This is a genomic window from Mongoliitalea lutea (assembly GCF_014652135.1).
Taxonomy (GTDB): Bacteria; Bacteroidota; Bacteroidia; order Cytophagales; family Cyclobacteriaceae; genus Mongoliitalea; species Mongoliitalea lutea.
Window position 1 is genome coordinate 1 of the sequence record NZ_BMYF01000002.1, and the last position, 115,343, is coordinate 115,343.

A 115,343-nucleotide genomic window follows, 5' to 3' on the forward strand; every position below is an offset into this window, starting at 1 on the left:
AACATAGGGGCTTACTTTTCATTCATAACAGAAAGAGTAGCTATATTTATTCCTTTCAAACAATTTTCACTAATGGCCGACTTTAGTCGGACACTAGTGATTTTAATTCTACTCTAATTTAGACAAATCTTTGCGGTATATTACATTATTTTTCTTGGTATTCTTTTATCTGATGAATCTTTCTGTAGATTCAAATGCGCAGGTTCGTGTACCTTTCAAACCTCGAGCTCCTAAAGCAGATCCTACCAAGACCAATTACAGAATCAACGGCGATTTCCTCATCATAGGAAATACCAATCTTACATTGGAAGATTACGATGATTTTAAAATGAATGATAATCAGATGGTGTATACCTCTGCTTTTGAAGGTGGTTTGAGTGGAAATCTTAATTCCTCCGGTGCAGAATTGAAGTTTCCACAACAAGCAGGTGTAGATCATGCCTGTACGGAAATACTTTTTGCAGGCTTGTATTGGACAGGAAGAAGCGGTGAAAGTAGATTAGTGACGATTACCGACCGAGGAGCTACTCTTACCAAGGATAAGCAGCAAATGACCTTTCAAGGTCCGAGACTAGGAGAACGGTTAAATGTGTTGGCTGATGAAAATAGTATACGCTTTCCCGAAGGGTTGGACAATGCCAATGACGTGGGGATTTTTGTAGGATTTCAAGATGTGACTGACTATGTGAAATTTCATGGAGAAGGTTTCTATAGAGGGATTAACCTAGCTTTATTGCAAGGAACTAACTATTTTTTTGGAGGATGGTCGTTAATAGTTATTTATGAAAATCCAAATCTGCCATTAAAAGATATTACCGTTTTTGATGGATATGCGTATGTAAGGGGTGATTCTCCGGAGGAATTTATCATTCCTATTGATGGTATTCAAACCCAAGAAGAGGGCAATGTTCGGGTGAAGGTAGGCATTATGGCAGGTGAAGGAGATGTAGCAGCGGAAGGGGATTTCTTTGCGATCGAACGAGGTGTAGGAACCAATGATTTTGTACCCCTATCACATGAACAGAATTCTCCAAACAACTTTTTTAATTCCAGCATTAACGTTGGGGAGCCAGGGCGTATTCCTTTACTTAGAAATAACACGGGAATGGATCTGGCAACCTTTTTCATTGATAACCCTAATAATGAATTAATTGCAAATAATCAGACAAGTCTACGATTTAAATATGGAACTACTTGGGATACCTATGTAATTTATAATTTGGCTATTGCCATTGATATCGATGAACCGAAAATCGAAGGGCTACACCAAGTGGTATCAGTCAACGGTCAAACTGCCATACCTGAAAGCTTGAAGCCTGGAGATGAGGTGAGGCTTCAAGTAGATATTCGTAATCTTGGTACTGAGCAATTGCGCAGCAACCGGATTGAATTGAAACTTCCTAGAGGAGTGGAATTAGTGTCAGCTGATGGAATAAACTTTCAGCAGCCTGTCACGACGGTCGTAAATCAATCAGCGGGTCCTAATGCTGGTACTCGGCTTTATTGGGATTTTGGAAATTTGGATCCGGAAACAGACCTTTCCTTTGTACTTGCAAGACTTTCATATACTATTCGGATCACAGAAAATTGCGAATCGATTTCCACACTTTGTGGAGCGACCATTTCTTTAGATGGCTTTTTGGTAGGCGTTCAATCCAGTACGAGCCAGCCCTATGAACAGGTTGGACTGGTCATTGAAAGTACTTCGGCAACAGGTTGTCAACGGGTGGGGGGTACCACTGGCCCCATAAATTTCCGCTTGGATGTTTTTGATTTTTTTCAGACTAATTGCTTGAATTTAGAGGGTCAGAGCATTGAAATATGCAACCTTGCTGACATGAGCGAAGTACCGGCTGAAATTTTAATGGATTATTTCCCCATAGGAACTCGATTTTATGATCAAAATCCCTTAGCCCCTGATGCGAGAGAAATTGGAGGTGATTCGGGAAATCCTTTTCCACCTACTACAGGCGTTGATTTCTATGCAAGTTTTACTGCTGATCAGATTGGCTGCTTTTTATCTTTTCAATTGAAAAACAAGCCCTTGACTGCCACGATTGAAGTGGAAGACACCTGTGAAATCCCATCTGATGGTCTTCGGGAGGTTCATCTGATTATAACGGGTCTAAGCTCTGATGGAGTACTTTCCTTAAACGGTGTTCTAAGCACTCCTGACTCAATCAAACGATTAGCCCCGGGAACCTACGCACTTTCGATTGAAGATGGAAGTTGCTTGATTGAAAAAACTATTGAGGTTAAACCGTTTGCTAATTTTGAAGCTGTTTTACAAACACCAGGCAGTGTTTTGCAACTAAACTGCTCGGGAGAAGCTAGTGGTGTTTTGGTACTAGAAGTGACTGGTAATACTGCATTTAACTCCTTGAAATTGGAAGGAGTTGCAGGGGATGGTACTACACTTACTCGCACCATTTCAAGTCCGGTTCCTGGCATTTATACTTTTGAAGAGCTTCCAGCAGGTACCTATACTTGGACCTTGGAGACAGTTGATGGCTGCTTAAAGCTGGGACAAGAATTGATCATGGACGCGACTAATCTACCAACGCAGGTAGATTTTACCTTTACCAATCCTCAATCATCTTCAACAATATTCTCAGTCGGGCAACCCGTTCAGTTTACAGTAACCAGTCCTCCGATATTTACTGATGCAGTATGGGATTTTGGAGATGGGCAGACAGTCCTAGGAGACAAACCCCTTCATACCTTTCAGTCACCGGGAGTTTATATGGTCACTCTTTCATTAATGGATACAAATGGCTGCCTTTCTAGCCAGTCCAAGGAAATTCAGATTGCAGGCGGGGGCCTACGCATGCCTCAGGCATTTACCCCTGATGGTGATGGCCTCAATGATTTCTTTTTTCCAGTTTTCACACAAGTAGATTCTTTGTCCATGTGGGTGTTCAATCGTTGGGGAGAAATGGTGTTTTTTACGGCTGACAAAAATTCACAAGGCTGGGATGGATACCATCTTGGGCGAATAGCTCCACCGGGTACCTACAGTTTTCAGTTGGAGTATAGAATCAAAGATGAATTTGTTCAATACCTAAGAGGTACATTTTTATTGGTCCGTTAGTGCTGGAATTAGGTGTTTTTTGGATGGATGGATAAAAAAGCAATTCCGTACCCCATTGTCACTTGAGCGCTGAATACTAGATGCATATCGTAAACCCTCCGGGTAATGATTGTAACATTCATAGCCCAAATCATGGAAAATTGCTTCCAATTGGGCTTCATTGCTTTGGAACAGCGTTTCGCAGATGACGATTGGGAGATGTTTTTTCAAGGTGTTCAGTCCTTTTTCCAATATCAAATGCTCGGTACCTTCCGTGTCCATTTTGATCAGGTCAAGTGGAAAGGAAAGGTTCTCAGCAAATGTATCCAAGGTAGTCGTAGGGACTTCATTAACCGTGAATGCCTCTCCTTTATTTAGGGCAGCTGCACTTCCTGTTCCCGCAAGGTTATGTTCCAAATAAGGGTACTTTCTACTCTTGACCTCATGAAAGGTAATCGTCCCTTCTTTCTCGGACAGCGCCTGTGATTCTACTTGAATATTGTTCAATTGATTTGCCGCCACATTTTTCCGAAGATAATGCAAGGGCCCTTTGGCAGGCTCAAATGAAATGATCTGCATACTCGGATTTTGCTTGGCAGCCAATAAACTGTAATACCCAATATTGGCACCAATATCCATGAATCCGCGAATGTGCTGACAGAGTTCTAGGAATAGTTCGCTGTATTCAAACTTTCGGAAATCTTCCCAGTAAACCAGTTGGGTTAAGTAATTGGTTTGGTTGGTACACAAGATGAGTTTTTTACCCTGCTCAAGTTGTAGCGTTAGTTTTCCACTTGGAGGGATTCGAAACCATGAAGGTAAGACAGGAATCAAAAGTTTGTTCAGTCCTCTCAGGGCTAAGTTGATAGTAGGTTGGTAGATGATTTTATAAAAAACTTCCTTCATAGGTTTAATTCGTAAGAGTTGCGAGAAGCATACTTTTTCTGTTAGCCAAGGGGTACAGAGCTTTGATACGTTCGCGGGCTGTTTGATTGATATTTTTTCCCTGTGCCATCGAGTGGATGAGCTGAACACTCATGCGTAGATTGGATAATTTCCGAAAAGGAACCGTTATTCCCGTCACACCGATAATGGAAGGAAGCGCATTGACCTCTGAGACAATGGGAATACAGCCGCAAAGCATAGCTTCACATAAAGCGCATCCGAAACCTTCATAACTCGAAAGCTGGAAGTAGTAATGTGCGGACTGGTATTCTTGTCGTAAGGATTCTTTATCCAATCTTCCTAAGAAACTTACATTGGGTGGGATTGGGATACCCGATGGGCACTCAAGTCCTGCAAAGCGGAATTGAAAATCAGGTTTCTCCATTGCCAATTCAAGAATTAAATCTCCTCCTTTCAGTGTAAATTGAGCAGGCGACATCACAGTGAGAAAGGTAACCGTTCCAGTTTTTAAAATTTCATTTTTTACACGGTCATTTGGAATCCAGTAATCCACATCAAAACCGTTAGGAATCACTTCAATTGGTGTTTCTAAGCCTGGGAAATGATGTTTTAAGCCATTCATTACCGGATTTTCCAGATTGATAAAGGAGTTTTTAGTGAAAATCAATGATTCGGATACGGGAAGTAATTTGGTAGCCCATTCATAGGATTTCTTGCAAAACCATTGAAGCAAGGGGATTCTCAAGCTCCCATAGTTTAAAGCTGGAATGGAGGCACAATCAGTTCCATGGAGAACGATGTACACAGGCTTCTTAAATAGTTTCCCATATATTGTCGGTACAAGAGACCAATACCCGCCAAACTGGACCAAAATAACTCTACAGGAAGGAATTTTGATTAGCAGACTTAGAGTCTGTAAGAATAAAAACCATGGTGCCAGTGCTTTATTTCTCCAATTGTAGGTATTGATTTCGATTTGATAGTCTGCTGACAGCATGGCAATATCCTGTTGGATAAAGCTATGCATCTCAGGGATGACCATCAATAATCGCGGCTTCCCCATGGGTTATTCCTTAGTGTTCGTTTGCTTGAATGTAAACCCAATCCCTCCAATCAATAACAAAGCTGTTACATATTGGAAGAGGATCGTCAAGCCTTTGGTCTTAAAGAAGCTATCTGGTTCAAAACTTAACTCAATGTTGGATGTCCCTTGTGGAACTACTATTCCTCTAAGCAAGTAATTGGTTCGGATGATATCGGTAGGTACACCATTGATGCTCGCTTTCCAACCTTTTGGATAGTACACTTCGGACAATACCAATAAGCCTTCTTTACTCACCTCAGCAGCATAGCTCAACTTTCCAGGACTTTGCTTACGCAGCTCAACTGTTCCACCACCTGCTGGTACATTTCCATATTCTCCAGTATTGACTGTTGCTGAGACTTTTGTATCGATTTGACGGATGCGCTGCATTTCTTCTTCATTAGAAGATACGGCAATCACTTCCTCTGGAAACCATGCAGCACCATTTGCCAATGGGTTTCTAAATACAGCATCTTCAGATCTTCCGGCCATCAAGTAGCGCGTGTTCAGCATATTCAACACCGGTAGTTCATCCCAAGCAAAGTCACCTTCTTGGGCTTTACTAATGAAATTTGAGATTTCGGGTTGAATTCCTCTTTCAATAAGCTCCTGATAGCGCTTCATTTTGGCTCCATGGTATCCACCCACACTGTTATGGTAGTAGGAGGTGCGGGCTTCGTTGAATGGATTTTCAATATTGAAAACTCGATAGTAACCTTTATCTTCTAATATTCTTTCATCCGCTGCACTTTTTGCGAAAAATTGGGCAGCAGGGCTGTCACGCATGGCATCTTCACCTAGGTATCTTCGGTTGATGGTCCAAAGGTCTATGATGAGCAACAAGCCAATACCCAACATCGCATAGGAGGTGTTAAGTTTGTTTTTGAGTACTGCAATGATTAGTGCGAAACTCAAACTCACAAATGCCAAACTTTTGAAGGCGCTGGATTGCATCATGGATTTTCTATCGGAGCGAATGGCATCTACCAACCAATCCGGAAGATTGGCATCGACATTTCCACGGAAGCTAAACATGCCTGCAAAAATGGCTAAGATAAATGCCAAACCACCGACAATGCCAAAAGCGATGTATAATTTCTTGATGTCGATTTTACTTTTCTGGGCAATCAGTGTTTCTAACCCCAAACATCCCAAGACAGGAATGGCAAATAAAGCCATGCATAACCCCATGGAAACGGCTCTGAATTTGTTGTAGCCAGGTAGAATGTCAAAAACCGTATAGTTGAACCACTCCAGATTTTTTCCCCAAGCAAGTAAAATGGAAAGCACAGTGATTCCTGTGAATACCCAGATCCATTTTTTATCGGCATATAGTATCCCAATTACAAATAGGAAAACCATAATAATCCCTCCATAAATCGGACCGCCCGTTCCCGGTTGGTCTCCCCAATAGGTTGGGGCTCCTTGGATAAATCCGTTGATTTGGGCATTGTCGATTCCATTGGAGCGAAGGGTGCGCTCTGTTTCGGAGTCTTTGGGCAAGGCTTCCTGAGAAGCACCTCCTTGGATGAATGGAACAAGGAAGGTGAGTGTTTCAAATTTGCCCTGCGACCAAGCAAAGGCATATTCTTTGTCCAGACCTGATGCATTTCCTGTGTTTTCACTGATATTGGATTTTCCTCTGGTAGAGTAGGGGCTGTATTCCAAAACTGCCGCAAACCTACTGGCATTACTTCCGATAGCCAACCCCAGGCCTATCACCAAAATTCCGACGGTTTTGGCAAAGTCCACATACTTTTTTTGCTGTACCATCTCAGCAATTCTTGCGATCCCATACACAATCACCATCAGCATGGTATAATAGGTGATTTGGAGGTGGTTAAACTTCAGTTGCAGCATCATGGCGAATGCAAACAATGCAAGCCCTAAAATCCGCTTTCGTTCAAAGGCTAGGTGAATGCCTGCAAAAATCAATGGAATCAAGCAAATAGCCCAGATTTTAGCATTATGGCCCGCATCCAAACTGATCAAATGGAAGGTGTTGAAGGCAAATGCAATGGCTCCCACAGCTGCAATTTCGCTTCTGATTTTAAAGGAAAGTAAGAATACATACATCCCAATCATTCCTATGAACAGGGAATTGATCGGATGCGGTAAGCCGAGGGAAATGATTTTGATCAAAAAGTTGGTGATGTCTCCCGGGATTTCATAGGAAACCAAATAAGCGGGCATTCCCCCAAACAGGCGATTGGTCCAGAGGGCTTCTTCTCCAGTAGCTTTGCGGTAATCTAAGATTTCTTTGGCACCACCTTCCCATTGAAGAATGTCATTTTGGAAGATTATTTTCCCATCAAAAACCATGGGAGAAAAATAAATGAGAACGATTAGGTAAAAAATGATCAATGAAATACCATGAGGCAATACTTCTTTTTGAAAATTCAATTTCATGCGCGCGTATTTGATTCAAGTGAAAACGTCTGCAAATTAAAAAATAAATTGGCTTAGGCCTTCATCCGAACCGGAGAAAGCATCTTTTTACTTGAGCGGGCTTGCTTTTAACTGAATAAAGGGGGAAGCTTGGCACTATCCATGGGGTATTCCCGAATAATTTTATAATTTTGCAGCAAATCGCATTTACTATGTTTGATAATCTTAGTGGAAAATTAGATAGAGCTTTTAGGACCCTGAAGGGTACCGGTAAAATCACGGAAATCAATGTGGCAACTACTGTCAAGGAAATCAGAAGAGCCTTGATTGATGCCGATGTGAATTACAAGGTAGCCAAAGAGGTTACAGATAAAATTAAGGATGAGGCCATGGGCCGGGATGTATTGATAGCTGTTTCTCCGGGACAGTTATTGGTAAAAATCACCCAAGAGGAGTTGACCAAATTGATGGGGGGTACCAAAGTAGATGTAAATCTCAAAGGTGACCCAGCGATTGTGTTGATTTCTGGTTTGCAAGGTTCGGGTAAAACGACATTTACAGGAAAGTTTGCTAGCTACCTCAAAAAACAAGGAAAACAAGTATTGTTAGTCGCCTGTGATATCTACAGACCTGCTGCGATTGACCAGTTGAAAGTATTGGGTGAGCAGATAGGTGTAGAGGTGTATGCAGAGCCGGAAAATAAAAATGCGATTGAAATTGCCAATCGTGCGATGGATTATGCCAAGAAGAATGGCAAAAAGATCGTGATCGTCGATACTGCTGGTCGTTTGGCTGTGGATGAGCAAATGATGCAAGAGATTGAGGCCTTGAAAAAAGCTCTCAATCCTTCTGAAACACTTTTTGTCGTTGACTCCATGACGGGTCAGGATGCCGTGAATACTGCGAAGACCTTTGATGAGCGCTTGAATTTTGATGGGGTAGTCTTGACCAAGTTGGATGGTGATACACGAGGTGGTGCGGCCATTTCCATCCGTCACGTAGTCAATAAGCCGATCAAATTCATCTCTACGGGTGAAAAGATGGAAAACTTAGATGTCTTCCATCCAGATCGTATGGCTCAGCGAATTTTGGGCATGGGTGATGTAATCTCCTTAGTGGAGCGTGCACAGCAATCCTTTGACGAAGATGAAGCCAAGCGTATCAATGCTAAAATCCGCAAAAACCAGTTCAATTTTGATGACTTCCTATCCCAATTGGAGCAGATCAAGAAGATGGGTAACATCAAGGACTTGGTGGGTATGATTCCAGGCATGGGTAAGGCGATGAAAGGCTTGGATATTGATGATGATTCCTTCAAACCAATTGAAGCGATCATCCGCAGTATGACTCCTGCTGAGCGGGAAAATCCGGACATGATTGACGGTAGCCGTAGAAAGCGAATAGCAAATGGTAGTGGAAGAAGTATCGTAGAAGTCAATAACCTGATGAAACAATTTGGCGATATGCGCAAATTAATGAAGCAGATGAACAAGATGGGCGGTGCGCAGAAGGCTTTGGGCGGTATGATGCCGAAGATGAGAAGGTAGAAGAAAGGATGAAGGTTGAAAAAAGCTCGCGGAATACTCGGAAAACGCAGAAAATTAGGAGTTAAAAAACTTTCTCTTCAAGAGAGGAAATAATAGTTATTCGATTAACCTCATCAATTGCCCCGGGTTTTAACCCGGGAGATTTGAGCATATATTAATTCATTTACCTGGGTTTTAACCCACTTCTATGGAACGTTAGATAAAACACCAAATCACGAGCGTGTATCTTAAATACGATAAGCATTGGGTTTTACCCAACTAAAAAGATATAATAGTTTTTTAAGACAAATGAAAACAGTGGAAAAAATGTCAAGTCTAACGGTCTGAAAAGCTGATCAGAGTTTAAGTCCAGTAATTAGGTGAAATCCAGTTACTGGTTTTTTTTATAAATTTTTTGATTGATTTTTAGTTAGATTTAGGTCTAAATCTTTGGTTATGATTCGGCTTTTCCAATTCTGTTTGTTTTTTGTGATTTTTTTGTCAGTTCCTACCTTATCGTTTTCTAAGAATGATACTACAAGTGTTGCATTGATCGCTTATTGGTCATTAGGAGATTCTTATTCCTATGAAATTACCAAATATACTCAACAATGGAAAGGTGATGAATTGGTAAAGTTTGATTCATCCAGTTATTCGGCTGAGTTTTTGGTTATTGATTCGACGGAGACTTCATATCAGATAAAATGGAAGTACACCCATGAGCTGTTCCGTTCTCAAGTTGTGGATCAAGTACTTTTACAATCACTCAATGTCAAACCAATATTAGAGATTATTTATTCTACTGATGAATATGGTGAGTTTGTTGGCATTGATAATTGGGAAGAAGTAAGAGATGCTGTTAATGAGATTTTTGAAACTTTAACTCCGATTCTTGTAGAGGGGAAAGAATCAGGTCCAGCAATTCAGCAAGTTTTGCAACAAATGAAAAACACCTATCAATCCAAAATAGGTGTTGAGGCTTTTGTAGTGCCTGAGTTAAAGCTTTTACATTTTCCATTTGGAGCATCTTTGGAGGTAGGTCGAATTTATGAATATGAAGACTCCCTCCCCAATTTGTTTGGGGAAGAACCAGTAGATGCGAAAGGTCAACTTTATCTTGATGAGATTGATGTTGAAGATGAGTATTGTTTGCTTATCCAAGAAGTTCAGCTAGAGGAAAACTCTTCCAAGTCTATGATTATGGATTTTTTTAGACTGTCAGGTCTTGACTCGGAAGAATTTGAAAAAGTTGTTGGTGAGGCAGTTTTAGAAATTAATGACTATAATAAGTTTGGAGTTTTTTATTACCCTGGAGTGGTAGATTTTATTCACACAACAAGAGAGTCCTATTTCCAATATTTGGATGATGTAGCAAGTAGGAGGGACACGGTTTTAATTATTCTCAAATGAGAGTAACTTTCCTGTTTTTGACCTAAATCTTGAGGCTAACCTAGCACTTTCTAAAAGGGAAAATACTACCGTAGAGTAAAAAAATCTTTGTGCACTTTGCGTAATTAGCTTGGCGTTCTTTGCGGTTAAGCAAGTCTCCATAAAAGGTAATCCGAGATATCTGTTGAATAAAATTTAAAGAAAAAAATGATAATCCAGCAATTCTGTAATTGCTGGATTTTGCATTTAGACGAGCAGTCTATACTTCTTTCCAGGAAGCGACTTGAGGAGTCCTTGAAATTCTAAAGCCAAAAGTTTGGAGGCAAGTATGGATAGAGGAAGTTCCAGTTGGCTGGCTAGTTGGTCGATTTCTAGTTCCTTTTTATCCAGTAGTAACTGGATAATAGCCTTTTCTTCTCCTTCAAATTGATTTAAATCAAGCGCTGCTTTTTTTACTGATTTCCCCTGATCTTCCTTTTTCCAGGAGAGTGCATCTTCGATATCTTTTGCTCCTGTGTAGATGCTTGCTTTTAATTGTTTGATTAAGTTGTTGCAGCCTTCACTGTAGGAAGAAAGGAGATTACCTGGTACAGCAAATACTTCCTTGTTATAGGAATATGCGATTTCTGCAGTTATCAAAGCCCCTCCTTTTTTCGCAGCTTCTACGACAATGATGGCATCGGAAAGTGCTGCAATGATACGGTTGCGCTGAGGGAAGTTACCAGGATGCATTTCTGTACCCGGTGGATATTCGCTGATCAATCCGCCTGCTTCGAACATTTGTTCAGCAGTGGCCTTATGGATGGAAGGGTAAATTTGATGCACCGATGAACCCAAGACGCCAATAGTAGGAATGTTGTTTTGGAGCGCAGCTCTATGGGCTTCGATATCCACTCCATAGGCCAAACCGGAAATAATGCTCGGTTGGAATGGGCTTAATTCTTCGATGATTTTTTTGGTGATGGACTTTCCATATTCTGTAGCATTGCGGGTACCCACTATTCCGATGCTTCGCTCTGGATTGAGGTTGACATTTCCACGGATATACAAAATCATGGGAGAATCGTCCAAGGCCTTGAGTCGTTTGGGGAATTCAGGATCGGAAAAGGGGAGGATACGAATGCTTTTTTTTCGGCAGGCTGCGATAATTTCCTCGGCATCCTTGATAAATTGGTCCGCTGATTTGCGGTATGCTATTAGTTTCTTGCCTACTCTAGGGACTTTGGCGAGTTTGCCTGAGGGGATTTCAAAAAAAGCACGGGCCGAGCCTGTATAGGCTACGATATTCCTATACAGTCCCGGCCCGATTTTGGGAACAAGGTTTAAGGCTAATTCATAGACTAATTCATCGCTCGCTTGTGCTGACATGCATTTGGTCTCTGATTTCTTTTAAAAATGACTGAATCTGTAACAATCGGTCAATCATGGTGGCTTTGTCCATGGTTTTCTCATGACCATTTTTGATCACTTCCTGCGCACCTTGCAAAGTATAACCCTTGATTTTGACCAATTGGTAGATGTAGCGGATTTTTTCAATGTCTTCTTTGGTAAATCGGCGATTCCCCTTTTTATCTTTCTTAGGTTTGATAATATCAAATTCTCCCTCCCAATAGCGAATCAATGATGGAGCAACCTTAAACATGCTCGCAACTTCACCAATGGAGTAATATTTTTTTTCTATATCTTTTTCTATGTAAGGCACAGTTCTAACGATTTTAAGCTTCAATCAAAAATAGGGAAATTCTCCGAATTCAAATAGGTCAGTTTTCAATTTATTCGACTAATTCAATTGAGGGAATCGACATACGGTTAATATAGATGAATTTATTGTTGAAAATCAGTTAATTTCGAAAATGAAAAAATAGGAATTTAAAACAACGCAATAATCAAAACCTTTATGATATGATGAAAAAATCCAAGTTATATTCAGGTACTAAAAAGTTAGAGGAATCTTTATATAGAGCAATAAAGTAGTCTGAAAATGGAAAAGGACGTTCACATGAAGAAGTCATACATTTTTTGAGAAAAAAGTACCAAAATTAAGACCAACACTTCATTTTCCGTCGGGCAGATCCTCTACAGGTTAATCAACCATTAATACAGTTAATTTTTATCCCCAGTTTCAATGAGGGCTATTGAGATGTTAGACCACTTCGTGGTCTAACAGTAAATGAATTATCATTTATCCTGTTTTACTATTGAGAAGGAAATCATTTTGGGTGTCCAAGTGTTAGCTTTGAAGTCAATCATAAGTAGTTTTCATAACCCTATATATCCTTTCAAACTTGGGTTCTATGAATAAAAAAAATCCTGACTCTGAAAGAGTCAAACCTTTCAATAGCCGTGGGTGTAACCCATGGTCACAAATGCACCTAGTCTCCAAAACTCCTGACCCTGAAAGGGTCGAACTCTTCGGGGAGGATTTTTTCTTTGAACTTTCCAATGTTTTTGATAGCTGGTTTTCTTAGATATCTTCCTGAAACTCATAAAAACTTAAACGTTTACTGAAATACTTATTTTTTGGAAATGTGGGGGATTTCGTTGATTTTCAAGGTAGAAAATTGCACTCATGGTATAAAAACTCCCCCAACAATGCCCAAAGGCCTGATCAAATCCTCCTTTTATTTCCCATTGGAAATCTACTTGGATCATCGGGAACCGGAGGAACTGATGAGAACCTTTCAATCCTTTGGGAATTCCATTATCACACGAAAACATCTCTACACAGGAGATATTATTATGGATGATTACCTGGTCATCGAACGGAAAACACTTAATGACTTTTATAATTCGGTGCATGATGGACGCTTATTTTCTCAGATCAAACGCCTTCAAAAATTACCTAAACCTGCATTACTGATTGTGGAGGATGAAGCACAAGGACTTCAACAGCGCCACTTTCGAAAAGCAGCTTTTCAAAGTCTTTTATTTTCCATTCAATGGAAATTTAGAATTCCTGTCTTTTTTACCCGAAATATCTTGGAGACAGTATCCTTAAGTTTGTATTGCTACCGTTCTTTTGCTGGAAAAAAATTGACTACCAATGGAAATATAAGTCTCCGAAAGAAAAGCCCCACTCCTCGGGAAATTCAATTGGATATGTTGGCAAGAATACCGGGCATTGGAAAGAAACGGGCACAGGATCTTTTGAAAGCCTATGGAAGCATCAAAGGGATCATGCAACATGCAGATTTGTCCAGCAATGGAATAGGACCAAAAACGAAAAAAAAGTTGCAGGAGGTTTTAGGGAGTTGATATTTGAAGTACTTTAGAGAAAAATTCACAGAGGAAAATTCACACACTTGGATACATTATTTGGAGATCTTTTTCAAGCAACTGAGCAACAGGAGGCCAACTTTGCAGATATCATCCTGCCTGTTCCGATTCCTAAGATGTTTACGTACCGTATTCCTAATGCACTATTAGAGTCCATTGGAATAGGATACCGTGTGATTGTGCAGTTTGGAAAGAAGAAAATCCTAACCGGCATCGTCGGTAAAGTGCACCAAAAGCCACCCGCTGCCTATGAGGCCAAGCCTATCTTGGATGTATTGGACTCTCATGCCACAGTCAATCCTCTCCAAATCCGCTTTTGGTCATGGATGGCCTACTATTATTGCTGTCACATTGGAGAAGTGATGAATGCAGCTTTGCCTTCCGGATTGAAATTAAGTTCGGAAAGTAAAATTCAGCTCAACCCTAATTTTGATCCCGAACTCAGTGAATATCCCCTTGACGATCGGGAATTGATTATTTTGAAAGCCTTGGAAAGCCAAGAGGAGCTGAGCTATGAAGATTGTGAAGTGTTGCTTGGTGTCAAAAGCATTCACCAGATCATCAAAAGCTTGGTGATTAAAGAGGCGATTTTGGTTTTTGAGCAAGTTAAAGAAAAGTACACACCGAAAGTAGAGGCAAGAATTCGCCTGACTCAGCCATTTGCAACGGACAAAGCAGCCTTAGAGCAGTTGTTTGTTGACTTGAGTTCAAAACCCAAACAAGAGGAGGTAGTGCTCAAATATTTGCAGGAAATTCCCGTTTACAAAGATCTTTCCTTGAACTCCAAGGGCTTGGAGAAAAAGGTGTTTACCGAAGCAAATCTATCCATGTCTTCTTTGAAAACACTTATCAAAAATGGCGTATTCGAAGAATTCAAAATAATCGTCAGTCGCTTGGAAGAGTTGGAGGATGGAAAGGAAATGCCAAGCATTGAATTGTCAGCAGAGCAAACTATGGCTATCAATTCTATCAAAGAGCAATTTGAAGAAAAGGATACCGTCTTGCTGCATGGGATTACAGGAAGTGGGAAGACCGAAATTTACATACAATTAATCCAAGAAGCTCTTGACGGAGGTTCACAGGTTCTATTCTTATTGCCTGAGATTGCATTGACTACCCATATAGTAGGGCGTCTGAGCAAAGTTTTTGGCAATAAAATGGGTGTATTTCACTCCAAGTATTCGGATAACGAACGTGTGGAAGTTTGGAATGGAGTTCTGAGTGGACGATTCCCTTTGGTAGTTGGAGTTCGCTCTTCCATATTTCTTCCTTTCGATAGTTTGGGCTTGGTGATTATTGATGAGGAGCATGAAGCTAGTTACAAGCAATACGATCCTGCGCCACGTTTTCAGGCAAGGGATTCAGGTATCATGCTTGCATGGCTGCACCAAGCCAAGGTCTTGTTAGGTTCAGCCACTCCATCCTTTGAGAGCTATTACAATGCTCGCATGAAAAAGTATGGCTATGTGGCCTTGAATCATCGCTATGGTGATGCACAATTGCCCGAGTTTCAACTGGCAGATGTGTTGGTGGATAAAAAGAAAAACCTGCTCAAGCTGGATTTCACCCGCCTGCTACGGGAAAGTATCCAAGAAGCCTTGAATAAGCAGGAGCAAGTGTTGATTTTTCAAAATAGGAGAGGGTATGCTCCTTATGTCAGTTGCGATGATTGTGGATGGACGCCTATGTGTGAACATTGCGATGTGAATTTGACTTATCATCAGTTTGGAGATGAGTTGAAATGCCATTATTGTGGTTTTAAAGAGAAGGTGCCCACAACCTGTGATGCCTGTGGAAGTAATAAAATTATTGCGGTAGGATTGGGGACTGAGCGAATTGAAGAAAGTTTGGGTCTGTTATTTCCTGAAGCCCGAGTGGTCCGAATGGATTTGGATACTACCCGAAGTAAATATGGCTATCAGCGTATCTTGGAAGAGTTTGGAGGTGGAAATGTGGATATTTTGGTAGGCACACAGATGATTACCAAAGGTTTGGACTTTGACCGTGTTACCGTGGTGGGTATTATGGATGCTGATAGGATTTTGAATTTTCCTGATTTTCGGTCAGGGGAGCGGGCATTTCAGCAAATTACTCAGGTAGCGGGTAGGGCTGGCAGAAGAAATCAGATAGGAAAAGTTATTGTACAAAGCCGAAGGACGGATGCACCCATTTTTCAATGGATTGCTTCGGGGGATTATGGTCAATTTTATTTGCAGGAAATGGCTGAGCGCCAAAAGTACTTTTACCCACCTTTTGTCAAGTTGATCAAAATCAGTACCCGTCACAAAGACTACAAAGCAGCTGAACGCGCTGCACGTATCCTGCACAACCTATTGAATGATATTCAAGTCAAGAAAATCATGTTGGGACCTGAAAAGGGGCTAGTTGGAAAGATTAAAAACCAATATATTTTTGAAAGCTTGGTCAAATTAGACAAGGCTTCAACGGCATTGGGCAAATTTAAGGATGAACTAGCAATAATCTTAAATGAGGTGCAAAGTCAGAAAGATTTCAAAGGTGTGCGGATTATTGTGGATGTGGATCCGTATTGACTGTTAAGTCGTTTTTTTAATTGTGATATATTTTTTTAAAATCCGTGTTCATGTTGTATTTGGTTGGTATATTTGTTTTTTTTCAAACAAATATTTTAAAAAATGAAAGTAAGCAATAAATATAAGATGTTTTTCGTAATAGCATTCGTGTTTACATTTACAGGATGCGAGGTTACTTCATCAAATCATGAATCTATAAGCTTGATAGGATCTTCAGAGGTAGAATTGGAAGAATCAAATGTAGCAGTCACAATTAATTTTACTGGTAAGAAAAGTGAAAAATCATCATTCGTAACTTTAGTTAAGTCTGGAGTGTTGTCGCAATTTGACCCTAAGTTACAATATGAAAATATGTATCTTGAAGGAGAGGGGAGTTCAAGAGAATTCACCTATTCAATGTCTTTTTTGTTGATTTTAAAAGATATAGCTTCACTTGATGTTATCCTTAAAACAATAGAAAAAGAGAATCTATCGGTTTATGTAAATACAGCTGGGATTTACATCTACCCGGAATCCAGGGGTGAACTATTAACAAAATTATTTGATGAAGCACTGGAAAATGGAATAAAAAGAATTTCTGAGCATGCTAAGAGCAAAGGGAAAGAATATAAAGTTACCGCGGTTGCGGACGCAGATGATTCATTTTCGGCTGTAATCCCCCTAGATGGAATAGCTTACCAAAATAAGCTTTACAAAAAGGTTCAAGTAACCGCAGAGCTTTATTAGTTATTACAATGATTTGAACCATTCCTCATACTTTCTTCCCAAAATTGGCAATGGATTCATTCTTCCATTTACTGCATTCAGTAATCCCATGACCCACATGTAAAGCTCAAGAAATATAGCTACAAAGGCAATCAACCACCCAATGAACGGGATAATTCCAATTATACTAGTGACTATAGCGGTAACTACCAAGCCAAGCATTTGACGGATGTGAAACTTGGCGAATTCATGATTTTTTTCGGCATTCATCACAAAGGCTGCGATAAGGCCTATAAATGTAAGGTATGCAATAATTCCAATTGTTTTACCTGGGATTTCTGATTGTGTTGTTGTTTCCATGGTTTTTTTTGATTGATTGATTAGGTTAAATTTCTCATCTATATAAATGTATTTCCGCTTTCATACCAGTAGTATCTAAACAATAGCATTAACCTCCGATTTCGAGATAATATCAATAAATATCTAATATCTATAAGTATCCGTTTGAAGATGAATGCTCATTTATTTGATTAGTGGCAAAGTAGCGAATAATCATAGTTTTTTCTATTTCCAGCAGTCGCAAGGCTTTGATTGGGTTTCTCCAAATATCTCATAGAATTTATCCAAGGTGTCCCTTTTTTGCTCTTCAGATAGCCTTGGATTACGCTGAATGGATAGTACCGCGTTTTTGAGCTCTTCTAATTCAGATTTTTTCCCTGCATAACAATTTAAGTTACATTGAGCTTCCGCTCTCCTCTTTCTAGCTTCAGTTCCTGAATTATTTTTCAATTCTCTTAAGGCTGTCTGAGCGCCCATAATCTGATGATCAAAGCTAGCTATCAAGAGGTCAAAAACTTCTGTGGTCATCTCCGGAGAGTCATAGCCATTTCCCAAGGCCAAAAGATTATTGGAATCCATGAAGTCTCCCCAATTCTTTTTATTTTGAGCTTCCATTCTACTTCCCATTCCAGAACTCGCTGAGCTGTATAAATCACCACCACCCAGCTGCTCACTTAGATAAGTATTCATCCCTTTATATCCTGCAGTGTTAAATGTGTATTGAAAATCTTCCAAATCAGTTAAAACGACAAGGCTTTCATCATTCATCAATGCAAGGACCAAATAGGCTTTTCCTTGCCCGTCATACATATAGCCAAGTCCACTAAAACCTATCAGTTGCAATGGTTTTGTTCCGCTTTTTTGATGATTGGGCACCTCTGTTAAGTATATAAATACCTTTTTCCGATCAACAACTGCTTCATACTCATCCACCGTAAAACCAAACTTTCTGTAAAATCTCGTTTCTCCAGTTTTCCTAGCCTGCTTAAAAAAGTCAGGAACATTTTCGTTACCAGCATTTCCACCCATAGATGCAAGGTCAAATTTTGTAAAAAAAGCTCCTTCATCCATCTTCATGTATGTAAGCATCAGTTTTTCTTCCATATTGATTAGCTGATGAACAGAGCCTTCCATTCGTTCTCTGCTGAGCATTTCCATAGCTTTTGAATCTTTGATTGCCCAACCCGTCAAACTATTGAGATAGAAATAGGAATTGAATTTACCGTCGGTAGCATGGTATATGGTATAGCTGATTTTTTTATCAAAATTCACAGATCCGGAGGGCTCCTTAAATTTTTCCTCTTTGTCTTGTTTGTCCTTTACAGGATTGATTGGACTAGGAGAAACTTCCACTTGTTGACCTCCAGACTCACTACCCATTGATATAACCACAGCAAAAGAATCACAATCCTTTCGAAACATAGTAAATAGCGGATCATTGGAGTAGCGATTTGCAAATTCCTCGTCACAAGGAACTGACTCTGAATCTTCCTTCATTGACTCCTCATGTACTTTCTCTGCCCTAATGACCCTCCTTTGTTGACCAAAAGAAGGTGAAAAAATTAGGCACCAACATGTAACGTTTCCTATAAAAAAGATCACCCAATATTTCATATCAATTTACCTGAATAAGATTCACTTCGCTCCGTAACTCTATCACTCTTTTTGTCCAGTATTTTTACTTTGAGGTTTCCACTATACCGATTAACAGATCTCATATGCATCCAAAAAAACTCATAAGTAGTTCTCAAATCCTTAGAATCTTCTGTGATGACCATTTTGTATCTTGATCTTCCATCAGAATTATCAAAGTTTACAGGTACCTGATTCCAAGTTTGTGTCATGGTAATCATGGCCTTGGTTGTTAGCGTAGTTTTACCATTATTGATTACAAATTTTGGATAAAATGACTTTGTATTACCTGCTGTAAATTCCAGATTTTGACCTTGGGCTATAGCCATGCTAAAGCCTACTAGTAGAATAAAGTTGATGAAAAAGGCTTTCATAATTATAGTTTTTCTTTGATGATAAGTTTACTTATGTCTATAGCTGCTGCCCTATTTATCGCATTATCATCACTGATATCTGCAAAAAGTGAGAAAGTAAGTCCTTGATTAAATACTTTGAGGCTTTTGTCCGCAGGGATCCAAACAGCCATATCTCCTACTCCGTCAATCCATTCTCTGGTGTTATCTCTTTCCATAAAACCTGCTGCCATTTCCATGGCAAGTTTTTTGGCTTCGGGATCAAGATTTCCTTCATTCACTCGTTGTTCCATAGCTGCTTGGGCATTTTGGATATCCTCATCAGTAATTTCCCGATACATCGCTTTGAAATTTTCGGGGGACATGGTAGATACCCAACTTAACGAAACCATATCCGATTTGTCCGTTTCAATGGTGGTAAATCCTAAATCGGTAATCAGTTTTCTTCCGTTGGTCCATCCATAAGAAACAGAATGGGTTTTAGGATCCTCAAATACTTGTGAATAATCCTTTTCAGCGGTACTGAGGTCATTTCCAGTAACTTTTGCTGCGATTTCTAAGGTCAGCAGGTCATCAAGTTTTCCAGAATATTTCTCAGCATTTTTGATCCCTATTTTTGCAATTGATGACTCAATTTCACTTGATAAAGACTCATTGGATTTTTTATCTCCCGAGCAGGTGTCTACCGCCAACAAAATGGCTAGTGTAGCTGTAGTTAAAATGGTTTTCATAGTTTTTGGATGGTAAATGTTATAAATGCTTGCTGAAAATTAGAGCTCTGTTGACTGTTCATGATATAATATGTCCTTCCCGGCTCCAATTCAGATAATTTGATTCTAAGGGAAGCATCAGGGAGTACTTGGTCAGATACTGATCCAACGGATGTGATTTTTGAATTTACTTGGATTTCCAAGTCATTATTGGCCATTTGAGCGTTTACATCAAACTCAAGGACTCTATCGATGACATGTCTTCCCGCATAGGACAATCGCTCAAGGATTTGATTATTTGGTCCCCGTATGTTTGCTGTTTTTACTGGAGACTCTTGGTTGATTCGTAATGGATTATTGGATGTGGCAGACCACACACGTGTACTTCTGCCATCACGAGGGCGAATCTCAGTAAATGAAGCGCTAGGATTGGTTTTTCCCATCATTCTTACATTAAATTCACCCGCAATGTCTCGATTAGGAAAAAATACTCCAGTCATGATGGCTATGGAAAGTGACTCCACTCTTACCCTATACCTTCCGATAAGATTTGGGTTACTTATGGTCAAAGCTGGCATTGGAGCATTAGATTTTGTAGTTTTTGTCCCCGTCCATGCGCCTTCATTAAGCATAGCTCCCCATCCCCAAATACCTGTAAAATCATTGCCAGTAATTGTAAATTCAAATGAGCCAACCCTTCCACCTTGATTGAATTTACCCTTCAATTTTCTATCCCTTGGGTCATATGTTCCCTCAATTCTATTGGTGTTGCCGTATATGCCGGTAATCTCATTGCCAATCTGATGAAGGAAAATTGGTCCAAAATTAGTATCCCAACGACCCGACCAGACTGCTACTCGAATTCTGCCCGTAGTTTGGACGTTTATACGATTCCCATCCCACTTATCGTTAGGATTTGTGCTATTCCGATTGTTGGTAGTTTGTCCCCAAAACCCTTGAAAAGAAAAATTATTACTTGATCTTGAGCCAGTGTTGACAAATTGTCTATCAAAAAAGAATTTGCCTGTCCAGCTTCCATTAAAGAAATCACCTGTTAATTCTCTTCCCCCATTTCCTATTTCGCCTACAATCGTTCCATTATCTCTGTAATCACCGTACACGATCCCTTGACCGTTGGGCCAACTCTCTTCGATCAATCGAAGTTCTCCATAAGTTGAGCTATGAGTTCCTGCCCAGATTTGGGCAAAAGTGTCCTGTATTCCCCCGCTGATAATCAGCAGGAGAACAATTAAAAGTGTCTTTTTCATATTTTTTTAAATTTTTACAAACTCCACTCTTCTATTCTGGGCTTTACCTTCTGAGGTTGTATTGGGAGCTATAGGCTGTGATTGGCCTTTACCATCCGTTTCCATTCGGGAAGCATCTATTCCAAAATCTTGGGTCAGTGCTTTTTTTACTGCTTCTGCTCGTTTTTTCGAGAGCTCAAGGTTAAGTTTTTCCGAACCATCACTATCCGTATGACCAAAAATCTGAACCCTTACCGTTGGGTTTTGCTGTAAAGTCTCAGCAATTTCTTTGAGTACACCATAGGAAGAAGTCTTTAAGACATCCGAACCACTATCAAATGTGATACTGTTGGTGACAAATCGTCCTTCTGTAATTAGTTTACTTCGTGTATCAGGATCGCCTTCGGCTAGTTTAAAATCAGAAACAAATAAATCACCACTCCAATAGTTGGTCATGAAAAGTAAGGCGTAGTTTAGATCTGGCGAAAATGCTCTTGGGATATCAAAAACTTTATTGTCGTCCACATAAACTCTCAATCTAGTACCTTGCCTCCACATAGATATTCTATAGATTGCCAAAAAATCACCATCTCTTTGACCTCGATTTTGTATTTCTGTACCCGTAGATGATTTTGAGTAAAATGAATACATTATCTCATTAGCTAAAGGGTGAGCATCTACAATGACTTGAGGGTATCCTCCAAAATGAAGATCATATGCCATTCTATCGGACATTTCTTCAACGAAAATAGATTTAAATCCACCCATGTTATTAGAAAAATCCTCACTTACCGTGATATTGAATTCTAGCGTGAAGTTTTGAGGAACCCTATTTACAAAGTCTGGAATAAAATGGCCTGAATTGGGAAGGTATAACCACTTGGTATCGTCTTCATCAAATAGGACGACTTCACCAGTAGCATTTGTATTCCAATCTACAGGAAAGTCTCCCAGGCTCACCCGCTCAAAATTATCGTAAGCAATCACCTTTTCTCCAGAGACAAAGTCAAATTTGGAATTGACGCTTTTTCGTGCGGAATTCCCCGAGTTAGTAGTGCTTCCCCTTTCATTTGATTGGTTATTCTGATTATTTGGTTCATTCCAAGTGTTATCTTCTTGTGATGAACCTGCATTCCCCTTTTTATCTCTTTTTCGGAATAAGCTACCGATACCTTCTTCGATTTTGTTGAGCGCTCCATCCACTCCTTGTTCAGATCGATTCTCTACACGATTGGTAGTTTGATCTTTGGATCGTTGGATTACCCTTTTACCTACATTTTCCTGCGCAAACACTTCACAAGAAAAAACCACTAAGAGCATCCATAGAAAAGTTTTTTTCATAACATTCAAAGTTTATTTTGTTTGGAATTTATAGTTAGTATCCAAACTTTGTCTAGGTAAACCTCTGCTTTAAAAATTTTTTTGAAAATATTTTTAGCTTAACTTTTAATAAATTTTCCTAGGGAAGGTTTACCTGCTACTATATATAACATCAATAGGTTAGATGTGGAAGAATTAGTCAAACAGTTAAAGTCAGGGGATCAAAGAGCAATAGGCAAAGTGTATGAGGCTTATAGAAAGCCCTTCTTTGACTTTGCTAAGCGCTATAATTTAGACTATGGCATTATAGAAGATACCTACCAAGATGTCATATTGGCCTTGGTTGAGAATGCTATGAAAGGTAAACTGGACAACTTATCTAGTAGTCTTAAGACCTATGTCTTTGCCATTGGGAAGTATATGATTTTCCAACGGTTGAGAAAGATTAATTCGGGGCCTTATCTTCTTGCTGAATTGCCCGAGTCTTTGGAATGGGATGATCACGAAGAACATGCAGAACTCGAACAAGTCAAACTACTAGAAAAATACTTATCCAGCTTAGGAGATCGCTGTCGAGAAATCATCAATCTCAGCTATTACCAGCAAAAATCAGCTGATGACATTACTCAAATCTTAAATTACCCCAATAAGGAAACCCTTAAAAGCCAAAAATCAAGATGTCTACAGCATCTAAAAAAAATGTTTCAAAGCCATGGAAAAGGATAAATCAGATCTACTTGATCTATACATAGGAAACAAGCTTCTTGAACAGGATAGAGAAGCTTTTGAAAACGAGCTCAAGAGTAATCCCGAGCTTCAAGAGGAATTAAACTTTAGAAAAAATCTACTCATTGCTGCTACACTTCAGGAAAGAAAAAGGCTTAAAGCAATTTTACAGGAAAAAGCTTTTGAAAATCACGCAAAAGAAAAAAACCAATGGAAGCTTGCAGCATCGGTAGCTGGAATATTGATTTCACTCTCCATAATCTTTTTTATTTTCAACAAAAAATCTGATCGAGAAGCACTTTTTTTGGCTTATTATGAAACCTTTCCGAACATTGAAGCACCTACTGTCAGGGGAGATGCTGATTTCAATGGTTTATCTGAGGCTTTTTTAGCTTATGATAATGAAGAGTTTGAACTTGCGAAGCTTCTATTTTATGACCATTACCAGCTTCATGGTGATGAAGTCAGCGCCTTTTATGCGGCCATGTCAGCCCTCGAAATAGGTGAATTCGAAGAGTCTTACGATTTATTAGTAACTATCCAAAACAGCTGTCAGGAATCTTATCAAGTCCCTGTGATGTGGTATATCTCATTAATTCAAATCAAGCAAAACAATACGGATGAAGCTGTAAAGCATCTAAAAGAACTAGCACAAATTGACCATCCTCTATCATCCAAGGCCGAAGAGATAATTCAAAAGCTACGCTGATTTTTCTTTCGTTTCTTTACTATATAATAGTACACCGCTAGTAGAAGAAGGAAACTGCTCAGTAAAATTAAGGGAAACCTATCCTGCTTTTGGATAGGTTCCGAGCTCCCATTAAGCACAAATCCAGCCCAAAAATACGGATGTGACTTCAAGGGGAATTTCTCGATGAATGTAAGTTTTGCTAATCTAAGCGCTTCATCTTTAAACTTACCTTCTTTGAGAAACTGATAAAAAAAACTCATCAACAGCTCAGTCTCTTTGTCAGGAACAGCCCATAAACTATAAACCGTAGCAAAAGCTCCGGCGAAACTTAGTGCTTTGCCTAGACCCATGATCCCCTCTCCTGGCTCTAGGCTACCTATCCCAGAATTACAAGCACTTAAGACCACAAGGTCTGCTGGAAAATTGAGTTTGTAGAGTTCATGAAAGTACAACCGCTCTTCATTGGAAAAAATCAAAGAGGAATTTTCAAATGTAAATGGATCCTGTTCGGCATGTAGTGCTAAATGCTGTACCTGATAATTAGTAAGATTGGCTAAAAAACTTGCTTTGTCAGCTTCTGGCCCAATTAGAAAATCTCCTTTCATTTGGCTTGCTATTTCCAATGCTTCTTTTTGATTGTTCTTAATTCCAGAAAATTTATTAGTTAGGTAATTTGGTGCATAAGCAACAAGAAACTTTGATTTCTTAGGAGCCTTTAATGATTTCTGAACACTTACATGCTTGAGAGAGTGTGCATAGCTGATCGCATGCTTCTTCACTAACAACTCTGAATTAGCATCCATCAAGGTCTCCATTGGTATAAAATGTAACTCCCCATTTGGGATAAAAATCAGGTTTTCTTTGGCTCTTAAATCAAGAGGAGCAATCAACCAATCATGTAGCCTTTTTGCTGTAGCTTGTGGATTACATTTTGGATTTCCAAGGCAAGCTTTATGAGTGTTCAATTCTTCGATAATCAAAGAAGTCTTACCTAGATTTTTAATGCTCAAAGCGTCTTTACTAACTTTAAGTCCAAAAACATCCGATTTAGTAACATAATACTTGATCATCTGATCACTACTCTTTAATAAACCCTGTATTTCAGATAAATCAACACCAGAATTTATGAATTGAAGATTTTGGTTTCTAATTGATGTGATTTTGTTATTCACTTGTTGTAATTGATTTTTTCGAAAAACCAATTCTAGGTTTTCCTCCGAATCATCTACTTGAGACAGGTAATTGATCGCAATACTGAGGTCGTTTTTTTGCTTCAAAAATTCTAAATCACCAGATAAATTTTCAGCATTTTTACTCAAAAACTCCTTTAAATAATGCTGAGAGTCAATAATTTCTAGTTGCTGCACAACTGATTTCAAATAGCTCTCTTCAAATGATTTATCCTGAGCCATCAGCCTAAACAATCCTTCTGAAATTGAATTTTGCGTATAGGCCAATGCAGGATTATAGGCTTCTTTTAAGTAATAATTTTCAAATGATCGTGCCGCCAAGCAATATAAATTAAATGAAATTTCTCTCAATGTTTCATTTCCTGGAATTAGACTTAGTTCAAAAAAGATGTATCCAGCTTTAATTAAAATATCGATATGAAATGGATTATTTTTGCCTCCAAGATCTGACAAATCCAATCGCTGTAAATCTTTTAACTGTAATGGTTTAGCAGTCCATTCACTAAATACATTGACAAGTAGCTGTTTACTTTTATCATAATCTCCCAACCAAAAAAGCAATTCAGATTGAATAATATTCAACGTTAATTCACTTGTGCCAAATTTATTATTTTCAAAATACTCCAATGCTTTTAAACAGTATTCCAGTGCTTGTTTATATTTCTTGTCATTATGCAGAGCAATGGAAATATTTGCATTCATTTTCATGACGAAGAATGATGATGGATTGAATTGGCTCATCTGTTTATAGAAAAAAATCGATTGTTCGTAATTGCCCGTGGTTTTGAACATATACCCCAATGCTTCTAGGGAGGCTAAGAAATAACCATCTAAACCTTTAAGATTGTATTTTTTTGTTTCTGGAAAATATGCAACGAGTTCATGCCAACTTAAGAGTGCTTCATTGGTGCTTAAAAGCGTTGCTTCATATGAAATTTTAGAATGAAGGTACTTAATCTTAAATTTAACCAATTGTGCACGGTCATTTTTTAGTACACTTTCCACGTACCCTGCATAGGTTGTAAACTTTTCCATATAAATGGAAGCTTTTTTTAAATCACCATATTGAATGAAAGTGTGCCTGATATTACTGAAACTGGTGGTCAAATTATCGATGTCATCGAAATAATTGTTGTACCAAAGTTCAAAAGCCCTCTCATAATGATACATTCCCTCAATAGAATTTCCAATCATTTCCACTGAATAAGCAAGGTCATTGTGAGCAAGAGCTAATAAACTTAAATCTGCAGCTGGGTAATCTTGGAGGATTTTCACTGCCTGCCTAAGGTAATCGACTGCTTTGACGTAATTTTCCAATTCTATGTGAATAAGGCCTAGATCTTTTAACACGGCAGCTCGTTCATTTGATAAATCTTTAGCTGGGTCAAGGGAATTTAAATATGAAATTGCTAGCTCAAGTGCCTGTTTATATTCACCCTTTTGCATGAGTTCTTCATAGGTGATTTTCTCTATCAAATTATCGTTCTGTAAGAATTCATGAGATCTTACTGAAAAGCTACTTAAAGGTAAAAGCAGAAAAAAAGCCACAAATAATTTCATAAAACAATGAAAATAAGAAGATCTTAAATTTAATCAAAAAAGTGGTTTTTAGAAATTTATTATGAATCAAACGATGTTATTTCAATAATTCTAAGAACGGATGAACCTCAAACGGATTGCAGAGGTTATATTCCCATAAAGCTATTAATAAAATTATGCAATCACTTGAAAATAAAACCGCATTTATCACCGGAGGTACCAAAGGAATAGGCTATGGAATCGCGGCTGCATTAATGCAGGAGGGAATGAAAGTAGCCATCACGGGCCGAACTCAGGAAGCGGCAGATTCTGCAGCCGCCGAACTCAATAAACTTGGAAAAGGAGAAGCTATCGGCATCGCTGCTGATGTTCGCAATTACGAATCTCAGGAAAAAGCCGTTGCTTTGATGATGGAAAAGTGGGGAAGACTGGACCTGCTGGTGGCTAATGCTGGTTTGGGGCATTTTGCTTCCATTCAGGAGATGACTTTGGAACAGTGGCACGAGACCATTGATACCAACTTAACGGGTGTTTTCTATAGCTTGAAGGCTTCTTTGGAAGGCTTGAAAGCTTCTAAAGGCTACTTTATCAGCATCTCCAGTTTAGCCGGTACTAATTTCTTTGCGAAGGGTTCTGCTTACAATGCCAGTAAATTTGGCTTAACAGGATTTACACAAGCAGCTATGTTGGATTTGAGAAATGAAGGAATCCGCTGCACAACCATCATGCCTGGTTCGGTGGCAACTTACTTTAATAACCATGTGCCAAATGATGCTGATGCTTGGAAAATACAGATTGAAGATATCGGACAGATGGTGGTAGATTTGATGCAAATGCACCCACGTACGCTTCCAAGCAAAATCGAGGTGCGTCCAAGCATGCCTGGGTGAGTTTCTCGCAAAGGCGCAGTTGGGTTTCACGCGAAGTCGCAAAGGCGCAGTTGGTTTCGTCCAGAGTTGCAAGCTTGCAATTAGGTTTCACGCAAATCCGCTAGTCTGCAGTTTCGATTTGTTGAAGATTACTAGCAAGAAAGAGAGTTTAGTGATAAATCTCAATTTCATAGAACTATTAATAAATTAAAAAGGAGCTTGCAAAATGATATTCATCGTGCAAACTCCTCTTTTTTTTGCGGCTTTGCGAGAACTAGAACTACAATACCCCCTTTGTACTCGGCAACTGATTTAATGCCGCTAAATCACGCTTAACGGCCATTTTGATGGCTCGGGCGAGGCCTTTGAAGATGGCTTCGATTTTGTGGTGTTCGTTGTCTCCTTCGGCTTTGATGTTGAGGTTGCACTTGGCAGTGTCGGAGAAGCTTTTGAAGAAATGGAAGAACATTTCGGTTGGCATATCTCCGATTTTTTCACGCTTGAAGGTTGCATCCCATACCATCCAAGGCCTTCCACCAAAGTCAATGGCCACTTGCGCCAATACATCGTCCATTGGCAATAAAAAGCCGTAGCGGTAGATTCCTTTTTTATCGCCCAATGCTTTCAAATAAGCTTCACCCAACGCTAAAGCTGTATCTTCAATGGTGTGGTGCTCGTCTATGTGAAGGTCCCCGTTAACTTTAATTGTAAGGTCTGTACCTCCATGCTTCCCTAATTGCTCTAACATATGGTCAAAGAAAGGAAGGCCTGTTTCAATGTGGCATACTCCTGTTCCATCCAAATTGACTTCAATATGAATATCAGTCTCTGAAGTTTTTCTGGATACACTTGCTTTTCGGGCAGGCAAACGAAGAAATTGATAAATCTCATCCCAATCTTGAGTGCTTAAACTGGCTTCTGCGTTGGGCTCGCCGATAAAGATGGCCTGACAACCAAGATTTTTAGCTAATTGTACATCTGTCTTTCGGTCTCCAATGACGTAGGAATTTGCTAAGTCGTAATCACCGGTAAGGTATTCCTTTAGCATGCCAATTCCAGGCTTGCGGTTGGGGTGATTATCAGACTCGAAGTGAGGATCGATGTGAATTTTCGTGAAAGTTACGCCTTCATTTTCTAAGGTTCGCAACATCTTGTTGTGCGCCGGCCAAAAGGTTTCTTCTGGGAAAGAGGCTGTTCCCAAACCATCTTGATTGCTGACCATGACCAATTCGAAGTCTGTTTCTTCCGCAATCTTCCGAAGATTGGAAATAGCTTTGGGGATAAATTCTAGTTTTTCTAAACTATCTATTTGAAAATCAATCGGTGGTTCTACGATGATGGTACCATCCCGATCGATAAAAAGGACTTTTTTCATAGGTTTAAGGAGATTTTTTGGGACTGCTCAATAGTTTTCATGCAATCGAGTAAAGCTTGATTTTCTTCTGCTGTTCCTACAGTAATTCGCAGGCAATCATCACAAAGCAAAACTTTGGAACGGTCTCTGACAATGATTTGCTGTTGGATCAAGGCTTCGTACCAAGCTTTGGCTTCCTTGATTTTCACCAAGACGAAATTGGCATGACTTGGATAGATATGTTGCACACTATCCAGCTGATTTAATTCCTGCACTAACAAAGCCCTGTTCTCCAAAATCATTTGGATCAAACGTGGGAGTTCATCAGCTTTAGCGAGGGAATCGAGAACTTTTTGCTGCGTCAGTCCTGAGATATTATAGGGAGGCTTAATCAAGTTTAAGATTCGAATGATGTCTTCTGAGGCAAATGCCATTCCAATGCGGAGATTTGCTAAACCCCAAGCCTTGGAAAAGGTCTGCATGACCAATAAGTTGGGGTAGGAGTCCAGATCTGTAGTGAAGCTCGGTTCATCCGAGAAGTCAATATATGCCTCATCCACGACCACTAAACCCGGGAAGTTTTTAAGCAAAAACTCGATATCCGATCGATTCACTTTATTGCCCGAAGGATTATTGGGGCTACAGATGAAGAGAATTTTAGAATTGGCATCTGCTGCCGCCAGAATTTTTTCAGGTTGTAATTGAAAATCGGCTAGTAATGGCACTCTAATAATAGCAATATCATTCACTGCTGCACTGACTTCATACATGCCATAAGTTGGCGGTAAGATCAGGATATTGTCAATACCTGGTCTGCAAAATGCCCGCATCAATAAGTCAATCGCTTCATCGGAGCCATTTCCCAAGAAAATCTGACCAGGTCTGACGCCTTTGATTGGTGCTAATGTGGCCTTGATATCTTGTTGGTAAGGATCAGGATAGCGGTTGAAGGCTTCGCCAGTCAGTGCACTGTAGGGATTTTCATTGGCATCTAAGAAAATACCATCTTTTCCAGAATATTCATCCCGAGCCGAAGAATAAGGCTTGATCCCCAAGATGTGGGGTCTCAAGAGTTTTTGTAGGTCGAAGCTCATGACTTTTTCTTTTCCAAGTATTCCAATCGAATGGTCACTGCGTTTTTGTGTGCTTCCAATTGTTCATTGGCCGCCATTAACTCCACTGTCGGACCTAAGTTTTGAATACCTTGTGCTGTGATTTTTTGATAAGTAATTTTCTTAATAAAGGAATCCAAGGAAACACCGGAGTAGTTACGCGCATAGCCATAGGTAGGCAAGGTATGATTGGTGCCTGAGGCATAATCCCCTGCGGATTCAGGGGTATAATTTCCAATAAAGATTGAACCTGCATTTACAATGCTATTCACTACCTGATCTTCATTTTCTACGCAGATAATTAAGTGTTCAGGAGCATAGAAGTTGATTAATTCAACAGCAGTTTTTTCTACTGGCATAATCACAGCTACAGAATTATCTAAAGCCTTTTTAGCGATATCTTTTCTTGGAAGTTTTTCCAATTGGTTTTCTACTTCTTTCAATACCTTGTGGGCGATTTTTTCAGAGCTAGCAACAAGTACCACCTGTGAATCTACACCATGTTCGGCTTGGGATAGCAGGTCTGAGGCTACAAATGCAGGTACTGCTGTTTGATCTGCGTACACTAAAACCTCTGATGGTCCAGCAGGCATATCGATTGCTACCCCCTTTTTTACCGCTAGTTGCTTGGCCGCTGTGACATACTGATTTCCAGGTCCGAAGATTTTATCTACCTTCGGTACTGACTCTGTACCATAAGTCAAGGCCGCAACCGCTTGTGCACCACCTGCTTTGACAATTTTATCGATTCCGATCAAGTCAGCAGTGTATAAAATGGCTGGATGGATATTTCCTTCTTTGTTAGGAGGGGTACATAACACCACCTCTTCGCAGCCTGCAATATTGGCTGGAATTCCCAACATCAAGACGGTAGAAAATAAGGGTGCTGTACCACCCGGTATGTATAATCCAACCTTTTGAATGGCCACTGATTTACGCATGCATGTGACTCCTTCCATTACCTCCATTACAAGGTTGGGAGTTTGCTGGGCTGCATGGAATTTTTCTATATTTTCTTTGGCAATGAGAATAGCTTCTTTCAAAGCGGGATCTACCATAGCCTTTGCAGCTACGATTTCTTCTCTAGTGACCAGCAAATTCTTGATTTGTACATGGTCATATTCCAAAGCAAATTTCTTCAACGCCTTATCACCGGAACGCTTGACTTTTCTCAGGATAGGCTTGACAATTTTCTCAATGTCTTTTGTCTTTTGAACAGGTCTTTCCAAAATGGATTCCCATTCACTGACTTTAGGGTTGATGACTATTTTCATAATGCGTTTTTCTAAACAACCATTTTTTCGATCGGAACAACCAAAATGCCTTCAGCACCTGCCGCCCTCAGTTCCTCAATATTCTCCCAAAACTGATCTTCACTCAGGACTGAGTGTACCGAAGACCAACCTTCCTGCGCCAAAGGTAGGATGGTAGGACTTCTCATGCCTGGGATCAATTCAATGATGCGGTCTAAAGAAGCGTTTGGCGCATTCATCAACACATACTTGTTGGATTTTCCTGTTTGTACAGCATTGATTCTAAACAATAGCTTATCGATGATAGCTAATTTCTCTTCAGAAAGCGAGTTATTGGCAATAAGCACGGCTTCAGATTTGAAGATTTCTTCCACCTCTTTCAAGCCATTCATCATTAACGTTGAACCTGAACTGACGATGTCACAGATTCCTTCTGCCAAACCAATACTTGGAGCGATTTCTACAGAACCGGATATTTCGTGGATTTCTGCTGAGACATTATGTTTTGCCAAGTAGTCTCCTAATATTTTCGGGTAGGAGGTGGCAATACTTTTTCCTTGGAAATAGTGAATATTTAAATATTCTTCACCTTTAGGAATTGCTAAAGAAAGTCTGCATTTGCTAAAGCCTAGTTTTTTCAGGACATTGACATCCTTGTCTTTTTCTACCAATTCGTTTTCACCTACGATTCCTAAATCAGCTACACCATCGGCCACATAACCGGGTATATCATCATCTCTCAGGAACAAAAACTCTATTGGAAAGTTTGTGGAGGTGGATTTTAACTTGCCAGTACCATTATAAAACTTGATGCCACATTCTTTGATGAGGCTTAGGGAATCTTCGCTTAATCTTCCGCTCTTCTGAACGGCAATACGGATTATAGTATTCATGTACGCAATATACGTTTAGATGCAAAATGTTTGAGACTATTTTGGATTGATTGGCTGCATAATTAGATAAACAGCCTCCATTGGGCGATATGTTTGTATGATTCCTCCTTAGGAGGAATGATGTGCATGATGAACTGTACCAACGGAGTTGTTGGCAGCTAAAAGTGAAACTATGGACGGATATTTTTTCATGCACTGCAAAGGTAATTGAATTCTAAAAACAGGCAAATCCTTATTTTGTTTTTTTCATTGTTCTTTTTAATCATCATACCTTATCTTAGTGCTACCCAAATGAGTTACTATGAGAAGTCTTATTTTAGCCCTCTTTGCATGGACTGCATGTTTGGTTGCATGCAGTGCACCGGAAGAAACTACCTGCCCCAAGTTTAGCAATATTTCTGAATCCGTATTTGCCTCAGGGTTGATTAAGGCAAAAGGTCAGTACCGTGCCTATGCCAATACCAATGGGATTTGGTTCCAAATCTAAAGTGTCCTTGAATTACACATGGCATATAGCAAGTCCGCTGAAATTAGTATTATATTTGAATATCGGGGTAATAGTAGCTGAATATTAAAGAGACAAGCCGTTAAACTTATTGGAAATGAAATTAGACAGAAAGGCGTTTAAAATCCAGTCATTTGAAGAAGCGGCTGATCATCAGCAATATTACAGAGAACTTCCTGAAGAGGAAAAAGAAGATCTTTTCTTTAAATTGATGCAAGCTGCTTATGGATTTGTAGGAAAAGATTGGCCAAGAATGGATAGAAATCATTTTGAGGAAAGAACTTTAGTGAAACGTGGAAAAAGTAAGACTTAATATTTTCAATGATGATTTTAAAGACTTTATTGAAAGTCTGAATAAGTTTGATGTTGAGTATATACTTATTGGGGGATATGCTGTTGTTCTTCACGGGTACCACCGAACAACCGGTGATTTAGATATTTGGGTTAATCAGACTGAAAGTAACTTCAATAAACTACTTAAAGCTTTTTCTTTTTTTGGTTTCCCTACTCATGCCATTGATCTTAAAAGATTTTTAAATGCTGATGATTATAATGTTTTTACTTTCGGTAGACCCCCTATGGCAATAGATATTGTTACCTCTATTCAAGGAGTGGATTTTGAAAATGCTATGAAAAATATCAAAAAAATTGAAGTGCAGGGTATTGAAATCAATCTTTTGAGTATGTCCGACCTAGTGTCTACCAAAAAGGCGTCAGGTAGATATAAGGATCTGGATGATTTAGATAATTTAGATTATGACAACATATAAAATTGGGAGACTGCTATTGCTCATAGGATTGATTTTACTATGGAGTCATTCCACAAAGGCCCAATCATATCCTACTATCCTCATTGCCTATCACTCAGAATCAGGTAAAACCCAAGCCATGGCAGAAGCCGTAGCCAAAGGTGTGGCAGCTATTGATGGGGTGCGTGGTGTGCTAAAACCACTGTCGGAAGTAACTGAAAATGATATTCTTCGTGCTTCGGCCATTATTTTAGGCTCTCCCGTTTACAATGGAAATTTGAGCCCGGAAGTACAAGTTTTTATCAATTCTTGGCCATTTGAAGGTCGACCACTAAAAAATAAAATAGGTGCTGTATTTGTCACGGGTGGAGGCTTTTCCATAGGAGAGGAGGCTACCATGTTTGCCATGATCCGATCCATGATGATTCACGGAATGATTATCGTAGGTGGGGATGAGCTGGAGGCTGCTTTTGGTGCTTCTGCGATTACAGGTGAAGGAGATTTTGCTGGAAAGGAAGTGGATGATATTTTTTTGAAAAAGGCCGAGGGGTTAGGTCTAAGGGTAGGGGAGATAGTTCTAGGTTTTCACTGATTTTAATTATTTTAGAGAAGCTAGCCTAAATTGTTTTATCGATTGTAACAAATAATCTTTTTATCAAATATATTTCATTCAAAAATATTCCATAAAAATAAGTGACTTTATCAGTTAACTAGTGTCCAATATGTGATGACGACCAAAGAAAAGTTAAAAAGTTTAACTGATGAAGAATTGGCTATGAATATGGCCAAGACTCTTGATATTCTATATTTTGAAGAATTATACAACCGGTATGAAAATCTTGTTTACACTAAGTGTGTAAGCTTCACCAAATCAAAGACTGTTGCCCAGGATATTGCACATGATATTTTTTTAAAACTCTATGTAAGCATAGGTAAGTTTGAAGGGAAATCTAAATTTTCTACTTGGCTTTACAGTTTGACATATAATCATTGTGTCAACTATATTAATAGAGATAAAGATGCTCAAATGATGAGAAATGCCACCGATACAGATGATTTGCTCAATCTTCAGAGCACCGAAGATGAATTGCAAATACAAGTGATGGAAGTGGAAAAGCTTAAGGCTGCTTTGGAGCTGATTGAGCCGGAAGATAAAATGATCCTACTACTCAAATATCAAGATGAAGCAAGTATCAAAGACCTGGAAAAACTCTATGAAATCGGTGCAAGTGCTGTCAAGATGAGGTTAAGTAGAGCAAAAAGTAAATTAATGAAAGCGTATAAAACTGTTCGGATATGAGTAGAGAGAACCCTTTTAAACTATTAGACCAACAACTGGAAGCAGCACCGCCTGAGCTCCGTGGGAAAGTGATGGCGGATGTGTCCAAAGCAAAATTGATTTTGGAAATAGCAAGCCTTTTCGGTGATGCATTACCGGCATCAATCAATGACTTATTTATAAATAACAAGAGATAAAATAAAAAAGATATGCAAACAGTAACTGATTGGGCAGAAGTCACATTAAACACCTTTTTGAAAATGGGAGAGCAACTGAGTTCCAATTTATTGAGTGTTTTAGGCGCAGTAATCATTCTGGTTCTTGGCTGGTTGACTACTAAATTAATAACATTTATTTTGGGTAAGGTTTTGGAAAAATCAAAGATTGATGCTTTGTCCCATAAGCTTAACGAGAGTAAATCATTTGGAAATTCAAAAATTGAATTTGATTTATCCAAAGTCATAATTGCCTTTGTCAAGTGGATCATGTATTTGGTATTCTTGACCGTGGCAGCTGACATCTTGAATTGGACTGTTATTTCTAATGAAATCACCAATTTGCTGGCTTATTTGCCTAAGTTGTTCAGCGCTTTGGCCTTGTTGATCATTGGTCTGTATATAGCCAATTTTATCAAAAAAGCCATCAAAGGATTGCTGGAAGCTATTGCGTTTTCAGGAGCAGGGTTAGTCAGCAGTATTATATTTTTCATTATTGCTATCATTTTTACCCTGACAGCACTCAACCAAGCTGGAATTGATATCAGTGTAATTACTGGTAATCTGATCATCATTGTTGGAGGGGTTGTCTTAACTCTTGTAATATCCATAGGAGTGGGGTCAATTGAGTTGGTTCAAAAGTCTCTGTACACCTATTATGTAAGAAGAAACTATTCCACAGGTGACCAGGTGACTTTCAAAAATAAAAAAGGTACTATTCAGTCTATAGGAAACCTAACCGTGGTGATTGCCTCTGAGGAAGGAGAATTCCACGTCCCTATCAAAGATTTCGCAAACGAAGTAACGATAAGAACTAAATGATTTATGGGAAACAACAATGAATCAAATATGGCGAAATCAGATGGATTTGGCGCTGGAAATGCACCAAAAGAGAGTAAGGTGAAAAAGCTTTTACTTAATAATAAACTGATCATTTTGCTTTTGCTCCTGCTGTTAATTGTATTTGCTTGGGGACAAATCAAACTCAATAAGGCCAATAGAGATGCAGATAAGAAGATTGAAGAAATAAGCGTTTCTTACAATCTTAAATTTGACAGCTTGCAATTGGCTTCTAAGGAAAGAATGTCCAAAGTTTTCTCCTGGTCAGTCCGAAGTGAATTGATTCGAGAAAATGTCGAACAAGTGGCTGTCTTGATCAATAATTATGTTCAGGAAGAGGGAGTGAAGAATGTAAAACTCATCAATCCAACATCTCAAATGGTAGTACTCTCTACCAATAAAAGAGAGGAAAACAGGGCATTTGAATCTCCTGAGCTGCTCAATTTAAATCAATTGGAAGTTCATCAGACAGAGGAAACCTTGATACATTTGATCCCCATCATGGGACTCAATCAACGAATGGCGATTCTGGTAGTCGAATATATTTCCGAAAAAAATGTGACCAAGTAAATGTTTCTGTGTCTAAAAAGTATAAATCAAACATTATGAAAACGAACAAAATCATCCAATTATCAGTATTCGTGTTACTTCTATTTGCCCTGGGAGCTTGCAGTAAAAAATACACTTTCCCAGTTTCTACAGTAACCCCATCTGCGGATGGTGAGGTTAAAGTCAAAAAGCAAAAAGGCGGAATTTATTCCTTTGAAACTGCAGTGGAAAATCTAGCAGACCCGACGAGACTTACTCCACCTAAGGCTCATTATATAGTTTGGGTTCAAAATGAGGAAGGAGAATTTCAAAATGTTGGAGAGTTGGAACTTTCCCGAAGAAGCAAGGCCAAATTAGAAGGGGCTTTGACTTACAAACCAATTTATTTCTTTGTTACTGCCGAAGATGTTAAAAACACCAATGTGCCGAATCTTGAGCAAACTATATTCAAGAGTGAAAGATTAAGGTTAAAATAAATCTCAAACTAGAAAACGCAACTTTTCAGTTGCGTTTTCTAGTTTGAAAAATTGAAGAATGATAAGAGCTTATAGCCCAGGATTTATTTGTCTATTTTTATTCAAACTCAAATCTAATCGTCTAGGTTAAGATTTAGTTTAAGAATACATCTTCTTTTTTTAACCAAAAGGAATTGATCAATACTCTGTGCGAAGTTTGAAAATAGGGAGTGATGTCGGTAATTATTTTTTTTGCATAAAGCTTGTTGTCAAATTCATTTTTCCATTTATGTAACATAGAAGACATCAATGTATTTTTTGAAAGCTCATCAAAAAAAATGTACGCATTAGGAATGAAGTTTTTGGGGTGAGTAAAAAAGACATCAGTTAATTTTTGGAATCTTTCATGTTGGTCGAACAATATAGCCGTAAGATTATTAATAATGAGAAATTCTCTTTGATAAGGCTCGCTGGCAAACAAGTAACTAACATCTGTTAAAAGCATGCGCTTGTAAAAGGCAAGCTTATCAGCGCTGATTTTTTTATAAAACCAAGAGTCAACGAGTACATCTACTGCTTCTTGAAGACTAAGGCTTTGTAAGCGCATTTTCAAATAAAATAGTTTGTTAGCTTTCGTTGAGTTTACTGTTAAATTAAGGAAATTAAGAGCTAAATCAATCTCATCAGTTTTTAATTCTAATGGTTGATAGGAGTAGTTTACCGAAACAATCTTACAGGTATTGATGTATTCTTCCATTTTTTTTAAACAATGAGTGTAAATACTTTCTAGGAATTAAGTTTAAACACGGTAACTCAATGAGAGTATAGAACCAATAATTTAACCTTATGACACATTTGTTTTAAAAAGTCACTACTGTTGTAGATATTCTTTTTTAATATCTCAGTTTTAAAAAAGGCTGATATATTGTTACCTGAATGTTACCAGTTTCTAGGTTTAAGTTAAGATAAGCTTTCCTAAGTGTTATTATTCAGTTACCATACACTCCTCGGTTTGGAATTTTTTGAAGCTTGGGCCTACGTTTGTCACATCCAATGCAAGGATAATCGTAGGCTAAACTAAACTTTATATACTTATGAATTACCGAGTTTTATCAATGAAAACCACCAAACTTATTGCAGCATTTGCTGTACTTTTATTTGCTTTCACAGCATGTAATGATGATGAAGATCCTCAGGTAACTGATCCTAATGATGAATTAGTCACAATTTCTGACGGAGAACTTTTAGAGATTATTCTGGAAGAATTAAATCTCAGAAATGCATCTGATCTCACCAAAGGAAGAATACTTGAATTGACTGAATTAAATCTGAGCAATTCAGTGGTAGCGTCATTTCAAGGCTTGGAGCAAGCAGAAAATTTAGAGGTGCTATTAGCGAGAAATATTGAGGTTGCTGATCTTAGCCCGCTTTCAAGTTTGACCAAATTGAAGGAAATTGATATGAGAGATGCATTGATGCCAACGAGTCTTTCATTCTTAAGTCCTTTGGAGAACCTTGTAAGTATTGATTTTCAAAACACTGCTGTAGCAAATATTTCTGCCTTGAGTGGAAAAACAACGTTGATCCATATCAATTTGAGAGAAACAGACGTAACTGATATTTCTCCATTGACAGGTATGACCCAATTAGAATTTTTGAACTTGAATAGAGCTGGAGGAGGTAATGGTATCTCCAATGCAGAAATAATCATTCCAATGGACAAGTTGTATTACCTAAGTTTGAGAAACACGAATCTTGGAGATGAATTATTTGCGCAGATTTTTGCTAATAAAACATTACTTGTTGAGTGTAATATTAGAAATACTGGTATTACAAGCATCGAGCCTTTGATCCCATTGTTTGAGGCAGGTGCCTTTACGCAAACCCTTTCTGACCGATTTGGAAATAAGATTTCTTTGGATTTGCAGAATAACCCAATCACTGATTTGTGTTTGATTGCTCCATTTGCAAATAATTTTCCAGAAGGAGAACTAGAATGGTCTGCGGTGGCTGGTGATTTAAGCAACTGCGACTAACAATAAAAATATGGCTGATTGAGAGAAAGGACTCAATCAGCCTAATTCCTCCATCAATCATTAGCTGTATTCAGGTGGTATTTGCCACCCTCAAATCTCACAACCGTGAAAAAGATAGTTTTTATTTTCACACTTATCACGCTATTCGCTCAACTATCATATGCACAAGCACCTATCAAAGGTAGCGTGTTTGATGAAAACAAAGAGCCACTCATAGGTGCAATCATTCAACTTAAGGGAGTTTCCAGGAGCTACAATGTAGTAGCGGGGTTGGATGGTTCTTTTTCACTTCCTGTCGTTCCATCGGGCTCCTACACCATGGAAATTAGTTTTGTTGGTTTTAAAACTTATCAACAAAACATCGATTTTCCTTCTACCAATCCAAAAGGCTTTGATGTTATTTTGGAACCAGATAGCCAAGTTTTGGGTGAAGTAGTCGTAATGGGTGCTGCTAACAGAGGTTCAGATGCTCAAGCACGAAAGCTGGAGCAAATGGCCAAAAACACCATCAATGTGGTCTCGGCTAAATCCATCGAGTTATCTCCCGATATTACGGTAGCCAATGTTGTTCAGCGTGTTTCCGGTCTTTCCATCGAGCGAAATGCGAGTGGGGATCCACAATATGCCATAGTGAGGGGAATGGACAAGCGATACAATTACACGTTAGTCAATGGGGTCAAAATTCCTTCTCCTGATAATAGAAATCGATATGTTCCTTTAGATATTTTCCCGGCACAGATGCTTGAGCGTTTGGAAGTAGCCAAGAGTTTGACACCTGATATGGAAGGAGATGCTATTGGTGGTTCGGTTAACCTTGTTATGAAAAGTGCTCCAGATGAATTTGAAGTCAATGCAGACTTTCAAATGGGTTACAATGCCATTCATTTTACAAGACCTTTTTATAGCTACGATCGAGCGACTGAAAATAGGCTTTCCCCTGCTGAACGATTCGGTTCACGCTATGAAGCGGGAATGGCTGATTTTTCTACCGAAAATTTATTGATAAGACCGATTACTCCATTACCGGATATTTTTGGTGGAATAACTATCGGTGATCGGTTTATGGGCGGTAAGCTAGGTGTGATGTTTGGCGCTTCTATTCAAAACTCTTTCAGGGGAGCTGATAGGGATTGGTACAAAGTAGATGTAGATCCATTGGGTACTGGTAGACCTGCTTTATCTAGCTACCAAGAAAGACAAACATCTATCCATCAATTCAGATTGGGACTACATTCCAAGATTGATTATCAAATCAATAAAGACAATAACCTGAGTTTATACCTTGGTAGCTTTACCTTGAATGATTTTGAAGCTAGGGAAATGGTCACGAGTGATCGGGATATCTCGCCAGATAATATCAATGCAACCTATTTATTACAAACCAGGGTACGATCAACTTACAGTAGCATTCGGAATGCTACCCTTCAAGGAAACCACAATTTAAGGGGTGGCGAATTATTTATGGATTGGTCTGCCTTGTTTTCAAGAGCAGATTTTGATAGACCTGACAATGCTATTTTTTCCAGAAATGGGGGAGTTGAAAACGGTAGGCCTATGCCTGAAAATATTGAGCGAAGAAATCCCCGCCGTTGGGAAAAACATTACGATCAGGATGTAACAGTACATTTAAATTTCTTGTATAAGCCTGAATTTCTTGGGTATAATGGTGCCTATGTGAAGTTTGGTGGCATGTATAGAGATAAAGAAAGAGGTGCTTTGTTTAACAGGTATCGATTTGATCCCAATCCGTCTTTTCAGGTGCAAGGAGTTGATTGGGAAGATTTTCGAGATGTACGCTGGGATGTTTTAAATCCAACAGGAACACTTGGACATGCATTGAACTACAATGCATATGAACAAATTGGAGCCTATTACCTAACCACTCATATTGAATTTGGGAAATTAGATCTAAATGCAGGCTTCAGAGTCGAGCATACCAATCAGGGATATATTTCCAGGACTACCAACCAGTTTGAATTACCAGAACTATTTCAAGTGTACACTGATTTTCTTCCCAACTTCAGTGTGAAATACCGACCAAAAAGTGATGTGAACCTTAGAGGATCTTACTACAAAGCTATTAACAGGCCTGGGTATTTTGAAATTGTAGATGGTATTTCAGATGAGGATGATGAATTCCCATTTAAGGGGAACCCAGACGTCAGAAGGGCAATTGCCGATAACTTTGATGTTCGCTACGAATATTTTCCAAGAGCAAATGAACAGTTTTTACTGGGGGGATTTTTCAAAAGAATTGAAGACCCGATTGAATTATTGTTAATCAGACAGACAAGCTTGACCACAGGTCCTAGAAATCTGACACCTACAAATTCAGGTACTGCCACCAATTGGGGGATTGAAACTGATTTTAGCAAGTTTTTCAACAAGTTTGGGATTCGGGCTAACTACACTTTTACCAACTCATCTCTTACAACTATCAAAAGTGAACGGGTAAGAGAAAACCCGGAAGACACCAGTTCCCAGCTTATATTGAGAGAGGTAGAGCAAACGCGACCACTTCAAGGTCAGGCAGATCATATCGGAAATCTAAGTTTTCTATATAAAAATCTAACCTCTGGTACAGACATTCAATTAGCAGCAGTATACACAGGTGAGCGAATTGAAATCGTCTCTCCATGGCTTGACTTAGATATATGGTCTAGGCCTTTTGTACAGTTGGATTTTTCCTTTGATCAGAGAATTGGGAATTGGGTCGTGTTTTTCAAAGCTAATAATGTCTTGAACACTCCATATGAACTATTTGTAAAGAAGCCTAGAAAAACAGAGCAGTTGGACTTTCCTATGCAGGATAGACCTGGGGAGACGATTGTACAGCGGGAATTCTTCTGGCAGTCTTTCAGATTAGGGGTGCGATATAAAATCAACGGAATACTATAACAACACAATCAATTTACAAACAAATGAAGAAAGTAAGAGTACATTTCAGTTTGCCGTTCTTGTTTGTCTTGTGGTTTATGTTCACAGCATGTGATAATTCATTTGTTGTGGACGAAGATCCTGACATCAATGAGAATCCAGATGGAGTTCCTGCTGGGTTTACGGCCTTATCAGGAGACGTAAGTGGAACCTTGGGACCAGATAGAAATTACTGGGTAACTGCTGATCTTTTTATCAGAGAAGGTCAATCTTTGACAATATTAGAGGGTACAAATATCATTGTAGATGGTACAGGAAGACCTGGTAGAAGTCCAGAGATTAATGTATCTGGCAGTCTTTATTGTTATGGAACAGCAGAAAAGCCTATTTATATAGGTGTTGAGGAGGAAAAAAGAACCGTAAATAATATCTTCAGAGGTTTATGGGGAGGTATTATTGGTACAGATAAGGCACAGGATATGGTATTCGAATATACAACCATTGAATTTACTGGAGCCCCAGCAGAAGCAGGTTCTTCTATTGTGGCTGAAGGCGAAATTGATGAAGGCGAACCAAGATATGCTGTATATATGGTCAATCCGGAAGGAAACTTTATCATGTGGCATTCCAGAATTGCTTATACCAAAGATGATGCTATCCGTCTAAATGGAGCAAAAACATTAATCGCTTACAGTGAATTTGCATTCAATGGAGAAACAGGTGGGGAATCCGTTAATACCAAAAGTGGTGTAGTAGGAGACTTCTGCTATAATATCTTCTACAGTATTGCTACCAATGGTTTGAAAGCTGCTAACTCTAAGGGTAGACAGCCGCAGTGTAACAACAACTATTATAATAATACGATTGTAAATTCTGGTTGGAGAAGAGCTCAAGCAGGTAGAGGAGGTTCTTTGAACTATGAGAATGGTGCTAGAGGAGAGGTGTTCAATAACCTCGTTGCTGATAGCCGTTACGGTCTACGTTTGTTTCCACCAGATGACGAACCAGATATGGCCAATATGAAATGGGGAAATCATTTCTATTTCGGTAGTGATCCTGAAATGGTAGAAGGTTTTCACCCTAATAATGGTATTATAGGTCAAAATATCCCAGGATGGGAAAGTATTGTAGTGCCTGATTCAGATGTTTTTGGTGGAGTAGGCGAAAATGATCCAATGTTTGTGGATTATAACGTGGGAACATATACCCCTGCTAACTTCCGTGCGGTAAGTGATGCGAAGTTTATCAATAATATGTTTGACAAGTTCAAGTTGAGAGCTGATAGCCCAGCCTTAACTGGAGGTACGACTGATTTTAGTCCAATCTTCAGTGAATATGTTGTCAATGGCAGGACTTATGTGACTCCACTGCCCTCCACTTTCTTTGGAGCTCTAGGAGCCAATTAATTTCAATCAATAGTATCATGGAAGTCGGTCGATACAGACCGACTTCTTTTTCATTATAAAACTCATGAATTTCCGTCACATACTAAGTTTTAGCTTGATTTTTATTTTGTTTGCCTGTAATCAAACCGATGAAGGACCTGATTTAAGGAAAGAGTTTTGGAAGAATCATGTTCCCTTTGAACTGGATTATTCAGTTCCTTTGGGATTAGACCGAAATGACCGCTTTATAGAAAGAGCTGAAAGCAGGGGTACATCAGATTTGATTGAGGCTTCAGGCATAGTTGTCAGCATCAATAACCCTGGTTTTTTATGGACGCATGAGGATAAAAATAATACCAATGAGATTTTTTTATTAGACAAGCAAACAGCCGAAACAGTGGCTAGCTTTGAGTTGGAAGGAATTTTTAACCGTGATTGGGAAGATATAGAAATTGGACCAGGACCCGAAACTGGTGCGACATATATTTATTTGGGTGAAGTAGGAGACAATGATCGGGTTTATCGGGATTATAAAATTTATCGATTTAAAGAACCAATTTTTGATCCCCAACAAAGAGGTCAAAAAGTCACTATTCCAAATACTGCTATTGAAGTAATTACTTTTAGCTATCCTGATAGGTTACGACATGATGTGGAAACATTACTTTTAGATCCTTGGACACAAGATTTGTTTTTGGTGACTAAACGTGATTTTTTCTCGATTATTTATGTTTTGCCGTATCCACAAACCACTGAAGAACCTATGATAGCCACGAAAGTAGGAGAGTTTTCTTTTACCCGTGCAGTGGGGGGAAATATTTCTCTGGACGGTAGAGAGATGTTGATCAAAACCTATGATTTCATTCTGCACTGGGAGCGTGATGTCAATGAAGACATGGTGGATATGTTTATGAAAATTCCCACGCTTGCACCTTATAATCCTACAGAGCCGCAAGGGGAAGCGATTTGCTTTGATCAGAATAAAAATTACTTCACCCTAAGTGAGTTTAGCAATGCAATTGTTCCTAAGCTTTACTTTTATGAACGATTAAGACCTTAGTAAGTGAAAGTAAGCGATTGTTGTTGTTGGATTTTGGTCAATTTAAGTGAAGAATCAACCCGAATCCTCTACTTTTGCAACATGCAGCATCCCTTTTCATTCTGTTTGATAGTATTGCTTTGCTCAGTATTATTCTTGCCTGTAAATGCACAAGAGATGGAATCATGGAATTTAGTTTGGTCGGAGGAATTCGACTATAAAGGGCTTCCTGATCCTGAAAAATGGACTTTTGAAGTGGGGCATGTTCGAAATTTGGAGCAACAATACTATACCGAGCAGCGATTGGAAAATGCAGTGGTCAAGCGGGGCAAGTTGGTTATAACCGGAAGGAAAGAAAAATTCCCCAATGCTGCATATGAACCTGGTTCTACCCAATGGAGGACTTCTAAACCGTATGCTGATTATACTTCAGCTAGTATTACCACTCAAGTACTGTATGCTTGGACTTATGGCAGGGTAGAAGTTCGGGCCAAACTACCCAAAGGCAATGGAATGTGGCCGGCTATTTGGATGTTGGGAGACAACTTTGAGGAAGTTGGTTGGCCTTATGCAGGTGAGATAGACATCATGGAACATGTGGGGAAGGAGCCTTTGGAAGTTCACGGAACCGTGCATTTTCCAACTGGTAAACAAGATGAGTTTGTTTCCAATGGGGGAGTTGTGTCCAAAAAAGGACTAGCTAGGAAATTTCATGTATTTGCTATCGAATGGAGCGAGGGAAAAATTGATTTTTTTATCAATGATATTCTCTATCATACTTTCAAGATAGACCAAGCAGGCAAGGGTCCCGATAATCCCTTCCGCAATCCGCATTTTTTGATCATCAATCTCGCAATGGGAGCCAATTGGCCCGGACCGATAGATGATAAAGTACTGCCACAGCAGTTTATCATAGATTATGTGCGGATCTATCAAAAGATTTTCAAGGAGTGAAATTAAAAATTCATTCTTGCAAAATCCTTGGGCCGTAGTTTTTTGGTGAATTTTTCAGGAATCGGTGTTGATTCTGAGTGATTTTCAATCAAATGGAGTAAAGTTGAACGTTTATACTTCAATATGTTGACTGTTGAAGCAGTGAGGGCACCCATTATCCAATAGCCTACTATACCAGCAGCAATTTGTAATCCCTGAGTTGGGTCTGAACTTGATATAACTGCTGCACTTGCCCCAATAATAGGGAATATTATAAACATGCTTCCTGATGCAATATACCCTGTTTTGGCTTCTTTTCTTTTTCTGAAGAATAAGTTAACAAGAGCGGTTAAAGAATCTTGTTGGTGTGTTAAAACAAGAAACTCTTCTTTACTCATTTTCTTGGGGTCTTTCTGGTTTAATTTTTCTTGTGCAAAGACCTGCGTACTTACACAAACTAACAAAATAAAGATAGTGGTTTTCATGGTAAGTCAAAATTTACAGGTGATTAAAGGTGGTTAAACCAAATAAATATACAAAAATTTACTATTTTAACCGCATTTTCACCAAAACAATCTTTTCCTCTTTAAGTGCTTCTTTTTTTTGGTTAAAAAAGGCATGAAGATTAACATTTTTGGTGTCGACAGATTGACCCTGAAATGTTTCAACGTAGCTATTGAAAAAAGTACGAGAGTCCATTTGATAGATGATCCAATCATCATGGTAAGTCCAGGAATACTGCCTCAAGGGCATTTGATCAATATCATTGGTAATTCCTGCAATCACTTTTTTCACCTGCTTATCGGCATCCAAAAAAATCCAGTGTGGTTTCTTGTAGTCGTAGGTAGCTGAAAGAAAGTAACCAAAAGGCATAGGGAAGAAGCTGATAACATATTCAACCTTTTTGTTATCAGTAAAATATTCTCTCTGAGCTTTCGTGTCCTTTCCTAGTCGAACTTTAGTTTCCCAATCTAATTGATACTTGCCAAAGTCAAAAACGATACTGTCTTTTAAATAGCCATTCTGATTAAATACATAGACATTACTCGTGTATTTCTCCCGAAAATAAATATCATTCGTTGGCCCTTGTAAATAAGTGTGGACATAGCCAAAGGGTATCATTTGGTCAGTTCCTTTTCTGGCAGGTACAAATCCTACAGTATCGAGTGCAGATGATCTTATAAATATAAATTGTTGATCCAGTTCTCCATACGGAAAATGTTGCAACATAAAATCTTGTCCATGATATACAGATTCAGAGTTCTGATTTATGGTTTCTTCTAATAAGTTTCCTTTGAAATCAAATACTAGGGATTTTTTTAGGTATCCTACATCCACTCTTATCTGATCATTTCCGACCAATGACAGCCCATCAAAAATCCTAAACTCACCCGGTCCATCCCCATAGTTGCGGATAATGTTTTCTAATTTTCCAGCTGTGTCAAAAATAAAAATACTTGCGTTTTCTAGGCTCTCAACAATGATATGCTTGTCAGTAAAGAGCATTTTATAGGCATTGACGATGGGAGTCTCGTCTGGATAATCCAATAGTACATAATCCAACTCCTCAAAAATTTCAGAAGCCAGGTACTCCTTAGCCAAATCCAAATCAATTTTTGTAGACGTGGATGTCTCTTTATGGGTACAGCTAGTTTTTAAGCAAAGGACTGAAATCAATACCCAAACACTCCATAGCTTCCTTTTCATCCTATACCCGATTGAAATGAGATCACCCGTTCTTTTTTCGCGTCTGCTGCCTTGTCTAAACTCACATTGATTTCAAATGCCACCAAAATAATCAAGGAAGTGATCAACAACCACAGCATGACAGCAATCATTGCACCGATGGAGCCATAGAGCTTGTTGTAATTCGCAAAATTATTGAGATAATAGGAAAACAAATAAAAACCCATGGTGATCAGGAAGCCGGCAGTTAATGAACCTGCGGAGAAAAAGCGCCACTTGTCATGAACTGCCGGTGCAAATCGAAAGATGTAAGCGGTGGCAATGGTAAACAAGGACAGCAAGACCAAAAACCGAAAACCTGCTAACAAGTAGTAGTACAGACTGGAGGAAACAATCTCCCATTCAGAAATAGCATATAAAATACTGCTGCCAATGATCATAATCAACACGGCGCCGATAATCGAAAAAACCAGCACGAACACAATGCTTATAGCAATAGCTCTTGTGGTGAAAAAGCTTCGTTTTTCTTTAGTTTTGTAAACTGCATTAAAAGCACTCATCATGGAGACGACTCCATTAGTTGCCAAGAATAAGGCTAAAAAGAAACCCAAGGATAATAAGCTTTGCCTAGGTTTGCTGACAATATCCATGATGGTAGATTCTGCTTCATTATAAATAGCAGCAGGGATGATTTCTGCTATGAACATCAAGATGTTTTGAGTGGTGACTGAAGGGAAAAATAGTCCAATGTAGGGAATCACATTTAGCAAAAAGAGAAGCAATGGAAACATGGCAATGGTGAAATTAAAGGCCATCGCAGATGCTCTTTCATTGATTTCATCTTTTTTTAACTGTTCTATAAAAATCCTGCCTACATCGTACAGGTTTTGATCAGGATTTCCCAGATGAAATTTTCTCAAAAGTTTAGCCTTGCGGCTGAGTTTGATGGAAAACAATCGAATGTATTTCTTCACAACAGCTATTGGTCAAAGTAAGGCCGTAATAAATCTAACAAATATTGCGGAGGTCTACAGGGTCTATGTGAATCTTTTTTCAAAAATGTCAAAGTTGTCCACCCTTTAGTCAATAATTCTCCCTGCTCATTGATGACTTCATACTCGAATTTGATCCGAATCCCGGGCATTTCGGGAATGATAGTTTTGATAGTGAGCAATTCATCGTACTTACCGGGTTTGATAAATTGAGTATGGAGCTCCAATACAGGCATGATAACTCCTTCGTCCTCCATTTGCTTGTAAGAAAACCCTGCTGCACGAAGTGCTTCTACACGGGCTACTTCAAAATACATGGCATAGTTGCCATAATAGACGTAGGCCATCTGATCGGTTTCTGCATAGCGCACTCGGACTTGGGTAGATGCTTCAAACATGATTAGAATATTTTAGCTCGGTTGAGGGCTGCCTGATACCTACGGGCATTGGCTAGATGATCATTGTAATTGGTAGCAAATGCATGATAGCCGGAGAAATCATCTTTTGCACAGAAATACAAATAGGAATGGGATTCAAAATTCAAAACCGCATCCAATGCTGAGATTTCTGGCAAATTGATAGGACCCGGAGGCAAGCCAGTGAATTTGTATGTATTGTATGGGCTGTCAATTTCTTTGTGGATATTCAACACCCGTTTGATTCCGAAATCCCCCAATGCAAACACCAAGGTAGGATCTGCCTGAAGGGGCATATTAATCCGAAGACGGTTCAAATATACACCTGCTACCCGTGGGCGCTCATCACTTTTTTGGGTTTCTGCCTGAACAATGGATGCCAAGGTTGCTACTTGGATAGGCGTCAACCCCAGCTCAACCGCTTTTTGTTTTCGCTGATCCGTCCAAAAAGTCTGATACTCTCGATACATCCGGTCAAACAAGGACTCTGCACTGATGTTCCACCAGACCTCATAGGTGTTGGGGATAAACATCGCCATGATCGTTTCTTCTTCAAAACCAAATTTTCGGATATTGACCGAATCGAGTAATAAATCTAAAAACTGCTGTTCATTGACCTCGATGGTCCGGGTGATTTTCTCTGCTAAATCTTCTTTGGTTCGGACATTGTTGAAGGTAATGCGTTCCGGTGTCTGTGCACCTGAACGAAGCAATCGAACCAAATTCAGGTTATTCATTTTTGGTTGAATGGTGTATTTCCCAGGCTTTACAGCTTCCTGATAGCCCATAGTCTTCGATACAAAACCAAAAGTCAAGGCCTCCTGAATTACTTGATTGTCGTACAAGCTGTCCAATACCATTTGAAAAGTGGCATTGGTAGGAATGTATAAGGTGTAAGGACTGTCTTTATCCGTGAGTGCATTGGGGCTGAAAAAAGCCTGGTAAAAATAAAAGGAAAAGGACGTCAACAATACTGAGAAAGTGACGATTAGTACCAGATAAACCTTTGTTTTTTTGTCCTCAAACATGATTAAATGCCCAAATTTTCTTGATTGCTGGCAAAAATAGCGATTTTTGTCCATTGCATAACTACGTTAATTTGTGTCTCACGTTATACCGGTTACTTGTGGAATCATCCTTTGGAATGCTCGTGTGCTTTGTGTGCAGCGCAGTGAGTCCATGCATTTGCCCTTCAAATGGGAGTTTCCGGGTGGTAAAGTGGAACCTGAGGAAGATGAGCAGTCTTGCCTTCAACGGGAAATCTTGGAAGAGCTGGATTTAAGGATTGACATTATAGCATCCCTTACTCCTGTGGTTTATCAGTATGCCGGTAAGTCGCCCATTCGTTTGATTCCCTTTATAGCAAGCTGTGTCCGTCCCCTCGTAAAACTACGTGAACACAGGGATTCAGCCTGGTTAGCACCTGAGGAATTACCGGATTTGGATTGGGCAGCAGCAGATATTCCTATTGTGGAGGAGTTTATGAATTGGTGGAAGGTGCACAAGCAACAAATTTAAATTTCGTATCTTTGCAAGCTCAAAAGTTGGAGTCCCATGGCAGCTGAATTCATTAAGTTATATGCAGAAAATCCTGAAATACGCAAAATTGAGCGTATTGTGGATGTATTGAGAAATGGAGGGGTAATTATTTATCCTACAGATACTATTTATGGGATGGGCTGTGATATCCGTAATCAGCGAGCTATTGAGCGTGTAGCCCGTATTAAGGGTATCAATGTGAAAAAAAGTAACTTTTCCTTTATCTGTTACGATCTGAGCAATATTTCTGAATTTACCCGCGCCTTGAGCACGCCTGTTTTTAAGGTGATGAAAAAAACCTTGCCCGGTCCTTACACATTTATCCTAGAGGCAAATAATAATGTGCCCAAAATGCTCAATAGCAATAAAAAAACTGTGGGTATCCGGGTGCCAGATCATGATATCCCCCGCTTGCTAGTGAAAGAATTGGGTTCGCCTATTATCACTACTTCTATACGAGATGAAGATGATGTGATTGAGTACAGCACCGATCCTGAATTGATCTATGAAAAATACCGAGATTTAGTAGACATAGTCATCGATGGGGGCTATGGACAAAATGTGCCTTCCACTATTTTGGATGGTACGTCCGGAGTTGTGGAATTGATCCGTGAAGGTTTGGGGCCTATTGATGAAATTCTTTGATGCATACAGAAGCTACCACTGCCCTTATTGACGTAAGCTACCTTCCGAGACTGGAATTTTTTACGGCGATAGTTGATCAGCAAAAACTCGTTTTGGATGAGGATGCTATGTATCAAAAGCAATCTATTTTTAATCGTACCAATATCTTGTTAGCGAATAAGGTGGAATTATTATCCATTCCGGTCTATGGTGCACGTAAAAAGCAACGGTATAAAGAAGTAAAGATTGACTACAATCAAAAATGGTTGCAAGTACATTTGCGGGGAATTCGAAGTGCTTATGGCAAGGCACCATTTTTTGAGTACTTCTTTCCAGAGTTGGAAGAGGAGTTTTTGAAAAAACCTGCCTTTTTGTGGGATTTGAATGAGTCCTTACTGACACTTTGTCTGAAACTTTCTAGAATCAACATCCCTATTGAAAAAAAATCCGTAAATACCGAAGATCAAGATATCTTGGATTTGAGGGAGCTGACGCGGGAAAGAGCTGAATTTGCGGATAGAAAATATTATCAACCCCATGCATACCCCCAGCTTTTTGGTGCAGACTTTGTTCCTAACCTGAGTATCATCGATTTGTTGTTCTGTGAAGGACCCTCTGTTAAGAAAATATTGGAGCTTTCAAGAAAAAAAATAGTGAACAATCTTTAAAAGGATTGTGTTTTTAAAACAAATTCGGTAGTATTAGTACAGAATTCAACTTAATTCAGAAAGGAAATACATGGAAGCAAAATTTTCAAACAGAGTTAAAGAGGTGATCTCCCTTAGTCGCGAAGAAGCTTTGCGTTTGGGGCATGATTACATTGGCACAGAGCACCTCTTGCTGGGCATGATCCGAGAAGGAGAAGGAGTGGCTGTTTCCATACTTAAAAAACTAGGAGTTCCTCTAGATGAGCTCCGCAATGCGATTGAGCGAGCAGTGAAAGGTACTGCTAGCCACAATGTGAAAAATCTCGCCAATATTCCCTTGACAAGGCAATCTGAGAAAGTTTTGAAAATTACATACTTGGAGGCTAAAATTTTCAAGAGTCAATTGATTGGTACAGAACACTTATTGTTGTCCATCTTACGCGATGAAGACAATATAGCAACACAGATCCTGCATAAATTTGACACGACTTATGATACGGTCAAAGAGATGTTGGAATTTCAGACCGATTCTGGACCAAGAGGCAAAGCAGAAGCTGATGATCCGGATGATGACAGCTCCAAATTATTTGGAGGTGCTTCGGGCAGTGGTTCAAGTTCAGGTGCCTCCAAAGGTGGTGCTGAAAAATCCCGTACCCCAGTTTTGGATAACTTCGGAAGAGACCTGACCAAAATGGCCGAGGACGATAAGTTGGATCCAATCATCGGTAGAGAAAAGGAAATTGAGCGTGTAGCACAGATCCTCTCCAGAAGAAAGAAAAACAATCCAATTTTGATTGGTGAGCCAGGTGTAGGTAAAACTGCGATTGCAGAAGGTCTTGCCTTAAGAATTGTTCAGAAAAAAGTTTCCCGTGTCTTGTTCAATAAGCGAGTGGTAACTTTGGATTTGGCTTCTTTGGTAGCAGGTACTAAGTATAGAGGACAGTTTGAGGAGCGAATGAAAGCCGTCATGAATGAATTGGAAAAATCACCGAATGTGATTCTATTCATAGATGAGTTGCACACCATTGTGGGTGCCGGTGGAGCAAGCGGTTCCTTGGATGCTTCCAACATGTTTAAACCTGCACTTGCAAGAGGAGAAATTCAATGCATTGGTGCGACCACTTTGGATGAATATAGACAGTACATCGAAAAAGATGGAGCACTTGCTAGAAGATTCCAAATGGTCATGGTGGATGCTACATCTCCGGAAGAAACTGTTCAAATCTTAAACAATATCAAAGATAAGTACGAGGATCATCACAATGTGATTTACACAGACGAAGCTATTGAAGCTTGTGTGAAATTGTCTGATCGCTACATTTCTGATAGATTCTTACCGGATAAGGCGATTGATATCTTGGATGAAGCTGGTGCACGTGTGCATATCAACAATATCCATGTTCCGGAAGATATCCTAAAACTGGAAGCAGAAGTAGAGCACATCAAAATTGAGAAAAATCGTGTCGTAAAAAGTCAGAAATACGAAGAAGCGGCTCAATTGAGAGATAAAGAGAAGAAATTATTGGAGCAGTTGGAGACTGCTAAGCAGAAGTGGGAAGAGGAAAGCAAAACCAAACGCTATAAAGTTGATGAAGAAAATGTAGCAGAGGTTATTGCCATGATGACGGGTATCCCTGCCAAAAGAATTGCCCAAAAAGAAGGAGCTAAACTCCTCAACATGGGTGAAGATCTCAAAGCAAAAGTTATTGGTCAGGAAGAGGCAATCAAAAAGCTTACGAAAGCTATCCAACGTACAAGAGTGGGATTGAAAGATCCTAAGAAGCCAATTGGTTCATTCATCTTCCTTGGTCCAACAGGAGTTGGTAAGACGGAATTAGCCAAAATGCTTGCTACCTATTTGTTTGACAAAGAGGACTCGTTGGTAAGAATCGATATGTCTGAATATATGGAGAAATTCTCTGTATCCAGACTGGTAGGAGCGCCTCCGGGATACGTGGGTTATGAAGAGGGTGGTCAGTTAACAGAGAAAGTTAGAAGAAAACCTTACTCCGTTGTTTTGCTGGATGAGATTGAAAAAGCCCACCCAGATGTATTCAATATTCTCTTGCAGGTATTGGATGATGGAATCTTGACCGATGGATTGGGTAGAAGAGTTGATTTCAGAAATACGATCATCATCATGACTTCCAATATTGGTGTGAGAGACTTGAAGGATTTTGGTGCAGGCATTGGTTTCGCTTCCAAATCTAAACAAGAAAGTATGGATGAGGTGATGAAATCAACTATCCAAAGTGCTTTGAAAAAAGCATTCAGTCCTGAATTCTTGAATAGATTGGACGATGTGGTTGTTTTCAATTCTCTAGAGAAATCTCATATTCATCAAATCATTGATATCAGCTTGAACAAATTGTTTAGCAGGATCACTGATTTGGGTTATGCCATCGAATTGACGGATAAAGCCAAAGATTTCTTAGCAGAAAAAGGCTACGATAAGCAATATGGCGCAAGACCACTCAATAGAGCGATTCAAAAATACTTAGAAGACGCACTAGCAGAGGAAATCCTGAAAGGTGAATTATCCGAAGGAGATATTATCACGGCAGATTATCCTGGAGAAGGAGAATCGCTAGTGATATCAGTGAAAAAACAGGAAAGTGCTTCCTAAATATCTTAGCCCGGGTTATCCCGGGCTTTTTTTTAACAAAAAATAACCGAATACCGCATATTTTGGCGCCTCAATTGCGTTACAGTCTTCATGGTCCGCATCAAAAAATTATTCTTCAAACTCTTTTTAATTGGCTTGGCATTTCCTTTTTGGATTTCTCAAAAGGTGCCTCAAACCAAGAATCTACCCATGATTCCAGAATACCAGGATTCTCTGTATTCTGGTCCAAAAAGTATGGGAAAGTTAGAAAACCCTAAAATTGATGAAGCTAGTGGATTGGCTTTTTCCCGTACACATCAAGGATTAATGTACACCCATAATGATAGCGGTGGCAAGCCTCATGTATTTGTGATTGATACCTTAGGGAAAAGTGTTGCCACAATTAAGCTGAAAGGGGTACGGAATCGTGATTGGGAAGATATAGCCGTAGGACCGGGCCCTAAAAAAGGGGTGAACTATATCTATGTGGGTGAGATTGGAGATAATGATGCAAAGTTTGATGAAATCATGATTTACCGCTTTCCTGAACCATCAAATTTTCAGGAGGAAGTAGAAGTAGTGCCTGAAATGCTCGTGCTTACCTATCCCGACGGGCCAAAAGATGCCGAAACATTGATGGTGGATCCTATTTCTCAGGATGTATATATTTTGTCGAAAAGAGACAGTGCCAATATCCTGTATAAAGTAACGCAGGAAGACTTCAAGCAGGATACCGTTGTGTTGAAGCGAATACTTGAGTTACCATTTACCATGTCTGTTGCGGGGGATATCAGTGCTTGTGGTACAAAAATTCTCGTGAAAAATTATTTGATGGTATTTTATTGGGAGCGAAAGGCAGGAGAGACTGTGGAGGAGGCCATGGCTAGAGATCCTTTGATTCTACCCTATAAGCCAGAACCACAGGGAGAGGCTATTGCCTGGCATCCTTCGGTAGATAGCTATGTAACTCTAAGTGAAAAGCGCTTTAATATCTGGCCCGAACTGTATCGGTATACCAAAAAATAGCTAATTTCGTAGCAAATCAGCAATTATGAGCCAGCAGACCAGTGCGACCATCCTGATGGTCAGACCATCCAATTTCGGATTCAATCCAGAAACCGCTTCCAATAACTTTTATCAAAAGGAGGATGAGCGCTCTGCACAGGAAATCAATGCTTTGGCAGTGGATGAATTTGATGGATTTGTCGCCCTACTTCGGTCCAAAGGAGTTTCGGTGATTGTGGTAGAAGACACCCACACTCCCGTAAAGACAGATGCTGTTTTTCCAAACAACTGGTTCAGTACCCATGATGATGGACGGGTGATTTTGTATCCTATGTTTTCTCCCAACAGGCGTTTGGAGCGTAGAAAGGATGTTATAGAGTTGCTCATCAATGGTGGGTTTAAGGTAGATGAGATCATTGATTTAAGTTTTTTCGAGCAAGATGAGCAGTACTTGGAAGGTACAGGTAGCTTGATACTGGATCGTGTCAATCATGTATGTTATGCCTGTAGATCTGTGAGGACACATTCAATGCCATTGGAGTATTTTGGCAGATTAATGGATTATGAAATAATTGAGTTTGATGCAGTGCAGGAAATCAATGGACAAATGAGCCCTATTTATCATACCAATGTCATGATGCATGTAGGCTCGGATTTGGCAATCATTTGTTTAGAGAGTATTCCTTCCGCGGCAGAGCGATTGCAAGTTCAGGTGTATTTGGAGAAGACCGGTAAAAAGATTGTACCGATTACGGCCAAACAAAAATTTGAGTTTGCAGGCAATATGTTGGAAGTACAGAATGCACAGGGTAAAAAGTTTACCGTCATGTCTAAAGCTGCTTTCAATTCCCTCAGTAGTGCTCAGATTCAGACCATTGAACGCTTTACTGAGATTATTGCGCCAGAGATTCCTACGATTGAAAAATTAGGAGGAGGAAGTGCACGTTGTATGATGGCTGAGATATTTTTGCCCTTAGTGTAAGTCACTGACGGAAACCTGTTCGATTTGGATCGTTTCTACAACAATGTTTTTGGATTGGGCCGACACTTTGAAATTTTCGATAACCTCTAAAACATCGTAGTCTATAACTTTCGACTTAGAACCATCAATAATCACTTTGCGGTCTGCGGGAATTTCATTGAGCGCTTTGATAAGTGCTCCTTTATTTAAAAAACTCACCTCTTCTGAAAGTGTGATATGGATAACTTTTCCATCATCATCAATCCGCTCTTCCATAAAGTAGGAGTTTCGAAGATTGGCGAGAAGGATAAATATGATCGATACAGCAATCCCTAATCCTATTCCAAATAACAGGTCCAAGAAAACTACTCCAAAAACTGTGATTACAAATGGCAGAAACTGATTCCAGCCCAGTTTGGCTTGTTGCTTAAATAGGGATACCCGTGTAAGCTTATAACCTACCATGACCAAAATAGCTGCTAAGCTCGCTAAAGGAATTAGATTTAAGATACTCGGAATCAAAAGGACAGTGCCAAGCAAAAGGAAACCATGGATAATTGCTGAAAGCTTCGTATGAGCACCTGCACTGATATTGGCAGAACTTCTTACAATAACAGCGGTCAGCGGTAATCCTCCAATTAATCCGTTAATGATATTGCCAATTCCCTGAGCAAAAAGTTCCTGATTGGGAGGGGAAATCCGTTTGTAGGGGTCGATTTTATCTGCTGCTTCCAAACTCAACAGTGTTTCCAAACTGGCTATCACCGCGATGGTAATTGCAACTACCCACAACTTTCTTGTGAAGATTCCTGAAAAATCCGGGGTAGAAAACAAACCTACAAAATCATTCCAAGAGCCGGCTTTTGGAAGTGTTACCCGCAGGGCTTCATCTAAGAGAAGGCTGGGAAGAAAAAGCCTGAATCCTTCATTTAGCAATATACCAGACAGAACAACAAGTAAAGGTGCAGGGACAGCTTTTCTAAAAGACTTTTCCTTGCTACTTTTTCTGTCCCAAAGAATCAAAATGCTGATAGAAACTACAGCGATGATGAAGGCTCCTGGATTTACTTGGGTAGGTTCCGAACCGAAAATCTCAAATGGATTGAGGTAGGTCAACTGTTCTAACTTGCCAAATCCTAAGAGATATGGCGATTGTTTCATCACAAGGATAATTCCAATACCAGCCAACATTCCTTTGATCACAGAAGTCGGAAAGAAATAGCCAATCACTCCGGCCCTTGCTACGGAGAGAATCAGTTGAATAATTCCCGCTAAAATTACCGCAGCCAAGAAACTTTCGAAACTTCCCAAATCGTTGATTGCGGCATATACAATTACTGTCAATCCGGCAGCCGGTCCTGATACAGATGTGTGCGAACCCGATAATAAACCTACCACTACACCACCGACAATCCCTGCGATAATCCCGGAAAAAAGCGGAGCTCCAGAAGCCAAGGCAATTCCCAAACATAATGGTAAGGCAACTAAAAACACCACCAACCCCGAAGGGAGGTCTTTAGAGAAGTGTTTGAAGAGGTCCTTACCTCCAATCATGGCAGTGTTTTAAAAAATTCCTGTATATGTAAATGGACTGATGGCTCTTAATTCTGTTTTGATGGCTTCGGAAACTTGCAAGCCTTCAATGAATCGCTTGATGGATTGTTCCGTAATTTTTTCATTGGTTCTTGTCAGATCTTTCAAAGCCTCATATGGTTTTGGATACCCTTCTCTTCGCAAGATCGTCTGAATAGCCTCTGCCACAACAGCCCAGTTTTCTTCCAGATCAGCTGCAATTGCTTCCCTGTTCAATTCCAGTTTGTTTAATCCCTTATTCAAGGACTCTAAGGAAATCAGCATATGCGCCAAAGGTACACCAATGATTCGTAGGACAGTAGAATCTGTCAAATCCCGCTGAAGCCTGCTGATGGGTAGTTTCGCAGCTAAATGCTCCAATAAAGCATTCGCAATTCCCAAATTACCTTCTGCATTTTCAAAATCAATGGGATTGACTTTATGGGGCATGGCAGAAGAACCGATTTCACCGGCTTTGATTTTTTGCTTGAAATAATTCATCGCCACATACTGCCACACATCCTTGGAAAGGTCTAGCAATACAGTGTTGACTCTTTTCAATGCATCAAAGCAGGCGGCTAAATTGTCATAGTGCTCAATCTGTGTCGTAGGATAAGAGCGCTCCAAATGTAAATAGGAATCGACGAAATTCGAAGCGAATCCATTCCAATCAATGCTAGGGTAGGCCACATGGTGGGCATTCATATTTCCTGTCGCTCCTCCAAATTTTGCTGAGAAAGGAACAGCCTGAAGCTGTGCCAGTTGGGTTTCTATCCGCGTAACAAATACCTGAAATTCTTTCCCTAGTCGGGTAGGAGAGGCTGGTTGTCCATGAGTTTTCGCCAACATGGGAATGTCTTTCCATGCTGCTACCTGAGCTTTCAATTTGGCAATAACTTGTTGCAAGGAAGGAAGAATCACTGTAGCCAACCCATCTCTCAACATCATGGGAGTCGCTGTATTATTGATATCCTGTGAAGTCAATCCGAAGTGGATGAATTCTTTGTAAGCACCTAGTCCGATGGTGTCAAACTTTTCTTTTAAAAAGTACTCCACGGCTTTCACATCATGGTTGGTTACTTTTTCGGTGTCTTTGATGGTCTCAGCATCTTTTTCGGAAAAATCAGTGACTATAGCCCTCATTGCTGCAAACTTGGAGGAATCTATTTCCTGTAATTGAGGGAGTGGCAATTCGCACAGGGCAATGAAGTACTCCACTTCTACATGGACTCTGTATTTGATCAGGGCATATTCTGAAAAAAAGGCTCTAAGATCTTCTGTCTTGGCTCCATATCTACCGTCGATAGAACTTACTGCGGTGAGTGTACTGAGATTCATGTGTTGATTTGTTGTCAAGTCCCAAATTTAGTTGTTTAGGATGGATTTTTGGTCCTCCATCTACATTTAAATATAGGTTTGTATAACCGATATTGACCGAAAGAAAAAATTACCACTCGCCCCAACGGCCATCCCTGTATGTTTGCGCCATGAAATATTTTCTTTGGCTTTTCACGCTCATACTTGCCTCTCCCGCTTCCTTCGCTAACAATAAAAAAGACCGAGATTTCGGTGTTCAGGTTTATGAAGCTGTAAAGGTTATCTCCTTGGATGGGACGATTGAGGATGATGAGTGGGCTGATGCAGATTTGATTGATGGCTTTATTCAGCAAATGCCCAAAGAGGGATTACCTGCAACCAATCGGACGGAAGTAAAGCTCAAGTACGATGAGAATTTTTTATATGTGGCTGCAAAATTGTACCACGAAGTAGGAGAGGGGTATGTGGTTTCCTCACTCAAACGGGATTTTAGATTTTACGAAAATGATGCATTTGCCATCACCATTGGGCCTTACGATGATGGGAATAATGGATTTATGTTTGCTGTCAATCCATACAATGTACAAATGGAAGGCCTCATTCATCACGGGGATAGAGTTTCCGATGTTTGGGATAATAAATGGTATTCTTCTGTCAACCGATTCGAGGATCATTGGGAAGTAGAGATGGCCATCCCCTTCAAAACGCTTCGTTACACGGAGGGCTCCAATTACTGGCGAGTAAATTTTATCCGAAACGACCGTAAAAATTATGAGCGATCATCTTGGGTGCCTGTTCCATTGAATCAACGAATTCAGGGAATTGCCTTTTCTGGATACCTAAATTGGGATAAGCCATTGAAAAAGCCGGGAGCGAATATTGCTGTCATTCCTTACACTGCTGTCAATGGGGCCAAAGATTACCAAAGAGAGCAACCTGCCACCTCAGGAATTGCCGCTGGCTTTGATGCTAAAATTGCCTTGACTCCTTCCATGAACTTGGATTTGACTTTCAATCCTGATTTTTCCACAGTGGAGGTGGATCAGCAGCAAACCAATTTGAATCGATTTGAACTCTTCTTTCCTGAACGCCGGCAGTTTTTCTTGGAAAATGCAGACTTGTTTGGGGATTATGGATTTCGTCAGATCAGGCCCTTTTTCTCCAGAAGGATAGGTATCGCCACCGATAGTATCGGTAGAAGCAGTAATAATCGGATTTTGTATGGAGCCCGTTTGAATGGAAATGTAGGAGATAATCTGAGAGTAGGCTTACTCAATATGCAAACTGCAGATGAATTAGCTGTTGGCTATCCAGGTCAAAATTATACCGTGGCTACAGCTCAGAAAAAAGTTTTCAGCCGATCCAATATTGCAGGTATTTTTGTCAATAGACAGACAACAGGTGTTATTCCTGAAGGTAGTCGGGTCACTACATTCAATCGGGTTGCTGGCTTGGATTACAATTTATTGTCAGCGGATAATAAATGGACAGGGAAGTTTTTTTATCACCGTTCATTTGGTCCGGATGATCTACAGGATCCACAGGCTTTTGCTTCTCATCTAAGTTATAATACAAAAAAACTTAACCTCCAATGGAATCAGGAATATGTGGGGGGGGATTACAATGCAGAGGTTGGGTTTGTGCCCAGAAGAAGCTACTGGCGATTGGAACCAAATGCCATGTACAGAATTGTAGCCAAACCGGAAAGTAAAATTTTCCAACAAACCTTCCAAGTTCGGTATGACCTGTATAAAGATCAGGATTTCGGGCAGACCTTGGATGAAAACATCACATTTGCTTACCGATTATATTTCAAAAATACCTCTACAATTCAGGCGAGGCTATTCAATGAATACATTTACTTGTTCAGACCTTTTGATCCAACCCGTACAGGTGGAAAGCAGTTAGAGGCTGGTACAGATTATCGATATACAAGAGCAGGGATAACCTATACTTCTGATAGTAGAAAGCTTTTCAACTATTCATCTACTGTATACACAGGAGAGTTTTTCAATGGTGAGCGTTTGTACGTAAATACCAATTTGAATTATCGTGTGCAGCCCTATGGTAACGTTTCGTTGTATGCAGAATATAACAAGCTTCAATTTCCAGAGCCTTATAATTCAGCGGATTTATGGTTAGTGGGTCCGAGAATGGAACTTTCCTTTACAGACAAGTTGTTTCTGAGTACCTTTGTGCAGTACAATTCACAGATCGAAAATATCAATATCAACACAAGATTTCAGTGGAGATTCAAACCTGTTTCGGATTTGTTTGTTGTGTACACAGATAATTATTTGCCAGAGAACTTCCAAATTAAGAACCGTGCATTAATTTTGAAGCTCACTTACTGGATCAACGTGTAATCGGAAAAGCGGGTATGTTCAATTTATTCAAAAGAAAAAAAGAAGAGCCTTCCAAAGGCTCGCAATATATTTCATTAAAGGTCAGGGAAGTAGTCAAAGAAACAGCCGATACGGTGACTATTTATTTTGAGCAGCCTGAGCCCTATTTGGATTATAAACCAGGTCAATTTTTGACTTTAATCCTTGAGATTGATGGTAAAGAAGTGCGTAGATCGTACAGTCTATGTACGTCTCCCTTTGTAGATCCTTATCCAGGGATTTCAGTCAAAAGGGTGACAGGTGGATTGGTGTCCAACTACCTCAACGATCAAATCCGTCCGGGGAAGACCATTGAAATCATGAAGCCCCTCGGGAACTTCACTGTTCCTTTCCATTCTCAAAACAAACGAAATTTTGTGATGGTAGCTGGTGGGTCTGGTATTACGCCAATCATGGGGATACTAAAATCTGCTTTGATCAATGAGCCGCAATCCAAAGTAAGCTTGCTTTATTGCAGTAGAAATGAAGAGCAAATCATCTTCAAAAATGCCTTGGAAGGATTACAGGCCAAGTATGGTGAGCGTTTGGAAATTGTCCACAACTTGAGTCAGCCAAGTGCCGCTTGGTCGGGATGGTCAGGCCGTTTGGATGCTACCAAAATAAAAGAGTTTCATCAAAAAGTTACTGAAAATTCAACCTTGGAGCCCTTGTTTTTCGTCTGTGGTCCTGAGGGTATCATGGATGCAAGTAAAGAAACTTGGGTTTCTTTGGGCGTAGCATCGGATAACATACTCAGCGAAAGTTTCTACTCAGACTTGGATGCCAAAGAGAAGGAGATGGAAGCTGCTGGTAAATTAGCACCTGCATTGACACGTGAGGTAGAGGTAGAATTGGAGGGTCAAACCTATAAATTTGAAGTGGCTCCGGGGAAAACAATCTTGGAAGCTGGTTTAGATCAAGATGTGGATATGCCTTACAGTTGTCAGAGTGGCTTATGTACTGCTTGTCGAGGAAAATTAATTTCCGGTAAGGTAGACATGATTGAAGATGCAGGTCTAAGCCCAGGAGAAATTGCTGATGGATACATTTTATGTTGCTCGTCTAAAGCAGCAAGCGGAGATATAAAGATTATAATTGAATAGCCTTGGAAATTACAGAACTTAGAAAAATATATTCAAAATTGGAGCGGAATACCTTGATCTTGATAGCGATTCCGCTCCCTTTTTTTGCTTTTGCCTACCTCTACACCCAGAGTCCCGTGATGGAATTGAATCTTCCGCAGGAAAATTCTTTCTGGGGTGGCTTTAGCTTGACTTTTTTGATCACCTTATTGGCAGGTCATTACTTTGCCTTTCATTCCAAATTAGGCAAAGCAAAATCTCAGGACCTCGAAATCAACCAAAAGGTGCAGATCTATGCAGATGCAACGATGCTCCGTTTTTGGTTTTTATTCGGGATTGCCATTTGGGGGTCATTTTCCTTGATGATTACCGAAAATCCTATGTTTACCATTGTGTTGGCAATCAATCTGATATTTGCTTCCTTGGGTAAACCTAGTCCCGATAGGATTGTGCGCTTACTCAAATTAAAAGGTGAAGAGCGTCAGCAGGTAGAAGAGTTGAAGAAAAGAATCTAGTAGTTCTGTTTGACAAATTGTAACACCTTTTCCATTTCCCTGCGGATTTCAGATGCTTTATTCAGGTAATTACTGTTCATAAAAGCAAAAGCATAAATTCTTCCAGAATCCCCTTTGATGTATCCTACCAAAGAATGGTTGTTGGACATGGTGCCTGTCTTTGCGAAGACGTAGGGGCGTTGTGCCTTGTAATTGTTTTTGATAGTTCCATTGATGCCTCCCTGTGGGAAAATACGCATCAATTCTGCGCGGGAAAGCTCTTCTTCCAATTTGCTCAGTAACTGAATCATGCTGCGTGGTGTACTCAGGTTGTGTCGGGAAAGCCCTGAACCATCTACCCATTGTGGTTTATCCGGTAAATCTTTCAAGTAGGTTTTTTGGATAAACTCTATGGCCCGCTCTGCTTCCAGTTCTGAAAACAAATAATCCGATACCATTAAAAGCAGGTGCTCTGCAATAAAATTGTCTGACTCCTGCATCAATTCTATCCATAAAGGCCTTAAGCTGCCTGATTTGAATAATTGATGGTTAGCTGGAAGTGGATCCATGCTTAAACTTACTTTTTTCTTCAGCTGAAACTCCATCAGCTGTTGACTAAGTTCAGGAGAAGCGATAAAAGGTAATTCGGCTCTGACCTGATTGTAAGCATTGGGATTGTAGTAAAAAGTATTGGAATGAAAATCCCGTTCCATGCGCCAAGTTGGCTTAGTATATGTTTTCACCATGCCAGCAAATAAAGGGACTTGGGCTTGTGGTTTGTTTTGTTGATTATTGAAAATCGCCAAATTCCCATAAATGGGTAGGGGCGAGCGCTCTGCTGAATAGGCGTAATAATAATCATCCCACTGCCATCCATACCCAAAGCCCGTATCTTTCCAATTGCTATGTGATAATTGGATCTCAGAAAAACGGTTGAAGAATTGATCAATTCTTGCACCATTATTTGCTTTATGGTAGTGCCAGGTTGGATCACCGGAACCCCAAATTTTCACTGAATTTCCATTGCTGACATATCGAAAAGTATGTGTACTGTCCCTTAATGTTTTGAGTGTAGCATAGAATGTGAACACTTTGATCGTAGAGGCGGGGATAAAATTCAAATGACTGTTTTTCTCATAAATCACCTGCTGACTATCCAAATCAAACAGCATAAATCCAGTCAGGTGATTATCGAAAAACGAGCCTCTCCCCATTAAAGCTTCAAAGCGCTCATATTTTTCTCTAACCTCCTCGGTTTGTGCAAAAGAGGAGGGTAAAGTAAGTACTCCAATACTACAGAGAACTACTAGGAATAGAACTAATTTCCGCATAGTTTATGCTTTAACCCGGATCAAATTTAACCATCCAGCAATGAAAGCTACTCCGCCCAAAGGTGTAATGGCGCCTAGCCAGGTTATGCCAGTAATACTCAAGACATACAAAGAACCTGAAAAAATCAGGATGCCAATCGTCAATAGTAGGTAGGAGAGATTTAGGTGTTTGACTGTGGGTTGCAGCTGTTTCCAGATAGCAAAAATCAATAAACCTAAAGCATGGTAAAAATGGTATTTAACCGCAGTTTCAAAGGTGTCCATTCTGCCATTGGCTTCTAAAGTTGGCTGCAATCCATGGGCTCCAAAAGCACCAATACCAACTGCCAAAGCAAGCAATACTGCCGCCCCAATCATCCAAATTCGATTATTCATATTACTGGTAATTTCTTTCTCCAAAAATGGCACTTCCTACGCGCACCATGGTACTTCCTTCCTCTTGGGCTAACAGGTAATCTCCGCTCATACCCATTGAAAGTTCTTTCAATTCAACGTTGCTTGGGAGTGCTTCGTTTTGAAGTGATTCAAACAAATTTTTCAAAAAGCGGAATTCTGCCCGGATTTGGTCCTCATCATCGGTATAAGTGGCCATGCCCATCAATCCGATGATTTTTACACTATCCAGTTTTGCTAACGCTTCATCGTGTAACAAGGTACGTAATTCAACCTCATCTAAACCAAACTTACTTTCCTCTTTCGCTATATACACTTGTAGCAACACTTGTATAATACGCTCATTCTTTTTCGCTTCTTTATCAATTTCTTTCAATAGCTTCAAAGAATCCACACTATGGATCAAATGAACAAATGGTGCAAGGTATTTGACTTTATTACGCTGCAAATGTCCAATCATATGCCATCGGATATCCTTAGGCAATTGTTCTGCTTTCTCACTCATTTCCTGCACCTTATTTTCTCCAAAGTCCCTGATACCTGCCTCATAAGCCTCTAGCAAGAGTTTATTCGGTTTTGTTTTACTGACCGCCACCAAGGTGCAGGTTGGATTAATAAAAGTATTTTTTAGGGAAATTAGATTTTCTTTCAGGTTCATTCGCTTAATTTTGGTAAGTTAGAATAACACGCAGCACACAGACAAAGATATGGCTATATTAGGTACATTACTAAAAAAAGGCATAAGATTACGGGAGTCTCTAGAACAGGAATACAGCAACCCTTTGGAACTTCAGAAGCAATGCCTTAAAAAGTTATTGATTACAGCCAAGGATACGGAGATAGGGAAGAAATACGGTTTTGCAGAGATTTTGAAGTCTTTCAAGGAACCTAGTGATCTCTTCCATCAGAAATTTGCCAGCAAGGTGCCCATTTACAATTATGATAAAATTTACGAGGAATGGTGGTACCGGCTTAAAGATGGAGAGAAGAATATCACTTGGCCAGATGCTATCCGTTATTTTGCCTTGACTTCCGGTACTTCTGGGGCTTCTTCCAAATACATTCCCATCACCAAAGACATGGTGAAAGCCATACGGAAAACGGGTGTTCGGCAAATTCTGAGCTTATCCAAATATGACCTGCCGGATGATTTATTTACCAAGGGGATTTTGATGCTTGGAGGCAGTACTGATTTGGATTTTAATGGGACATTTTTCTCAGGGGACTTGAGCGGAATTACTACAGGTAGATTACCCGTGTGGTTTCAGCGTTTTTACAAGCCTGGTAAGCAAATCTCAAAGAATAAGGATTGGGGTGAAAAGTTGGAACAGATTGTGCAAAAGGCTCCATCTTGGGATATAGGGATTATTGTGGGGGTGCCTGCTTGGTTGCAGATTTTATTGGAAAAAATCATCGAGCGCTACCAATTGAAGCATATTCACGAGATTTGGCCTAATCTCCAAATTTTTGTACATGGGGGAGTGGCCTTTGAACCCTATAAAAAGGGCTTTCAAAAGTTGCTTGGGAAACCGTTGATTTACATGGAGACCTATTTGGCTTCTGAAGGTTTTTTAGCCTTTCAAGCATTGCCTAATAGAAACTCGATGCGCTTGGTGTTGAATAATGGGATCTTTCATGAGTTTATCCCGTTTACGGATGAGAATTTTGATGAGAATGGAGAAGTCCGGCCCAATGCCACCATACTCAATATCAGTCAGGTCCAAGAAGGTGTTGATTACGCACTATTGATATCCACCTGTTCAGGAGCTTGGAGGTATTTGATTGGAGATACCATTCGCTTTGAAAGCAAAGCTGAAGTGGAAATTCGTATTACTGGGAGAACGAAGCATTTTCTTTCGCTCTGTGGAGAGCACTTATCCGTGGATAACATCAATCAAGCCGTAAAAATGGCAGAGGAAGAGCTGAATATTGATATTAGGGAATTTACCGTTGCTGGCATGCCTCATGGGACCTTGTTTGCACATCATTGGTTTGCAGGTACAGATTCGGATGTGTCAGAGGAGTTGCTCAGGGAGCGAATAGATACCTATCTTCATCAGTTAAATGATGATTATGGAGTTGAGCGTAAACATGCCTTGAAAGAAATGCGACTTTCCAAAATTCCAAGTCACCTGTTCTATGATTGGCTTCGTGCCCAAGGGAAAGAAGGTGGACAAAATAAATTCCCGAGAGTATTGAAAGGGGATAAAATGAATGATTGGTTGGATTTTCTTCGTGCAAATGGAGTGAAGCTATGAGTCCAGCATTGTTGGAAGGAATGAGTATGGGCTTGTTGCTGTCAGCAATGGTTGGGCCAGTGTTTTTTACGCTGGTTCAAAACAGCCTCCAAAATGGTTTCAGACACACGGCAGTCTTAGCTTTAGGTATTTTTGTAAGTGACCTGCTGTATGTGTTACTGACCTATTTTAGCATCAATTTATTGGCAAAAAGCACCTATTTTGAGGTTGTTCTTGGCTATGCAGGAGGGCTGGTTTTGGGAGGTTTCGGGGTTAGCTCCATCTTGAAAAAAAATGTCAACCGTCCTAATTCTGGAGGGCTCCCTGTGTTAAAAGATAGCAAAAAGAAAGGGTTTTGGAAAGGTTTCAGCATCAATGGTATCAATCCTTTTGTACTCCTGTTTTGGATTTCCATAGCAGGTTTGGTGGCCATAAAGGATAATTTTGATAGGGTAGACGTAGGCTTATTTTACGCTGGGATTTTGGTGACAGTATTTTTGATTGATTTGTTGAAAGCGTTTGTGGCCAAGCAATTGAGTGGTTTTGTAACTCCCGGCATTATGCAAAAACTAAATATTGCTGTAGGTGTATTTTTGGTGTTTTTCGGATTTCGGTTGATTTGGTTTGCCTTTGAAAAACACCAAGCCCTTTTCGCTGGTTAAGGATAAAAGACGGTTCTATGAAAAATATTCTTCCAGTTATTTTACTTACCTTCTGCTTGGTTTTTATGGTGGTTTTAGCTGTTGAAGCGCAGACTCAAGGTGAGATTCTCCAAGATTTCAATCAGGTTAGGATTGACTACAACAAGCAGGGCATGATGATTTTGGGTTCTTGGGCCGTCGGAAATATCATTTGGGGAGGTGTAATGGCTGGAAGAACTACCGGGGAAATCCAAGGATTCCATCAGATGAATGCTTACTGGAATTCTATTAATTTATTGATTGCTGGGTTTGGCTATTACTCCGCGATGAAGGAAGTGCCCAGTGCTGATTTCTGGGAAACCATGAGGAGTCAACAGTCCATAGAAAAGATTTTGTTGGTCAATGCAGGTTTAGATGTGGCCTATATGGCGGGAGGCTTGTATATGCTGGAGCGAGGGAGAAGGACGGATAATGAGCGCTTGAGTGGCTTTGGGAAGTCAGTAATTTTGCAGGGTGCCTTTTTGATGAGTTTTGATGCTATTAAATTTTTGATCCACAATAGCCATGGAAAGGGATTGCCCAACTTACTTGAAAATGTCAGTTTGGGCCCAGGAGGGATAGGCTTCCGAATGCTTTTCTAACCAAATTTCTTTTGTTAGTTTATTCGATGGGCGCTCACGACCACCACAGGTCTCGGAGGGATGCCGAAAGTTGTGCATCTATACCCTAATTCACTTTCTAGAGGTTGACGTATTCTTATACGTAACCGTATATTTGACTCTCCAAAACGGTTTCTATCTAAGTTCAACCCCATACGATGATTACGCCTACTGGCAGTGGAGCCTACTAATTCCTCCAAGCGTTCTACATCATCCTCGTCAAAAGTAAAGACCATAAAACCACAATCACCATCGATACCCAAAGTTGTCACTTCAAATACATCTGTGGGTAATCCCATTGTTGGGTCGGATTCAGTGCAGGCCGTGTAAAGTCTAATCAACAAGAAAAAGAGAAGGAATTTTTTCATAGGCTCATTTTTTCATTAGGACGTAGTTACCCATGTTTTTGTCTTGCCTTTTCACAATAATTTTGTCGCAGAAGCAATCAGACTTAAAGTAAATAAAGAGTTAAGCATATAAAAAAAGGGGCGCTTGGCCCCTTTATTTTTTCTTACTTGATTCCATTGAAGAATCGATTCCATCGGATTTTACTGAACATGGATTTATGTTTATCCAAAGACAGCCATAAGAACCAGGCTTTGCCTACCACATGGTCTTCCGGTACAAATCCCCAGTAGCGGGAGTCGTAGGAGTCATGTCTATTATCACCCATCATGAAGTAATAATTTTGCTTGAAGGTGTAGGAAGTCACCTCTTGTCCATCAATGATCAATCGGTTGTTTTGAACCTGCACATCTTTTAAGCGCTCATAATACTGAATGGTGCGAGCATATTTCGCCATAGTCTCATCGTTGATTTCTATGGTCCACCCTTTTCCAGGTACTTCCAAAGGTCCAAAATTATCTTTATTCCAACCAAAGTAAGCACCATCGGGGAATATCCGTGGGTCACCTGAATTTGGACGCTCTGCGCGTAACATGACATTACCGATTGCCGGAGATTTTTTCAGCCGATCTATATTTTCCTCAGTAGCCATAGCCATGTAACCTACTCCATTGCTGAATGGCATATAACTATCTTTGTTGATGCCATACTCATTGAAGAAGTCTTCATTTAAGTTTTTTTCCGTCAAGATATCGAAAGAAAACTGCATTTTGGGAGGGTCATCGCCTCTTTCTCCATTGATGTAAATATCAGTTTCTCGAATTTCTAAAATATCACCTGGTACCGCTACAGCCCGTTTGATGTAGTTGGTTCGCAGGTCTACGGGGATATCAATTTCTTCTGGAAAATTGAAAACCACCACATCATTTCGTTTTATCTTGGTAAATCCAGGCAGACGCATGTACGGTAATTGAATCCAATCCTTATAAGAATTGATTTCTGTTCCCCAGATCTTCTGATGCGTCAGAGGCATTTGGATTACTGTTTTGGGTACCCTGGTTCCGTAATGCATCTTGCTTACGAAAAGAAAATCACCTACTAAAAGGGATTTTTCCATGGATCCTGTAGGGATCGTAAAGGGCTCAAGGAGCAACCAACGGATTAAACTCGCAGCTATAACAGCAAAGACGAGAGCGTCAATCCATTCGCGGGTTGCTGACTTTTTTTTCTTTTGTTCTTCTTGCATGATTTTCAAAAATATTAGAAAGATAGGAAATCATCCATGGACAGCACACCTTTTTTATCCTGAATCCACTCCGAAACCAATACTGCTCCCATAGCAAAGCCTTTTCTACTGTGGGCTGTGTGGGTAATCTCGATATCGTCGATGTCCGAACTATAGGTAATGGTGTGTGTACCAGGGGCTGGGTCAATTCGTTTGGCGCTGATGGGTAAGGAGTCAGCTTCAATAGCTTGGCCTTCATCTAAGGTCCACCTTTGAAAGCGTGACTGTTCTGCTAAAATTCCTTCCGCAAGTGTGATTGCAGTGCCTGAAGGAGCATCTTTTTTCTCTGTATGATGAATTTCTTCCATGCTGATTTTGTAATCTACTTGATCCTTCATCAAGCTGGCGAGAAATCTATTTACCTTGAAGAAAATATTTACCCCCACACTGAAGTTGGAAGCATAGAAAAATGCTGTATTCTTTTCTTTGGTTAACTGCTCAATGACTGGCTTTTCGTGTAACCAACCTGTGGTACCTGATACCACTGGAATACCTCGGCTGATAGCCCAGGAGATATTTTCCACAGCAGCCTCCGGTTGGGAGAATTCTATAGCTACATCAATCGTTTTGATAGCTAAACTGTCCAATTCAGCCATATTATCAATAGTAATTCTACCGGCTATGGAATGGCCACGGGACTCCGCTATCTCAGCTATTATCTTTCCCATTTTTCCGTAACCTAATAAGAGTATGTTCATGTTAGAAATTAATTTTTAAACTCAAGCCCACCAAGGCACCTCCTGCTGTCAGCATCTCAAAATTCGGTTCAAATCTAAAACTCAAATCTTCACTGACATCAAAAGAAGATAAATGTGCATCTATATGCGCATCTAAGATATTTAATGCATAAATTCCTATAAAGAGGAAGTAATTCAAATCCCGGTTTCTCCTCCAGAAATTCACATTTCTCACCAAACCATCCCGATTGAGATTGGGGAAATCTGTTGGTTCCTGTCGATCCAATCTTCGTAGATTATCCAAAAACAACTGATACCTTCTACCATTAAAATCAATGAAGAAAATGTTGGTAGCAAATCCTCCATAAATCAAAGGGGCTTTCCAAGCTTTATTGTTATAAACTTGTCCCGAACCAGGTAATAAGGCGGATAAGATAGTGGCTGTTTTGGGGTCTTTGACATCTCGATCGAAGAGTTTTATACTCAGGGTGTCATTGACAATGATTTCCTGCGCATAACTATCTACAAAAGAGAATAAAAAAAGGAAAAAAAACACCAAGCGTCCCCTTTTTGCAAGGGAATTAGCTGTGTTTTTAACAAAAATTAGGCTTTGAAAGACCTTTGAAAGGTGGTTTTCCCAGCTGAACTGTGTCCTTGTCAGCATCTCCTGTTGGTGCGTCTACTTAGATAATCTCTAATATTTCCAATATTCGGTTCAAATCCGATGTTGAGGTAAAGGGTATTTTTATTTCCCCTTTGTTTTTGGCATCTGCCTTCAATTGCACTCTGCTACCAAAGTGGGATGCCAATCGCTGTTGGATTTTATTGATTTCGTACTTTCTAACAGGGTCTAAATCCGGCTTATCAGCAGATACTTTGTCGGCTTTGTTATCATTGAGAGACTTTACCAATGCTTCCACTGCACGCACACTCAATTCTTCTTCCACTGTTTTTTTGTAGATTGCTAACTGTTTGTCAACATCTTCCACATTGATCAAGGCACGTGCATGCCCCATGGAAATCCTGTTATCTCTCAAGCCAGCCTGAATATCTGGTGGAAGTTTTAATAGGCGAAGGTAGTTGTTGACAGTAGTTCTGTTTTTACCAACACGGTCACCCAATTCCTCTTGTTTCAACTCACATTCTGTCAATAAACGCTGATAAGAGTGGGCAATTTCCAAGGCATTTAAATTTTCCCGCTGAATATTCTCAATCAGGGCCATTTCCAGCATTTGCTGATCATTGGCAGTACGAATATAGGCGGGAACCCTTTCCAGACCTGCGATTTTGGATGCCTGGAATCTTCGCTCACCTGAAATTAATTGATACTCTTTATCTCCTAATTTTCGTACGGTTATGGGTTGAATAATTCCTTGTACCTTGATGGATTCCGCAAGTTCCTGCAGAGCATCTTTATCAAAGTGCGTTCGTGGCTGATAAGGATTTACAAATATTTCGTCCAAAGAAATCTCATAGATTCCCGCAGAAGGAGAGGCAGGAATCAAATCCTGACTTTTACTTTTTTGAGGGGAATCTTCCAATAAGGCACCGAGTCCTCGGCCAAGAGCATTTTTCTTTGGTAATGGTTTTTTATCAGCCATGCGTTAATTTAATTTACTTTTTCCATTCCGTTTTTGCTGGCAATTTCCTGCGCGAGATTCAAATAGGCCACTGCGCCTTTTCCATCTGCATCGAAGGCAATTACCGGCAATCCAAAACTTGGGGACTCACTGAGTCGCACATTTCGAGGAATGATGGTGTCAAATACTAGATTTTTGAAGTGAACTCGCACTTCGTCAACCACTTGATTGGATAAGCGAAGACGTACATCGTACATGGTCAGCAAAATGCCTTCTATTTCCAAGTCAGGGTTGAGACGGGTTTGGATGATCTTGATAGTATTGAGCAATTTCCCTAAGCCTTCCAATGCAAAATACTCACATTGCACGGGAATGATCACAGAATTTGCAGCCGTCAGGGCATTGATTGTAATCAAACCTAGGGAAGGGCTACAATCGATGATGACAAAATCATATTGATCCCTCACGGAAGCAATTACGGTTTTCATTTTTTCTTCCCGGCTTTCGAGATTGATCATTTCGATCTCAGCACCTACCAAGTCTATGTGGGAAGGGACAAGTTCTAAGTGCTCAATTTCAGTTTTAAGGATGATGGAATGTATATCTACACCATCCACCATGCACTCGTAAATACTGTTTTCTATACTTTTAGGATCATGTCCTAGCCCAGAAGTGGTGTTGGCCTGAGGGTCAGCGTCAATTACTAGCGTTTTGAATTCCAAGACAGCTAAACTTGCTGCGAGATTCATTGCTGTAGTTGTCTTTCCTACACCACCTTTTTGGTTTGCAATCGCAATAACTTTTCCCATGAGGCTTATTTAAAGCTTGATAGTTTCTCCAATATTAAGCAAAATCAATTCTTTACCTGCTTTTGCTGCTGTTTTTTTTGCTTTTTCTAGGTCAATCTCGATATAAGGGAAGGTGTCAAAGTGCATTCCTACGATCTTTTTGACACCTACGAAATCAGCTGCGATGATGGCATCCTCAATACCCATGGTGAAATTATCTCCGATTGGCAGTATGGCAAAGTCCAATTTGAAAGACTCACCAATTAATTTCATATCATAGGTTAAAGCTGTATCTCCTGCATAATAGAAAGCACCTCCTTCATGCTTGATGACAAAGCCACCAGGATTTCCTCCAGAAGCCCCATCAGGCAAGGTGCTGCTATGTACCGCAGTAACATATTTCACCGTACCAAAGTCAAAGGTTTTGCTACCTCCATGATTCATAGGGTGGTATTTCTCAACTCCTTTTTGAGCAAACCATACTGCAATCTCGTAATTGGATACCAAAGTGGCATTGCTGGCTTTAGCGATTTTTTCCGCATCTGCTACATGGTCTTCATGGCCATGGCTGAGCAATACATAATCAGCACGGAGTTCATCAACATTGATATGTGCTGCTTTGGCATTGGGACTGATAAATGGGTCGAAGAGAATTTTTTTGTCCTGAATTCCTACCAGAAAGGAAGAATGTCCTAAAAAGGTTAATTCAATCATGGCTTGAGGTGTTAACAGTTTTCGTAATACAAATATATCAATATTATCATTGGTTCAATTCAATTGTTTTCCACAGCAAAATGTGGATAGCTTCGAAAACATTTAAAATGAACTCTTTAAGGTACGAATCCCGTAATGAATCGTTGAGATTTTCTTCTGATAATGAAGAAATAGGAGTGCAAAAAAAATGCGGTAGGAAGTCCCACCGCATTTCAGGTAAATTATTTGAAGACATTAGTCAAAAGAACTGTTGTCTTACAAGAAAATATCATCATTATCATATAGTACAACTGTTGAATGTTTATCATCGACTGTAGTCAATTAGCAAAAACTATTGTAGTTGTTGCTTACATAGACAATAACAGATAACCTTGTTACTTCTTCTTTTTCGCTTCGGCTGCTTTCATGGCATCTTCCAAGCGCTGCTGAAATTTCGACTTTTTCTTGTTGACATTGTTTTTGCTATAGTCATCGATCTTCTGTCTGATTTTCTTGTCATCGACAAAAGCTTTGATCAATGCCTGCTGTCCAAATGTTACCATGTTGGAAACAAAGTAGTAGAAACTCAATGCAGCTGGGAAAGAGTTTAATACAAACATAAACACCACCGGCATAATGTATCCGATATTTTTCATCGGACCTGTCTGTGCAGTCAGTTGATTATTGAAATGCGTGTAAGCAATCTGCGAAATGGTCATCAAGATCGTAAACAAACTCACGTGCGCACCATAGAAAGGAATGGTAAATGGTAAATAGAAAATTGCATCGTAAGTAGAAAGGTCATTTGCCCAAAGGAAAGACTCCTGTCTCAATTCGATAGAATTAGGGAAGAAGAAGAACATGGCAAACAAGAATGGCATCTGAAGCAACATCGGTAAACAGCCCGAAATCGGACTTACGCCTAGTTGGCTAAACAGCTTCATTTGCTCTTGCTGCATTTTGGCAGGATCATCGCCAAACTTTTCTTTCAACTCATCAATCTCAGGTTTGATCAAGCGCATCTTGGCCATTCCCACATAGGACTTGTAAGTTAGAGGAAAAAGTACCAATTTGATAATCAATACAATTAAGATAATGATCACCCCGTAATTACTGAAGTACTTCTCCAAAAACTGGAACAAGTTTACAATAATGTATTTGTTGACCCAGCTCACGAAGAAGTATCCCATGTCCACGTTTTTCTCAAAACCTGGCGTAATGGTCTTCAACAAGTTGTAATTATTTGGGCCAAAGAAGTAACTCATGGATGCTTTACCATCTGCTAAAGGCAACAAGATGTCTGCCTTTACATTTTTAATGGAAAGCGTGTCTTTAGGGGTTACTTGCAATACACTACCTCTGGTAAATGCATTGTCGGCAATGATGGCAGAAGTAAAGAAACGCTGGGAGAAACTCACCCACTTCAAAGGTTCTTCGATACTGTCTTCCGCTCGTTCGGAAGTCAAGCTTAAGTAATCATGACTTCCAGCAGCAGTGAAAAAGTTGACATTGGTTTTTCTTCTGGATTCTTCAATATCAGCTTCCTGACGGATTAATCGGTCATCCCACAAGATCTGCACTTCATTGTTGCGTAATGCGCTACCCAAACCTTTCAACTCCAAATTCTTTTCCAAGACATAACCGGAAGCAGGGAGGGTGTAGGTACGGACAATTTGAGCAGAACCGGATTGTGCAATGAAGGTCATCACCTGAGCCTGTGTACCATCTTCTAATTGAGAAGTAGCAGCGATAGGAGAGAAGAAAAGCTGATTTAAGCTGATGGTTCCTTTATCCGTTTCTAGATTGAAACTAAGGTCAGAACTTTCTTCATCTAAAATCACCAATGGACGCTGATCCCATGTTTTGAACTCTTTCAATGTGACTTTGGCAATCTCTGCACCTTGGGTCGTAAATTCTACAATCAAGTGCTCATTTTCCATGATCACAGTTTCTGCCGTACCTTTTGTCATGGGACCAAAAATCCCAAATTGCTGAATCGCCAACATGTCCTGAATACTATCAGGCTGTGCAATTGGAGCAACTTCCAAGGTAGCAGTTTCTTCCACTGTCGCTACCTGCTGTTCGGTAGTTACTACTTCTTCCACAATAGGTTCTGGTACTTTCGCAAAAAAGATCGAATACACCAACAACACGGCTGCGAATAGGATCAGTCCTGTCGCTTGATTTTTATCCATAATTTTAATGTTAACTCCTTAATCAAAAGAATAGGTAATGCCCAGATCTAGCGGACATTACCTTTCAATGGAAGGAATATGTTAATTACTCTTATTTTAACTTTTTGTTCTCAATGGCGGCGTTGATAAATCTCACAAACAAAGGGTGAGGATTCAAAACCGTACTTTTATACTCTGGGTGAAACTGCGTTCCTACAAACCAAGGATGTTCTTTTAATTCCACAATTTCCACCAGCTTGGACTCAGGATTGATACCGGAAGGGATCAAGCCTTTTTCCTCCATGGCCTTTAGATAGGTGTTGTTAAACTCATATCTATGTCTATGTCTTTCGGAAACTTTTGTTTTTCCGTAAGCTTGCGCCGCCTTACTTCCTTTTTTCAGTTCACAAGGATACGAACCCAAACGCATGGTTCCACCCATTTGTTGGATGTTTTTCTGATCCTGCATCATATCGATGACAGGATGAGGGGTTGCAGGGTCCATCTCTGTACTGTTTGCTTGGGCTAATCCTAAGACATTACGTGCAAATTCGATTACAGCAACCTGCATCCCCAAGCATATTCCGAAGAAAGGCAGCTTATTTTCGCGTGCAAATTTAACAGTTTCTATCTTACCTTCAAGCCCTCTTTCACCAAATCCTGGAGCAACCAAGATTCCATCTAAGTCATGAAGTCTTTCGCGCACAGTTTCAGGTTGTAATTCTTCAGAAGAAATAAGCTTTAAACGCACCTTGCATTCAGCCGCTGCACCTGCATGTATAAAGGCCTCAATGATGGATTTGTAGGCATCTGGAAGACTAACATACTTTCCGATCAAGCCGATATTCACCTCTTGCGTAGGGTTTTTGAGTTTGCCCAAAAATGCCTTCCACTGATCTAAATCTGTGTTGGTTTTGGAACTTAATTTAAGTTTGGTCATCACCCGCTCATCCAGCTTCTCTTTTTTCATCAACAATGGAACATCATAGATGGTCTCTGCATCCATTGCCTCGATGACACTGTTTAATTGTACGTTACAGAAGAGTGCCAATTTTTTCTTAACATCCATAGGTAAAGGATGCTCAGTTCTGCAGACCAAGATGTCCGGCTGAATACCGGCTTCCAGCAATTGCTTGACAGAATGTTGGGTTGGTTTGGTCTTAAGTTCTTTGGCAGCAGCCAAATAAGGGATAAGGGTCAGGTGGATCACCAAGAAGTTATTAGCTCCTAAATCCCATTTAGCTTGTCTTACAGCCTCGATAAATGGCAGGGACTCGATGTCACCTACGCAACCACCGATTTCAGTAATGACTACATCAAAAGCGTCATCTTGGCCTAATTTGAAAAAATTGCGTTTGATTTCGTCGGTAATATGAGGGATTACCTGTACAGTTTTTCCTAAATACTCTCCTTTTCGCTCTTTGGTGATGACGTTGTTGTAGATTCTTCCCGTCGTCACATTGTTTGCTTGGGAGGTTGGGTGATTGAGGAATCGCTCGTAATGCCCTAGGTCAAGGTCTGTTTCTGCTCCATCTTCCGTAACATAGCATTCCCCGTGTTCATAGGGATTGAGTGTGCCTGGATCGATGTTCAGATAAGGATCAAATTTTTGAATAGTCACACGGAAACCTCTTGCTTGTAATAATTTAGCTAAAGAAGCGGCGATGATGCCTTTTCCTAGTGAAGATGTAACACCTCCGGTAATAAAGATGTATTTGGTGGATGAAGCCATAAGAAGGGTGGGTAGTGTTTTTTGCTGGAATTCTTATGGGATTCAAAGGTAGGTATATGTTTCCACTAATCAAAAGTTATTGCTCGCGGAAACCGCAGAAGACGCTGAAAGTAATTGGAAAATTTGGTCGCATGGCTCCTGTAAGGCTGTCCACAGATTTTTCAGATTGGCACAGATGGATTTGCTGTCGCAAATTGGGGCTCGCAGAAAGCGCGGAATCCACAGAAAGAAGGCTGTCCACTAATGGCACGAATTGCACGAAGGATAGGTTCTCGCAGAATGCACAGAAGGCGCTGAAATTTTTTAGGAAAATTTGCTCGCATGGCTCCTGTAAGGCTGTCCACAAATTTCTCAGATTGGCACAGATGGATTTGCTACTGCAAATTGGGGCTCGCAGAAGGCGCGGAATCCACAGAAAACACTGAATCAATGTTGTAGCCCTGACCCGCGAGGGTCAGCACAATAGTAACCATGGGTTTCCCAACCCATGGATTGGAAGACCAAGGCACCTCTCATCTGCCCTGTAGGGGCAATACTACTTATGGAGGCTGTCCACTAATGGCACTAATTACACGAAGGGTAGGTTCTCGCGGAAACCGCAGAAGACGCTGAAAATGAAAATAATGGTTGCCTAGCTCCCTTGGGGCTGTCCACAGATTTTTCAGATGGGCACAGATGGGGATTTGTTGCTGCAAGATAAATGAAGGCAACAATCTATCATTTGAAACCCAAAGTTTACTAGGTCATATCAGGACAACTAGGGGCGTAGCCCTGTGGTCTTCGTAGAAATTGATGGTATGCGATGAATCAGAGGCGCGTAGCGCTGAGGTCTTGTCCAGATGGAAGGATTTAAACACAGATTGGAAATTGGATTTTCACGGATTTACACAGATTTTTTGCTGACGCAATGGTTGGGCTTGCGGAAGGCGCTGAAGCCGCAGAAAGAAAAGGAAATTGAATCTTGGAGGTTTTTCAGACCTGGAAGCTTTTTAGTGGTATTTATTTTAGAGATGATGATTCTTTGGAAGATATCTTTGGGGTATTTTAAAACCCCAAGATCGAATTTTGGAGCAAGTTACATTCGTTGAGTGGAAAAAGAGCATCGTTCGTTTTTATTGATCATCCCTAAACTCCAAAATATCTCCTGGTTGACAATCTAATGCTTTGCAGATGGCTTCTAAGGTGCTGAAGCGAACGGCTTTGGCTTTGCCTGTTTTGAGGATAGATAGGTTGGAGAGCGTGAGGTCCACTTTTTCTGAAAGCTCGTTGAGGGACATCTTACGCTTGGCCATCATCACATCTAGGTTTACAATAATCGGCATAGCTTAGACGGTTAACTCATTTTCGGATTGGATTTCTATGCCTCGTTTGAAAACCTGCGCAATCGCAAAGATCAAAATTCCCATAAAAATAAATTCCATTGCACCTCCTATGAATCCAGCCATTGATGGAATCTCAAATCCTCGTTTGATCAACCATTTGATACTGGATGAGGTAATGATGATAAGAAACCCTATTTGCAAAGCTGTGCTGCCCATCTGAGAAAGGTAGTTTCCAACTTTTGAATTAAAGGGATGTTGTAAGTCAATACTCATAAAAATTCTGATCATTAAGTAAAACAAGTATGCTTTCGAAACAGCAATACCTATTATTAAACTGAGAAGCCCAACATAGTACCATAAATTTTCTTGCATAAGACTATATAAGTTCAATCCTTCATACAGGTCTTGCGCCACCGGAGCATTGAAAAAGCTCAGGATTGCTACAAACGTAAGCGCACCTGCCTTGATACAAAGGCCAATAAATACAGACCAAATAACGACAGTCGTTAACATAAGCATGGGTTGATTTGCCCATTTTTCTTTCCATTGATTTTGAGTGTTCATAGTGTTGTTGCTTAGTAATGCAAACATCAATAAAAATTTATTGAAAAACAATAAAAATGTGGTGAAAAAAAAAACAAATCACTTTAGTCAACAGTAGGATGATGGGTGAGTGATTTGGTTAAATGAGTTGATTAAGTGATGGGTAAATGGGGTAGGGAGACTACTTTTTTAGCTTTGTGTCTCAATTGGAGAAAGAAAGTCTAGTTGTCATAATTTAAGCATCAATAATCGCATTTATACTTTTTTCGCCTAAAAAAATTGCGGCTTTGCGCCCTTGCGTGAACCCAATGCCTTCACCTCAACCGCTAATCAAACCCAAATGCTCTTGAAGAAACCACTGAAATCAACTTTGCATCAGGATGAGTTGGGTTGATGAGGTAATTGAATTCCTCTGGGATGATGCTGGAAGGGACCCGTAATACTGCGCTTGCTTGGCTTTGGATAAAATCATCTCCAATGAGTTGGGTCAATAATTGGGGTGGCTTGGCATCCCAATCATAGGGGAGGTACTCCGAAGAAAGAGTACTGATTACCACTGAATCAGGAATTTCTATGGTAATTAACACACGGTCCTTTGGGAAATCAGTCGCTAAATCCATATGTACCGCTACTTCCAACGATGTAAGCGCTCGTGATTCTGATGTGTACACCATAAAAGTATTTAGACTGTTCCAGCGGAAACCTTTGGATTTGGATGCGCCAATACCTTTAAGGGTGTCAGAGAGATATTTTCTCCGCTCTATCCTAAATACCAACATCAGGCAAGATTCCCGTATTCTATACGATGCAAACAATTACGAACTTCTTCTATGCCAGTAACGGAATCGAAAAGACTCTCAGGGCTAACTCCTCCCAAGGAAATATTAGGCTTTTTGAGCCAAGCTAGAAAATCATTCACTTCACCATTAAAAGTATCCACACCCAGATCCATCAATTCAGAAAGAACGAGAATCAACTCACTGTCTCTACCGCTAAGTTTTTCTTGGTCTTTTTTCTTTTTATTGTAAGTGGTCTGCGGGATATCCATCACCATAAGTACATTTTTGACAGGCATTTTGTAGGTGATAGCTACTTTTTCAATAGCATCAAAGGGCAAACCTTCTCGAATCAACTCTACCCGCTCAGCATTGGATTTCCACTCGATCGTCTTGTCGGAAAAGTCCATTGAATAGGAAGGATTGGACCTAAGCTTAGCTTCTTTTAGGGTGTCCTGACTTGGCTTAAATGGAATCGTCTTCATGGCAATATATTTGCTACTAATATACAGCATATTTGCTATATAAAAAAACTCTTCCGCAATTTTATCCTAAAACTTATTTTTCAAAAAAGACCTTTCCAACCCTTTTAATATGGTCTAGAAAATCAGGGTTCCTCAAGTGCGAAAAAATTGAAATATCAAATGTGTAAGGAAGAAATAATTCATCGAGGTCTTCTTCAATAGCGAAAAGTGTATCTAATGTAACATCTGAACCGATCAACGTTAGGTCAATATCAGAACCAGTTCTATAATTACCCATGGCTCTAGAACCATAAACTATTACTTTTTCTACTTCGGGATATTTTCCAAACACCGAATTAATCTTTTCCAGTGTTGTATGGGAGAGGCCAAATTTTTCAAGCTCTTTAGTTTTCATGGTCTAAGGTGTCCATTTTCGAATTAAACGCTTGAAATTCCTGAATATAATCTTCGATGATCTTAAAAAAAATAGCATCAGCTGTTTCCTCATTGTAGGTATGAGAAGTCTTGTTTCGACTTTTGATCATATCCATCCAAATGTCTCCATTGGTAATCAATCCTGCTGAAAAGGCAGCTCTTGTGGCATCTTTGGAACCATAAATTTCAGTATTTCCAGCAGCCTCCAGGAAGTCTTTCATTACATTCCAAGCGAGTTCATGGGTATATTCAAATCGCTGGATTAGTCCTTCTTTTAAAATGTCATCCAAAAAAGAATCTTCCGCAATTTTCCCGTCTTTTCCGGAAGGATAGTCTTCCTTTATCCTCAAAACGGCTTCATCCAGTTTAGCTAGAGCCTTTTTATAATTACTGAACCGTTGTTCCCAACGAATATCTTTTGATTCCATCGTATGTTTCTTGAATCATGTTAAGTTAAAGATTTTCCCCCATCTTCCCAACAATAATTTCTTATAAACGAAACTTACTGTCAATTGACAATCTCTGTTTTTTGAATGATTCACCAATAGGGGCTTTAGCCCTGCGTTCTTCGTAGAAAAATCATGGATTGTTAGTATCTGAGGGGTGTCAGCCCTGAGGTCTAAGAGCTCATGGATTCCATGTTTGCTAGGCACATACAATCTGTCATTATCAAGACCTCAGCGCTACGCGCCTCTGCTGATATCGTGTTTTATCAATGCTACGAAGATATCAGGCCTAACGGCCCTAAGTGTTATCCATCATTTGTCAGAGTTCCCGAGACTCCAATAATATTTTATTAATACTAAAACTGATTGAAGCTCGAAATCAGACTTATTTTTTATGAAGGATTGGCTAATAGGGGCTTTAGCCCTGCGTTCTTCGTAGAAAGGTCATGAATTGTTAGAATCTGAGGGGCGTCAGCCCTGAGTTCTAAGAGCTCATAAATTCCATGTTTGCTAGGTACATACAATCTGTCATTATCAAGACCTCAGCGCTACGCGCCTCTGCTGATATCGTGTTTTATCAATGCTACGAAGATATCAGGCCTAACGGCCCTAGCTGTCTACCGATAGCTCAAAAAAGATAAAGGATACCAAAATATTTCAACTTTATACCTACTTTATTTCAGTCTCTCAACCTTCGCTGTTCTATCCACAAATACAATATCAATTAATATCCAATATCCATTAATATCCAATCCCGAAAACCGGAACAAGTTATCCATCAACATCAACCGTATTTCAGTCTCTCCACCTTCGCTGTTCTATCCACACATACAATATCAATTAATATCCATTATCTACGAATATCTACAAAATCCACTCAAGACAACTTCCTCAACGCCTCTTCCAAAGCTTTTATCTTCGCCTCAGCATCGGCTTGCTTTTTCTTTTCATTGGCGACGACAGCTTCCGGAGCACCAGCCACAAAACGCTCATTGCTGAGTTTTTTCATTACTGATTGAAGGAATCCTTTGGTGTATTCCAGTTCTTTGGTGATATTTTCTCGCTCTTCCTCTACATTCACTTGTCCTGCCATCGGAATAAAGCACTCATCCGCTTTTACCACAAAACTGATGGCATTGTCCAAAGAATCTCCGAATGAAACGGAATCAAGGTTAGCCAATTTCTTCAAAACTGCCTCAAAGCGTTCATATAGGCCTGCATTTACTGTTTTGATGGTAAGTGAGAAGGTTTCTTTAGGAGAAATGCCCTTAGAAGCTCTGATATTTCGGATTTGAGAAACGACTTCGAAGATTTGCGCTGCTTCTGCTATATTATTCACATCAAAGCTGCCCGCAGAAGGCCAAGATGTTACTATCAAGGCATTTTCCGCGCTTCTTTCGTTGATCTGATGCCAGAGTTCTTCTGTCAAGAATGGCATAAATGGATGCAAGACCTTCAGGATATTTTCGAAAAACTCAATGGTCTTCGCATGGGTTGCAGGATCGATTGGTGCCTGATAGGCAGGTTTGATCATTTCCAGATACCATGAGCAGAAATCATCCCAAATCAACTTATAGGTTGCCATCAAGGCATCGGAAATTCTGAATTTCTCAAAATGGTCTTCGATTTCCGTTAAGGCTTGATTGAATCGGTTTTCAAACCAAGCAATGGATGCTGCATTAGCATCTCCGCTGAGATTTGAATCAATTTCCCAACCCTGAACGAGTCGATAGGCATTCCATATTTTGTTGGCAAAGTTCCTGCCTTGCTCCACCAATTTTTCATCAAATGGCAAGTCATTACCGGCAGGAGAGGAGAATAACATCCCAACCCGTACCCCGTCAGCCCCATAATTTTGAATCAATTCCAGAGGATCAGGAGAATTGCCCAAAGACTTGGACATTTTTCTGCCCAATTTATCCCGCACAATACCTGTAAGATACACATTTTTGAAGGGTTTCTCTCCAAGGTATTCATAGCCCGCAATAATCATTCGAGCCACCCAGAAGAATAGGATCTCAGGAGCAGTCACCAAGTCATTGGTAGGGTAGTAGTATTTTAGATCCTCATTGGGCTTGCCTGTGCTGAAAACCTCTGAATCAAATACCGAGATGGGCCATAACCAGGAAGAAAACCAAGTATCCAAAACATCTTCGTCCTGTATCAGGTCGGATATGCTATAGTCAGTTCCATAGGTGGCATTCGCTTGGGCAAGTGCTTCTTCTTTGGTTTTGGCAACAACATATTCCCCATTAGGAAGGTAATAAGCTGGGATTTGATGTCCCCACCACAATTGACGGGAAATACACCAATCACGCACATTCTCCATCCAAGAGCGGTACATGTTCTTAAACTTCGGTGGATGCAATTGGATGATATCTTCCATAACAGAGCTCAAAGCCGGTTTGGTGATATCTTCCATTTTCAAAAACCACTGTAAGGAAAGCTTAGGTTCTACTACTGCGTTGGTTCGCTCAGAGTGGCCCACATTGGATTTATAATCTTCGATTTTATCCAACTGTCCAGCCTCATCTAATAATTTACCGATTTTCTTACGGGCGACAAATCTGTCTTCCCCTACCAAAATCTGGGCTTTTGCATTTAAGGTTCCGTCGTCATTTAAGATGTCGATAACCTCCAATTTATGTTTGATGCCCAATTCGTAGTCATTCACATCATGGGCAGGAGTTACCTTTAAGCAACCGGTACCGAATTCCATATCCACATACTCATCCTCAATGATTGGGATAGCACGGTTAATTAATGGGATAATGGCTTTTTTGCCTTTTAAATGAGTGAATCGTGGGTCATTTGGATTGATACAAATGGCCACATCGGCCATAATGGTTTCAGGTCTTGTGGTAGCGATGGTCAGAAAGTCTTCCGAACCTTCGATTTGATATCGGATGTAATACAGTTTGGACTGTATTTCTTTCATGATTACTTCGTCATCCGATAGGGCAGTTTTTCCCTGAGGATCCCAGTTGACCATACGAATGCCACGGTAGATTTTTCCTTTTTTGTGTAGGTCCACAAAAACAGAAATCACAGCATCGCTCAGATCAGCATCCATGGTGAATTTAGTTCTGTCCCAATCACAGGATGCACCTAATTTCTTCAACTGTTCCAATATGATTCCCCCATACTTCTCCTTCCACTCCCACGCATAGGTCAAAAATTCTTCTCTGGACAAGGATTTTTTGTCAATACCCATGTCTTTCAACATTGCCACAACCTTTGCCTCAGTCGCAATAGAAGCGTGGTCAGTACCAGGGACCCAGCAGGCATTTTTACCCTGCATGCGAGCCTTCCGAACCAATACATCCTGAATGGTATTGTTGAGCATGTGTCCCATGTGCAAAACTCCCGTTACGTTTGGCGGAGGAATGACGATGGTGTAAGCTTCTTTACTGTGATCCACTTGGGAGGAGAAAAATTTATGCTCCATCCAGTATTGATACCATTTTGCCTCTACGGCTTCAGGTGTATATTTTGTAGCTAATGACATTTGAAAGAGGATTGTGTAAAACTCAAGGCGCAAAATTAAGAGAAAATTAGAAACAGGATAGCATGTTTCTAGCTTTATCCCTTCATTCGCTCCAAGACTACCCGCTGATTGACCTCAAAATCATGGTATGCAACCGTAATGGAACGGAAGTTTTCCCAAGTAGGTATCAATGGCAGACATAAGGGGTTGCCAAATAAGTACAGGTCTAAGAGGTATTCTTGTCCTAATTTTCCAAGTTTCTCGAGTTCATGTAGGTCCAGTCCAAAGTTATTGACTGGTTTGGCAGATGGTACAAATAAAGCAACTGCTATTGAAACCCCAGGGGAAAGCAATGGAATTAATGCATCAAAAGATTCCAAAACCGGGAAACCAGCATCAGAAGTAAACACATTCTTTCTGGGCTTACCTAGGCTTAATCCTATCGAAGGCTGTATTGTTCCAAGATCTGCCCCTTGGTGAATCATGTGGGTGTAAGCTCTTGCCAAGCCCTGGTTAAAACTATCGATCTCTTCAAAGTTAAAAGTAGGCACAGGGGTAAGCTTATCTTTTTTCAGTCCAAGGGAAGCTTTCAGTTGTTGGATTCGCTGAAAACTGCGTTCGATTTGTTCTACATCACCTTCTGCCGCAATGGCTTCTATCCCTTCTGCAATGTGTTCGGAAAAGCAAAGTAGATCATTTCCTGCATGAAACGCTTCTAATTCTAACTGACCAGGTTGCTCAAACATTCCTGCCACCGCTTTCATATTTAAAGCATCAGAAACGACTATGCCATCAAAGCCCATTTCCTCGCGCAGTAAACCTGTGATGATTTCTTTTGAAATCGTAGCAGGTGTATGAAGTGCATTTGTCAGAGCAGGAACAGCCAAATGTCCCACCATGATCATTTCTATGCCCGAAGCTATGCCCTGGGCAAAAGGGTACAATTCTTCTTTTATCAACGCTTCCTTACTTTTATGGATAATCGGTAGCCCCAAATGGGAATCTACCGCTGTATCACCATGTCCAGGGAAGTGTTTGTAGCAGGCCGCTATCCCTGCTTTTTTCATTCCTTGATAAGTTGCCAATGCAAATGCGCTGACTTTTTCTCGATCAGGTCCAAAAGAGCGGTAGCCAATTACAGGGTTTTTGGGATTGGTATTGATATCTGCTACGGGAGCAAAATTCAAATGGATTCCAGCTGCTTTCAAATCTCTACCAATTCTTTCCCCATAAGCTTCTACTTCATTCACCTTTTCTATTGGAAGAGCTCCCATTGCAATGGCAAAAGGGTAGTGAGGAGTATCTTCAATTCGCATAGCCAAACCAAACTCCGCATCAATACTAATGAGTAACGGTGTTTTTGAAACACTTTGGTAGCGGTTGATCAGTGCGACCAATTTCTCTAAGGTATGTTCATAGCTGAGCTTTTCTTGCCGCTGTTCAAAATTTGCTGCTGCTGAATGTCGGCTATGGAAAAATGTAATTCCTCCGATACCATATCGATGGATTAAGTTTTCCATGGCTTGGATATTTTCTTCTGTATCATGGATATAGGCAGCTGGAGTGAATAACTGCCCTATTTTTTCGCGTAAATTCATGGATAATTAGACTTTCGATTCTTGTTTTTTACCGAAATCAGCTGGGATTTTGATGTACTTGACGAGATATATTCCAGGGATTGCAGATAAAACTACCCATAAAAAGAATTGCTCATAACCTAGCCACTCCTGAATGTAGCCGGAAGCCATGCCAGGTAGCATCATACCAAGTGCCATGAAGCCTGTAGCGATAGCGTAATGAGAGGTTTTAGCAGGTCCATCAGCCACATAGATCAAGTACATCATAAAGGCAGCAAAACCAAATCCATAGCCTAATTGTTCGATGACGACCACTGCGCCGGCGTAAAACATGGTTTCGGGTTGTGCAAATGCTAGAATGTAGTAGAAAGTATTCGGAACATTTAAGGCCAAAATCATGGGAAGTATCCATTTTTTAAGCCCATCCCTGGATATGACAATTCCCCCGATAATCCCTCCTAAGGTCAGTGCAATAACGCCAAATGTACCATAAATCCACCCAACATCCGAGGTACTCATAGCTAGTCCACCTACCTCCCTGCCGTCCAATAAAAAGGGAGAAACCATCTTGACCAATTGGGATTCTCCTAGGCGGTATAAGAGAATGAATGCCAATGCTAAACCAATTTCCTTTTTTTGGAAAAAACTGGCAAAAACTTCCAAAAAGGTAAGTGATTTTTGTTTTTGATAATCTGCTTCCTTTTCTACATTGGGGGTAGTTAAGAAATTGATTAAGGTTAGTATGAAAATCAATCCAGCTACCAATAACATCGTTATGGACCAAGCTTTAGAATTGTCTCCGTAGTGAGTTTCTAAATATCCCGCCAATACTACAATCAATCCCTGACCTGTGACAGAAGCTACTCGGTAAAAAGTACTTCTCAAGCCTATGAAAAAGGATTGTTGGTCTTCTTTGAGTGCTAACAGGTAAAACCCATCAGAGGCAATATCATTGGTAGCGGAAGCGAATGCCCCCATCCAAAAAAAGGCCAAACTGATGACAAAAAACTGATTCGTTGGAATCGCTAATCCAACACCTAAAAAACAGGCTGCTAAGACCAATTGCATCCCCAAAAACCACTTGCGTTTGGTGGAGTATAAGTCTACAATCGGAGACCAAAATGGTTTGATAACCCAGGGCAAATAAAGCAAACTCGTGTAAAGTCCTATCTCAGAGTTGTCAATACCAAGGTTTTTGTACATGATTACGGATACCACGATAATGATAACATAGGGTAATCCTTCAGTCATGTACAAGGGAGGTACCCAGTACCAAGGGTTGTTTTTGGTTTTCATGGTTTGTTACGGATCAAATGCTGGTAGATACTGATTTCTGAACCTGGAATCACTTGTGCACCAACGGTACTTTCATAAAATGCAGCGGGTCCTACACCCCCAATAATGGCATATGCATAACCCATCTCCCGCATGGCTTCCAAACTTTTGATCAGCAAGACTTTTCCTATACCTTTTCCCCGTTCGGATTCTTTGGTGCCTGTAGGTCCAAAGAAGTTTTTGGCAGAAGTCTCGAAACAAGCAAATCCGAGGATTTCATTCCCCTGCTGTGCGATGAAACAGCTTACAGGTAGTGAGGAAAAAGCGGTTTCTACCTCATTTTTCCAGTATTGTCCAAAGTGTTCAAATACCCAGTCCACTACAAAGGATTTTTCGGGTGGGATAGGCCTTCTGATAATCACTCCATTGGTCTGAAGCTTTGCCTCCAAGTCACTGATGTCCGGGAGTTCCAGTAATCGAACAAGCATGTCTTTCATAGGCTAAGGGGTTACAGGGTTCAACTCAAACACCATTGCTTTACTTTCCTTACCAAATCTGTCAATAAAACTCAGGGAAACATATTTTGAATGTACAGAGTTGAGAACAGGAATAGTTTTTCTATTGGTCATGTCGATATGGATTTTTCTCCATTCTACACGCGCTGTATGCCCTTCCAAATCTGCCAAATTTGCTGCTGTTTGGATAATAGCAAAACGAACATCCGGGCCAAGCATCTCTTGAAACTCAAACGCAAAACCATCTCCATGAGGGACCATTTGAACTTTGGTAGGGAGTATACTGGTAGATTTGGAGGCTAAGGGTGATGCGGGAAGGGTCGGTCTTTGATAATGGTTTCGCTTGATAAGCTCGGCTACATCCCGATTTTTAGTGTACATAGATTTTGCAGAGAAAAAGGCATTTCCCTGAATATTGGTTGCCAATCGAGCATAAGCGAGCTGATTGGGAACTTCCATTGGGTTTTCCCAAGCTTTGTCTGCATTGTCACGGATTTTGTATGGGCCATTACCAACATAGATGTGTGTATTGTAATGGTTTTCATTCCACCAATCCACTAATATTCTATGAGAAGCAAGGTTGTAATCCATGCTCCAATACAATTGAGGAATGAGGTAATCAATCCAGCCGTTTTTCATCCAAAGTAATACGTCTGCAAAGAGTTCATCGTAATTGGTCTGACCTGCTCGGGTGTTGGAGCCTTTGGGGTCTTTGTCCTTATTTCTCCAAACGCCAAATGGACTGATGCCAAATTGAACCCAAGGTTTTTCTTGCTTGATCATTTGGCTAATATCCCGAATCAGAAGATTGACATTTTCTCGTCTCCAGTCTTCCAGCTTTTGCCCTTGTTTACCATATTTTCTAAAACTTGCCTGATCTTCAAACTTTAGTCTTGGTACTTGATACGGATAAAAGTAATCATCAAAATGGATAGCATCGATGTTGTAGTTTTTCACAACTTCCCGAATGACTTCTGTCAAATGTGCACGGACTTCTGGTCTTCCGGGATCATAGTAGTACTTGGTGTCATACTTGATCATCCAATCTTTATGTTTAAAAAAGTCGTGCTCAGGGCTCAATAATTTGGTGTTCAAATTCATGGTAGCTCGGTAAGGATTAAGCCAGGCATGAAATTCCAACCCTCTGTTATGGGCCTCCAGAATCATCCACGATAGTGGGTCTTCTGTGGTGTTAGGTTTTTGACCTTCTTTCCCAGTCAAATAACGGGACCAAGGAGCTAAGCGGGAAGGATAAAAGGCATCACCAGAAGTCCGAATCTGAACGATGACTGTATTGAAATTAAGTGACTTGTAATAGTCCAATAGCTTGATGAATTCTTCTTTTTGAACGGCAAAGGAAGCAGTAGAAGAGCTTGGCCAGTCAATATTGGCAACCGTAGCGATCCAAACAGCACGCATCTCCCGTGGACTCTCTGAAATGGAAATAGGCAATTGTCTGTAAAACTCTTTGGGTTGAGGAGGTGTCACAGTTTTGGGAGGAATGGGTGCTTGCATGCTTGGTTGTCCTTGAGGACCAACAGGTCTCGAAGGTTGCGTAGTTGGAGCTTGTGAAGTCTTACAAGCCTGAACAAAGAGTAAGAAAATGAGCCAATAAAAGAGTCTGGCTGTAAGCTGACGGTTTTTCATCCGATGGAGTAGCTAAATTAGGGTTTACTTTTGAAGTTATAAGATTGTAGTCTCTTACGTAGTTTTTTCATGAAGCGATCTCCAGGATCTACTTTTTGGGTCAAATAATCCGGATCGGTTTCCTTCCATAATTCACTTCCTTGAAATGCATAATACTCATGGTGACCTATCACATATTCAAGAGCATATTTTTTATGCAGATACTTGATTAATTCCGCATTGGCTTTGACCTGGGCTTTGGTGAGGGGAGCATCTGGGCCACCGATATTTTCAATCCCAATGGCCATGTAATTCAGTCCAATTGTATGTCTGGCAAAAGTGGTGTCTGGAAGTAATCTGAAAATTACTCCGTCCCGGTCGACCAAAAACTGGGCTGAAACATTCAAATTACTCGCAGTAGTGAGTTCAGGCCTACCTCCCAAATGCACGGGATTAAACACATCAAAGGTTCCTTCTAGTGTGGGAACAGCAGTCCAATGGACCACCACCATTTTTGGTTGAATGGTTGCTTTATCTTGGATGATTCCATGCCTTTTTTCTAGGTATTCCAAGGATAATCGTTCCCGTTCTTCATTGAAAATGATGGGTTTTTCGAAAATCCGAAAGGTTTGTCCTACAAGGATTTGACACGAAAAAAAGAAGAATCCAAGGAGTATGTAGTGTTTATGGTTCATAAATGCAGGATTTTGGTGTCAAAGATAAAAGGAAAATCGGCCCTTTAACCTGCCGATTTCTTCTTTTCTTACAACCGAAGAGTTGATATTTTGGTGAATGAATTGCATATTACATCATTAGAGGCAGCCCATTTGTTGAAATTATATGGCTCTGTCGACAATTCATTAAAGAATTTTGTCAAGCCTATTTAATGCTTAGTCCCAAAACATGTTAAAAGAAGAACGACAACGGTTGATTTTGGAGCAAGTTCACCTCCACAATCGCGTTTTATTAACTGATCTTTCCGAACAGTTGGATGTATCTATAGACACTGTACGAAGAGATGTGAAGGAGTTGGATCAATTGAAAAAATTGAGAAAAGTACATGGAGGTGCTATTTCCCGAAGTTTTCTTACTCCAACCCTTGATGAACCGATATATCTACAGAATGAGAAGCAACAGATTGCTGCCAAAGCTGTCAAACTCCTAAAAGAAGATCAGGTGGTATTGATGAGTGGAGGAACCACCAACTTGGAAGTGGTTAAGTTTTTTCCAAGAAAGATATCGCTTACGGTATTTACGCCAAGTTTACAGGTAGCTTCCGAATTAATGAATTTCCCCAATGTAGAGGTTATATTTCTTGGAGGTAAATTATTGCATGAGGCTAAGTTTGCCGTTGGTGGAATGGTTACCAATGTACTTTCTCAAATTAAAGTGGATCTTTGCTTTTTAGGAACCGGTTATTTGGACCCCATTAGTGGTTTAACAGAGTTTGATTGGGAAGTGGTCCAGGTCAAGCGAGCCATGATTGCAGCTACTAAGAAACTGGTATTGCTTACTGTATCTAACAAGCTTTTCTCCGTTCAAAGGTACAAAACCTGTGATTTGAATGCAGTAGATATTCTGATAACGGAATTGGAACCTGATTCCCAAAAACTCCATCCTTTTAGGGAATACATAGATGATATTTTATAGCTGCATAGTAAAAGACCCCAAGTCAGAAACTTGGGGTCTTCCCTATGAAAAAAATTCAATCAACCTACTTAAACCCATTCACTGGGTGTCCTCTGTTAAGTATTTCAATGCATTCATTTTCAATACTTAAAAGTAGATAATAAGTATGAATTAGCTATTGACCTGGATCACATCTAAAGATGATTATCGTCAGGGCTGTGCTACATTTTTCGGATGGTATATTCCACCAATCGCGCGGCTAGTTTGGCAGTGCAATTGTCTTGATCAAACAATGGATTCAATTCAACAATATCCATAGCACTCATTTTTTTACTAGCCATTAGCCAATCAATTATTTTCATTGCGAGTATAGGGGAAAACCCAAGAGGGGAAGGAGCACTCACACCCGGGGCATAGGCAGATGAAAATCCATCCAGGTCAATGCTCAGATAGAGTTTGTTTTTATCAGCGCAAAAATGTTCCAGTTGGTCTTGAATCCCCTGCCAATTTTCTTGCTGAAAATCCGAACTATCAACAATACATGCATTAATTTTTTCTGCATAGGTAAGTAAGGACTTTGGATTGGAAGCTGGTTGCATTCCCAAGCAGCAATAGTGAAAATCCTTTCCATAAGCTTCGGCCAACTGAAAGAAGGGGGATCCCGAATGACGTTGTCCGTTAGCTAAATCCCGTAAGTCCAAATGTGCGTCCAAATTAATGATGCCAACCTTATCATTTTTCGCCAAGCAATAATCCATGACTGCTTTCCCATGGGGATAGGCCAAGTCATGACCTCCTCCAAAAATTACCGGAAAGTAATTGTGCGCTAACAGGGAATGGATATGTCCATAAAGTTCATCATGACCTTCCTCTAAATTTCCATCATAATCCCAACAATTTCCGAAGTCTTGGATGTAGTCAAACCGGGCATGATAGGCTAGGGGACCAAGTGCCTGTCGAATGGCATCAGGTCCATTTTTTGCCCCTATCCGCCCTTGATTCCTTTGAACTCCGGTATCCGAACAGAAACCTAAAAGTGCTGGTTTTTTTCCTGCCTCTATTTTATCAAGGGCATTTATGTTCGACAGCCTGATACGTTCATGCCAGTATTCTCGGTTGATTGAAGTTCTTCCATGGTAACTGTTTTCCGAAGGGTGAAGCATAGTTGTCAGGATTTATAGGTGCAAATTGGCAGTTTATTCACTGAAGTAAAAATAGATTAAAATTTGTAATCTATACTCTTGGCTCACGATTGCATATCAATCAATGCAGTTAAATAAAAAGAAATGCCCCCAAAAAGCAGCTAACTTTTTGAGGACATTTGAGATTATAGGCTAGTTTACCTTAATTCAAGAACTCATCAAACGTTATAGAAACGAAGTACATCGTACCTACAGTTGGGTTACCCCAAGCTTGACGATAGCCAGAGCTGTTGAACAAGTTTTGACCACCTAATTTCACAATGGATTTCATTGATTTGATTTTGTAGCTTACCTGTGCATCCAATGTGCCGAAAGCAGGCATCACTGACAATTGCTGAGAAGAGACAGCAGGTCCTACGAAAGAAGACTGCCATACAAATTCATCCTGCCATCTGTAAGCAATATTGAATCCAATGTTTTTGTTGTTGATATTTCTATTACCAAAGGTGAAATTGGTTCTATATCTCGGAGCGTTGAATGCAGGCTGGAAGCCATCCAAATCTTCGATATTCGCCAATACATCAGAGGAGATATTACCACCGATGGTGTATCCTTTTGGTAATTGATAGTCAGCACCTAATGCCCATCCATAAGACTGGATAATTTCAGATCTGTTTACTGGCATTGAGAATACATTTCTTGTATTGGCTGATAATAAATTCAAACCAAGAGCAGAAGCAGGATTTTGAGGATTAAAGTTAGCATCCTGAATCAATACCTGTCCACCGATAAAGTTTTCGAATCTGTTATAGTAGAAGTATCCATCGATCAATAATTTGTTTTTAGCTAACAAACTCTTGTATCCGATTTCATACGAACGAACTACTTCAGGTCTGAAATCAGTCAATTCAAATTCTTCCTTCACTCCTTGATTTTGCATTGCAGCTGCTCCAAAAAGTGCTTGATTAAATGCTGCTTGAACGGCTGGATTGTTTGGAGGGGTTCCTGGAGGGAACTGACTTAATACTTGAGCAAGAACTTGCTGTTGGAATTGAGGATTTGACGCAGTTGTTTGAACAGCTGTTCCAAATGCAGTAACATTAGCCAATGAGTATACCGGATTATTGGCGAAATTATAGCGTTGTCTCAATAATGGTAGACCTCCGATCAATCTTGCTTGAGGTGTTAACAAATCTATGTACTGATCCTGTGTTGTCGGGATACGGAAACCAGTCTGGTAAGAAGCTCTGAAGTTGTGTTTACCAGCGGTGTAAACTGCTGCAACCCTTGGAGACCACTGCCCATCAAAGTTTTCGTTTTTATCATAACGGATAGAGGCAGTTACTCTCAAATTATCATTCAGTAAAGATTTTGCAGCTTGAGCATACCCTCCAAATTCTTGAATAGTAAATTCATTACCAGCGTCATCAGTCGCAAAAAGTGTTCTCTCAGAATTCAATTCGAACAAACGATAGTTGGCACCAACTACAACATCAGCGAATTTGAAATTTTCGAATGCATAAGAGCCTTCTAAGTGATAAAGGTTTGTCTTATCAACAAATCGAGCCCCTACACCCTGAGCATTACCTGGAATAGGTCTTGAAGTCACATCAGCAAGCGCTTGGTTGAATTGAGGAGTACCTGGCATAAACCTACCTTGGTCAGCAAACCCACGGGCTGCATTATGCGCTTGAGCTTCTGTCAATCCTGCACCTCTTCCTTGAACAAAGGCACTGACATATTCACCAAACCATTGTTGACTTGGTTTCCAAGCTTCATTGATTCCTTGTCCTGCAATACCTATCGCATAAGAGTCTCCGGACCTTTCTTGCGTAGTGTAAGCTCTTAAGAACCAATTTGAGCCCTTAATCTCGGCTTTATATTGACCAATGCTAAATCCTGTAATTGAGTATCTATCTGCACCTGTGTACACAGTAGTACCAGTACCAAAATTACCTTGAAGAATAGCTTCTACATTATCATTAATTCTGTAATGTAAAGCAGCATTTAATTTCAATGATTGAGTGTTGTAATCTGCCAAATCTCTTTCCAAGTAGCCTGTTCTAGAAACAAATGTCTGTGGAACCAAAGCTAAAGCTTGTTGAGGCAAAATACCGTTGTTAACAAGTGTTTGAGCTACGCTAAACATATTAACGTTTGTCTCATCACCATAAATGTTAACCCCATTAAAACCAGGATTATTTTCTCTTGTTCCACCTTCAATGGTAGATCCATTTAACAATGATTGATCTCTAAAGTCATTTGCTTGCCAATCATCTGCTCTCAAGTAGTTGACATTTACTTTCAATGCTAATTTATCATTGAAAGCAGTCGCATAACGTGCTGCAAAATCATAAAAACCTGTGGTTGGATTGGAGCGATCTCCTTGGTCCATGACACCCGTTTTTACCTGAGCAGAGAAACCTTGATATTGGAATGGATTCTTACTGTTCATCAATAAGATACCATTTAAGGCATTTGGTCCGTACAATGCTGAAGCCGCACCTGGAAGTAATTCTACAGACTCTAAATCTAATTCAGAAATACCTGCAATGTTACCTACAGAGAAGTTCAGACCTGGAGCTTGGTTATCCATACCGTCAATCATCTGAACTGTACGTACGTTACCATTGGCGTTGAAACCTCTTGTATTGAATGATTGGAAGGTCAAGGATTGCGTAGACATTTCTACGCCTTTGAGGTTTTTCAAACCATCATAAAAACTGGCTTGAGGAGCCTCTCGTATAGATATGATGTCCATACGCTCAACGGTAACAGGCGACTTGAGGACATTTTCTTCAACCCTTGAAGCGGATACAACTACTTCTTGGCCTAGGATTGAGGATTCCGCAAGGGTTACATTGAGATTGGTGATATTCTCAGAGGTGATTTCTACTTCTTTGCTGGAGAAACCTACCATGGAGAACACCAAAGTAAATGGAGGTGCTTGATTAACACGAAGGTTGAATTTTCCATTTAGGTCGGTAATTGTACCTACCACACGGCCCTTAACAACGATGTTTACCCCTACGAGTGTTTCTTTAGTTCGTTCCTCAGTTACTGTACCTGATATTGTGGTTGTCTGAGCAACTACCTGAGCTGCACTCAAGGAAACTATGACGAATAGCAGGGAAACTATACGCCAGGTACTTCTTGTAAATTTTTGCATAAGGTATTTGGGTTATTGGTTTGATTAAGTAAATTCTCCAATTAATATGGAAGATTTGCGATGAAATTTAGATTAAATTCAGCATTTAAAAAGAAAAACCCAAAAATTATTTTTAAGAATTTTTAAGAAAAATTTTATTCGATAGGAAACCTACTCATTATCAACTAAGAAAAAACGTAAAAAAACCTCAGCGTTCAAAAAATCGCTGAGGTTGATTAGATATTTTCAAAATATTATTGTGCGTTCTTTTTGTTTTCTTCATTCACATGTTGAACCAAACGATCACATAATTCTTTCATTTCTTCTGCCATAAATTCATCTCCTGTGCTGTTTAGGATGGTCTGGGCCATACCTCCGATGATATCAATGTAAAATCGTTTCATTTCTGCCACAGACATGTCATCAGTCCACAAGTCAATGCGTAGGGTGCTATGGTTTAAATTATCCCACACATTTAAGGAAATACTTTTGGTGCTTTCTAATTCTCCCCCTTCTTTATCTGTAGCGTCCCATTGAATAGATTTTGGAAGATTTTTATCATCCAACTGCACGTTGAATTTTATTTCTGAATTTCTCATATACCTGTTCAAATTTTGAATGCAAAACTAGGAAAGAATCAATGGAGTTCCATAATTTTCACAGAATTCTAAAAAATGTACTAGCTTATCATCCTCCATTTACTAATTTCACAAACCTAATTCTAAAATAAACGCAAAAATGAAAACGTATTACAATCCAGAAGACCTTAAAAAGTTTGGTAAAATCGGTGATTTTCAAAAAGAAATGGCAGATAAGTTTTTTGCTTATTATGGAGAGGTTTTTCAGGAGGGAGCTTTAACTGCACGTGAAAAATCTTTAATAGCATTGGCTGTTGCTCATGCCATTCAATGTCCCTATTGCATAGACGCCTACACAGTGGATACCATGGAAAAGGGTTGCGATGAGGCTCAATTGATGGAGGCAGTCCATGTGGCCGCAGCTATCAGAGGTGGTGCATCCTTGGTACATGCCACGCAGATGATGAATAAGGTTTCTGATTTGTCTATGTAATACAGCGCAAACAGCATGATTGCTTTGCTTCTGTTTTACTTATTTTTTCCTGCAGTTATACTTTATGGCTGCAGGAAATTTTCTTGGTTGGATAAAATCGGTTCGGTGATGTTGGCCTATGCTGCCGGCATATTGATTGGGAATTTGGGTCTATTTCCAACATTGAGTCCCGAGATTCATAAGTTGCTGACGCTAGATGCACAACAAGTGAAAGAGGAGGCTTCTACTTATGTGGGGTCGGGGACATGGACACCCAAAGACCATGCTGCTTTTTCTATCTACCAACTTCAAGATACCTTGATGAGTGCGAGTATTCTGTTAGCATTGCCTCTCCTGCTTTTTTCAACCAATCTAAAAGCCTTTCTAGGTTCGGCAAGGTCTACCATTCTTTCTCTTGGCATTGCAGTAGTTGCAGTCAGTGCAATGGTGGTATCTGGATATTTCGTTTTCAAGGGAGTATATGGCGATCAGTTGTGGAAGATAAGCGGAATGCTGGTTGGTGTCTACACAGGCGGTACGCCCAATCTCGCATCTTTAAAAATGATGTTGGATGTGGCACCTGCTACCTATATTTTGATCCACAGTTATGATTTGATTATTTCCTTTGCGTACTTGGTTTTTTTACTAAGTATTGGTAAAGGGTTTTTTCGATGGGTTTTACATTCCTGCAATATTCCCAATGAAGAGGAAAATATCACTCAAGTGGAGGTAACACAAGATTCTCGAACTCTATTAGCATCAAAAGAGTCAATCATTGCAATCAGTAAAAGTGTCATGGTGGCGGTAGGTGTGGTGGGGTTAAGTGCTTTGATAGCTTTGCAAGTACCTGCCTCTGCATTGATGGTGACCATTATCCTTATGATTACTTCACTTTCCTTGCTGGCTTCCTTGAATCAAAAAATAAGGAACCTCAAGTTCAGTTTTGAAACAGGGATGTATTTGATATTGATTTTTAGCTTGGTGGTAGCATCTATGGTGGATATTCACTCACTTGCCGGGATTACACCAGGAATATTTGCATACTTGGCATGGGTAGTATTTGGTTCACTCCTCATTCAATTAGTCTTAAGTAAATTGATAAAAATAGATGCTGACATCTTAATGATTACCTCTGTGGCATTTATTTGTTCACCACCTTTTGTCCCGGTGTTGGCGGGGGCTTTGAAAAACAGGAATATTATTATGCCAGGAATTACGATTGGGGTGATTGGATATGCACTAGGGAATTATCTAGGCTTTTTAATGGCTGAATTATTAAGAAACTTCTAAAAAATCGGAGTGAATTTAGAAAAGAAATGCATGTCAAACGCAACAAGTTTTCTAAATTCGTGTTTATACACCTAAATTAAAACCCCAATAAATAACACAACTATGACTAAATTTAACATGCTTTTCGCAGCTATTGCGATGATTTTCTTTGTGTGTGTCCAAGAAGCATCAGCTCAGATGGTGACTCCTGTTGCCAGCCCTGCGGCTTCCATCAGCCAAAATGTCGGTTTCACAAAGATTAGCATTGATTATTCATCACCAGCTGTCAAAGGAAGAAAAATCTTCGGTGAAATCGAAAAATACGATGTTACTTGGAGAGCAGGTGCCAATGCTGCTACTACAATTGAATTCAGTACAATGGTGAACATCGGAGGGAAAAACATCCGTCCAGGTAAATATACTTTATTTATGACTCCAAGAGCCAATGGTGAGTGGACTGTCCGCTTAAACTCTAAAGGTAATTCAGTGTTTGCTTACATGAAAGATGGTAAAATTGATGAAGAAGCTTTGGCAAAAGATGATATGGTAACTGTCAATGTAAAAGCAGAACCTACTAATGCTACTTACGAAAGGTTGCAATATGCGATTTCGGCTGAGGATAATAAAGTAGCAAAAATCACCATGAAGTGGGAAAATGTAAAAGTCTCATTCATGGTAGATACACAGGTTGATCAAAAAATGGATGCTTTTAAAAATGCATTCTGATTTTACTTCAAACTTACTTGTAGAAGTTGGAGGGAATTTGCCTTCCAACTTTTTTTTTGTTAGCTTTTTCTATACATTTAATAAGCAATTGCAAAAGTACTTCTAGTACCTTGCAAGTGTTTATTCTAGTCCGCTATGAACATTTTTAAAAACAGTCAATTGATTGCTTCTGCTAAATTAAGCACGAAAGATGGTGTACTTATTGAAGAAGTAAACACCAAGTTTTTAAGCCTGTTTTTTTCCGAGGAAGAAGATGAACTCGTTTTTCCCAAACCACTTTCAGGGTTGCCAATTTTGGCCACATTTGTTGCTGATTATTTTCCGGAGATTACTTCTTTATCAGAAGAATTAGCCAAACATGTTTGGTACCAAGGAAATTGGTATGAAGTTATTCTCTACCCTGAGGGGAAAGATGAGATTTTTATTTTGATTAGGCTCGAAAGCTTTCTCGATTCTATTCGAAGGAATGCAAAAGGTATGGAGTTGGAGGGAACAAGCAGTAGGGGACTTCCGGGAACAGTCTATCGCTGCAAACTTGATAAACATTGGACGATGTTATACCTGTCTAAAAATGTTTGTGATGTAAGTGGATATACCAAAGAAGAGTTGGAAAAAAATGCATTAATGAGTTTTGATCAACTGATTCTTGAGCAGGATAAAGAAGAAGTATATGGAAAGGTGAAGGAAGCTGTAATTAATCAACAACAATGGGAAATTGAATATCGAATAACACATAAAGACAGTAACATCCGCTGGATATTTGAGCGTGGACAAGCAGTGTATGATAATAATAACCAAGTACAGTTTCTAGAGGGCTTTTTATTAGATATTACCAAAAGAAAGACTATTGAGCTTTCACTCCAGGAAGAAAAGGATAAATTTCATGATCTTTTAAATGCTCAACCCTCTGGTGTGTACAGAATTGTTTTCCAAAATGTAGAGGGAAAAGATTTTGATCCTCAGGAAACATTACTCAACGGAAAATACCGTTCACACTTTGAAATGTTGAATGATAGGATGCATGAAATGTTAGGGTTGGAAACTTCCTCACGGGAACGAAACCCATTTGACATTGCTGAGTTGATCCATCCACGGGATAAAGAAAGTTTTTTTCAAAGTAACATTGATGCAGTCAATTCTTTAAGTCCATTTTTCTGGGAAGGAAGGATTCGTTCTCCTCATAATCAGGAATATTCTTGGTTTCAATTTCGTTCTACCCCAAGAGTTAGAGACAATGGAGACATCGTTTACACTGGTATCCTTTCTGATGTAAGTGAACGTAAAAAAAGGGAGGAAGGAGAGTGGCATTTTAAAAGCTTACTTCGGTACATTATCGAAAATATGGATAGTACGGTTGCTATAATGGATAAGGAGCATCGTTATATCTACACTAGTCAAAAATATTTGAGAGATTTTGGAATTGAAGATAGGCCAGTTATTGGGGTGAATGCTTATGAGATTTTTCCAAATTTACCTGAAAATATTCTTCGTGCACATGAGCTAGCTTTACAGGGTATTTCGTCGAAAAGTGAAAAAGATGAGATAGTGTTACCTCATGAAGTACAATACAATCGATGGAGTTGTATTCCTTGGTATGAAAGTGATGGTACAGTCGGTGGGTATGTTGTGTACATTGAAGATATTACGGGTAGGGTTGCTTTAGAGAGTATACTTGAAGAACAACAAAGAAAACTGAAAGAAGCGCAGCGTATAGCTAAAGTCGGAAGTTGGGAGTTTGACTTTCAAACTAGCGAGATTTTTTGGTCTGATGAAGTATATAATTTAATGGGTGTTGAAAAAGTGAAAGAGGGACCTAAATATGATGAGTTCCTTGCTGCCATTCATCCCGAAGACAGAGAAAAAGTCGATCAAGCTTTTAAGGTTGCAATTCAATATAGAAAGCCTTATGAGATTGTTCATAGGTTTCTGTTACCTAGTGGGGAAATTAAAATAGTTCAGGAGAAAAGTGAAATCTATTACGATGATTTAGGAGAGCCATTAAAGGCAGTAGGTACTGTACAGGACATCACAGAAACCATAGCGACGCAAGAGGCTTTGAAAAAAAGTAATCAATACCTTAATAACCTGTTTACATATGCTAATGCTCCAATCATCGTATGGAATAGCGAGTACAAAATCACCAAGTTCAATAAAGCTTTTGAAAAATATACAGGTAGGCAAGAAGATGAGGTTTTAGGAAAACATTTGGAATTATTGTTTCCAAAAAATGCAGTGGAAGCCTCCATGAGTTTAATTCAGCAAACTAGCAAAGGTGAGCGTTGGGAATCAGTGGAGATTCCTATTCAGCATATTGCGGGTGATATTTATACCTTTATTTGGAATTCGGCTCCTATCATGGATTTTGAAGAGGAAAGAGCCATTGCTACAATTGCTCAAGGACAGGATATAACAGAACGAAAGCGAATTGAGCTGGAGCTCCTACAACTCAATTTAAATCTTGAAAATTTGGTTGAAGAGCGAACCAAGCGGCTCAATGAGTCATTGGAGATATTGAACAATACATCAAGCAGGGTTCCAGGTATGATTTTTCAATTGAGAAAAACGCACGATGGAAAACTCACCTTTCCATTTGTAAGTCCGGGAATTCAGAAATTATGGGGATTTACACCTGAAGAACTGGCTCACGATGCCTCTCCAATTTTAGGGAAAGTTCATGCGGATGACATCGACATGGTGATTGGTTTTATGAATGCTTCAATTGAAAACCCGAAGCCTTTAAGTTATGAATACAGAATTGTGGATCAACATGACAAAGTAAAGTGGGTGTTTACCAACGTGATTACCTATGTAGATGATGACAAAAGTGTTAACTGGTATGGACATACGTATGATATTACCAGCCGAAAACAAGCAGAGGAAGAAATTATCCGTTCAAAAGAAGAAGCAGAAGTAGCCAATCAGGCGAAAAGTAAGTTTTTGTCCCGAATGAGTCATGAGTTACGAACACCTTTAAATTCAATTCTTGGGTTTGCGCAATTGATGGAATTGGGAGAATTGTCCCGAACACATAAAAAATCTTTAGATTTTATTCTTTCCAATGGGAGGCATTTGCTCCAGTTAATCAACGAAGTATTGGATATATCTGCTATTGAGTCAGGAGCCTATAAATTGAATCTTCAGCCTTTGGAAGTTAAACTAGCCGTCCAGAAAGTGATTGAACTGGTCAGACCTGCGGCGAGAAAAAAAGGGATTGCTATCCATGTTTCGGATGATTGTAAAGATACACTCATAGGTCAATTAGATGCATTACGATTTAAGCAAGTAATTATGAACTTGTTAGATAATGCAATCAAATACAATAAAGAGCGTGGGGAAATTTTCTTGACATGTGAGATTGATTCTTCTGATCAATCATATTTTCTTCTATCTATTGCCGATACTGGTGATGGTATTGCACCTGAAAATATTTCGATTTTGTTTGATCCGTTTCAACGATTAGGTGCAGAAAGTTCAACTATCGAAGGCTCTGGGCTTGGATTGACTATCGTCAAACAGTTGGTTGAGGCAATGAATGGAAGTATTGAAGTTAAGAGCGAATTGCAAAAAGGTTCAGAATTTATTCTTCGTTTTCCTTTATCTTTTGAAAAACCTGATGATTTGAGTACAGGTATATTTGAGGAGAATCAAGCGCAGCCGACCATAAAGACAAACCATGCAACTATCCTTTATGTAGAAGACAATATTACAAATGTAGAGTTAGTGAGGGATATTTTGGATTTTAAAATGCCCCAAATCCAACTGACACATTCTAAATATGGAAAAGAGGCGGTTGAATTAGCTTTGAAACATCAGCCAATATTAATTTTGCTGGATCTTGACTTACCTGATGCCTATGGTCAGGAAGTCTTACAACAGCTATTAGAAAATGAACAAACGGCTTCTATACCTGTAATTATCATTAGTGCAGATGCTATGCCTGCGAAGTCGGAGCAATTAATCAAAGCAGGGGCAAAAGACTTTTTGGTAAAACCTTTACAGGTAAAGTCATTACTTGAAAAAATAAGTTTCCATATCAAAAAACAGCCAACTCAATAAATGTGTGTTAGCTGTTTTGTGATACGTAAATTTTGTCCATAATTATTCTCCATCCGCCAATTGAAACCTTGCCAATGGGGCCATTCTAGCTTTGTTTAAGGAAAGTTGGCCGTCAGCAATGCTATAATTATCAACCTCCTTGAGCATATCATTGAAAATTCTTTCATTCTCCATAGTTGGACAAGCCATCATGGTGCTTGCAATATTACCAAAACGGATACGGTTTCCTGCTTCTATTTCATAAGCGCCATTGATAGCATTACAGCCGTTATTTCCATAGATACGCACGGATTCATTTTCAAAAAACAGGAACGCCTCTTTTTGATTTTCATCCTGTTGATATGGGGTACCTCTTAATTCAATTAATACCCATTTTTTGTTTTCCAAAGCATAATCTGCAAAGCTTTTTTCCAAGCGGTACATGTCTGCAAGATTACCTGAAATTCTATTTCCCTCTTGGTCTAAGTGGAATAGAACATTTTCTCCAACTTGATAAGCTTGGGATTCCCCGTTTTCTCCAGTTAGTAAAATAGTTCTTCCCAAATCATCCCATTCAAAAGTTCCTCTGTCAAAAAATAATCCATCATCTTTTCCCAGATATTTCATAGAACGTTCAAATTCACCGTCAGATTTAATTGTGAGCCGTGTTTCAATACCTTCACAATCAGCACAAGGTAAAATACCCTTGTAAGTACCATTCCAATCCAGACTAGCCCTACTTGTGTCTGAAATAATTTCATAATTATCAGATTTGTTCTCAAGTGAGGATTTTTCAGCTTGACAAGAAATAAAAAATACTGATAAGAAAAGGTAGTAAGATAATTTGCTCATGACCTTCTGATTTAAATAGTTTATTTTTTAAATGGACTGGATATGTCAACAATTGATCGGATAACTTGATCTAAGTCTGTGGCTGATTGCAAAAGATGTTCCAATAATTCTTCCTTACATTCTGAATTCTCTTCCTCTTTAATTAGGGTAGTTAAGCCAATAATTCTAGCCAGAGGCGCCCTAACCAAATGGGATTGTCTCCATGCTATATCTTTCAATTTTCTATTTTGCTCTTCTATTTCTTTTACATAGGAAATTTTATTCGTATTATCTTTTGCAAAAATCGATGCTCCTAAAACTTTATCGTCAAGAAAAATTGGTTTTATATTTACTTCATAATATTTTCTTTTTCCTTGTTCATCAATATTAAATTCAAAGCTGCATGTTTGACCCTCAAATGCTTTTTTATAAGAATCCTTCCAGAAATCAGCTGCGTTATTAGGTAACTGATCAATAACGTTTACGTCTTTTTCTACATGTTTATTAAAAGTTTGTTTAAATGAATCTTTAAATGTTTTGTTGGCATAAATAATATTAAAATCTTTGTCAATAGACCAAATAGATTCATTACTACTTTCCATAATGGCTGAGAGATTAGCCTCATTCTCTTTGAGTTTGGATTCAATTAAAATCAATTCTGTGATATCTGTAAAGGTAGCTAATACTCGATGTGGTATTTTGGTGTCCTTATCTTTGAATTCAGGTAGAGCATCAATCATTATCCATTTGTATGTATCGGATTTTGTTGAAAAAATGCCCATAATTTCTCCAATTACAGGTTTACCAGTGGCTAAGGCAACCATGGCGGGATGCTGTTCACCAGGGTAATCACTTCCGTCCAATCGTATTGAATGCCACCTTGGGTCTATGGATGTTCTACCGAGCATTTGATCCATACTTAGTTCTAAAATACGTTCTGCTGACGGATTTGCTCTAAAAATATATCCAGAAGCATCTTGATAGACTACTCCTTGATTCATGTTTTCAAATAAATGCTCATATTCAAGGGTTTTCAGTAATAGTTCTTCCTCTTTTTTCTTAATTTCTGTAATGTCCTGTATAGTTCCAAAAAGCCCAATACATTCTTCTTTTTCGAATATAGGTTTTCCAATGGTACGAACCCACTTCTCATTTCCTTTGAATGTTTGAATCTTTAATTCTAAATCATATGGTATTCCTTCATCAATGGCTTGTTGGAATGCACTCGATATTTTCGCAAAACTTTCTGGATGGTTTTTGTACAAATTAATTGCATCATTAACCGATGGTATAGGTAAATCTTGCAGTTCTAAGATTCCCTTAGTTATTTCGGACCAAAATAATTTATCTTTTCTCTTAAAACTCACATCCCATGCACCTACTTTAGCCATTTTACCAGCTTCAGTCAAAATGTCTTTTGTTCTTAAAAGTTCATCTTTAATAGCTGTTGGTTCAGTAATATTTCGGATTAAGGTTAAGACTTTAGTTTCCTCAAATTTAGCGAAGTTGGCTTCATAGACTTGAAGACCTTTTTGTGTTTCTAGTTTGTATTCCAGTAAATGAAATGGTTGATTGTCTTTCAATTTAGACAACTTACTACTAAATAAATCAAATACATCCGCAGGCAAAACTTCTTTAATATTTTTATTTACAAGCAATTGTGGTTCCATAAGGAAGTCATCTTTCTTGCCAGATTTGATTTCAAGAATATTTCCTTCATAATCTAAAATCATCAGAATATCCGGAATAGCTTCAAATAAAGATTTGTTATAAGCTAATTGTTTCTCTAAGTCCTTTTGATGATATGAAATATGAATCTTCGCTTTTCTTAATTTTAAAAGCTTTTCTACCTGTCGCGCTAATTTTTTTAATTGGGAAATTTGTTTGTCTGTAAGTGTTTTAGCCTTATAATCCAATACACAAAGTGTACCTAGAGCCACATTGTCATCCGATAAAATTGGTATACCAGCGTAAAAATCAAATCCATTGTCTTCAACTACATATGGATTATTTTTAAAGCATTTTTCGTTTTTTAAACTGCTAAATATTGAAGGCTGATGGGGGGTTAAAATTGCATGAGTGCAAAATGAAAACTCTCTTAATGTTTCTTTATATGTAATTCCTGTCTTTGCCTTAAACCATTGTCTTTTCTCGTCAATAAAAGTTATCAGAGATATAGGTGTATCACATATTTCCGAAGCTAGTTCAGTAATGCTTGTATAATCCTCATCTTCTTCTGAATCAAGAATTTTATAAGAGTATAAAACTTTCAATCTTTTACTCTCTGAAAAAGGGAGCTCTCCTAAAAACATGGGTTCATTGCTGTATTTTAAAGAAAATCGGAATGAAAATATTACTAAATATTTAAAAATCCAAATCTTATTTCACTTTGTGAGTTAATTGAAATAAACAACGTTTAAATGAATAGGAAAGATATGAAAATCATGATTAGAATAAACCTATAATATTGCCATCTTCATCTATGTCTATCATTTCAGCAGCGGGAGCGGAGGGAAGTCCCGGCATGCGCATGATAGTTCCTGCCAAAGGAATGATAAATCCAGCGCCTGCTGCGATATCAAATTCCCGGATTTTGATCGTAAAACCTGTGGGTTTATTCGTAAGCTTTGGGTCGTCGGATAGGGAATATTGAGTTTTGGCTATGCAAACGGGTAGCTTATCTAAACCGATTTTTGCAAACATGCGCAGTTGTTGCTTGGCTTTGACACTGTACTCTACTTCAGCTGCTCCATAGATTTTACGAGCAATCGTATCGATCTTTTGCTCTATACTCCAATCAAAATGATAGAGCGGCGTAAAATTACTCAAACCACCTTCTGCAACCGCCTTGACTGTACGTGCTAAGTCCACGCAACCTTCTCCACCCTTTGCCCAAGCTTCACATACCTCTACTTTTACACCTAATTTCTCACAATACCCCTTAATTACGGATATTTCCTCCTGACTATCTGTAATAAATTGATTGATGGCTACTACGGGTTCTAATGTAAAGTGCCGCATGTTTTCAATATGTTTATCCAAATTAGCTAAGCCAGTAGCTACTGCTTTTGGGTTAGGTTCTTTTAGATTGACTATGGCAACTCCTGCATGTGATTTTAGTGCTCTAATAGTTGTTACAATGACGGCAGCATCAGGCTTTAACCCTCCATACTGACATTTCAGATCCAAAAACTTTTCGCCTCCCAAGTCCGAAGCAAAACCTGCCTCTGTTACCACGTAATCAGATAAACTTAACCCCATTTTGGTAGCTAAGATTGAATTGGAGCCTTGAGCAATATTGGCAAAAGGCCCTCCATGGATAATGGCAGGATTACCTTCGATAGTTTGGACCAAATTAGGCATAATCGCATGCTTTAATAAAGCAGTCATCGCACCATGGGCTTTCAACTGATGTGCGCGAACCGGTTCATCTTGATAAGTGTAGGCTACTATGATGTTGCCCAATTTTTCTTTTAGGTCCATCAAACTATTGGCTAAGCAAAGAGCAGCCATGACTTCTGATGCAGCGGTAATGTCAAAGCCTGACTCCCTTGGGACACCTTGGGCAGACCCTCCCAAACCAATGACAATATCCCGCAGTGCCCGCTCATTCATATCCATAACCCGCTTCCAAATGATTTTCCTTGGATCGATATTGAGCATATTTTTTTGACTATGGATATGATTGTCCAAAAGTGCCGCTAACAGATTATGCGCCTTTTCAATCGCAGAAAAATCTCCTGTAAAATGTAAGTTGATAGATTCCATGGGCAATACCTGAGAGTAGCCACCACCGGCTGCACCGCCTTTCATCCCAAATACAGGACCTAAAGATGGTTCACGCAAGACTACCGTAGTTTGAACTCCTATTTTATTCAATCCTTCTGCTAGTCCTATAGAAACAGTAGTTTTCCCTTCTCCCGCTGCTGTAGGGGTAATGGCAGTTACTAAAATCAGTTTTTTCCCTTTCATACGCTGGGGATCGATCAGCTTTAGGGGAAGCTTTGCTGTATATTTTCCGTATGGTCGGAGGGTTTCTTCGTGTATTCCCAGTTTGGCAGCAATCTGGGTGATGGGTTTCATTTGGGTAGCTTTGGCAATTTGTAGGTCTGTAAGATGCATGGGATGATTGATTGTTTGGCTTAAAGTTACTGCAATGGAATGGTACATTTCCTGACTTTTGACAGGTTTTAAATTAAAAATTCATCGTGTTAATTTTCCTTTAGTATAAAATCTGGCGCGTATCAGCACATTCTTTTTTTACTTGTAGGTAAATTTAAATGAATCATGATAGTTAGAAAAAAATACCTGTTAGGCTTAATTTTCTTATTTGCTGTCCTTAGCACCCAAGCACAGCAAAAAAGAGCCTTAACTCATGCCGACTATGACGGATGGGAATCTGTTTCTTCTGATAAAATCTCTGCCAATGGACAGTGGGTTGGTTTTGAAGTCAATCCACAAGATGGAGATGGACGATTGGAAATTGTCAGTCATGGCAATGCGCAAAAACGATTTGTCATTCCTAGAGCCAACAGAATGTCTTTTTCACATGATAATAATTTTGCCGTAGGTAGAATTGTAGCTGAAAAGGACTCCATCAAAATGTTGAGGCTAAAAAAGACCAAGCCCGATGATATGCCCAAAGATAGCTTATTTATCATCAACCTTGCGACAGGGACTGTTGAGAAGTTGGCTAGAGTAAAGTCTTTCGCTACGCCTGACAAAGTTGGGAATTGGTTAGCCGTTCATTTTGAAAAAGAGTTGCCTCAAAAACCAGCGAAACGAGAAGAAGGGGATACGACTAAAGTAGTGGCACCTGAAAGGCCTAAGAAGACAGATGGGACCACACTTCTCGTAAGATCATTTGATGGAAGGATTTCCTATGAATATGACAGGGTAAAATCCTATGGATTTTCTGAAAATGGAGGGTTTTTGTATTATGTAAAAGCGACGGAGGATACCTTGAAAAATGCAGGTATTTTCTTAGTGGACTTGAAATCAGGCGTTTCTCAAACGATCGATACGGGAAAGACCGATTACATGTCTCCAAAAATCTCTGATTCCAACAAGTTCTTGGCATTCCTTACTACGGAAGATTCCTTGAAAGCGAAAAAGCCTTATTACGACCTTTACCTATTTGATATCGCAAAGACGAGCAATCAGAAAATAGCAGGAAAAAATACCCCAGGAATTCTTGCAGGTGGCATGGTCAGCAAGTCTGGAAGAATAAATTTTTCTGCAGACGACAGCCAAGTTTTTTTCGGTACCACTTTGGATTATAAGGATTACGCATATGAATCTGATACCACCATTTTGGATGATGAAAAAGTGAAATTAGACATTTGGGGCTGGCAAGATGCTGAAATCCAACCTATGCAATTGAGAAATAAGGGTAGGGAAGAAAATAGAAGTTTCCTTGCTGCTTACAATATCAAGGATAAGAAAGTGGTTCAAATCGGAGATCAGCAGGTGTATAGCATCAACTATGATCCAAAATCAACCCTTAAAATCGCGGTAGCTACAGATGATTCTCCTTATAGAAGGGAGTATAGCTGGAACATACAGATCGGAAGAGATACCTACTTGGTAAATCTGGAAACAGGTACCAAAACATTGATCAAAAAAGCATTGTCAGGAAATCCACAGTTGTCACCTGCCGGAAAATACGTCTATTGGTATGATGGAAGCGATAGTGCTTGGGTTGCTTTTGATATTGCAAGTAAAACCTTCAAAAATCTAAGTAAAGGCTTGGATGTCAATGTTTACAATGAGCAGCATGATTCACCATCCCTTCCGGGAAGCTATGGTGCCGCTGGTTGGTTGAAAGATGATAAAGGATTCTTGCTTTATGATAAATATGATATTTGGAAAATTGATCCAACAGGAAAAGCAGCTCCTCAAAATATTACGTTAGGTGTAGGTAGAGCTCAAACGATTGAGTTTAGAAGACAACGATTAGAAGTAGAGGAAAGAGAAGGTATTGAGCCTTCATTACCTTTTGTTTTGACCGCTTTTCATGAATTCAACAAGAAAAACGGATATTTCATGGGTGATATCACTGGTAAAAAGGCTCCTACTGAAATCTTATTTACTGACAATAGGTATTTAGGATTAAGCAAAGCAGAAAATGCAGATCTCCTGACCGTGAGAAGGTCAACCTATCAGGAATATGCTGATGTGTATGCTACAGATATGAAGATGTCAACTTTGACCCAATTATCTTTTGCCAATCCACAGCAAGCTCAAGTCAACTGGGGTACAGTAGAATTGGTGAATTATCTCACGAATGATAATGTCCCGCTTCAAGGATTGTTATTCAAGCCAGAAAATTTTGATTCATCGAAAAAGTACCCCATGATGGTGTATTTCTACGAAAGAAATTCTGATGGCTTGCACAATTACAGAGCTCCTGCTCCGAGCGCCTCTACCATCAATATCCCGTATTTTGTAAGCAACGAGTACTTGGTGTTTGTTCCTGATATCAAATATGACTTAGGCCTTCCAGGACCAAGTGCCTACAATTGCATCATCCCGGGTGTTCAGGCGATTGTTGCCAGAGGTTTTGTTGATGCGGATAATATGGCTATTCAAGGTCAAAGCTGGGGTGGATACCAAGTGGCGCATTTGATTACGAGAACCAATATGTTTAAAGCAGCTGGCGCAGGTGCTCCAGTAGTCAATATGACTTCTGCTTATGGTGGAATTCGATGGGGGACAGGGATGAGCAGAATGTTCCAGTACGAACAGACGCAGAGTAGAATCGGTGGTACCTTGTGGGAAAAACCGATGTATTATTTACAAAACTCTCCTTTATTCTACATGGATCGGGTGAAGACTCCCGTATTGATCATGCACAATGATGCTGATGGAGCTGTTCCATGGTATCAGGGTATAGAGATGTTTATGGCATTGAAGCGTTTAAATCAGCCAGCTTGGTTGCTGCAGTACAATGGAGAAGACCATAACTTGGTACAAAGAAAAAACAGAAAAGATCTCTCTATACGATTATCTCAATTCTTCGACCATTACCTTAAAGGCGCCCCTGCACCACTATGGATGACCGAGGGACTTCCTGCCGTAGAAAAAGGAAGAACTTTGAAGTATGAGTTAGGGGATGGAGGTGACAGTGAGCAGTGAACAGTGAGCAGTGAACAGTGAGCAGTTGGTAATTTGGAATTAAGAATTAAGAATGAAAAATGGAATTCTTTCTGCGAACCTGCGAGTGTGGTTTTATCTGTTAATTGTTAAATGTTAACATGTGGACTAGTGTTTCAAGCACTGCTTTCCTATTAGGTACACTGGTTTGTGGGTTTTAACCCACGACTGAAATTGAAGTTTTGGTACAAGACCTATCCGAATTTCCAAAGAATCCACCCATCAATAGCCGTGGCTTTTAAGCCCCGGCATTGGTGGGGAATAGTAAAGAATGTTAATTGACTTACAGCGACTGATTCGCTATTTTGTCAAAAGCAAAAAGCCTTCCTGGGTTTCCTGGAGGGCTTTTTTTATATTTTTCTTATGCTGTAAACATCACCTGCTCTTTGGGAGAAGTCTTTCTCAATCGGATCAAAATTAAAAAAATAAGACATTTTTCACCTAATAGTTTTGTTGAATTATTTTTAATTCTATATTTGTAGAATATACTACACAATTATAGAAGATGAACCTATCCAATGCCGAAGAACAATTGATGAATCTGATTTGGGAAAAGCATAAGGTGTTTATGAAAGACATCTTGGAAGCTTATCCCGAACCTAAACCAGCAAGTACAACCATTGCCACACTTTTGAAGCGATTGCAGGATAAAGGAGCGATTGCTTTTGAAGTATTTGGGAATTCCCGTGAGTATTACCCTTTGATTGAAAAAAACAATTACTTCTCTAAAAAAGTACAGGTGATGATCAAGGATTTTTTTAACGGTTCGCCGGCCCAATTTGCGTCTTTTTTTACACAAGAGACGGACTTAGATACCGAAGAGCTTGAAGCGCTCAAAAAGATTATTGAAGACCAACTAAAATCCCAACAGCCATGATTGTTTTCATCCTCAAATCTACCATAGCCTTGACGCTATTACTGGCTTTGTATCAGCTTTTTTTGATTCGTGAACGTATGTTTACATTTAATCGGTTTTATCTGATTTTCTCAGTGCTTTTTGCATTATCTCTTCCTTTTATATCACTTCCTTCATTTATTGAAAAACCAAGTTTTGAAATCCTTTCCGATGAATTGATTTTCTCCAATTCATTACCAGACGTATCATCTGATATACTTCCAGAAAGAAACACAGCGACAGCCAATACTGAAGCAGTGGTCCCAACTACCTCCAAGCCATCACCGATCCCTTGGTCATCCATTTTGTTGTTGGTTTACGGTTTAGGAGTGCTCTTTTTCTTATCCAGATTTGTGTGGCAACTGTTTCAATTAAGAAGCATGGTCCAAAAAGGGGAGCTAATTCAGCAAAAAGGGGTCACCTATGTACTATTGGAAGATGTAGTGCTTCCTTTTACCTTTCTGAATTACCTTTTTGTCAACAAAGAAGAGTATCATACTGCTAGCATTGAAAAGGCCATTTTGGATCATGAGCTGGTTCATATCCGGGAAAGACATTCTTGGGATATTATTTTGTTGGAATTGGTGAAAATTGCCTATTGGTTTAATCCGCTCATCAGTTTGTATAAAAAGTCTGTACAGCTTAATCATGAATTTTTGGCTGATGCAGGAGTACTGCGTCAACCAATCAACAAAGCCAGCTATCAGTATTTACTGCTACAGAAAGTTTCTATCTATGCATCCCATCAAACCCTAAGTTCTGCATTTAATTTTCAAGTGACCAAGCGAAGATTGTTGATGATGGGAAAAAGAACCAATACGCTTAGAAAAATAGGATTGCAAACATCTGCATCTGCTTTGTCTTTTCTTCTAATGCTTACACTTTCTTCTAATCAGATGCCTATTAACTCTGAAATTATAAATTTACATTTTAACAGCGGAGTAGAACAATTTGAAGCAATTCTGGCTGAAGGATTTTCGGAAGAAAAACCATTTGTACTTGAGCTTCATAAAGTGGATTTAGAGAGCTTAAGAAATGTTTACCTAACCCTCAATAATGAGGAACGCAAGCAAATATCTCAATTTCCTTTCTTCGAAGAATCAGCTTTTAGAGAACTCCTACTTTTACAACAGGCCTATCCAAGGGTGATCACAACTTTTGTATTTCGTCATCCACCTGAAAAAAAATCCATAAAAGCTGAAATGTATGAAGTCTGGAAAAAGACTAAAAATGTTGGGTTATGGATTGATGATCAAGAACAGCCAATAGCGGTTCTGGAAAATTTCGATACGGTTGATTTTGCATTATTCGAGGTAAGGGAAACAGCGCCAAAAAAATTCTTAAAGAAGCCCGAATACGAAGTAAAATTGACTACCCACGAGTATTATCAACAAAAGTTTGTGGAAAGCCCTAAGGCTATTCAGACTATTAATACTCATTATGATAATTCCGACCAAGCCAGTGTTATCTATGCTTTGAGATACTACACAAAAGGAAATGGTGAAGGTTCCATGCTTTTTCCCGAAAATTTTGAGGCCTCTATGTTTTATCATTTAAGAACTCTATCAACAGAATCCTTTGACTTTGATGTACAAGGAGGTTCTATAAATTATTCTGTGAAAGATAACTTCACTATTACACTATTTAAAGATGCAACCAATCAGCGGAAGAACTTTGTTTTTCCAAGTATCGACTTTTAAATGGTAGTGGTTTTTATTTGGTTAGTATTCTATTGATTGTCATAAAAAACTGTTTCAGGATTCCCTGAAAGTACTATATTTGGAGTTATTGTCTTGAGAAAAAAGTTCCAAGGATGATAACGTGCAGAACTCAAATACATTACAATAACTCCAAACTATGTTACTCGAACCATTAGACCTGATTGTTTTTATCGGTTACTGTTGCCTGATTGTGGGCATGGGCCTTTTTGTCTCCCGTGAAAAAAAGGGGCATGTCAAAGATTCCAAAGATTACTTTCTTGCCTCCAAAGCCCTTCCTTGGTGGGCTGTAGGAGCTTCTTTAATCGCATCCAATATTTCTGCCGAGCAGTTTATTGGGATGTCCGGTTCAGGCTTTGCCATGGGCTTGGCTATTGCGACCTATGAATGGATGGCAGCTGCTACCTTGCTGGTGGTAGCCATTTTCTTTTTGCCTGTCTACATCAAAAAAGGCATTTACACCATGCCTGGTTTTTTGCTGGATAGATACGATGCCCGTGTACGTACGACTATGGCTGTTTTCTGGCTATTGCTATATGTTTTGGTTAATTTGACCTCTGTGCTCTATTTGGGAGCCTTGAGTTTGAATACCATCCTGGATGTCAAACTGGAATATGGGATAGCAGGATTGGCTTTATTTGCCATGGTTTATTCGATCTATGGAGGCTTGAAAGCGGTGGCGTGGACCGATGTCGTCCAGGTGGTGTTTTTGATCGCTGGGGGATTGGCCACGACCTATTTAGCATTAAATATAGTGGGATCTGGAGATGCTTGGGCAGGTTTGAACCTATTGAGACAAGAAGTGCCGGGGCATTTCTCCATGATTTTGGATAAGGGGGAAATGATGATTCCCGATGGACAAGGAGGTACCAAAGATGCTTATTTAGATTTACCCGGACTATCGGTATTAGTAGGAGGGATGTGGATTGTGAATTTAAGTTACTGGGGATTCAATCAGTATATTACGCAACGGGCATTGGCCGCCAAAGACCTCAATCAGGCCCAATTGGGGATAATTTTTGCAGGCTTTTTGAAGTTGTTGATGCCGTTGATCGTAGTTATCCCAGGTATTGCAGCCTTGGTAATTGTCAACAATGGAACTGATGTGAGTTTCATCCAATCCATGACAGACCCTGCTTCAGGTATCATCAAATCAGACCGTGCTTATCCAACCTTGCTTCAATTGCTTCCGGTTGGCTTAAAAGGATTAGCTTTTGCGGCTTTGACAGCGGCAATTGTTTCCTCCTTAGCCTCCATGGCTAACAGTACGTCTACGATTTTCACGATGGATATCTATCGTCAATACATCGATAAAGATGCATCTGAAACCAAACAGGTGAAGGTGGGTCGATTGGCAGCTATAGTTGCTTTTGTAGTCGCTGCTTTAATTGCTCCAGCCCTTGGTACATTAGATCAAGCATTCCAATTTATCCAGGAATATACAGGGTTCGTTTCTCCAGGGGTATTTGCCATTTTCTTCTTTGGAGTATTCTGGAAGAAGACTACTTCCAATGCAGCGCTAACCGCCGCAGTATTGACAATCCCTTTATCCACTGCTTTAAAATTTGGGATGCCCGCACTTCCGTTTATTGACAGAATGGGTGTAGTATTTTTGATTATCGCAGCACTTATAATTGCCATTAGTTTGTATGAAGGCAAAGGAAAAGACCATCCAAACAGCATCGATGTTAATCGGGAATTGTTCCAAACCAGCATGACTTTCAAAATTGGAGCGATCGCAATATCAGCAATTATTGCAGTGCTTTACATAATTTTCTGGTAAAATGAAGGTAATTGACTATTGTTCAAAAGTTGTTTTGGCAACCTCTTTCTTTGGATTGTTAACAGCTTGCGCTCAGGAAACCAAAGAAGAAGAGATAGGGTATTACCAAGAGTTGTATAGGCCTCAATTTCATTTTTCTCCAGAAGCTAACTGGATGAATGATCCGAATGGGATGGTGTATTATGAAGGGGAATACCATTTGTTTTACCAATATTATCCGGATGGGAATGTATGGGGCCCTATGCATTGGGGACATGCGATTTCAGAAGATTTGGTTCATTGGGAGCACTTACCGATAGCGCTTTACCCAGATTCTTTGGGCTATATTTTCTCTGGTTCTGCGGTAATTGACCATGAAAATACTTCTGGATTAGGAAAAGATGGAATGCCTCCAATGGTGGCGATTTTCACCTACCATGACCCTGTTGGAGAAGCAGGTGGTAGGGATGATTTTCAAACCCAAGGCATCGCCTACAGTTTGGATAAGGGCAGAACTTGGACTGTATATGAAGGCAATCCCGTCTTGGCTAATCCAGGGATCAAAGATTTTAGAGATCCCAAAGTGATTTGGCACGAGGAATCTGAGCTTTGGATCATGTCTTTAGCTGTTTTGGATAAGATCAGTTTTTATACCTCACCAAACCTGTTGGA

At 39.6% G+C, this 115,343-nt stretch carries 101 protein-coding genes (1 of these 101 running past the window's edge); 47 read left to right on the forward strand and 54 right to left on the reverse strand.

Features of this window, described 5'->3' with window-relative positions; all coding sequences use genetic code 11:
- Nucleotides 1-130: 130 nt before the first annotated feature.
- A complete protein-coding gene (locus tag IE080_RS01715; protein WP_189578713.1) occupies nucleotides 131-3,091 on the forward strand; it encodes a PKD domain-containing protein in 2,961 nt (986 codons plus the stop codon).
- On the opposite strand, the gene IE080_RS01720 is transcribed toward IE080_RS01715, so the two are convergent.
- The 3 genes from IE080_RS01720 to IE080_RS01730 are packed head-to-tail and all read right to left on the reverse strand — an operon-like array spanning nucleotide 3,077 to nucleotide 7,469.
- On the reverse strand, nucleotides 3,077-3,976 hold the full coding sequence (locus IE080_RS01720) for an FkbM family methyltransferase (protein ID WP_189578714.1): 900 nt from the start codon (nucleotides 3,974-3,976) through the stop codon (nucleotides 3,077-3,079). The two genes, IE080_RS01715 and IE080_RS01720, sit on opposite strands and share 15 nt — an antisense overlap.
- A gap of 4 nt (nucleotides 3,977-3,980) precedes the next feature.
- Complete coding sequence (locus IE080_RS01725) at nucleotides 3,981-5,039, reverse strand: glycosyltransferase family 4 protein (protein ID WP_189578715.1); 1,059 nt, start codon at nucleotides 5,037-5,039, stop codon at nucleotides 3,981-3,983.
- Between the two features lie 3 nt (nucleotides 5,040-5,042).
- Complete coding sequence (locus IE080_RS01730) at nucleotides 5,043-7,469, reverse strand: glycosyltransferase family protein (RefSeq protein WP_189578716.1); 2,427 nt, start codon at nucleotides 7,467-7,469, stop codon at nucleotides 5,043-5,045.
- A 191-nt stretch (nucleotides 7,470-7,660) separates the two neighbouring features.
- On the opposite strand from IE080_RS01730, the gene ffh reads away from it, so the two are divergent.
- The gene (gene ffh / locus IE080_RS01735) at nucleotides 7,661-8,995 is read left to right on the forward strand and encodes a signal recognition particle protein (protein WP_189578717.1); all 1,335 of its coding nucleotides are present in this window, start codon (nucleotides 7,661-7,663) and stop codon (nucleotides 8,993-8,995) included.
- A gap of 435 nt (nucleotides 8,996-9,430) precedes the next feature.
- Nucleotides 9,431-10,384: a hypothetical protein gene (locus tag IE080_RS01740; protein ID WP_189578718.1), complete on the forward strand. Its 954-nt coding sequence runs from the start codon at nucleotides 9,431-9,433 to the stop codon at nucleotides 10,382-10,384.
- Between the two features lie 225 nt (nucleotides 10,385-10,609).
- Here the strand turns inward: IE080_RS01740 and dprA are convergent, their stop codons facing one another.
- Complete coding sequence (gene dprA / locus IE080_RS01745) at nucleotides 10,610-11,731, reverse strand: DNA-processing protein DprA (RefSeq protein ID WP_189578719.1); 1,122 nt, start codon at nucleotides 11,729-11,731, stop codon at nucleotides 10,610-10,612.
- Nucleotides 11,709-12,065: a MerR family transcriptional regulator gene (locus IE080_RS01750; protein ID WP_189578720.1), complete on the reverse strand. Its 357-nt coding sequence runs from the start codon at nucleotides 12,063-12,065 to the stop codon at nucleotides 11,709-11,711. Before IE080_RS01750 ends, dprA begins: the two co-directional genes overlap by 23 nt.
- A gap of 592 nt (nucleotides 12,066-12,657) precedes the next feature.
- Between IE080_RS01750 and IE080_RS01755 the strand changes: the two genes are divergently transcribed.
- The 4 genes from IE080_RS01755 to IE080_RS01770 all read left to right on the forward strand — a co-directional run bounded on the left by IE080_RS01755 (nucleotide 12,658) and on the right by IE080_RS01770 (nucleotide 16,917).
- Nucleotides 12,658-12,831: a hypothetical protein gene (locus IE080_RS01755; protein WP_189578721.1), complete on the forward strand. Its 174-nt coding sequence runs from the start codon at nucleotides 12,658-12,660 to the stop codon at nucleotides 12,829-12,831.
- 124 nt (nucleotides 12,832-12,955) lie between these two features.
- Nucleotides 12,956-13,618 carry an ERCC4 domain-containing protein gene (locus tag IE080_RS01760; RefSeq protein WP_189578722.1) on the forward strand — a complete coding sequence of 221 codons (663 nt, stop codon included), beginning with the start codon at nucleotides 12,956-12,958 and terminating at the stop codon, nucleotides 13,616-13,618.
- A 47-nt stretch (nucleotides 13,619-13,665) separates the two neighbouring features.
- Nucleotides 13,666-16,191, forward strand: coding sequence for a replication restart helicase PriA (priA, locus tag IE080_RS01765; RefSeq protein ID WP_189578723.1), 2,526 nt, complete (start codon nucleotides 13,666-13,668; stop codon nucleotides 16,189-16,191).
- A 102-nt stretch (nucleotides 16,192-16,293) separates the two neighbouring features.
- Complete coding sequence (locus tag IE080_RS01770) at nucleotides 16,294-16,917, forward strand: general transcription factor IIH subunit TFB4 family protein (protein ID WP_189578724.1); 624 nt, start codon at nucleotides 16,294-16,296, stop codon at nucleotides 16,915-16,917.
- 3 nt (nucleotides 16,918-16,920) lie between these two features.
- Here the strand turns inward: IE080_RS01770 and IE080_RS01775 are convergent, their stop codons facing one another.
- The 6 genes from IE080_RS01775 to IE080_RS01800 form a co-directional block, all read right to left on the reverse strand.
- Nucleotides 16,921-17,256 carry a DUF4870 domain-containing protein gene (locus IE080_RS01775; RefSeq protein WP_189578725.1) on the reverse strand — a complete coding sequence of 112 codons (336 nt, stop codon included), beginning with the start codon at nucleotides 17,254-17,256 and terminating at the stop codon, nucleotides 16,921-16,923.
- Between the two features lie 204 nt (nucleotides 17,257-17,460).
- Nucleotides 17,461-18,732, reverse strand: coding sequence for a hypothetical protein (locus IE080_RS01780; protein ID WP_189578726.1), 1,272 nt, complete (start codon nucleotides 18,730-18,732; stop codon nucleotides 17,461-17,463).
- Nucleotides 18,733-18,845: 113 nt separating this feature from the next.
- Entirely contained in the window at nucleotides 18,846-19,241 is a 396-nt protein-coding gene (locus tag IE080_RS01785; RefSeq protein WP_189578727.1) for a hypothetical protein, read from the reverse strand.
- Nucleotides 19,242-19,243: 2 nt separating this feature from the next.
- Nucleotides 19,244-19,951: a hypothetical protein gene (locus IE080_RS01790; RefSeq protein WP_189578728.1), complete on the reverse strand. Its 708-nt coding sequence runs from the start codon at nucleotides 19,949-19,951 to the stop codon at nucleotides 19,244-19,246.
- Nucleotides 19,948-21,198, reverse strand: coding sequence for a hypothetical protein (locus IE080_RS01795; protein ID WP_189578729.1), 1,251 nt, complete (start codon nucleotides 21,196-21,198; stop codon nucleotides 19,948-19,950). Before IE080_RS01795 ends, IE080_RS01790 begins: the two co-directional genes overlap by 4 nt.
- A gap of 6 nt (nucleotides 21,199-21,204) precedes the next feature.
- Nucleotides 21,205-22,518, reverse strand: a complete 1,314-nt coding sequence (locus tag IE080_RS01800; protein WP_189578730.1) for an OmpA family protein — start codon at nucleotides 22,516-22,518, stop codon at nucleotides 21,205-21,207.
- Nucleotides 22,519-22,683: 165 nt separating this feature from the next.
- Here IE080_RS01800 and IE080_RS01805 point away from each other — a divergent pair, with 165 nt between their 5' ends.
- Together IE080_RS01805 and IE080_RS01810 are read left to right on the forward strand one after the other, a co-directional pair.
- Complete coding sequence (locus tag IE080_RS01805; RefSeq protein ID WP_189578731.1) at nucleotides 22,684-23,223, forward strand: RNA polymerase sigma factor; 540 nt, start codon at nucleotides 22,684-22,686, stop codon at nucleotides 23,221-23,223.
- Entirely contained in the window at nucleotides 23,210-23,932 is a 723-nt protein-coding gene (locus IE080_RS01810; protein ID WP_189578732.1) for a hypothetical protein, read from the forward strand. The genes IE080_RS01805 and IE080_RS01810 overlap by 14 nt, the downstream gene beginning before the upstream one ends.
- Here IE080_RS01810 and IE080_RS01815 read toward each other — a convergent pair.
- On the reverse strand, nucleotides 23,917-26,580 hold the full coding sequence (locus IE080_RS01815) for a CHAT domain-containing protein (protein WP_229800450.1): 2,664 nt from the start codon (nucleotides 26,578-26,580) through the stop codon (nucleotides 23,917-23,919). The two genes, IE080_RS01810 and IE080_RS01815, sit on opposite strands and share 16 nt — an antisense overlap.
- A gap of 239 nt (nucleotides 26,581-26,819) precedes the next feature.
- Here IE080_RS01815 and IE080_RS01820 point away from each other — a divergent pair, with 239 nt between their 5' ends.
- Complete coding sequence (locus tag IE080_RS01820; RefSeq protein WP_189578734.1) at nucleotides 26,820-27,533, forward strand: SDR family oxidoreductase; 714 nt, start codon at nucleotides 26,820-26,822, stop codon at nucleotides 27,531-27,533.
- Between the two features lie 259 nt (nucleotides 27,534-27,792).
- Here IE080_RS01820 and hisB read toward each other — a convergent pair whose 3' ends face one another.
- From hisB to hisG, 4 genes are read right to left on the reverse strand one after another with little or no spacing between them, the layout of a single operon-like run.
- A complete protein-coding gene (hisB, locus tag IE080_RS01825; protein WP_189578735.1) occupies nucleotides 27,793-28,887 on the reverse strand; it encodes a bifunctional histidinol-phosphatase/imidazoleglycerol-phosphate dehydratase HisB in 1,095 nt (364 codons plus the stop codon).
- Nucleotides 28,884-29,960 carry a histidinol-phosphate transaminase gene (gene hisC / locus IE080_RS01830; RefSeq protein ID WP_189578736.1) on the reverse strand — a complete coding sequence of 359 codons (1,077 nt, stop codon included), beginning with the start codon at nucleotides 29,958-29,960 and terminating at the stop codon, nucleotides 28,884-28,886. Before hisC ends, hisB begins: the two co-directional genes overlap by 4 nt.
- Nucleotides 29,957-31,252 (reverse strand): histidinol dehydrogenase, encoded by a 1,296-nt coding sequence (gene hisD / locus IE080_RS01835; protein WP_189578737.1) that lies wholly within the window; start codon nucleotides 31,250-31,252, stop codon nucleotides 29,957-29,959. Before hisD ends, hisC begins: the two co-directional genes overlap by 4 nt.
- Before the next feature lie 11 nt (nucleotides 31,253-31,263).
- Nucleotides 31,264-32,124 carry an ATP phosphoribosyltransferase gene (gene hisG / locus IE080_RS01840; RefSeq protein ID WP_189578738.1) on the reverse strand — a complete coding sequence of 287 codons (861 nt, stop codon included), beginning with the start codon at nucleotides 32,122-32,124 and terminating at the stop codon, nucleotides 31,264-31,266.
- Nucleotides 32,125-32,425: 301 nt separating this feature from the next.
- Here hisG and IE080_RS01845 point away from each other — a divergent pair, with 301 nt between their 5' ends.
- From IE080_RS01845 to IE080_RS01885, 9 genes are all read left to right on the forward strand, one after another.
- Complete coding sequence (locus IE080_RS01845; RefSeq protein ID WP_189578739.1) at nucleotides 32,426-32,611, forward strand: hypothetical protein; 186 nt, start codon at nucleotides 32,426-32,428, stop codon at nucleotides 32,609-32,611.
- A gap of 115 nt (nucleotides 32,612-32,726) precedes the next feature.
- Nucleotides 32,727-32,942, forward strand: a complete 216-nt coding sequence (locus IE080_RS01850) for a hypothetical protein (RefSeq protein WP_189578740.1) — start codon at nucleotides 32,727-32,729, stop codon at nucleotides 32,940-32,942.
- Nucleotides 32,923-33,399 carry a DUF6036 family nucleotidyltransferase gene (locus IE080_RS01855; protein ID WP_189578741.1) on the forward strand — a complete coding sequence of 159 codons (477 nt, stop codon included), beginning with the start codon at nucleotides 32,923-32,925 and terminating at the stop codon, nucleotides 33,397-33,399. Before IE080_RS01850 ends, IE080_RS01855 begins: the two co-directional genes overlap by 20 nt.
- Nucleotides 33,386-33,970, forward strand: a complete 585-nt coding sequence (locus IE080_RS01860) for a flavodoxin family protein (RefSeq protein WP_189578742.1) — start codon at nucleotides 33,386-33,388, stop codon at nucleotides 33,968-33,970. The genes IE080_RS01855 and IE080_RS01860 overlap by 14 nt, the downstream gene beginning before the upstream one ends.
- Nucleotides 33,971-34,105: 135 nt before the next feature.
- Nucleotides 34,106-34,678 carry an RNA polymerase sigma factor gene (locus tag IE080_RS01865; RefSeq protein ID WP_189578743.1) on the forward strand — a complete coding sequence of 191 codons (573 nt, stop codon included), beginning with the start codon at nucleotides 34,106-34,108 and terminating at the stop codon, nucleotides 34,676-34,678.
- Nucleotides 34,675-34,854 (forward strand): hypothetical protein, encoded by a 180-nt coding sequence (locus IE080_RS01870; RefSeq protein WP_189578744.1) that lies wholly within the window; start codon nucleotides 34,675-34,677, stop codon nucleotides 34,852-34,854. The genes IE080_RS01865 and IE080_RS01870 overlap by 4 nt, the downstream gene beginning before the upstream one ends.
- A gap of 12 nt (nucleotides 34,855-34,866) precedes the next feature.
- Entirely contained in the window at nucleotides 34,867-35,694 is an 828-nt protein-coding gene (locus tag IE080_RS01875; protein ID WP_189578745.1) for a mechanosensitive ion channel family protein, read from the forward strand.
- A 27-nt stretch (nucleotides 35,695-35,721) separates the two neighbouring features.
- Nucleotides 35,722-36,282 carry a hypothetical protein gene (locus tag IE080_RS01880; RefSeq protein ID WP_189578746.1) on the forward strand — a complete coding sequence of 187 codons (561 nt, stop codon included), beginning with the start codon at nucleotides 35,722-35,724 and terminating at the stop codon, nucleotides 36,280-36,282.
- Nucleotides 36,283-36,317: 35 nt separating this feature from the next.
- Nucleotides 36,318-36,737, forward strand: coding sequence for a hypothetical protein (locus tag IE080_RS01885; RefSeq protein ID WP_189578747.1), 420 nt, complete (start codon nucleotides 36,318-36,320; stop codon nucleotides 36,735-36,737).
- 133 nt (nucleotides 36,738-36,870) lie between these two features.
- Here the strand turns inward: IE080_RS01885 and IE080_RS01890 are convergent, their stop codons facing one another.
- The gene (locus IE080_RS01890; protein ID WP_189578748.1) at nucleotides 36,871-37,473 is read right to left on the reverse strand and encodes a hypothetical protein; all 603 of its coding nucleotides are present in this window, start codon (nucleotides 37,471-37,473) and stop codon (nucleotides 36,871-36,873) included.
- Nucleotides 37,474-37,810: 337 nt separating this feature from the next.
- On the opposite strand from IE080_RS01890, the gene IE080_RS01895 reads away from it, so the two are divergent.
- The 5 genes from IE080_RS01895 (at nucleotide 37,811) to IE080_RS01915 (ending at nucleotide 45,007) form a co-directional block, all read left to right on the forward strand.
- Nucleotides 37,811-38,752: a leucine-rich repeat domain-containing protein gene (locus IE080_RS01895; protein ID WP_189578749.1), complete on the forward strand. Its 942-nt coding sequence runs from the start codon at nucleotides 37,811-37,813 to the stop codon at nucleotides 38,750-38,752.
- A 105-nt stretch (nucleotides 38,753-38,857) separates the two neighbouring features.
- Nucleotides 38,858-41,650: a TonB-dependent receptor gene (locus IE080_RS01900; protein WP_189578750.1), complete on the forward strand. Its 2,793-nt coding sequence runs from the start codon at nucleotides 38,858-38,860 to the stop codon at nucleotides 41,648-41,650.
- A gap of 23 nt (nucleotides 41,651-41,673) precedes the next feature.
- Nucleotides 41,674-43,035 (forward strand): hypothetical protein, encoded by a 1,362-nt coding sequence (locus IE080_RS01905; protein ID WP_189578751.1) that lies wholly within the window; start codon nucleotides 41,674-41,676, stop codon nucleotides 43,033-43,035.
- A 64-nt stretch (nucleotides 43,036-43,099) separates the two neighbouring features.
- Nucleotides 43,100-44,074: a hypothetical protein gene (locus IE080_RS01910; RefSeq protein ID WP_189578752.1), complete on the forward strand. Its 975-nt coding sequence runs from the start codon at nucleotides 43,100-43,102 to the stop codon at nucleotides 44,072-44,074.
- A gap of 81 nt (nucleotides 44,075-44,155) precedes the next feature.
- Nucleotides 44,156-45,007, forward strand: coding sequence for a glycoside hydrolase family 16 protein (locus tag IE080_RS01915; RefSeq protein ID WP_189578753.1), 852 nt, complete (start codon nucleotides 44,156-44,158; stop codon nucleotides 45,005-45,007).
- Between the two features lie 2 nt (nucleotides 45,008-45,009).
- On the opposite strand, the gene IE080_RS01920 is transcribed toward IE080_RS01915, so the two are convergent.
- From IE080_RS01920 to mltG, 5 genes are all read right to left on the reverse strand, one after another.
- Nucleotides 45,010-45,471: a hypothetical protein gene (locus tag IE080_RS01920; protein WP_189578754.1), complete on the reverse strand. Its 462-nt coding sequence runs from the start codon at nucleotides 45,469-45,471 to the stop codon at nucleotides 45,010-45,012.
- Between the two features lie 61 nt (nucleotides 45,472-45,532).
- A complete protein-coding gene (locus IE080_RS01925; RefSeq protein ID WP_189578755.1) occupies nucleotides 45,533-46,693 on the reverse strand; it encodes a DUF4934 domain-containing protein in 1,161 nt (386 codons plus the stop codon).
- Complete coding sequence (locus IE080_RS01930; RefSeq protein WP_189578756.1) at nucleotides 46,690-47,646, reverse strand: YihY/virulence factor BrkB family protein; 957 nt, start codon at nucleotides 47,644-47,646, stop codon at nucleotides 46,690-46,692. Before IE080_RS01930 ends, IE080_RS01925 begins: the two co-directional genes overlap by 4 nt.
- 5 nt (nucleotides 47,647-47,651) lie before the next feature.
- Nucleotides 47,652-48,062 (reverse strand): acyl-CoA thioesterase, encoded by a 411-nt coding sequence (locus tag IE080_RS01935; protein WP_189578757.1) that lies wholly within the window; start codon nucleotides 48,060-48,062, stop codon nucleotides 47,652-47,654.
- Between the two features lie 2 nt (nucleotides 48,063-48,064).
- Complete coding sequence (mltG, locus tag IE080_RS01940) at nucleotides 48,065-49,108, reverse strand: endolytic transglycosylase MltG (RefSeq protein WP_189578758.1); 1,044 nt, start codon at nucleotides 49,106-49,108, stop codon at nucleotides 48,065-48,067.
- 73 nt (nucleotides 49,109-49,181) lie between these two features.
- Between mltG and IE080_RS01945 the strand changes: the two genes are divergently transcribed.
- The 6 genes from IE080_RS01945 (at nucleotide 49,182) to ctlX (ending at nucleotide 55,482) form a co-directional block, all read left to right on the forward strand.
- Nucleotides 49,182-49,598, forward strand: coding sequence for a (deoxy)nucleoside triphosphate pyrophosphohydrolase (locus IE080_RS01945; RefSeq protein WP_189578759.1), 417 nt, complete (start codon nucleotides 49,182-49,184; stop codon nucleotides 49,596-49,598).
- Between the two features lie 36 nt (nucleotides 49,599-49,634).
- Nucleotides 49,635-50,264 (forward strand): L-threonylcarbamoyladenylate synthase, encoded by a 630-nt coding sequence (locus IE080_RS01950; protein WP_189578760.1) that lies wholly within the window; start codon nucleotides 49,635-49,637, stop codon nucleotides 50,262-50,264.
- Nucleotides 50,264-50,911, forward strand: a complete 648-nt coding sequence (locus IE080_RS01955) for a WbqC family protein (protein ID WP_189578761.1) — start codon at nucleotides 50,264-50,266, stop codon at nucleotides 50,909-50,911. Before IE080_RS01950 ends, IE080_RS01955 begins: the two co-directional genes overlap by 1 nt.
- Before the next feature lie 70 nt (nucleotides 50,912-50,981).
- Complete coding sequence (locus tag IE080_RS01960; protein WP_189578762.1) at nucleotides 50,982-53,516, forward strand: ATP-dependent Clp protease ATP-binding subunit; 2,535 nt, start codon at nucleotides 50,982-50,984, stop codon at nucleotides 53,514-53,516.
- Between the two features lie 90 nt (nucleotides 53,517-53,606).
- Nucleotides 53,607-54,521 (forward strand): hypothetical protein, encoded by a 915-nt coding sequence (locus IE080_RS01965; protein ID WP_189578763.1) that lies wholly within the window; start codon nucleotides 53,607-53,609, stop codon nucleotides 54,519-54,521.
- 25 nt (nucleotides 54,522-54,546) lie between these two features.
- A complete protein-coding gene (ctlX, locus tag IE080_RS01970) occupies nucleotides 54,547-55,482 on the forward strand; it encodes a citrulline utilization hydrolase CtlX (RefSeq protein ID WP_189578764.1) in 936 nt (311 codons plus the stop codon).
- Here the strand turns inward: ctlX and IE080_RS01975 are convergent.
- Complete coding sequence (locus IE080_RS01975; protein ID WP_189578765.1) at nucleotides 55,474-57,015, reverse strand: SulP family inorganic anion transporter; 1,542 nt, start codon at nucleotides 57,013-57,015, stop codon at nucleotides 55,474-55,476. The genes ctlX and IE080_RS01975 overlap by 9 nt on opposite strands.
- A 9-nt stretch (nucleotides 57,016-57,024) precedes the next feature.
- Nucleotides 57,025-58,371, reverse strand: coding sequence for an adenylosuccinate lyase (purB, locus tag IE080_RS01980; protein ID WP_189578766.1), 1,347 nt, complete (start codon nucleotides 58,369-58,371; stop codon nucleotides 57,025-57,027).
- Between the two features lie 149 nt (nucleotides 58,372-58,520).
- Here purB and IE080_RS01985 point away from each other — a divergent pair, with 149 nt between their 5' ends.
- The 3 genes from IE080_RS01985 to IE080_RS01995 are packed head-to-tail and all read left to right on the forward strand — an operon-like array spanning nucleotide 58,521 to nucleotide 62,331.
- The gene (locus tag IE080_RS01985) at nucleotides 58,521-60,716 is read left to right on the forward strand and encodes a DUF5916 domain-containing protein (protein WP_189578767.1); all 2,196 of its coding nucleotides are present in this window, start codon (nucleotides 58,521-58,523) and stop codon (nucleotides 60,714-60,716) included.
- Nucleotides 60,717-60,730: 14 nt separating this feature from the next.
- Nucleotides 60,731-61,837 carry a ferredoxin--NADP reductase gene (locus IE080_RS01990; protein ID WP_189578768.1) on the forward strand — a complete coding sequence of 369 codons (1,107 nt, stop codon included), beginning with the start codon at nucleotides 60,731-60,733 and terminating at the stop codon, nucleotides 61,835-61,837.
- A gap of 2 nt (nucleotides 61,838-61,839) precedes the next feature.
- A complete protein-coding gene (locus tag IE080_RS01995) occupies nucleotides 61,840-62,331 on the forward strand; it encodes a hypothetical protein (RefSeq protein ID WP_189578769.1) in 492 nt (163 codons plus the stop codon).
- On the opposite strand, the gene IE080_RS02000 is transcribed toward IE080_RS01995, so the two are convergent.
- The 3 genes from IE080_RS02000 to IE080_RS02010 are packed head-to-tail and all read right to left on the reverse strand — an operon-like array spanning nucleotide 62,328 to nucleotide 64,692.
- Nucleotides 62,328-63,641: a D-alanyl-D-alanine carboxypeptidase gene (locus IE080_RS02000; RefSeq protein ID WP_189578770.1), complete on the reverse strand. Its 1,314-nt coding sequence runs from the start codon at nucleotides 63,639-63,641 to the stop codon at nucleotides 62,328-62,330. The genes IE080_RS01995 and IE080_RS02000 overlap by 4 nt on opposite strands.
- A gap of 3 nt (nucleotides 63,642-63,644) precedes the next feature.
- Nucleotides 63,645-64,016 (reverse strand): DUF423 domain-containing protein, encoded by a 372-nt coding sequence (locus tag IE080_RS02005; RefSeq protein ID WP_189578771.1) that lies wholly within the window; start codon nucleotides 64,014-64,016, stop codon nucleotides 63,645-63,647.
- Nucleotide 64,017: 1 nt separating this feature from the next.
- Complete coding sequence (locus tag IE080_RS02010) at nucleotides 64,018-64,692, reverse strand: YggS family pyridoxal phosphate-dependent enzyme (protein WP_189578772.1); 675 nt, start codon at nucleotides 64,690-64,692, stop codon at nucleotides 64,018-64,020.
- 49 nt (nucleotides 64,693-64,741) lie between these two features.
- Here IE080_RS02010 and IE080_RS02015 point away from each other — a divergent pair, with 49 nt between their 5' ends.
- Genes IE080_RS02015 through IE080_RS02025 form a run of 3 tightly spaced genes read left to right on the forward strand, consistent with a single transcriptional unit; the run spans nucleotide 64,742 to nucleotide 67,553 of the window.
- Nucleotides 64,742-66,292, forward strand: a complete 1,551-nt coding sequence (locus tag IE080_RS02015) for a GH3 family acyl-acid amido synthetase (RefSeq protein WP_189578773.1) — start codon at nucleotides 64,742-64,744, stop codon at nucleotides 66,290-66,292.
- On the forward strand, nucleotides 66,289-66,933 hold the full coding sequence (locus IE080_RS02020) for a LysE family translocator (RefSeq protein ID WP_189578774.1): 645 nt from the start codon (nucleotides 66,289-66,291) through the stop codon (nucleotides 66,931-66,933). Before IE080_RS02015 ends, IE080_RS02020 begins: the two co-directional genes overlap by 4 nt.
- Before the next feature lie 17 nt (nucleotides 66,934-66,950).
- Nucleotides 66,951-67,553 carry a DUF6992 family protein gene (locus IE080_RS02025; protein WP_189578775.1) on the forward strand — a complete coding sequence of 201 codons (603 nt, stop codon included), beginning with the start codon at nucleotides 66,951-66,953 and terminating at the stop codon, nucleotides 67,551-67,553.
- A gap of 14 nt (nucleotides 67,554-67,567) precedes the next feature.
- Here IE080_RS02025 and IE080_RS02030 read toward each other — a convergent pair whose 3' ends face one another.
- The 9 genes from IE080_RS02030 to pyrG all read right to left on the reverse strand — a co-directional run bounded on the left by IE080_RS02030 (nucleotide 67,568) and on the right by pyrG (nucleotide 76,845).
- The gene (locus tag IE080_RS02030; protein ID WP_189578776.1) at nucleotides 67,568-67,939 is read right to left on the reverse strand and encodes a hypothetical protein; all 372 of its coding nucleotides are present in this window, start codon (nucleotides 67,937-67,939) and stop codon (nucleotides 67,568-67,570) included.
- 143 nt (nucleotides 67,940-68,082) lie between these two features.
- Nucleotides 68,083-69,162, reverse strand: coding sequence for a signal peptidase I (gene lepB / locus IE080_RS02035; RefSeq protein ID WP_189578777.1), 1,080 nt, complete (start codon nucleotides 69,160-69,162; stop codon nucleotides 68,083-68,085).
- A 14-nt stretch (nucleotides 69,163-69,176) separates the two neighbouring features.
- A complete protein-coding gene (gene dapB, locus IE080_RS02040; RefSeq protein ID WP_189578778.1) occupies nucleotides 69,177-69,899 on the reverse strand; it encodes a 4-hydroxy-tetrahydrodipicolinate reductase in 723 nt (240 codons plus the stop codon).
- A gap of 1 nt (nucleotide 69,900) precedes the next feature.
- A complete protein-coding gene (locus IE080_RS02045; RefSeq protein ID WP_229800451.1) occupies nucleotides 69,901-70,434 on the reverse strand; it encodes a DUF5683 domain-containing protein in 534 nt (177 codons plus the stop codon).
- Between the two features lie 127 nt (nucleotides 70,435-70,561).
- Complete coding sequence (locus IE080_RS02050) at nucleotides 70,562-71,479, reverse strand: ParB/RepB/Spo0J family partition protein (protein ID WP_189578780.1); 918 nt, start codon at nucleotides 71,477-71,479, stop codon at nucleotides 70,562-70,564.
- A gap of 8 nt (nucleotides 71,480-71,487) precedes the next feature.
- Nucleotides 71,488-72,267, reverse strand: coding sequence for a ParA family protein (locus IE080_RS02055; protein ID WP_189578781.1), 780 nt, complete (start codon nucleotides 72,265-72,267; stop codon nucleotides 71,488-71,490).
- A 9-nt stretch (nucleotides 72,268-72,276) separates the two neighbouring features.
- Nucleotides 72,277-72,960 carry a metal-dependent hydrolase gene (locus tag IE080_RS02060; protein WP_189578782.1) on the reverse strand — a complete coding sequence of 228 codons (684 nt, stop codon included), beginning with the start codon at nucleotides 72,958-72,960 and terminating at the stop codon, nucleotides 72,277-72,279.
- A gap of 374 nt (nucleotides 72,961-73,334) precedes the next feature.
- The gene (gene yidC, locus IE080_RS02065; protein ID WP_189578783.1) at nucleotides 73,335-75,134 is read right to left on the reverse strand and encodes a membrane protein insertase YidC; all 1,800 of its coding nucleotides are present in this window, start codon (nucleotides 75,132-75,134) and stop codon (nucleotides 73,335-73,337) included.
- Between the two features lie 91 nt (nucleotides 75,135-75,225).
- The gene (gene pyrG / locus IE080_RS02070; protein WP_189578784.1) at nucleotides 75,226-76,845 is read right to left on the reverse strand and encodes a CTP synthase; all 1,620 of its coding nucleotides are present in this window, start codon (nucleotides 76,843-76,845) and stop codon (nucleotides 75,226-75,228) included.
- Between the two features lie 839 nt (nucleotides 76,846-77,684).
- Here pyrG and IE080_RS02075 point away from each other — a divergent pair.
- Nucleotides 77,685-77,933 (forward strand): hypothetical protein, encoded by a 249-nt coding sequence (locus tag IE080_RS02075; protein ID WP_189578785.1) that lies wholly within the window; start codon nucleotides 77,685-77,687, stop codon nucleotides 77,931-77,933.
- A gap of 24 nt (nucleotides 77,934-77,957) precedes the next feature.
- Here IE080_RS02075 and IE080_RS02080 read toward each other — a convergent pair whose 3' ends face one another.
- From IE080_RS02080 to IE080_RS02135, 12 genes are all read right to left on the reverse strand, one after another.
- On the reverse strand, nucleotides 77,958-78,167 hold the full coding sequence (locus IE080_RS02080) for a helix-turn-helix domain-containing protein (RefSeq protein ID WP_189578786.1): 210 nt from the start codon (nucleotides 78,165-78,167) through the stop codon (nucleotides 77,958-77,960).
- Between the two features lie 3 nt (nucleotides 78,168-78,170).
- A complete protein-coding gene (locus tag IE080_RS02085; protein WP_189578787.1) occupies nucleotides 78,171-78,731 on the reverse strand; it encodes a DUF2975 domain-containing protein in 561 nt (186 codons plus the stop codon).
- A gap of 305 nt (nucleotides 78,732-79,036) precedes the next feature.
- Complete coding sequence (locus tag IE080_RS02090; protein ID WP_189578788.1) at nucleotides 79,037-79,489, reverse strand: RES family NAD+ phosphorylase; 453 nt, start codon at nucleotides 79,487-79,489, stop codon at nucleotides 79,037-79,039.
- On the reverse strand, nucleotides 79,489-79,971 hold the full coding sequence (locus IE080_RS02095) for an Xre family toxin-antitoxin system antitoxin (protein WP_229800452.1): 483 nt from the start codon (nucleotides 79,969-79,971) through the stop codon (nucleotides 79,489-79,491). Before IE080_RS02095 ends, IE080_RS02090 begins: the two co-directional genes overlap by 1 nt.
- Nucleotides 79,972-80,044: 73 nt before the next feature.
- Complete coding sequence (locus IE080_RS02100) at nucleotides 80,045-80,365, reverse strand: nucleotidyltransferase domain-containing protein (RefSeq protein WP_189578789.1); 321 nt, start codon at nucleotides 80,363-80,365, stop codon at nucleotides 80,045-80,047.
- Nucleotides 80,355-80,813, reverse strand: a complete 459-nt coding sequence (locus IE080_RS02105; RefSeq protein WP_189578790.1) for a nucleotidyltransferase substrate binding protein — start codon at nucleotides 80,811-80,813, stop codon at nucleotides 80,355-80,357. Before IE080_RS02105 ends, IE080_RS02100 begins: the two co-directional genes overlap by 11 nt.
- An 895-nt stretch (nucleotides 80,814-81,708) precedes the next feature.
- Entirely contained in the window at nucleotides 81,709-84,339 is a 2,631-nt protein-coding gene (locus IE080_RS02110; RefSeq protein ID WP_189578791.1) for a valine--tRNA ligase, read from the reverse strand.
- A gap of 74 nt (nucleotides 84,340-84,413) precedes the next feature.
- Nucleotides 84,414-85,916 (reverse strand): glycoside hydrolase family 3 protein, encoded by a 1,503-nt coding sequence (locus IE080_RS02115; RefSeq protein ID WP_189578792.1) that lies wholly within the window; start codon nucleotides 85,914-85,916, stop codon nucleotides 84,414-84,416.
- Between the two features lie 6 nt (nucleotides 85,917-85,922).
- A complete protein-coding gene (locus IE080_RS02120) occupies nucleotides 85,923-87,191 on the reverse strand; it encodes an MFS transporter (RefSeq protein WP_189578793.1) in 1,269 nt (422 codons plus the stop codon).
- Entirely contained in the window at nucleotides 87,188-87,667 is a 480-nt protein-coding gene (locus IE080_RS02125) for a GNAT family N-acetyltransferase (RefSeq protein WP_189578794.1), read from the reverse strand. Before IE080_RS02125 ends, IE080_RS02120 begins: the two co-directional genes overlap by 4 nt.
- 3 nt (nucleotides 87,668-87,670) lie before the next feature.
- The gene (locus IE080_RS02130) at nucleotides 87,671-89,332 is read right to left on the reverse strand and encodes a glycoside hydrolase family 10-like protein (protein WP_189578795.1); all 1,662 of its coding nucleotides are present in this window, start codon (nucleotides 89,330-89,332) and stop codon (nucleotides 87,671-87,673) included.
- A gap of 17 nt (nucleotides 89,333-89,349) precedes the next feature.
- Complete coding sequence (locus IE080_RS02135) at nucleotides 89,350-90,006, reverse strand: N-acetylmuramoyl-L-alanine amidase (protein ID WP_189578796.1); 657 nt, start codon at nucleotides 90,004-90,006, stop codon at nucleotides 89,350-89,352.
- A gap of 208 nt (nucleotides 90,007-90,214) precedes the next feature.
- On the opposite strand from IE080_RS02135, the gene IE080_RS02140 reads away from it, so the two are divergent.
- Nucleotides 90,215-90,961, forward strand: a complete 747-nt coding sequence (locus tag IE080_RS02140; protein WP_189578797.1) for a DeoR/GlpR family DNA-binding transcription regulator — start codon at nucleotides 90,215-90,217, stop codon at nucleotides 90,959-90,961.
- Between the two features lie 200 nt (nucleotides 90,962-91,161).
- Here IE080_RS02140 and hutG read toward each other — a convergent pair whose 3' ends face one another.
- The 3 genes from hutG to gldC all read right to left on the reverse strand — a co-directional run bounded on the left by hutG (nucleotide 91,162) and on the right by gldC (nucleotide 95,829).
- A complete protein-coding gene (hutG, locus tag IE080_RS02145; protein WP_189578798.1) occupies nucleotides 91,162-92,103 on the reverse strand; it encodes a formimidoylglutamase in 942 nt (313 codons plus the stop codon).
- A gap of 181 nt (nucleotides 92,104-92,284) precedes the next feature.
- A complete protein-coding gene (locus IE080_RS02150; protein ID WP_189578799.1) occupies nucleotides 92,285-95,251 on the reverse strand; it encodes a TonB-dependent receptor in 2,967 nt (988 codons plus the stop codon).
- 233 nt (nucleotides 95,252-95,484) lie between these two features.
- Complete coding sequence (gldC, locus tag IE080_RS02155) at nucleotides 95,485-95,829, reverse strand: gliding motility protein GldC (protein WP_189578800.1); 345 nt, start codon at nucleotides 95,827-95,829, stop codon at nucleotides 95,485-95,487.
- 139 nt (nucleotides 95,830-95,968) lie between these two features.
- Between gldC and IE080_RS02160 the strand changes: the two genes are divergently transcribed.
- The 4 genes from IE080_RS02160 (at nucleotide 95,969) to IE080_RS02175 (ending at nucleotide 102,331) form a co-directional block, all read left to right on the forward strand.
- The gene (locus IE080_RS02160; protein ID WP_189578801.1) at nucleotides 95,969-96,301 is read left to right on the forward strand and encodes an arsenosugar biosynthesis-associated peroxidase-like protein; all 333 of its coding nucleotides are present in this window, start codon (nucleotides 95,969-95,971) and stop codon (nucleotides 96,299-96,301) included.
- A 15-nt stretch (nucleotides 96,302-96,316) separates the two neighbouring features.
- Nucleotides 96,317-97,570, forward strand: coding sequence for a DUF819 family protein (locus IE080_RS02165; RefSeq protein WP_189578802.1), 1,254 nt, complete (start codon nucleotides 96,317-96,319; stop codon nucleotides 97,568-97,570).
- A 102-nt stretch (nucleotides 97,571-97,672) separates the two neighbouring features.
- The gene (locus IE080_RS02170; RefSeq protein WP_189578803.1) at nucleotides 97,673-98,275 is read left to right on the forward strand and encodes a DUF2911 domain-containing protein; all 603 of its coding nucleotides are present in this window, start codon (nucleotides 97,673-97,675) and stop codon (nucleotides 98,273-98,275) included.
- Nucleotides 98,276-98,410: 135 nt separating this feature from the next.
- Complete coding sequence (locus IE080_RS02175) at nucleotides 98,411-102,331, forward strand: PAS domain-containing protein (RefSeq protein ID WP_189578804.1); 3,921 nt, start codon at nucleotides 98,411-98,413, stop codon at nucleotides 102,329-102,331.
- A 42-nt stretch (nucleotides 102,332-102,373) separates the two neighbouring features.
- On the opposite strand, the gene IE080_RS02180 is transcribed toward IE080_RS02175, so the two are convergent.
- The 3 genes from IE080_RS02180 to IE080_RS02190 all read right to left on the reverse strand — a co-directional run bounded on the left by IE080_RS02180 (nucleotide 102,374) and on the right by IE080_RS02190 (nucleotide 107,311).
- Nucleotides 102,374-103,162 carry a copper resistance protein NlpE N-terminal domain-containing protein gene (locus tag IE080_RS02180; RefSeq protein ID WP_189578805.1) on the reverse strand — a complete coding sequence of 263 codons (789 nt, stop codon included), beginning with the start codon at nucleotides 103,160-103,162 and terminating at the stop codon, nucleotides 102,374-102,376.
- A gap of 20 nt (nucleotides 103,163-103,182) precedes the next feature.
- Nucleotides 103,183-105,453, reverse strand: coding sequence for a PAS domain S-box protein (locus tag IE080_RS02185; RefSeq protein WP_189578806.1), 2,271 nt, complete (start codon nucleotides 105,451-105,453; stop codon nucleotides 103,183-103,185).
- A 136-nt stretch (nucleotides 105,454-105,589) separates the two neighbouring features.
- The gene (locus IE080_RS02190; protein ID WP_308428133.1) at nucleotides 105,590-107,311 is read right to left on the reverse strand and encodes a formate--tetrahydrofolate ligase; all 1,722 of its coding nucleotides are present in this window, start codon (nucleotides 107,309-107,311) and stop codon (nucleotides 105,590-105,592) included.
- 117 nt (nucleotides 107,312-107,428) lie between these two features.
- Here IE080_RS02190 and IE080_RS02195 point away from each other — a divergent pair, with 117 nt between their 5' ends.
- From IE080_RS02195 to IE080_RS02215, 5 genes are all read left to right on the forward strand, one after another.
- Nucleotides 107,429-110,278, forward strand: a complete 2,850-nt coding sequence (locus tag IE080_RS02195; RefSeq protein WP_189578807.1) for a S9 family peptidase — start codon at nucleotides 107,429-107,431, stop codon at nucleotides 110,276-110,278.
- Between the two features lie 523 nt (nucleotides 110,279-110,801).
- A complete protein-coding gene (locus IE080_RS02200) occupies nucleotides 110,802-111,173 on the forward strand; it encodes a BlaI/MecI/CopY family transcriptional regulator (protein ID WP_189578808.1) in 372 nt (123 codons plus the stop codon).
- Nucleotides 111,170-112,891, forward strand: coding sequence for a M56 family metallopeptidase (locus IE080_RS02205; protein ID WP_189578809.1), 1,722 nt, complete (start codon nucleotides 111,170-111,172; stop codon nucleotides 112,889-112,891). Before IE080_RS02200 ends, IE080_RS02205 begins: the two co-directional genes overlap by 4 nt.
- Nucleotides 112,892-113,048: 157 nt before the next feature.
- Nucleotides 113,049-114,692 carry a sodium/sugar symporter gene (locus tag IE080_RS02210; protein WP_189578810.1) on the forward strand — a complete coding sequence of 548 codons (1,644 nt, stop codon included), beginning with the start codon at nucleotides 113,049-113,051 and terminating at the stop codon, nucleotides 114,690-114,692.
- A 1-nt stretch (nucleotide 114,693) separates the two neighbouring features.
- On the forward strand, nucleotides 114,694-115,343 hold the 5' portion of the coding sequence (locus tag IE080_RS02215; RefSeq protein ID WP_189578811.1) for a glycoside hydrolase family 32 protein. It continues 856 nt past the right edge of the window; 650 of the gene's 1,506 nt are visible here — the first part of the coding sequence; its start codon is at nucleotides 114,694-114,696; its stop codon lies off the right edge, out of view.

Excerpts from the sequence above, each read along its gene's own strand:
- IE080_RS01770 (WP_189578724.1), top strand. The coding sequence starts at position 16,294 with ATGAAAGTAAGCAATAAATATAAGATGTTTTTCGTAATAGCATTCGTG.
- IE080_RS01915 (WP_189578753.1), top strand. The coding sequence starts at position 44,156 with ATGCAGCATCCCTTTTCATTCTGTTTGATAGTATTGCTTTGCTCAGTA.
- IE080_RS02105 (WP_189578790.1), bottom strand. The coding sequence starts at position 80,813 with ATGGAATCAAAAGATATTCGTTGGGAACAACGGTTCAGTAATTATAAA.
- IE080_RS01875 (WP_189578745.1), top strand. The coding sequence starts at position 34,867 with ATGCAAACAGTAACTGATTGGGCAGAAGTCACATTAAACACCTTTTTG.
- IE080_RS02190 (WP_308428133.1), bottom strand. The coding sequence starts at position 107,311 with ATGTACCATTCCATTGCAGTAACTTTAAGCCAAACAATCAATCATCCC.
- hisC (WP_189578736.1), bottom strand. The coding sequence starts at position 29,960 with ATGAGCTTCGACCTACAAAAACTCTTGAGACCCCACATCTTGGGGATC.
- IE080_RS01955 (WP_189578761.1), top strand. The coding sequence starts at position 50,264 with ATGCATACAGAAGCTACCACTGCCCTTATTGACGTAAGCTACCTTCCG.
- hisG (WP_189578738.1), bottom strand. The coding sequence starts at position 32,124 with ATGAATACTATAATCCGTATTGCCGTTCAGAAGAGCGGAAGATTAAGC.
- IE080_RS01860 (WP_189578742.1), top strand. The coding sequence starts at position 33,386 with ATGACAACATATAAAATTGGGAGACTGCTATTGCTCATAGGATTGATT.
- IE080_RS01990 (WP_189578768.1), top strand. The coding sequence starts at position 60,731 with ATGTTCAATTTATTCAAAAGAAAAAAAGAAGAGCCTTCCAAAGGCTCG.
- IE080_RS02010 (WP_189578772.1), bottom strand. The coding sequence starts at position 64,692 with ATGAACCTGAAAGAAAATCTAATTTCCCTAAAAAATACTTTTATTAAT.
- IE080_RS02020 (WP_189578774.1), top strand. The coding sequence starts at position 66,289 with ATGAGTCCAGCATTGTTGGAAGGAATGAGTATGGGCTTGTTGCTGTCA.
- IE080_RS02085 (WP_189578787.1), bottom strand. The coding sequence starts at position 78,731 with ATGAACACTCAAAATCAATGGAAAGAAAAATGGGCAAATCAACCCATG.
- IE080_RS02060 (WP_189578782.1), bottom strand. The coding sequence starts at position 72,960 with ATGATTGAATTAACCTTTTTAGGACATTCTTCCTTTCTGGTAGGAATT.
- IE080_RS02200 (WP_189578808.1), top strand. The coding sequence starts at position 110,802 with ATGAACCTATCCAATGCCGAAGAACAATTGATGAATCTGATTTGGGAA.
- IE080_RS01810 (WP_189578732.1), top strand. The coding sequence starts at position 23,210 with ATGGAAAAGGATAAATCAGATCTACTTGATCTATACATAGGAAACAAG.
- IE080_RS02015 (WP_189578773.1), top strand. The coding sequence starts at position 64,742 with ATGGCTATATTAGGTACATTACTAAAAAAAGGCATAAGATTACGGGAG.
- IE080_RS02185 (WP_189578806.1), bottom strand. The coding sequence starts at position 105,453 with ATGTTTTTAGGAGAGCTCCCTTTTTCAGAGAGTAAAAGATTGAAAGTT.
- IE080_RS02140 (WP_189578797.1), top strand. The coding sequence starts at position 90,215 with ATGTTAAAAGAAGAACGACAACGGTTGATTTTGGAGCAAGTTCACCTC.
- purB (WP_189578766.1), bottom strand. The coding sequence starts at position 58,371 with ATGAATCTCAGTACACTCACCGCAGTAAGTTCTATCGACGGTAGATAT.
- IE080_RS01975 (WP_189578765.1), bottom strand. The coding sequence starts at position 57,015 with ATGATTGGAGGTAAGGACCTCTTCAAACACTTCTCTAAAGACCTCCCT.
- IE080_RS02030 (WP_189578776.1), bottom strand. The coding sequence starts at position 67,939 with ATGAAAAAATTCCTTCTCTTTTTCTTGTTGATTAGACTTTACACGGCC.
- IE080_RS02170 (WP_189578803.1), top strand. The coding sequence starts at position 97,673 with ATGACTAAATTTAACATGCTTTTCGCAGCTATTGCGATGATTTTCTTT.
- IE080_RS02005 (WP_189578771.1), bottom strand. The coding sequence starts at position 64,016 with ATGAATAATCGAATTTGGATGATTGGGGCGGCAGTATTGCTTGCTTTG.
- IE080_RS01820 (WP_189578734.1), top strand. The coding sequence starts at position 26,820 with ATGCAATCACTTGAAAATAAAACCGCATTTATCACCGGAGGTACCAAA.
- IE080_RS01905 (WP_189578751.1), top strand. The coding sequence starts at position 41,674 with ATGAAGAAAGTAAGAGTACATTTCAGTTTGCCGTTCTTGTTTGTCTTG.
- IE080_RS02210 (WP_189578810.1), top strand. The coding sequence starts at position 113,049 with ATGTTACTCGAACCATTAGACCTGATTGTTTTTATCGGTTACTGTTGC.
- gldC (WP_189578800.1), bottom strand. The coding sequence starts at position 95,829 with ATGAGAAATTCAGAAATAAAATTCAACGTGCAGTTGGATGATAAAAAT.
- ffh (WP_189578717.1), top strand. The coding sequence starts at position 7,661 with ATGTTTGATAATCTTAGTGGAAAATTAGATAGAGCTTTTAGGACCCTG.
- IE080_RS02130 (WP_189578795.1), bottom strand. The coding sequence starts at position 89,332 with ATGAAAAACCGTCAGCTTACAGCCAGACTCTTTTATTGGCTCATTTTC.
- mltG (WP_189578758.1), bottom strand. The coding sequence starts at position 49,108 with ATGTTTGAGGACAAAAAAACAAAGGTTTATCTGGTACTAATCGTCACT.
- IE080_RS02095 (WP_229800452.1), bottom strand. The coding sequence starts at position 79,971 with ATGAAGACGATTCCATTTAAGCCAAGTCAGGACACCCTAAAAGAAGCT.
- hutG (WP_189578798.1), bottom strand. The coding sequence starts at position 92,103 with ATGCTTCACCCTTCGGAAAACAGTTACCATGGAAGAACTTCAATCAAC.
- IE080_RS02000 (WP_189578770.1), bottom strand. The coding sequence starts at position 63,641 with ATGCGGAAATTAGTTCTATTCCTAGTAGTTCTCTGTAGTATTGGAGTA.
- IE080_RS01850 (WP_189578740.1), top strand. The coding sequence starts at position 32,727 with ATGAAATTAGACAGAAAGGCGTTTAAAATCCAGTCATTTGAAGAAGCG.
- hisD (WP_189578737.1), bottom strand. The coding sequence starts at position 31,252 with ATGAAAATAGTCATCAACCCTAAAGTCAGTGAATGGGAATCCATTTTG.
- IE080_RS02165 (WP_189578802.1), top strand. The coding sequence starts at position 96,317 with ATGATTGCTTTGCTTCTGTTTTACTTATTTTTTCCTGCAGTTATACTT.
- IE080_RS01925 (WP_189578755.1), bottom strand. The coding sequence starts at position 46,693 with ATGAAAAGGAAGCTATGGAGTGTTTGGGTATTGATTTCAGTCCTTTGC.
- IE080_RS01920 (WP_189578754.1), bottom strand. The coding sequence starts at position 45,471 with ATGAAAACCACTATCTTTATTTTGTTAGTTTGTGTAAGTACGCAGGTC.
- IE080_RS01935 (WP_189578757.1), bottom strand. The coding sequence starts at position 48,062 with ATGTTTGAAGCATCTACCCAAGTCCGAGTGCGCTATGCAGAAACCGAT.
- IE080_RS01785 (WP_189578727.1), bottom strand. The coding sequence starts at position 19,241 with ATGAAAGCCTTTTTCATCAACTTTATTCTACTAGTAGGCTTTAGCATG.
- IE080_RS01985 (WP_189578767.1), top strand. The coding sequence starts at position 58,521 with ATGAAATATTTTCTTTGGCTTTTCACGCTCATACTTGCCTCTCCCGCT.
- IE080_RS02125 (WP_189578794.1), bottom strand. The coding sequence starts at position 87,667 with ATGAAAGACATGCTTGTTCGATTACTGGAACTCCCGGACATCAGTGAC.
- yidC (WP_189578783.1), bottom strand. The coding sequence starts at position 75,134 with ATGGATAAAAATCAAGCGACAGGACTGATCCTATTCGCAGCCGTGTTG.
- IE080_RS02050 (WP_189578780.1), bottom strand. The coding sequence starts at position 71,479 with ATGGCTGATAAAAAACCATTACCAAAGAAAAATGCTCTTGGCCGAGGA.
- IE080_RS01865 (WP_189578743.1), top strand. The coding sequence starts at position 34,106 with ATGACGACCAAAGAAAAGTTAAAAAGTTTAACTGATGAAGAATTGGCT.
- IE080_RS01740 (WP_189578718.1), top strand. The coding sequence starts at position 9,431 with ATGATTCGGCTTTTCCAATTCTGTTTGTTTTTTGTGATTTTTTTGTCA.
- ctlX (WP_189578764.1), top strand. The coding sequence starts at position 54,547 with ATGAGCCAGCAGACCAGTGCGACCATCCTGATGGTCAGACCATCCAAT.
- IE080_RS01730 (WP_189578716.1), bottom strand. The coding sequence starts at position 7,469 with ATGAAATTGAATTTTCAAAAAGAAGTATTGCCTCATGGTATTTCATTG.
- IE080_RS02135 (WP_189578796.1), bottom strand. The coding sequence starts at position 90,006 with ATGAACCATAAACACTACATACTCCTTGGATTCTTCTTTTTTTCGTGT.
- lepB (WP_189578777.1), bottom strand. The coding sequence starts at position 69,162 with ATGCAAGAAGAACAAAAGAAAAAAAAGTCAGCAACCCGCGAATGGATT.
- IE080_RS01870 (WP_189578744.1), top strand. The coding sequence starts at position 34,675 with ATGAGTAGAGAGAACCCTTTTAAACTATTAGACCAACAACTGGAAGCA.
- IE080_RS01950 (WP_189578760.1), top strand. The coding sequence starts at position 49,635 with ATGGCAGCTGAATTCATTAAGTTATATGCAGAAAATCCTGAAATACGC.
- IE080_RS01910 (WP_189578752.1), top strand. The coding sequence starts at position 43,100 with ATGAATTTCCGTCACATACTAAGTTTTAGCTTGATTTTTATTTTGTTT.
- IE080_RS01845 (WP_189578739.1), top strand. The coding sequence starts at position 32,426 with ATGAGAAGTCTTATTTTAGCCCTCTTTGCATGGACTGCATGTTTGGTT.
- IE080_RS02195 (WP_189578807.1), top strand. The coding sequence starts at position 107,429 with ATGATAGTTAGAAAAAAATACCTGTTAGGCTTAATTTTCTTATTTGCT.
- IE080_RS01775 (WP_189578725.1), bottom strand. The coding sequence starts at position 17,256 with ATGGAAACAACAACACAATCAGAAATCCCAGGTAAAACAATTGGAATT.
- IE080_RS02180 (WP_189578805.1), bottom strand. The coding sequence starts at position 103,162 with ATGAGCAAATTATCTTACTACCTTTTCTTATCAGTATTTTTTATTTCT.
- IE080_RS01780 (WP_189578726.1), bottom strand. The coding sequence starts at position 18,732 with ATGAAGGAAGATTCAGAGTCAGTTCCTTGTGACGAGGAATTTGCAAAT.
- IE080_RS01790 (WP_189578728.1), bottom strand. The coding sequence starts at position 19,951 with ATGAAAACCATTTTAACTACAGCTACACTAGCCATTTTGTTGGCGGTA.
- IE080_RS01755 (WP_189578721.1), top strand. The coding sequence starts at position 12,658 with ATGAATAAAAAAAATCCTGACTCTGAAAGAGTCAAACCTTTCAATAGC.
- IE080_RS01795 (WP_189578729.1), bottom strand. The coding sequence starts at position 21,198 with ATGAAAAAGACACTTTTAATTGTTCTCCTGCTGATTATCAGCGGGGGA.
- IE080_RS01880 (WP_189578746.1), top strand. The coding sequence starts at position 35,722 with ATGGCGAAATCAGATGGATTTGGCGCTGGAAATGCACCAAAAGAGAGT.
- dapB (WP_189578778.1), bottom strand. The coding sequence starts at position 69,899 with ATGAACATACTCTTATTAGGTTACGGAAAAATGGGAAAGATAATAGCT.
- IE080_RS02120 (WP_189578793.1), bottom strand. The coding sequence starts at position 87,191 with ATGAAAACCAAAAACAACCCTTGGTACTGGGTACCTCCCTTGTACATG.
- IE080_RS02115 (WP_189578792.1), bottom strand. The coding sequence starts at position 85,916 with ATGAATTTACGCGAAAAAATAGGGCAGTTATTCACTCCAGCTGCCTAT.
- IE080_RS01760 (WP_189578722.1), top strand. The coding sequence starts at position 12,956 with ATGCCCAAAGGCCTGATCAAATCCTCCTTTTATTTCCCATTGGAAATC.
- IE080_RS02090 (WP_189578788.1), bottom strand. The coding sequence starts at position 79,489 with ATGTTGGTATTTAGGATAGAGCGGAGAAAATATCTCTCTGACACCCTT.
- IE080_RS01720 (WP_189578714.1), bottom strand. The coding sequence starts at position 3,976 with ATGAAGGAAGTTTTTTATAAAATCATCTACCAACCTACTATCAACTTA.
- IE080_RS02205 (WP_189578809.1), top strand. The coding sequence starts at position 111,170 with ATGATTGTTTTCATCCTCAAATCTACCATAGCCTTGACGCTATTACTG.
- IE080_RS02075 (WP_189578785.1), top strand. The coding sequence starts at position 77,685 with ATGGAAGGATTTAAACACAGATTGGAAATTGGATTTTCACGGATTTAC.
- IE080_RS02025 (WP_189578775.1), top strand. The coding sequence starts at position 66,951 with ATGAAAAATATTCTTCCAGTTATTTTACTTACCTTCTGCTTGGTTTTT.
- pyrG (WP_189578784.1), bottom strand. The coding sequence starts at position 76,845 with ATGGCTTCATCCACCAAATACATCTTTATTACCGGAGGTGTTACATCT.
- IE080_RS01960 (WP_189578762.1), top strand. The coding sequence starts at position 50,982 with ATGGAAGCAAAATTTTCAAACAGAGTTAAAGAGGTGATCTCCCTTAGT.
- IE080_RS02150 (WP_189578799.1), bottom strand. The coding sequence starts at position 95,251 with ATGCAAAAATTTACAAGAAGTACCTGGCGTATAGTTTCCCTGCTATTC.
- IE080_RS02110 (WP_189578791.1), bottom strand. The coding sequence starts at position 84,339 with ATGTCATTAGCTACAAAATATACACCTGAAGCCGTAGAGGCAAAATGG.
- IE080_RS01800 (WP_189578730.1), bottom strand. The coding sequence starts at position 22,518 with ATGAAAAAAACTTTTCTATGGATGCTCTTAGTGGTTTTTTCTTGTGAA.
- hisB (WP_189578735.1), bottom strand. The coding sequence starts at position 28,887 with ATGAAAAAAGTCCTTTTTATCGATCGGGATGGTACCATCATCGTAGAA.
- dprA (WP_189578719.1), bottom strand. The coding sequence starts at position 11,731 with ATGTCAGCACAAGCGAGCGATGAATTAGTCTATGAATTAGCCTTAAAC.
- IE080_RS02055 (WP_189578781.1), bottom strand. The coding sequence starts at position 72,267 with ATGGGAAAAGTTATTGCGATTGCAAACCAAAAAGGTGGTGTAGGAAAG.
- IE080_RS02160 (WP_189578801.1), top strand. The coding sequence starts at position 95,969 with ATGAAAACGTATTACAATCCAGAAGACCTTAAAAAGTTTGGTAAAATC.
- IE080_RS01965 (WP_189578763.1), top strand. The coding sequence starts at position 53,607 with ATGGTCCGCATCAAAAAATTATTCTTCAAACTCTTTTTAATTGGCTTG.
- IE080_RS02100 (WP_189578789.1), bottom strand. The coding sequence starts at position 80,365 with ATGAAAACTAAAGAGCTTGAAAAATTTGGCCTCTCCCATACAACACTG.
- IE080_RS01890 (WP_189578748.1), bottom strand. The coding sequence starts at position 37,473 with ATGGAAGAATACATCAATACCTGTAAGATTGTTTCGGTAAACTACTCC.
- IE080_RS01885 (WP_189578747.1), top strand. The coding sequence starts at position 36,318 with ATGAAAACGAACAAAATCATCCAATTATCAGTATTCGTGTTACTTCTA.
- IE080_RS01725 (WP_189578715.1), bottom strand. The coding sequence starts at position 5,039 with ATGGGGAAGCCGCGATTATTGATGGTCATCCCTGAGATGCATAGCTTT.
- IE080_RS02175 (WP_189578804.1), top strand. The coding sequence starts at position 98,411 with ATGAACATTTTTAAAAACAGTCAATTGATTGCTTCTGCTAAATTAAGC.
- IE080_RS02080 (WP_189578786.1), bottom strand. The coding sequence starts at position 78,167 with ATGCCGATTATTGTAAACCTAGATGTGATGATGGCCAAGCGTAAGATG.
- IE080_RS01895 (WP_189578749.1), top strand. The coding sequence starts at position 37,811 with ATGAATTACCGAGTTTTATCAATGAAAACCACCAAACTTATTGCAGCA.